This window comes from Pseudomonas sp. GW823-FHT06E10 (assembly GCF_058794995.1).
Genome location: NZ_JBXAHJ010000001.1, coordinates 114,194 through 225,203, shown reverse-complemented (window position 1 = coordinate 225,203; position 111,010 = coordinate 114,194). Strand labels below are relative to the sequence as shown.

Below are 111,010 nucleotides of genomic sequence, written 5' to 3'. Positions count from 1 at the left end.
CGCTGCAGAACGTGGTGCGTGATGCCCACGCCGAAGGCAAGCCAGTGAGCATCTGCGGTGAAATGGCCGGTGATCCGGCGGCGGCGGTGCTGTTGATGGCGATGGGGTTCGACAGCCTGTCGATGAACGCCACCAACTTGCCGAAAGTGAAGTGGATGCTGCGCCAGATCAACCTGAGCAAGGCCAGGGAATTGCTGGCTGAGCTAATGACCATCGATAACCCGCAAGTGATTCACAGCTCGTTGCAGCTGGCGCTGAAGAACCTCGGGTTGGCGCGGATGATCAATCCGGCAGCAATCAAGCCCCTCTAAAACGCTGATGGTCCCATCGCGAGCAAGCTCGCTCCCACACTGGATCTGTGAACGCCGCAAATCCCCTGTGGGAGCGAGCTTGCTCGCGATGAGGCCTGTGCTGGCAACACAAAACTAAAGCCTGATCTCCACTTCCCCAAGATGCCCGCCATACGGCCCGAAACTCCTTTCGACCATATGCAGCGCCCCATCCGCCTGCACAATCAACGCCGTACTCGCCCGCGTTCCATAACTCTGGCTGGCAATGAACACGCTCGACAACAACGTTTCGGTGACCAGCCCCACTCCGGTATCCGGCAACTCGGCAAACGGCGCGGTCTGCGCATCGCTCAATAACGCCAGCAGCGCCTGAGGCTGCGGATCATCCAGCACCTCGCTCAATGCAGCCTTGGCCTTGAGCAGCTTCGGCCACGGCGTATCCAGCCCGGCGTTCGACACGCCGTAGACTCCCGGTTGCAGCATTACGGCTTCCGATTCCCGGGCGTTGAAGTGCCAGAGCTCGTTCCTGTTGCCAACCAGTAGATTGAAACCGCCATATTCAGGCGAACGTCTGACAACGTCGGCCAAATAGTCATCAATCGAGCAATCGCCCTCGAGGAATCGCGCGACCAGCTCCCCACGAGACTTGCGTCCAGGCGGTCGAAGGGGATCGCGGATGTTGGTCAGCGCCGCAAATCGTCCGTTGGCACCGACACCGAGCCAGGTGCCACCGGCCTCGAGGTCGCGCCCGGCATGCACATGCGGGGCTTCGGGCCATGGCGCCAGGGGCAGGCTGGGGCGGGCGTAGAATTCATCGCGATTGGCCGCCACGACCAGCGGCTGGGCATGACCCGGTCGCCAGGCAAAAACAATCAGGCACATCAGGCTGTCCTTGTGTGTTTTTTGCTCACTCTACGCAGACATCGCTCATCGATCCATCGCCTTGCGCAGTGGAGCTTGAGGCCATGCATCCGTTACCATGCCGCTCCGGTTTTGGGGATGCGGGCGGGACGACATGGAATTTCTGCTCTATCTGGCGCTCGGCGCCTGTGCAGGTGTACTCGCCGGGCTGTTTGGCGTGGGCGGCGGGATCATCATCGTCCCGGTGCTGGTGTTCAGCTTCAAGGCCCAAGGGTTCGATCCGTCGATCCTCACGCACCTGGCGGTGGGTACCTCCCTGGCGACGATCATCTTTACCTCGGTCAACGCGGTACGCGAGCATCATCGCCGTGGCGCCGTGCGTTGGCCGATCTTCATGTGGATGACCGTCGGCATTCTGGTCGGTGCCGGGTTTGGCGCGCTGACGGCCGAAGCGATTTCCGGCCCCAACCTGCAGAAGCTCATTGGTGTTTTCGCCTTGGTGATCGCCGCTCAGCTGGCGCTTGAGGTCAAACCCAAGGCCAGCCGAACCGTGCCGGGCAAACTCGGTCTGACCGTGGCCGGCAGCGTGATTGGCTGGGCTTCGGCGATTTTCGGCATTGGCGGCGGTTCGTTGACCGTGCCATTCCTGACCTGGCGCAGTGTGCCGATGCAGCAAGCCGTGGCCACTTCATCGGCCTGCGGTCTGCCGATTGCCCTGGCCAGTGCATTAAGTTTCATGATTCTGGGCTGGCACGATCCGTTGCTCCCGGCCCATAGTCTCGGTTTCATTTATTTGCCGGCGTTGCTGGGCGTTGCCCTGACCAGCATGGTGTTCGCCCGCTTGGGCGCGCGATTGGCCCACAGGTTGTCGCCGAGGTTGCTGAAACGGCTGTTTGCCGCTTTGCTGTTCTGCGTCGGCCTGAACTTTCTAGTCTGAAGCATCTGCTCTGACGGGCAGCGCAATCCTGGCTTAATCCTGAGGTGGCAGCGTCGCCCGGGAATTTTTAAGATTTGAACTCTAACGAGGAGTCGCAATGCTGCCTTACCCGCAGATCGACCCGGTGGCCCTGGCCATCGGTCCGCTGAAAATCCACTGGTACGGTCTGATGTACCTGATCGGCATCGGCGGCGCCTGGCTGCTGGCCTCCCGCCGGTTGAACCGCTTCGACCCGACCTGGACCAAGGAAAAACTCTCCGACATGGTGTTCTGGATGTCGATGGGGGTGATTGTCGGCGGGCGCTTGGGTTATGTGCTGTTCTACGATCTGGGCGCCTATCTGGCCAACCCGACGCTGATCTTCGAAGTGTGGAAGGGCGGTATGTCGTTCCACGGCGGTTTCATCGGCGTGATGCTGGCGGCATTGTGGTTCGGCAAGAAGAACAACAAGTCGTTCTTCCAGCTGATGGATTTCGTTGCGCCGATGGTGCCGATTGGCCTGGGCGCCGGGCGTATCGGCAACTTCATCAACGCCGAGTTGTGGGGCAAGGCAACCGACGTGCCGTGGGCGATGGTCTTTCCGACCGATCCGGCGCAACTGGCGCGTCATCCGTCGCAGCTGTACCAGTTCGCCCTCGAAGGCGTGGCACTGTTCCTGATCCTGTGGCTGTTCTCGCGCAAGCCGCGGCCGACCATGGCGGTATCGGGGATGTTCGCGCTGTTCTATGGCATCTTCCGTTTCATCGTCGAGTTCGTCCGCGTACCGGACGCCCAGTTGGGCTATCTGGCCTGGAACTGGCTGACCATGGGCCAGGTGCTGTGCGTACCGATGATCGTCGGCGGGCTGTTCCTGATCTGGCTGGCGTATCACCGCGCCCCGGCGACTCCAGCGGCAGCCGAATAAAATTCGAACCCCGCAGCGATGGTTGCGGGTTCAAGGACACAGGTAATTCATGAAGCAATATCTCGAACTGGTCGCCCACGTCATCAAGAACGGCACCAAACAGGCCAATCGTACCGGCGTGAACACCATCAGTTTTCCCGGTGCGATGCTGCGTTATGACCTGCAGGAAGGTTTCCCGGCGATTACCACGCGCAAGATGGCGTTCAAATCGGCCATCGGCGAAATGTGCGGATTCCTGCGTGGCGTAAATAACGCTGCCGAATTCCGCGCCCTGGGCTGCAAGGTCTGGGACCAGAACGCCAACGAAAACGCCCAGTGGCTGGCCAACCCGTTCCGCCAGGGCGAAGACGACCTCGGCGAAATCTACGGCGTGCAATGGCGCAAATGGCCGGCGTACAAGCAGATTCCGCTCAGCAACCCGGCTGCCATCGAGCAGACCCTGAGCCAGGGTTATCGCCAGATTGCCGAAGGCGAGGAAGACGGTCAGGCCTACGTGGTGCTGTACAAGGCCATCGACCAGGTTCGCCAGTGCGTCGACACCATCATCAAGGACCCGGGCAGCCGTCGCATCCTGTTCCACGGCTGGAACTGCGCCCAGCTCGATGAAATGGCCTTGCCGCCGTGCCACTTGCTGTATCAGTTCCACCCGAATGTCGAGACCAGGGAGATTTCCCTGACCCTCTACATCCGCTCCAACGACCTGGGCCTGGGCACGCCGTTCAACCTCGCCGAAGGCGCTGCGCTGCTGAGCCTGATCGGTCGCCTGACCGGCTACACGCCGCGCTGGTTCACCTATTTCATCGGTGATGCCCACGTCTACGAAAACCACCTGGACATGCTCAACGAACAGCTCAAGCGCGAGCCGTTCCCGATGCCGAAACTGGTGATTTCCGACCGTGTGCCGGAGTTTGCCAAGACGGGTGTTTACCAGCCGGAATGGCTGGAGCTGGTGGAACCGGGCGATTTCTCGCTGGAAGGCTACGAACACCACGCGCCGATGACCGCGCCGATGGCGGTCTGACGCTTCACGCCATCCCCCTGTAGGAGCGAGCTAGCTCGCGATGGACTCAAGGACGACGCGTTTTTTCAGGCAATACGCGTCATCGTTCACGACCATCGCGAGCAAGCTCGCTCCTACAGGGGGTAGGTGTTGTTTTCAGTGGCCGTGACTACGGCCCACATGGGAATGCTCCACCTCCGTCGCCACCACCCCGCCGCTCACTTCCAGCCGCTGCAAAATCCCGCATTGGTCGATACTTGGCCCTTCGCCGCAGCGTTGGCGCAGGTCGAGCAGTTGCGTCTGCAAGGCCAGCAAGCCGTCGATCCGCGCCTTTACATGGTGGATGTGTTCGTCAATCAGCGCGTTGACGCTTTCACACTGATCCTGCGGACTGTCGCGAAACGCCAGCAGGCTGCGGATTTCTTCGAGCGTCATGTCGAGGGTGCGACAGTTGCGGATGAAGGTCAGGCGCTCGGCGTGGGCCTGGGTATAGACGCGATAATTGCCGTCACTGCGGGCCGGTTCCGGCAGAAGGTTCTCGCGCTCGTAGTAGCGGATCGTTTCCACGGCGCAGTCCGTGAGTTTCGCCAACTCTCCAATTTTCATGACGCCAATCTCCAAAACTCCAGAAAGGGTGCTTGACCCTATAGTGGCTACAGGGTCTTTACTTGGCAACAGGCACTCTTATGGACGCAACCAATGAGCGATTCCCTGCACTCTCACAAACCCGGGGCTGAGCACGAGCACAGCCACAAGCTCAAGCCCGTGCAAAAACATGGCCACGGCGGTCACGGCGACGCCTGCTGCTCATCTAAAGCGGCAGCGCCTGCGCTGGTAAAACTGAGCGAATCGCCGACGCCCGGAGCCCGACTGAGCAGTTTCCGCATCGAGGCAATGGACTGTCCAACTGAACAGACGCTGATTCAGAACAAGCTAAGCAAACTGACCGGCGTGCAGCAGCTTGAGTTCAATCTGATTAATCGGGTGCTCGGCGTAACCCACGATTTGCCCGGTATCGAGCCGATCGTCGAGGCCATCAAATCCTTGGGTATGCAGGCCGAGCCGATGGACCAGGGTGATGAAACCCCGGCGCCCGCGCCCCGGAAAAAGCCGTGGTGGCCTCTGGCACTGTCCGGTGTTGGTGCATTGCTGGCAGAAGTTATCCACTTCACCGGTTTCGCGCCGAACTGGGTGGTGGCGGTTATCGCGCTGGTCTCGATTCTCAGTGGTGGCCTCGGTACTTACAAAAAAGGCTGGATCGCCCTTAAAAACCGCAATCTGAACATCAACGCGCTGATGAGCATTGCCGTGACCGGCGCGGTGCTGATCGGCCAGTGGCCGGAAGCGGCGATGGTGATGTTCCTGTTCACCGTGGCCGAGTTGATCGAGGCCAGGTCCCTTGACCGCGCGCGCAATGCCATCAGCGGTTTGATGCAGATGACGCCGGACACGGCAACGGTGTTGCAGGCTGACGGGAGCTGGCTTGAGCAGGATGTCAAAAACATTGGGCTCGGCGCGCGGGTGCGGGTGCGCCCCGGCGAGCGTATCGGCCTGGATGGCGAAGTGCTGTCCGGTCGCTCGACCATCGATCAGGCGCCAATCACCGGTGAAAGCCTGCCGGTGGAAAAAACCGTCGGCGACAAAGTCTTCGCCGGCACCATCAATCAGGCCGGGTCCCTGGAGTACGAGGTGACCGCCGCGGCGGATAACTCGACCCTGGCTCGCATCATCCACGCCGTCGAGCAGGCCCAGGGCGCGCGTGCGCCGACCCAGCGTTTCGTCGACAGTTTCTCGAAAATCTACACCCCGGCAGTGTTCGTCCTGGCCCTGGCCGTGGCGGTGATCCCGCCATTGTTCATGGGCGAGTTGTGGTTCGACTGGATCTACCGGGCGCTGGTGCTGCTGGTGGTGGCGTGCCCGTGTGCGCTGGTGATCTCCACGCCGGTGACCATCGTCAGCGGCCTCGCGGCGGCGGCGCGTAAAGGCATTTTGGTCAAGGGTGGCGTTTATCTGGAGGGCGGTTACAAGCTCGACTACCTGGCCCTGGACAAGACCGGCACCATCACCCACGGCAAACCGGTGCAGACCGATTACCTGTCGCTGGACCCGACCGCCGATGACTCGGCGCCCGCCATTGCCGCCGCGCTGGCCGGGCGCTCGGATCACCCGGTTTCCCTGGCCATCGCCAAGGCGGCTGTGGATAACCAGACCGCGACGCTGATTGTGGATAACTTCGAAGCGCTGGGCGGGCGCGGGGTGCGCGGCGAGATCAACGGCCAGCTCTACCATCTGGGCAACCATCGTCTTGTGGAGGATCTGGGCCTGTGTTCGCCAGCGCTGGAAGAAAAGCTGTTTGCCCTGGAAAAGCAGGGCAAGTCGGTGGTGCTGCTGCTTGATTCGTCCGGCCCGTTGGCGCTGTTTGCCGTGGCGGATACGGTAAAAGAGTCCAGCCGCGAAGCGATCCGGCAACTGCATGACCTGGGTATCAAAACCCTGATGCTCACGGGCGATAACATCCACACCGCGCAGGCCATTGCAGCACAAGTCGGCATCGACGAGGCCAAGGGCGACCTGTTGCCGGGGGACAAACTGCAGGCTATCGAAACTCTCTATGCTCAAGGGCATCGGGTCGGCATGGTTGGCGACGGCATCAATGATGCGCCTGCACTGGCGCGTTCCGAAATCGGCTTCGCCATGGCCGCTGCGGGCACCGATACCGCAATCGAAACCGCCGATGTCGCCCTGATGGACGACGATCTGCGCAAAGTTCCGGCATTCATTCGCCTGTCCCGGCAGACTTCGAGCATCCTCAAACAGAACATCGCCCTGGCTTTGGTCATCAAGGCGATCTTTCTTGGGGTAACCTTTGCCGGGATCGCTACCATGTGGATGGCAGTGTTCGCCGACATGGGCGTGAGTTTGCTGGTGGTGTTCAACGGTTTGCGCCTGCTGCGCAAGTAAAGGATGAGGGACGGGTGTGCTGAGTGCGGAGCTGAAGGCGTTTTACATGGTGGCCCGCGTGGGCAGCATTACCCAGGCTGCCAAAAAGCTCGGTCTGAGCCAGCCGACGGTGACGACGCAGATCCGCAACCTCGAAAGTCAGTACTCGGTCGAGCTGTTCTATCGCGGCGGCCGGCGTCTCAGCGTCAGTGAGGAGGGCGCGCGGCTGCTGCCGATGGTCAAGGTGCTGATGCAACAGGAAGCCGACATCGAGTTTTTCCTGCGTAACTGCGGTCAGGTCCAGGGTACGCTGCGTATTGCCGCCACGGCACCGTATTACATTCTCGACCTGGTGAAAACGTTCCGCGAGCGCCTGCCGCAGGTGGAGGTGTCAGTGGAAATCGGCAACTCCCAGCAAGTGCTCGAAGCATTGGAGGATTACCGTGTCGATGTCGCCGCCTCTTCGCAGTTACTGGAGGATGCGCGGTTGATTCGCCGGGTACTCGGCAGCGATCCGCTGGTGCTGGCGGTGCATCGCAATCATCCGCTGGCGGTTCACGATCACGTGCCGCTCAGCGCGCTGGCTGGACATACCTTGCTGATGCGTGAGTCGGGCTCGACCACCCGTCGTTTGACCGAAGAGTTATTGGCCAGCGCTGGCGTGTGCTTCGGTCCGCTGCTGGAGATCGGCAGTCGTGAATCGATCCGCGAAGCAGTGCTGCGCAACATCGGTATCAGCATCATTGCCCGTCAGGAAGTGCCCCATGATCCGCAACTGCGGGTGCTGACCATCGAGAATGCACCGCAGATTCCCGAATACCTGTACTGCCTCAAGGAGCGCAAAAACGCGCGGCTGCCGGCGGCGTTTCTGGGGTTGGCGCAGGAAATGTCCCCGGCCTGAATTCTGTGGTGCCTGTACCGACCTCATCGCGAGCAAGCTCGCTCCCACAGGGATTTTGGGTGTTCACACAATCTGTGTTTCACCTCAAACCCACTGTGGGAGCGAGCTTGCTCGCGATGAGGCCAGTTCAGGCAACACAAGACTTAAACCAAAATCCTCCAATACCACTATCGGCAGTTTTTGCCTTACTGCCACATGACGGACTCATTACAACTCTAGGATGGCCCCCATCTGCTCGATGAGGTCCGTCCATGAACAACCCGATCGCAACTGCCCTGACCAACCCCGGCGCACCGATGAAAGTGCGCGGTGTACAGAAGCGTTTTGGCGCCTTCACGGCGCTGGATAACGTGTCCCTCGACGTGGCGGCCGGTGAGCTGGTGTGTCTGCTGGGGCCGTCGGGCTGTGGCAAGACCACCTTGCTGCGCTGCATCGCCGGTCTGGAGAAGCAGGACAGCGGCGAGTTGTACCTGGGCGATCGCGACGTTTCCCACCTGGCGCCCCAGGCGCGGGACTACGGCATTCTGTTCCAGTCCTACGCGTTGTTTCCCAATCTCACCGTCGAAGCGAACATTGCCTACGGCCTCGCCGGCAGCGGTCGTGACGAAGTGCGCCGTCGAGTCGGCCAGATGCTGGAACTGGTCGGCCTGGGCGGCAGCGAGAAAAAGTATCCCGGCCAGTTGTCCGGCGGCCAGCAGCAGCGGGTTGCACTGGCTCGCGCCCTGGCCCCGGCACCTTCGCTATTGCTGCTGGACGAACCGATGTCGGCCCTCGATGCCCGGGTGCGCGAGCATCTGTGCACCGAGTTGCGCCAACTGCAACGCAACCTCGGCATCACTACCCTGATGGTCACCCATAATCAGGACGAGGCCATGCTGATGGCCGACCGTATCGCCGTGATGAACAACGGCAAGGTCGAGCAGTACGCCACGCCGCAGGAAATCTACAACCGCCCGGCCACGCCATTCGTGGCGGAGTTCGTCGGCCAGGGTAACTGGCTACCCTTCCAGCGCAACAGCGACAGCCACGCCCAGGTCGGCGGGATGAACATGCGTCTGGCCGAAGGCAGCGCCAAGTCCGCGTCGGGCCGTTTGTTCTGCCGGCCGGAAGCGATCAACGTCAACCCACTGGTGCACGAGGAAAACCTGTTCCCGGCCAAGGTTCGTGAAATCACCTTCCTCGGCAATCGCTGCCGCATGAGCTTCGAGCTCGATCAGTTGCCGGGGCACCCGCTGTTGGCGGAGTTGGCGCCAGAAGCCATGCCGCGCCTTGGTGCCCAGCAGATCATGGTCGCCTTGCCGCCGCGTAGCCTGCAGGTGTTTGCCTGATGAGCGCGAACATCGCGCTGCCGCTGCGGCGCAAGCAGGTTCGGCAGACCACCCGCGCCGAGATCGGTGACCGGTTGTTCGTGGTCGGCGGCAAAGTCCTCATGCTGGTGTTGTTGGGCGTTGCCGTATTGATGCCGTTGCTGGCGATCTTCTGGCGCGGTTTCAGCGCCGAGGCCGGGCAGGGCGGTGGCTGGGTCGCAGCGAAAGAGCTGGTGACCAGCGAGAACTTCCACTGGTTGCTCGGTAACAGCCTGAAGGTTTCCCTCAGTGTCGCGGCCATTGTCGTACCGCTGGCCTACCTGTTTGCCTACGCGCTGCAACGAACCTTGATTCCCGCCAAAGGCATTTGGCGTGGCATTTCCCTGCTGCCATTGATGGCGCCGTCGATGTTGCCCGGCATCGCGCTGGTTTATCTGTTCGGCAACCAGGGCATGCTGCGTGGCCTGCTCTCGGACAACATCTACGGCTTCTGGGGCATTGTGCTTGGTGAAGTCATCTACACCTTCCCGCACGCCTTGATGATTCTTCTGTCGGCCCTGTCCCTGGCCGATGCGCGACTGTTCGATGCCGCCTCCAGCATGGGCGCGAGTCCTGCAAAAGCCTTCCGCAGCATCACCTGGCCGGCGACCCGTCAGGCCGTGTTCGCCGCATTCTGTCTGGTGTTCACCCTGACCATCACTGACTTCGGCGTACCAGTGGTTGTCGGTGGCGACTATCAAGTGTTGGCGCTGGAGGCCTACAAGGCGGTGGTCGGCCAGCAACAGTTCGGTCGTGGCGCGTTGATCGGCATGGTGTTGCTGCTACCGGCGCTGTTCAGCTTCGGGGTCGATGCCTGGTTGCGTCGGCGTCACGGTGATTCCATGAGCGGTCGTGCCCAGGTGTTCAAACCCGCGCCGTCGAAGCTGCGCGACAGCTGCTACCTGGCCATCGTCCTGCTGATCTGCGCCGCGTTGCTGCTGGTGTTCGGCATGGCGGTGTTCTCGTCCCTGGTGAAGTTCTGGCCGTACAACCTGTCGCTGTCGCTCAACCATTATCAGTTCAACGAAACCGCCGGCGGTGGCTGGCTGGCCTACGGCAACAGCCTGAAGATGGCCTTGGGCACGGCGTTGATCGGCAGCCTGCTGATCTTCACCGGCGCCTACCTGATGGAAAAAACCAAGGGTCAGCGCGGCCTGAACCTGACCCTGCGCATGCTCAGTTTCGTGCCGATGGCGGTGCCGGGCCTGGTGCTTGGGTTGGGCTACGTCTTCTTCTTCAACCTCACCGGCAACCCGCTGCATGTGCTCTACGGCAGCATGACGCTGCTGATCGTCTGCACCATTGCTCACTATTTGACCACCGCACAAATGACCGCCACTACCGCGCTGCGTCAACTCGATGCCGAGTTCGAAGCCGCCGCGCTGTCGCTCAAGGCGCCGCTGTACCGCCACTACCTGCGCGTCACTGTGCCGATCTGCCTGCCGGCGCTACTGGACATCGTGCGCTACCTGTTCGTCTCGGCCATGACCACCGTCTCGGCGGCGATCTTCCTCTACAGCCCCGACACCATCCTCGCGGCAGTGGCGGTGCTGAACATGGATGACGCCGGCAACGTCGGCGGTGCAGCGGCGATGTCGACCCTGATCCTGATTACCTCGGCGGGCGTGTCCCTGCTGCTGGCCTGGGCCTCGCGCGGTTTGCTGCGCCGCTCCCAGGCCTGGCGGCAGACCACACCCGGTCATTGAATCTGCACAACCCCTCAACTCAAAAACAGGAAAAGATCATGTTCAAGCCCCTGGCCCTGGCCGCTGCTGTCCTCACTGCTTTCAGCCTGAACGCCTTTGCGGCGAAAACCGAGTTGACGGTGTACACCGCTCTCGAAGCCGAACAACTGAAGACCTACAAGCAAGCGTTCGAAAAGGCCAACCCGGACGTCGAAATCAAATGGGTGCGTGATTCCACCGGCATCATCACCGCCAAACTGCTGGCCGAAAAAGCCCGTCCGCAGGCTGACGCCGTGTGGGGCCTGGCCGCTTCGAGCCTGGCGATTCTCGATCAGCAAGGCATGCTGCAAAGCTACGCGCCGAAAGACCTGGGCAAGATCGGCGCCAACTACCGCGACGCGGCCAACCCACCGGCCTGGGTCGGCATGGACGTGTGGGCCGCGACCATTTGTTTCAACACCGTCGAAGCCGAGAAGCAGGGCCTGACCAAGCCCGTGAGCTGGCAGGACCTGACCAAGCCTGAGTACAAAGGCAAGATCGTCATGCCAAACCCGGCATCGTCCGGCACCGGTTTTCTCGACGTCAGCGCCTGGCTGCAAACCTTCGGCGAGAAGCAGGGCTGGGCCTACATGGACGGCCTGCACCAGAACATCGGCCAGTACGTTCACTCCGGCTCCAAGCCTTGCAAACTGGCGGCTGCTGGTGAATTCCCAATCGGTATTTCCTTCGAGTACCCGGCTGTTCAACTGAAACGCCAGGGCGCACCGCTGGACATCATCCTGCCGAAGGAAGGCCTGGGTTGGGAGATCGAAGCGACTGCCGTGATCAAGGGCACTGCCCACGAAGAGGCGGCGAAGAAACTGGCTGACTTCTCGGCCAGCCCTGAGGCGATGGAGCTCTACAAGGAAAACTTCGCCGTGCTCGCCCAGCCTGGCATCGCCAAGCCACAGACCGAACTGCCGGCCGACTACGAACAACGCCTGATCAAGAACGACTTCGCCTGGGCCTCGAAGAACCGCGACGAGATCCTGACCGAGTGGCGCAAGCGCTATGACGGCAAGTCCGAGAAAGTGGCGGCCAAGTAAGATCTTTATCGGCTGAAAGGGCCTCATCGCGAGCAAGCTCGCTCCCACAGGAGTACGCATCCCAATGTGGGAGCGGGCTTGCTCGCGAAAGCGGTTTCAAATTCAGGACAAGACCCCATGACACAACACAACGACATGCTGATCGTCGGCGCCGGCATCCTGGGTTTGTCCCACGCGTATGCCGCCGCCAAGCGCGGTCTCAAGGTCACGGTTTTCGAGCGTAGCGCAACGCCCCTCGGCGCTTCGGTGCGCAACTTCGGCCAGGCACTGGTCACCGGCCAGCCGCCGGGGCCGATGCTGGAACTGGCCCGCGCCAGTCGCGGAATCTGGGGTGATTGGGCCCAGCTCGCCGGCCTGCAACTCAAGCGCAATGGCTCGTACCTGTTCGCCCGCACCGAGGCGGAAGAACAGCTGCTGCAAGCCTTTTGCGATGGCCGCGCGGTGGAGCACGGTTACCGTGTCGACCTGTTGCGCGGTGCCGCATTGCGCGATTTGTACGACGGTCAGTTCCGCCATCATCGCGCTGCGTTGCATGGCATGGACGATCAGCAGTTGTATTCCCGCGAAGCGATTCCGGCGTTGATCGATTTCCTGCGCCGCGACCTGGGGGTCAAGTTTCACTTCTCCACCCTGGTGCGCGATATCGAGCCGGGTCGCCTGCACAGCACCGCCGGCAGCTTCAGTGCCGAGCAGATCATTGTCTGCTCCGGCCACGATTATCAGACGTTACTGGCCGAACAGATCGCTGAACTCGAGCCGCAAATTTGCCGCCTGCAAATGCTCCGCGCCCGACCGCAAATCCACCTCAACCTGCAACACGCGTTGCTCACCGGTTTGAGCTGCGTGCACTACGGCGCCTTCGCCGACCTGCCGGAGGCCGCGGCGGTACAGGCAGAAATCCTGCAGTACGCGTCGCACCTGCACGAAAACGGCATCCACCTGCTGATCAGCCCGACGCCCTATGGCGAGTTGATCATTGGCGATTCGCACCATTACGGCAGCGATCCGTCGCCCTTCAATGCCGAGCAGGTCGATGACTGGATGATCGAGCTGGCCGAGCAAACTCTGGGCTGCAAGGTGCAGGTGGTCGAACGCTGGCAGGGGGTCTATGGTTCACGGGGGCCGGGACCGTTTTCGTTCCTGCGCCCGGCAAAAGGCCTGAGCGTGGCGTTGATGCACACCGGTGTCGGCATGAGCGTCGGGCCGGCGATGGCTGAACGAAACATCGCAGCTGTGTTGGGGGAAATCTGATGGGGCGCAATGAACAAGTCGTCGCCGAAGTATTCAGTCTGTACGAGCGTTTTGGCGACAGCGATTACATCGGTGAACCGGTTTCGCAGATCGAGCACATGTCCCAGGCGGCGGAACTGGCCATGGCCGAAGGCTTCGACGATGAAGTGGTGCTGGCGGCGTTCTTTCATGACATCGGGCATATCTGTGGCGAAAGCGCGGAGAACATGGGCGGCTTCGGCGTTGTCAGCCATGAGCGTCTGGGCGCGGATTATCTGCGCCGTGCCGGCTTCAGCGAGCGTATGGCTCGGCTGGTCGAATACCACGTGCAGGCCAAGCGTTACCTGACGCTCAAGGAGGCGGGATACTACGAGCGCTTGAGTGAAGCCAGTCGCCGAACCCTGGAACATCAGGGCGGGGTGATGACGGTTGAAGAGGCTGAGATCTTTGAAAAGGATCCGCTGTGCGCGGTCAGTTTGCGCATGCGACAGTGGGATGAGTTGGCCAAGGAGATGAACGTGCCGCTTCTCGATCTCGATATTCTGAAGCGCAAGGCTTTAGGCCTTTTGCCCAAGGCGGCTTGAACGACAAGTGTTGCTGAAACCCCCTACAAGATGAAGAGACTATTCGAGCAGAACGTTTCAGCGGGACGGGATAGCTTGATCGACCCTATATTGATTTGAGCTATCCACATGCGTTATTTGAAAGTCACTGCCCAGGACCGAAGCGCGAACGGCAGGGCTGACACCGTGCTCCTGCATTTCTTCGAAGAGACTAACGGTGCCGAAGATCTGCTCGTTCACAAGGCATATGCACTGGATATCACTGCCGATGGCAAAGTTGATTTTCAGATTGGCGATGTGAACAACGACGGTAAGGAAAACACCAAGGACGAACGGTTACTCAAATCGTTTGCAGACGCGTTCCTGCGGCTCAAGTGGTTCAATCGTGGAAATACCTGGGACCGTTATCTCAAGATATTTACAGAGGACTTTGCCAAGGACGACTCGCCAGACACCGTACGTCTGCACTTTCATGAGGGTGTCGGCAAACCGTCAGATCAAAGCATCGTTTACACGGCCTCTGCCTACGACACCAATAACGACGGCAAGCTGGATTGGGTGATCAATTACGATATGGATAACGATGGCGATCAGGATGCAGTGGACCAACAGCTTGCCTCGGTGCTAAGCGCCACGTATCTGAAGTTCAACTGGCGCTGATCAACCGTATCAAAGCTGCTGCGCCAACACCTCAACCTGCTCTTGGCGCTCCGCCTGATTCAACTTCGGATGCGCATTGAGCGACGACCACTGCGGATGCGCCCGCGCCTTGTTCAGGGCCTCGGGCAGTTTGCCTTCGCGCCAGGTTTTATCCTGTGGCGTGGCCACCTGAATGCTGTCCATCGCCGCGTGCCCGCGGGCATTGAGCGCTTGCAGCAATTGCCGCTGGCGCAGCGCCAACAGGCGCAGCACGTTGTCATCCACCGTCAGTTCGCGCTGGCCCTTGAGCTTGCCGAGCAAGCGGCTGCCATAACTGCGGGCGGTTTGCAGCGCGCCGCCGGCAATCGCACCGGCCAATGCCGCCGCGCCTAGCGTGATGCCGCCCACCAGCAAATCGACCCCGGCCCCGGCAGCTGCACCCGCTGCGATACCACCACCGACCCGAACGCCCAGTTGTTTCAGGGTTTCCGGGTTGAACAAATCGTCGCCCCAACGACCGTCGAGCAGCGGCAAATCACTGGCCGCGGCATCCTGTGGGCGGAAGGCGTATAGCTTGAGCAGGGACTCGACGCAACGCTGCTCACGCTGGCGCACGGCTTTGCGCAGTTCGCTGATCGCCTGTTGTTCCTGCTCGGCTTCACTGACCACACTGCGTCGGCAGGCCGCGCAATCAATCAGCAATTCGGCAATCAATCGCTCTGCACTTTGTTGACGAGCCAGACGCTGGGCTTGCTGATCGGCGATCAGGCGTTCGAGTTGCGGCCGGGCAGTTTCCAGTAACAAGGCGAGACTTTCATAGAGTCGACGCTCGCCATCCTCCGGCGGCGCGACGCTGTCGAAGCGCACCAAGGCATGCAAGCCCAGCCGCGCCAGCGCTTCACGCCATGCCGGTTCGCGGTGGTTGGCGCTGCTGACGAAATTCAGCACCGGCAGCAAGGGCTTGCCGCAACCGGCCAGCACTTCCAGCTCGTCGCGATACTTGGCGAGCACCGGCTCTCGGGCGTCGATCACGTAGAGCCCGGCGTCCGACGCCAGCAACTGGCGCAGCACTTTGGCCTCCTGTTCGAAGCGTTGCCGGGCTTCGCTGCCATCCAGGAAACGCGCCAGCCGCGCCGGGCCGTCGAGGCGTTCGCCAGGCCGCTCCAGGCGTTCGAGGTAGTCGAGCAGGGCGATGGCATCTTCCAGGCCGGGAGTGTCGTAGAGATCGAGCAGCGGCTCGCCGTCCACCGAAAGACGGGCGCCTTCGACGTGCCGTGTAGTGCTGGGACGATGGGACACTTCACCGAAGCCGACGTCGCGGGTCAGGGTGCGCAGCAGTGAGGTTTTACCGACGTTGGTGTGGCCGACCACGGCGAGTTTCAGGGGATTAGTCATGACCCGTCTCCAGCCAGTTCATCGGTGCACAATCGGCAAACGGCAGCTCAAGCTGTTGCAGCGCCACGTGCCAGTCGCCCAGGCGCTCGGCGTCCAGCGCTTCACCGGGGGGCGCCTGCAACAACCACACGCGGGTGGCGCTGGCGCTGCGGGCCAGTTCGGCAATCAGGGCCAGGCTGCCGCGATCCGGCGAGCGCCGTGGATCGCACGCAATGGCCAGGCGTGCCGGGGGAAAGCGGGTCAATTGTTCGAGGAGTTTGTGTCGCGATTCGCGGCTGTCGAGGATGCCAGCGTTGCTCACGTTTTTCGGCAATTGCGGTGGCCACGGGCGGTCGTCGTCCAGCTCGATGGCGACCAATAGAGCACCATCACTTTGTTGTTCGCTGACGCCGCTTTCCACGCGATGCAGTTGCTCAGGCGCCGCATCGCTGATGCCGAGACGCTCGCTGGTGGGCATCAAGCGTTCGCGAAGCTGTGCGTAGCCGGGCAGGTTCAAATCCAGGCGGAGCGCCGTTTGCCCGGATTTCCAGCGCCACAGGCAAAACAGTGCGAGCAGCAGGCGCGGCAAAATCCCATAGACCAGCAGAACGCCAACCAGCCATGCTGCCCAGGCCTGGCGCGCGCTTTCGATACTCAGTGCGGCGTCGCCGCTGGCACGGATCATCTGCTCGGTGGGAACACTGAAACCGAGCAGGGCCGGCAGGGCGCCAAGCGCCTGGGTTACGGCAATAAAGGTGTCGGCACTGAGGATGGTGGTTTCCCAGACGAAGCCGTAGCGCCGGGTTGCCATCAGTGTCAGCAGAATGACCAAGGCGCTGATCATCGCCAGCAACCACAGGCCGTTGACCACTACGCCGATGGCCCAGCGATTGAGCTTCTGCCGTTGCAACAACAGGAGCAGGGCGGGGGCCAGTTGCGTGGCCTTGGCGTCCCGGGCGAGTTTTTCACTTAGCCACAGCCATAGTCGCCCGAGGCTGGCGCCGTGTTCTCCGGCAAACGCCAGGCCCAGGGCCCAACTCAGCAGCAGGATCAGGTTGAGCCCGAGCAGGCTGCCCAAGGCCCAGAACACATTCACCGGGTGCAGGCCATCGCCCATTGCAGCAAAGGCCAGGCCGGCGCCGCTGATCACCGCCAGCACCGCCATTACGATCAGCGCCAGTCGTGCGCCTTGCAGCCAGTGTTTGAGGGCCGTAACCAAGCCATCACGTTCAGCCAGCCACAGGGCCCGGCGTTCAATGCGCGACGGCAAATCACCGCCGACGCTGCGGGCCAGCCGGTTGGCTTCAAGGTCTTCCAGGGGGCCTGCGTGTTCTTCGCGCAGTCGGATGGTTTCTGTCAGCCAGAGGGTATTGAGTTCAGTCACGCGGCATCCCGTCGCTTCATTGAGCTGTGAGCATAACCGCTGTGGCGCTTATCGGCGAAAGCGAGGCTCTGGTATCCTCGCCGGCATGACTAAATCACTCCCCCTCAGCCTGATCGCAGCCCTCGGTGAAAACCGTGTGATCGGCGTCGACAACAGCATGCCCTGGCACTTGCCGGGGGACTTTAAATATTTCAAGGCCACCACCCTGGGCAAGCCGATCATCATGGGGCGCAAGACCTGGGACTCACTCGGTCGTCCGTTGCCGGGTCGCTTGAACATCGTGGTCAGCCGTCAGGCGGATCTGCAGCTCGAAGGCGCGGAGGTTTATCCGTCGCTGGAAGCCGCCGTTGTCCGCGCCGAAGCATGGGCGAAGGAACAGGGCGTTGATGAGTTGATGCTGATTGGCGGTGCGCAGTTGTATGCGCAAGGGCTGGCGCAGGCTGATCGGTTATACCTGACCCGCGTGGCACTGAGCCCGGAAGGGGATGCGTGGTTTCCGGAATTTGATTTGGGCCAGTGGAAGCTGGTTTCCAACACCGAAAATCCGGCGGTGGATGACAAGCCGGCCTACAACTTCGAAGTCTGGGAAAAGGTTTAAAAGCATCGTCGGATCGCCGCCCGGAACAAGCTCGCTCCCACAGTGTTTTGAGGTGAATCACAAATTGTGTGAACACCACAGATCCCTGTGGGAGCGAGCTTGCTCGCGATAGCGGTCTAACTGACGCTACTCAAGCCTGAGCCAACGCCGAATGCTCATCCGCATCCAGCAATTCTTTATCAGTCTGCTGCATCACCTGACTGGTAATCGCCCCAGCCGTGATCGAACCACTCACATTCAACGCCGTACGCCCCATATCAATCAGTGGCTCGACCGAAATCAGCAACGCCACCAGTGACACCGGCAAGCCCATCGCCGGCAGTACGATCAGCGCCGCAAACGTCGCGCCGCCACCCACTCCGGCCACACCGGCCGAGCTCAGCGTGACAATCGCCACCAGCGTCGCGATCCACAGCGGGTCCAGCGGGTTGATGCCCACGGTCGGCGCCACCATCACCGCCAACATCGCCGGGTACAGACCGGCACAACCATTCTGGCCGATGGTCGCGCCGAACGAAGCGGCGAAACTGGCGATGGACTGCGGGATGCCCAAACGACTGGTCTGCGCTTCGATGCTCAACGGAATCGTCGCAGCGCTGGAGCGGCTGGTGAAGGCAAACGTCAGCACCGGCCAGATCTTGCGGAAGAAGCGTAGCGGATTGATCCCGGCGGCCGACACCAGCACGCCATGCACCACAAACATCAGGCCAAGGCCGATGTAAGACACCACGACGAAACTGCCGAGCTTGATGATGTCTTGCAGGTTGGAGCCGGCGACCACTTTGGTCATCAGCGCCAGCACGCCGTACGGGGTCAGCTTCATCACCAGACGCACCAGGCGCATCACCCAGGCTTGCAGGGTGTCGATGGCGTTGATCACTTTCTGACCTTTCTCGGCATCATCCTTGAGCAGTTGTAGCGCCGCGACACCCAGGAACGCAGCGAAAATCACCACACTGATGATCGACGTCGGCTTGGCTCGCGCCAGATCGGCGAACGGGTTTTGCGGAATGAACGACAGCAACAGCTGCGGCACATTCAGGTCGGCGACCTTGCCGGCGTAATCGGTCTGGATGGTTTGCAGACGCGCCATTTCCTGGGTGCCGGCCACCAGGCCTTCGGCGGTCAGGCCGAACAGGTTGGTCAGGCCGATGCCGATCAACGCCGCGATGGCCGTGGTGAACAGCAGCGTGCCGATGGTCAGGAAGCTGATCTTGCCCAGCGATGAGGCGTTGTGCAGGCGGGCCACGGCGCTGAGGATCGAGGCGAACACCAGCGGGATCACGATCATTTGCAGCAATTGCACATAACCGTTGCCCACCAGATCGAACCAGCCGATCGAGGCTTTCAGCACCGGATTACCGGCACCGTAGACAGTGTGCAAGGCCACACCGAATGCCACGCCCAGCACCAGTGCGAGCAGGACTTTTTTCGCCAGGCTCCAAGTGGTGTGGCGGGTTTGCGCCAGGCCCAGGAGCAGGGCGAGGAACACCAGCAGATTGAGAATCAGCGGCAGATTCATTGGAACTCCCATTAGACTTTTGCCAGCTGCCTTCCGGGGCAGCTGCGAACCGGCAAGCCTAACAGCTTGAAAACTAATGAATTAATATCAAAAACGCATGGTGTCCGTCGTTTTTGGAATAAGTGGGTGTCGCTGTCAGAAATGCAACTGGCGCGAAATGGACACAGGCAGTCGCTGACAGACGAGGACTGTCACACTTATTTGTTAGCGTCGATCTCTTTCACATTCAGGGAGAAACGCCGATGAAGTTCGCACCGAAATTACTGGCTGCAGCACTTTGCCTGGGCCTTGCCGGCCAGGTTTTCGCAACGGATCTGAAACACTGGCCAGCCGATCAGGCCAAGGCACTGGACGCGATGATCGCGGCCAACGCCAACAAAGGTAACTACGCGGTGTTCGACATGGACAACACCAGTTACCGCTATGACCTGGAAGAGTCGCTGCTGCCGTTCATGGAGAACAAGGGACTGATCACCCGCGACAAGCTCGATCCCTCCCTGAAACTGATGCCGTTCAAGGACACCGCCGACCACAAGGAAAGCCTGTTCAGCTACTACTACCGCCTCTGTGAACTCGACGACATGGTTTGCTATCCATGGGTCGCCCAGGTGTTCTCCGGCTTTACGCTCAAGGAGCTCAAGGGCTACGTCGACGAGATGATGGCGTCCGGCAAACCAGTGCCGGCCACTTATTACGAAGGCGATGTGGTCAAGAAGCTCGACGTCAACCCGCCGAAAATCTTCACTGGCCAGCAAGAGCTGTACAACAAACTGATGGAGAACGGCATCGAGGTCTACGTGATGACCGCCGCCTCCGAAGAGCTGGTGCGCATGGTCGCGGCCGATCCGAAGTACGGCTACAACGTAAAACCGCAGAACGTGATCGGCGTGTCGCTGCTGCTCAAGGACCCGAAGACTGGCGAGCTGACCACTGCGCGCAAGCAGATCACCGCCGGCAAGTATGACGAGAAGGCCAACCTCGGCCTTGAACTGACCCCATACCTGTGGACCCCGGCGACCTGGATGGCCGGCAAGCACGCGGCAATCCTGACCTACATCGATGAGTGGAAAAAACCGGTGCTGGTCGGCGGCGATACCCCGACCAGTGATGGTTACATGTTGTTCCACAGTGTTGACGTGGCCAAGGGTGGCATCCACCTGTGGGTCAATCGCAAGGACAAATACATGACCCAGATTAACGGCATGATGGCCAAGAATGCCGCGGCCCAGGCCAAGGAAGGGATGACGGTGACTGCCGACAAGAACTGGGTGATCGTCAAGCCTGAAGAAATCCAGTAATTGTAGGAGCGAGCTTGCTCGCGATGGTCGTTAACGATGACGCGTGCTGTCTGATTTGACGCGGTGTCCTTGCGTTCATCGCGAGCAAGCTCGCTCCTACAGTTTGATCAGTGTTGTTCCCCAATCCAGTGTTCAACGCAGATCCATTGTGGGAGCGAGCTTGCTCGCGATGAGGCCAGTCGGTGCAATGAAAGCCTCCGTTTGATCGACATCTCCTGACAGTCGCAACCTACGCTTTCTTGCGTAAGGGACTACGACTACGCCAGAATCCGCCGGCTTGTGCGCCTTACTCCCGGACTCTACCGTCTACCTGTCGCTGAACATCAGTGATCGGGTTTGGTAGCCTGGCTGTGTAGGGTGCAAAGCATCATGATTTGCAGACGTTCTTGCGTCTCTGCTTTTTATGGTGGTCATGCACAGGGCGCTTTCGGGCGCGCCGGTTTCCTTACACCCCGGTCTACCAACCTGCGCATGGCCGCCACCTTCGTTTGGTAGCGAGGGTGATGGCTCCTTGTCTTATGGTGTAAGGAGTTTTATCAATGCTGAAAATTACCCCCGATCCTCCCGAATCAAACAACCTCTCCGCCCACATCAACGCCACCCCGCGCAAACCCAGCCGAACATTCCTGATCGCGCCCGGCCTCGACACCGAAACCCTGTTGGCCCACGCCTGCGAATCACTCGCCTCGGCCAATGTCATGGCCAACGATTTCGCCGGCCTGCTGGAAGGCTCCCAACGCAGCACGATGCTGGGGATTGCGCAGGTCATCATGCTGGGCGAGCTGGCGGTGAATCAGGCTCTCGATAATCTCGATCCACAAAATTAACTTGTAGGAGCGAGCTTGCTCGCGATGGTCGTTAACGATAACGTTGGAAACCTGACACCCAGCGGCGTTCTCCAGTCCATCGCGAGCAGGCTCGCTCCTACAGGTGATAGGTGACCGGCAGAAACAAAAATGCCCCGCACATGGCGGGGCATTTTTTGTTCAACGGTTAAGCCTTACAGCCCGTCGAGCATCGCCTTGTTGCGCACCGCACCCTTGTCGGCACTGGTCGCCAGCAGGGCGTAGGCTTTCAGGGCGGTGGTCACTTTACGTGGACGCACTTCCACCGGCTTCCAGCCTTTCTTGTCCTGCTTGACCCGGCGTGCCGCCAGTTCTTCGTCGCTGACCAACAGGTTGATCGAGCGGTTCGGAATGTCGATCAGCACTTTGTCGCCGTCCTGCACCAGGCCAATCGCGCCGCCGGCAGCCGCTTCAGGCGAAGCGTGGCCGATGGACAGACCGGAAGTACCGCCGGAGAAACGGCCGTCGGTGAGCAGGGCGCAGGCTTTGCCCAGGCCTTTGGATTTCAGGTACGAAGTCGGGTAGAGCATTTCCTGCATGCCCGGGCCGCCTTTCGGGCCTTCGTAGCGAATGATGACGATGTCGCCTTCTTTCACTTCGTCGGCGAGGATGCCGCGTACGGCGCTGTCCTGGCTTTCGAAGATCTTCGCGTTGCCTTCGAACACGTGGATCGATTCGTCGACGCCAGCGGTTTTCACCACGCAGCCATCCAGAGCGATGTTGCCGTAGAGCACGGCCAGGCCGCCTTCTTGCGAGTAAGCGTGCTCGACACTGCGGATGCAGCCGTTTTCACGGTCGTCGTCCAGGGTTTCCCAGCGGGTCGACTGGCTGAACGCGGTTTGCGTCGGGATGCCCGCAGGACCGGCCTTGAAGAAGTGATGCACGGCTTCGTCGTTGGTCTGGGTGATGTCCCACTTGGCGATGGCTTCTTCCATGCTGCGGCTGTGCACGGTCGGTAGCTGGGTGTGCAGCAAGCCACCACGGGCCAGCGAACCGAGGATGCTGAAGATCCCGCCGGCACGGTGCACGTCTTCCATGTGGTACTTCTGGATGTTCGGCGCGACCTTGCACAGTTGTGGCACGTTGCGAGAAAGACGGTCGATGTCGCGCAGATCGAAATCGATCTCGGCTTCCTGGGCGGCAGCCAGCAAGTGCAGGATGGTGTTGGTGGAACCGCCCATGGCGATGTCCAGGGTCATGGCGTTTTCGAACGCCTGGAAGTTGGCGATGTTGCGCGGCAGTACCGACTGGTCGTTCTCGCCGTAGTAACGCTTGCACAGCTCGACGATGGTGCGGCCGGCCTGCAGGAACAGCTGCTCACGGTCGCTGTGGGTGGCCAGGGTCGAACCGTTGCCCGGCAATGCCAGACCCAGCGCTTCGACCAGGCAGTTCATCGAGTTGGCGGTGAACATGCCGGAGCACGAACCGCAGGTCGGGCAGGCGCTACGCTCGTACTCGGCGACTTTCTCGTCAGAAGCGCTGGAGTCGGCGGCGATCACCATGGCGTCGACCAGGTCGAGGCCGTGGGAAGCGAGTTTGGTCTTGCCGGCTTCCATCGGGCCGCCGGAGACGAAGATCACCGGGATGTTCAGGCGCAGTGACGCCATCAGCATGCCAGGGGTGATCTTGTCGCAGTTGGAGATGCACACGATGGCGTCGGCGCAGTGGGCGTTGACCATGTACTCGACGGAGTCGGCAATGATCTCGCGACTCGGCAGCGAATACAGCATGCCGTCGTGGCCCATGGCGATGCCGTCGTCCACGGCGATGGTGTTGAATTCTTTTGCCACACCGCCAGCGCGTTCGATCTCGCGGGCGACCAGTTGGCCCAGGTCCTTGAGGTGGACGTGGCCCGGTACGAACTGGGTGAAGGAGTTGGCAATGGCGATGATCGGCTTCTTGAAGTCGTCATCTTTCATCCCCGTGGCGCGCCACAGTGCGCGGGCGCCGGCCATGTTGCGGCCGTGGGTGGATGTTTTCGAGCGGTAATCAGGCATGAAGCACTCCGGGCGGCTAATCAGGTATCAAAAGGGAAGTGAGCTTCTATTGACGTCTGGAACACTCAGAAATGGCCGCGTGTCCGGAAGTTGCCGATAACTTTGCGGGATCGCCGCGCGCTTCAGCTTGAGCTCATAAACCCGCCGGGGATGACTGGCGATGAATGTTCGCGATTCTACACGGCTGGCGGCTGGAGGGAATGCCGGGAAGCGTTGATCGGGTGTTGACGGAGCATGCGGGATGACGACTGGCAGGTGTCACCCGATATTGAACGCTTGTTTGTGCCTCTGGATGATCAATGTATTCAGTCCGAGACCTGCGAGGCTCAACGTCAGAAAGCAAGACGCCAGAGTGGTGATCAAGTCCATGGGTGCCACACTGATTGCCGCGCTGACCACGCCGCCGCTGAGGAACATCAACACACCGCCGACCGAGGTAGAAGTTCCGGCATATTCCGGGTGGATACTCATGGCCCTGGTGTTGACGACGGGTCTGGTGATGGTGGTTCCGATTGTACAAACCAGCATGGAAGTCAGCACCGTAACGGCTGAAAGGCCGAACTGGTGAGTCAGCCACAGCATGAGCAGACCCGAAACGGCAATCAGCCCCAGGCCAACATTGATTTGGGTGTTGGCTTGCAACTGTCGATGCAAGAGGCTGGCGACCACTCCGCCGAATACATACGCGATGCCATACAGCAACAACGCCCAGGCGAATTCGTACGGTGACATTGCCAGATGATCCATGAAAATAATGGGTGAAGTGACGATGAACGAAAAATGGCAGGCGAAGGCCAGGGCCGAAATCAGCCAGTAACCCATGAAGCGTGCATCTGAGCAGACATGCCGGTAAGCACGGAAAAATCCCCCACGCGATGCTGGACGCACAGACGGGGTTTCCTTGAGTAGCCAACATGCGCTCAGCCAGACAAGAACTGCCAATGTGGCAAACACATAAAAGCTGCCTTGCCAGCCAAACTGCAATTGCAACCAGGTTCCCAGCAGCGGCGATATTGAAATGAACACGCCGCCCGCGGTCACCATCCAGATCCTGAGTCGCTGCCTTTCCCGGCCTATGAACAAGTCCTGCACCAGCGCCTGGGACAGCGAAAAGGCCCCACATCCGATCGCCTGGACCAAACGAAAACCCAGGAACCAGCTGTATTCACTGGAAACCGCGCAGCCAGTCGCCCCAATCGTCGCGACTGCAATACCACCCAGCAGCAGCTTCTTGCGGCCCCACATGTCTGACAGCGGCCCCACCAGCATTATGGATAACGCCAGGCTGGCGGCGAACAAGCTGACAGACAGGGCAACGTCGGGCGGCGAGATCTGGAAGCAGGCTGACAGGTCTGGAAAGGAGGGGAGAACCACGTCCAATGGGAATACGCCCAGCAGCGTCATGGTCATCAGTAACAGGATGATCAGCGACTTTTCGTTGGCGTTTGTGGCAGGGGGCATCATTCAACGCTCTCGTACCGTGAGGGGGGACGAGGATTGAATTGAGGAGGGCGCAAGTCAATGCGGTGGGCGTGGGACCTTTCTGAAACTGTTGTAGGAGAGAGCTTGCTCGCGAAAGACGTCAACGATAGCGCGGTATGCCTGGTTATCCGCGGTGTCGATTCGTTCTTCGCGAGCGAGCTCGCTCCTACAGTGGTTTGTGCATCAGAGCCAGATGGCGTCCCACAGTGGGTAGTCTCCAACCCGAGTCACAAGCCCGGCACGCAAAGGGTTGGCGATGATGTATCGGGCTGCTGCTTTCAGGTCTTCCTCGCGGCGCAGGGCCCGGTCGAAGTAGCCTTTTTGCCATACAGGCGCACACAGGCTTCGTTCCTGATTGATGTGTCGTGCACAGCGGGATTTGGTGGCTTGCATCAGTTTTGGTAAATCACCGTTATGCAACTCGACTAGCCAGTGAAAGTGGTCCGGCATGACCACCCAAGCTATAGAGGTGGCATTGCCGGTTTCCTGAGCCTTTCTGAACTCGTGCACCACCAAGCGACCCATGCGCCAGTTCTGGAAGATCGGTTGCCGTTCATGGGTGACTGCTGTCAGGAGATAGATGCGACCGGATTCCGAGCGGCGGCCTGTGCGTAAGCGATGGGCTTTCGGGGTGTTGGACATTCCGTTGTCCTCTTCTGTGGTTAGAAGGGAAACGGTAGGCGTGGGGTGGGAGGTTGTCGCTTCGACAGTGGATCTGGATGTGTCGTGCACCCTGTAGGAGCGAGCTCGCTCGCGATGAATCCAAAGACGCCGCGGGGCATCAGGTTCCCCACGTTATCGTTGACGACCATCGCGAGCAAGCTCGCTCCTACAGTGGTCTGGGTTGTTAGCTGTTTGGCAACAACCGGCAGGTAATGCTCTTGATGTAGCGGGTTTCCGGGATGGCCGGATGCACCGGATGATCCGGACCCTGGCCGCCGCGTTCCAGCATCTGGATATTGCGATCCAGGTGACGGGCGCTGGTCAGCAGGATGTTCTGCAGGTCGTCTTCCGGCAGGTGCATCGAGCAGGATGCGCTGAACAGGATGCCGTCTTTGGTCAGCAGGCGCATGGCTTGTTCGTTCAGGCGACGGTAGGCGCCTTCGCCGTTCTTCATGTCTTTCTTGCGTTTGATGAACGCCGGCGGGTCGGCCACGATCACGTCGAAGCGTTCTTCGCTGGCTTTCAGCTCTTTGAGGGCTTCGAACACGTCGCCTTCGATGCAGGTCATTTTCTCGGCGAAACCGTTCAGCGCGGCGTTGCGCTCGACGCCGTCGAGGGCGAAGGCCGATGCGTCGACGCAGAACACTTCACTGGCGCCGAATGCGGCAGCCTGCACGCCCCAACCGCCGATGTAGCTGTAGAGGTCCAGTACGCGCTTGCCCTTGGCATAAGGCGCCAGGCGTGCGCGGTTCATGCGGTGGTCGTAGAACCAGCCGGTTTTCTGACCCTGGATGACCGGGGCTTCGAACTTCACGCCGTTCTCTTCAAGGGCAACCCACTCCGGCACCAGGCCGAACACGGTTTCGACGTAGCGGTTGAGGCCTTCGGCGTCACGGGCAGCGGAGTCGTTTTTGAACAGAATGCCGCTTGGCTTGAGCACTTGGGTCAGCGCCGCGATCACGTCGTCTTTATGGGCTTCCATGGTCGCCGATGCGATCTGCACCACCAGGATGTCGCCGAAACGGTCGACCACCAGGCCTGGCAGCAGGTCGGAATCGCCGTAGACCAGGCGATAGAACGGCTTGTCGAACAGGCGCTCGCGCAGGGACAGGGCCACGTTCAGGCGGTGCACCAGCAGCGATTTGTCCAGCGGCAGCTTGATGTCGCGCGACAGCAAACGGGCGCAGATCAGGTTGTTCGGGCTCATGGCGACGATGCCCAGCGGCTTGCCGCCGGCGGCTTCGAGGATCGCCTGGTCGCCGGCCTTGAAACCGTGCAAAGGCGTAGCGGCTACATCGATTTCGTTGCTGTAGACCCACAAGTGACCGTTGCGCAGACGACGGTCGGCGTTGGCTTTGAGGCGCAGGCTAGGCAGGGACATGTCGTCGCTCCGGAAAAAAGAGCGGGAGTATAGCGTGTTGAGGCCCCGGATTGGCCTGCAAGTGGACATGTGGCGAGGGTTGTCTTGCGATTTGGTATGTCGGATCCAACTTCATAAAGGTTAGAATCGCCGTCTGACCCAGAGTGTGCACACATGTCCCAAGAGCTGACTTCCGAACAGATCCAACAAGCCCTGCAGGGCATCAGCGTACCGGCCCAGCCGCAAATCATGGTGGATTTGCAGATGGAGCAGTACATGCCCGACCCGGATCTGGAAGTCATCGCCAAACTGATCTCCCAGGATCCGGGCCTTTCCGGTTCCTTGCTGAAAATTGTCAATTCGCCGTATTACGGGCTGAGCAACAAGATTGCCTCGATCCAGCGTGCGGTGAATCTGCTGGGCAGCCGCTCGGTCATCAACCTGATCAATGCACAGTCGATCAAGGGCGAGATGAATGACGACACCATCGTCACCCTGAACCGTTTCTGGGACACCGCTCAGGACGTGGCAATGACCTGTCTGACCCTGGCCAAGCGCATCGGCGTTGAAAATGGCGACGAAGCGTACGCCCTGGGTTTGTTCCACGACTGCGGCGTGCCCTTGATGCTCCAGCGTTTCCCCGACTACATGGGCGTTCTGGAGCAGGCCTATGCCAACGCCAGAGCCGAATGCCGGGTGGTGGACACGGAGAATCAGGTGTTCAATACCAATCACTCGGTGGTCGGGTATTACACGGCCAAGTCCTGGCGTCTGCCGGAACATGTGAGTGCTGCGATCGCCAATCACCACAATGCCCTGGCGATATTCAGCGATGAATCTTCGCGCAACAGTTCGTTGAAGAATCTGTTGGCGATCCTGAAGATGGCCGAGCATATTTGCGCGTCGTACCGGGTGCTGGGCAATCAGGCCGAAGATCATGAGTGGAACAGCATCGCGCCGCTGGTGCTCGATTATGTCGGCCTCTCGGACTACGACTTCGAGACCCTCAAACAGACGATCCGCGACCTCGGCACTCATCGCTGAGTGTCGGAACCTTCCAGGCCATGCGCCTGATCCGAGAGCACCATGCCTGAATTGCCAGAAGTCGAAACCACCCGTCGCGGTATCGCGCCGTTCCTGGAAGGCCAGCGGGTCAGCCGGGTGATCGTGCGTGAACGCCGCTTGCGCTGGCCAATTCCCGAGGACCTTGATGTGCGGTTGTCCGGGCAGCGCATCGTACTGGTGGAGCGTCGCGCCAAGTACCTGCTGATCAATGCCGAAGTCGGCACCTTGATCAGCCATCTGGGCATGTCAGGCAATTTGCGTCTGGTGGAGGCCGGGCTGCCGGCGGCCAAGCATGAGCATGTGGACATCGAACTGGAGTCGGGCCTGGCCCTGCGTTACACCGACCCACGGCGTTTCGGCGCAATGCTCTGGAGCCTCGACCCGCTCAATCACGAATTGCTGATCCGCCTGGGGCCGGAACCACTGACCGACCTGTTCGACGGCGAGCGCCTGTTCCAGCTGTCCCGTGGACGTTCGATGGCGGTCAAGCCGTTCATCATGGATAACGCGGTAGTGGTGGGCGTCGGCAATATCTACGCGACCGAAGCGTTGTTCGCTGCCGGGATCGACCCGCGCCGCGAAGCCAAGAGCATTTCCCGTGCGCGTTACTTGAAGCTGGCCATCGAGATCAAGCGCATCCTGGCGGCCGCTATCGAGCGCGGCGGTACCACGCTGCGGGACTTTATCGGTGGCGACGGTCAGCCTGGTTATTTCCAGCAGGAACTGTTCGTGTACGGCCGTGGTGGTGAGCACTGCAAGGTCTGTGGCACGGGCCTTCGGGAAGTGAAACTCGGGCAGCGTGCCAGCGTTTTTTGCCCGCGTTGTCAGAGCTGACAGTCAGTCAGATTTTCAGTGAGGCTGATGACGTCATCGCGAGCAAGCTCGCTCCCACAGGGGTTTTGTGAACGATGCAATTCCAGTGTGGGAGCGAGCTTGCTCGCGATGAGGCCCGAAAGAGCACTGCATCATTCAAGCCTTGCCGGTAATTTTCCGGTACTTCTCCATCAACTGTTCTTCAGTCTCCGGATGAGCTTCGTCCAGTGGAATGCAATCCACCGGGCAGACTTGCTGGCACTGCGGTTCGTCGTAGTGGCCGACACACTGGGTGCACAGGTTCGGGTCGATCACGTAGATCTCTTCGCCTTGGGAAATGGCGGCGTTCGGGCACTCGGGTTCGCAGACGTCGCAGTTGATGCAATCGTCGGTGATGATCAGGGACATGCTAACTCCAGCCGGGGCGGCAGGCCCGGGCGCAATAAACCAATGCGTCTAATTGTGCCGCATTGGCGCTGTGGGAGCGAGCTTGCTCGCGAAAAACCTGAGAACGCCGCGGGGTGTCAGGTTTCCCGCGTTATCGTTGACGTCCATCGCGAGCAGGCTCGCTCCTACAGTTTACTTCTTGAAGCGTTCGGTCAGTGCGTCCGCCACCACAGGGTGAACGAACTTGGTGATATCGCCGCCCAGGGCTGCGATTTCACGGACCAGCGTCGAGGAAATGAACGAATAACGCTCGGACGGGGTCAGGAACAGGCTTTCCACATCCGGCGCCAACTGGCGGTTCATGTTCGCCAGCTGGAATTCGTATTCGAAGTCCGACACCGCGCGCAAACCACGCAGGAACACGTTGGCATTCTTCTCTTTGGCGAAGTGCGCCAGCAGCGTCGAGAAGCCGACGACTTCAACGTTCGGCAGATGTTTAGTGACCTCGCGCGCCAGTTCTACCCGTTGTTCCAGAGGAAACAGCGGGTTTTTCTTCGGGCTCGCGGCGACGGCGATGATCACGTGATCGAACAGGCGCGAGGCGCGTTCGACCAGATCGCCATGGCCCTTGGTAATAGGGTCGAAGGTACCTGGGTACAACACTCGGTTCATCGCGTCGTCCTGGCGGGAATCCGTTGGGGAGTCGGATGGTATCGCAGCCTTCCCGGTCGGCCAAGTCGCCTGTTGGGTAAGAAAGCACTATAGACGATGGGAATTATCGTCATTTTCATGGGTTTTTTAAACGCATCGCCAGGGATGTCGCCAGTTGCGCCGTCAGTCCGTAGACCGACAGCTGCGGATTGGCGCCAATGCTGGTGGGGAACAGCGAGCCGTCGTGGATCGACAGATTGCCCAGTTGATGATGCCGGCCGAGGCTGTCGGTCACTGCGATTGTCGGGTCTTCACCCATGGCGCAACCGCCCATCACATGGGCGCTGCCCAGGCGTGTGCGATACAACTCCAGGCTCAGGCCGTCGATCAGCGAGCGCGCTTCGGCGAGGGTCTTAACGTAGCGGGCGTCGGCGTGCATCGGCATCACGGCCTTGGCGCCACCGGCAAACTGTATCTCGGCCATGGTATGGAACGCCCGGCGCAATCCATCCCAGGCGTAGGGTGATAGCTGATAGTCCAGCACCGGCGTGTCATCGCTGCGCAATTCGACGCTGCCACCGGGGCTGTCCGGGTGAAAACCGTCCCGCAGCAACGCCAGCATGGCGTGGGTATGGGCCAGATTGGCCATGTGTTGCGAGTTTTCCTGACCGAAACCACCGAGCAATGTCGTGGCCAGCGCCGGGTGCAGAGGCGGGACTTCCAGTTTGTAGGACATTTTGCCCGTGGTGCCGTCCTGCCATTGGAAATGGTCGGAATAGATCGACTGCGGCGCGCCGTAGAAGGGGTTGACCACTTCGTCGAACAACGCGGCGGACATGTTTACCGGGTGCAGGAATGTGCGTTTGCCCAGGCGCTTGTGCGGGTCGGGTGCCCCGGAACGCATCAGCAAGGCCGGGCTGTTGATGCCGCCACCGGCCAGCACGAAATGCCGCGCCTTGACCGTGATGGTGCGTCCGGTCGGTGCGACGCAGCGTTCATCCATCGCCGAACATTGCAGGCCGGTGACCTTGTCGCCACTGATCGTGAGTTTTTCGGCGCGGGCCAGGTAAAGCAGCTCACCGCCTTTTTCCAGTGTCGCCGGAATGGTGGTGACCATCATCGATTGCTTGGCGTTGGTCGGGCAGCCCATGCCGCAGTATCCGAGGTTCCAGCAGCCGCGAACGTTGCGCGGGATGACGTGCCATGAGTAATTCAGTGCTTCGCAGCCCTTGCGGATCACATCGTTGTTGGCGTTGGGTGGCACCATCCACGGCGCGACGCCCAGGCGTTGCTCCATTTTTTCGAACCACGGCGCCATGTCCGCCGGGCTGTGGCCCTTGACGTTGTGCTCTTTGGCCCAGTGTTCCAGGGTCGGCTCCGGGGTGCGGAAACTTGAGGTCCAGTTGATCAGCGTGGTGCCGCCCACCGCCCGGCCCTGGAGGATGGTGATCGCGCCGTCCTTGCTCATGCGGCCAATGCCTTCCTGATAAAGGTTGGCGTAGGCCTCGTCTTCGAGCAGCTTGAAGTCGCTGCTGGTCTTGAGAGGGCCTTCCTCGATCAGCAGTACCTTGTAGCCGGCTGCGCTGAGGATTTCGGCGGTGGTGCCGCCGCCGGCACCGCTGCCGATGATCGCCACGTCCGCTTCGAGAGTAAGGTCCTGGGTCAGTTGCGAGCCGTTGTAGGTTTTCCAGCCTCGGGCCATGCCTTCGCGGAACGGATCGGGTACGGGCATTTTCGGATTCTCTTTTTATTGTTGGAGTAGGCGGTGAAGCGGCTGACGCTATCGCGAGCAAGCTCGCTCCCACAGGGGACCTCCAGTGTTCACACGGTCAGTGTGGGAGCGAGCTTGCTCGCGATGGGGTCGACTAGATTTCAGACGGTTGGCGGCCCGGGATACCCGCAATGCGCCCACGATTCCTTGCGGCCGTACCAGGCCATCATCACCAGTTGCAGCAAGGAGCTGTGGCCCATGCGCAACAGGCTCAACGAGCTGTTTTCCCAGCGATCGAGAAAAGCTCGAATGTCGTTGGCACTGGCGTTTTCCCAGCTGCCCCAGATCCCGGTCAGCGGTCCGCGGGTCACGGCCATTCCCAGCACATCGAACAGTTGTTGAGTCAGCTTGAGCATTTCCGGCGACAGGTGGGCCAGGCTGTAATCCAGGCTTTTCAGCGTGCCATCGACAGCCTCGGGCATCTGTTCGGCGGTCACGGCACCCTCGAGCATGACCGGGATCAACGCCCGCAAAAACAGCAGGTCGCCGCTGCGTAACGTGACGAAGCCATTGGCCGGGACGCTCGACGAACAGCCGCTGAGGCTGGCTCCGAGTCCGGCGGTGGCGAGGAAAGCTGTGGCGCCGAGGCTGAATTTAAGCAACCCGCGCCGTGACAGCGCGGGTGTATCGGACAGGCTGGGGGTCATTATTGTTATTACCCGACGGTGATTATCGTTAGCGGATGAACAGCTTCTGGATCAGCTTCTGAATCGATTTGCCATACGGCGGATAGATCAACTTCGCGGCGTTGAACCGTTGTTTGATCAACACGCCCTTGGCTTTGCTGAAGGTCAGGAACCCTTCATGTCCGTGATAGTGGCCCATGCCCGAGGCACCAATGCCGCCAAACGGCATGTCGTCCTGGGCGACGTGCAGCAGGGTGTCGTTCAGGCACACGCCGCCGGAATGGGTTTCGTGCAGCACGCGCTGTTGTTCGCGCTTGTCGTAGCCGAAGTAATACAGCGCCAGTGGGCGAGGGCGCTGGTTGATGTAGGCAAATGCCTGGTCCAGATCCTTGTACGGCACGATCGGCAGCAGCGGCCCGAAGATTTCGTCCTGCATCACCGTCATCTCGTCCGTGACATTGAGCAGCAGGCTATGGCTCATGCGGCGGCCCTGGCCCTGGTCGAACAGCGGCATCAGCAGCGCACCCTTGCTGGTGGCGTCGCTGACGTAACCGTTGAGACGCGCCAGTTGTCGCTCATTGATGATCGCGGTGTAGTCCGGGTTGTCGGCCAGCGTCGGATAAAACCCACGGACGGCTGTGCGATAGGCCTCGACGAAACCTCCGACGCGATTCTCCGGCACCAGCACATAGTCCGGGGCCACGCAGGTCTGGCCGGCATTCAGGGTCTTGCCGAAGGCGATGCGTTCGGCGGCGTCCTTGAGCGGCACATCCCGGGAAACGATGGCCGGGGATTTGCCGCCCAGTTCCAGGGTCACCGGGGTCAGGTTTTCCGCGGCGGCGCGCATGACGTGTTTGCCGATGCTGGTGGCGCCAGTGAACAGCAGGTGATCGAACGGCAGGCGTGAAAACGCCACGCCCATATCAGCCTCGCCCAGGACCACGCAAACCAGGTCTTCGGGGAAGATTCGCGCCAGCAGTTGCTTCATCAGCAAGCCGGTCGCGGGGGTCGACTCACTGAGCTTGAGCATCACCCGATTGCCCGCCGACAGCGCGCCGACCAACGGACCGATGGCCAAATACAACGGGTAGTTCCACGGCACGATGACCCCGACCACGCCCAGCGGTTGGTAAACCACTTTGGCCGAAGCCGGCTGGAAAGCGGCGCCCACCTTGCGTCGCGAGGCTCGCATCCAGCCCTTGAGGTGTTTGCTGGCGTAATGGATGCCGTGCAGGCTGGGCATCAGTTCCGCGAGCAGGGTTTCATCGGCGCTGCGATGGCTGAAGTCCTGGCTGATCGCATCGATCAGGGCCTGGCGTTCATTGCTTAACAAATCCTTTAGCGCCTTGAGCCATTGCTGGCGCTGCGCGGCCGGTGGCATCGGGTTGGCGGCGTACGCGGCACGCTGGGCGTCGAACAGGGCCTGAAGCTCTTCCAGCGGCTGCTGTAGGTTCTGCAGGTAGGAAATTTCAGCAGTCATGGTCGGCTCCGGATTTATTGTAATGAAGCACTTTTTAGAGTCTATGCTCTAAAAAGTCAAATGACATCCTGGAACAGCTTTGTTTTATCCGCTCGCGGATAGATCTAAGATGCCCGTCAACGCACTCTGAATTAAAGCTCAAGCCATGGCCCCACGGATCAAAACCAGCGAGCGCATCGTGCAGAACAGCCTGGAGCTGTTCAACCAGCAGGGCGAGCGCAGCATCAGCACCAACCACATCGCTGCCCATATGGAAATTTCCCCGGGCAACCTGTACTACCACTTCCCGAACAAGCAGGCGATCATCGCGGTGCTGTTCAGCGAGTACGAAAGCCTGGTGGACAGCTTCCTGCGCCCGCCCCAGGGCCGTGCCGCCACGGTGGAAGACAAACGCTTCTACCTCAAGGAGCTGCTGTCGGCGATGTGGCGCTACCGGTTTCTGCATCGCGATCTCGAACATTTGCTCGACAGCGATCCGGACCTGGCCGACCGCTATCGACGCTTCTCCCAGCGCTGCCTGATACAGGGGGGGGCGATCTACGAAGGTTTCGTCGCCGCCGGCATCCTGAAGATGGACAAGGTGCAGATCGAATCCTTGACGCTCAATGCCTGGATCATCCTCACGTCCTGGGTACGCTTCCTGTGCACCACGCGGGAGAACTCCAGCCACTTGAGCGAGCAGGCCATTAAACGCGGGGTGTATCAGGTGCTGGTGCTGGAGGCCGGGTTCGTTACGGACCAGGCCCGCGATGCGGTCAGCGCCTTGTTCGAAGAGTTTTACGTGCCCCTGGCCCAGGCACTGGAAGAAGTACAGTAGGATCAAGGCCGAGTTAATCACAGGAGCCCGCTATGCCCATTGCGCAACTGATCAGCCCGCAAGCACTGGACCTGAAAAAGGACCAGCCGGGGCTGGTGATTCTGGATTGTCGTTTTGCCCTCGAAGACCCGGATTACGGTCAGCGCAGCTATGCCGAAGGGCACATCGCCGGTTCGAGCTATGCCGACCTCGAGCGTGACCTGAGTGGCGCCGTGGTCAAGGGCGTGACCGGGCGTCATCCGTTACCCGAGCCGGCGCAACTGATCGAGCGCCTGCAAGCCTTTGGCATCAATGCCGATAGCGAAGTGGTTCTGTATGACGACGGTCCGGGGGCCTATGCGGCGCGGGCCTGGTGGTTGCTGGCATGGTTGGGCAAGCGCGACGGTGTGTTCATCCTTGATGGCGGTTTGAAGGCCTGGCACGCGGCCGGTTTGCCGCTGAGCCTGGATGCGCCGGCGATTCCCTGTGGCTCCTTCACCGGCAGTCCTGATACGGCGTTGCTGATCAGTGCCGAGCAGCTGCAAAAGCGCCTTGCACGGCCGGAACTGACCCTGCTCGATGCCCGCGCACTGCCGCGCTTCAAGGGTGAGGTGGAACCGATCGATCCGATTGCCGGGCACATCCCAGGTGCCCAGTGTGCTGCGTTTACCGAGAACCTGGGCAGTGACGGGCGCTTCCTGCCGGCCGATCAGCTCAAGCAGCGTTTCGCCGCGAAACTGGGCGATCGTTCGCCAAATGATCTGGTGGCGTACTGCGGTTCCGGCGTGACGGCGTGCCACAACCTGTTTGCGTTGTGTCTGGCCGGTTATCCGTTGGGTTCGTTGTATGCCGGGTCGTGGAGCGAGTGGATCAACGAGCCTGCGCGGGGCATCGCCACCGGCGAATGAACGCCACGAAACCTTGTGGGAGCGAGCTTGCTCGCGATGGGGCCATTACATTCAATATTGATGCTGATTGTTAAGCCGCCATCGCGAGCAAGCTCGCTCCCACGGGAATGGATGGGGTTTGTGAGACCTCATCAAGCCTCAAGTCCCCGCTTTGCACTGCGATACGCCCCCGGTCCAACCCCATACACCTGCTTGAACTGCCGGCTCAGATGGCTCTGGTCGGCAAACCCCAGTTGCATCGCGACTTCCAGCGGCAGACAACCACTTTGCAGCAACGCCCGCGCCCGGGCGATGCGCTGTTGCATCAGCCAGGTGTGCGGCGGCATGCCGGTGGCCCGGCGGAACACCCGGGCGAAATGGAATGGCGAGAGATTGACCGCCGTCGCCAGCGCTTCCAGTGAAGGCGGAGCTGCCAATTGCGAGTGCAGCAATTCCTTGGCCAGGCTCACGGCACGGTGTTCCTTGCCGGGTTTGCCGGCATCAGGCACCGCCGCATGACGCTGCAACAGCGACAGCACCAGTTCACGCCAGACCGTTTGTTGCTGCAATGCGCTGGCGGGGCTTTCCAGCAAGCGGTGAAGTTGGCAGAAGCCGTTCACCAGATCCTGGTCGCGATACAGCGTGGCACCGAAGGCCGGCAAGTGGTGGGTTGGCAGTTCGAGTTCGGCCAGCAGCGAGGTCATCTGCCCGCTGTCCGGATAGAACGCCCGGTAAAGCCAGCCATCCTCGGTGCCTTTGTGACCGGTGTGCAGTTCATCAGGGTTGATCAGCACCAGCGTGCCGCTGCCCGCCAGGTGTTCAGCGCCGCGATAGCGATAACGCTGGGCGCCGGCCATGATCATGCCGATCACATAGCCGTCATGCACATGTGGGGCGAAACGATGGTCGATGTAGCGGGCGGACAATAACTCGACCCCGGCCAGTGGCGGGGTTTGCCAGAAGTGGATTGATTCGCCTTGGTCAGCGTCCATGATTCAAGAGTGCCCTATGGCGGCCAGCCACTCGGGGATACGTCGCTCCAGGTAGTAACCCGGCTGCCTGAGCGTACCGTCGACGAAGCCGACATGCCCGCCATTGGCTTGCAGTTCGAATTGCGTGCAAGCGGACAACTCATCGACCTGCGGCAGGCTGTGGGGAAACACGAAGGGGTCGTCGGCGGCCTGAATCATCAAGGTCGGCGTACGAATTTCGCCAAGGAAATAGCGGCTGGAGGCGCGGCGATAGTAATCCTCGGCATCGGCGAAACCGTGCAGTGGTGCAGTGACGCGTCCGTCGAAATCCCAGAACGTGCGCATGTTTTCCAGGGATCCGAGGGCCGCCAGGGCTGCCAGGCCCTCCTCGCGTCCGTCATGCTGGAATTGTCGCTGCTTGTTCTTGATGTAGGCGACCATCTCGCGCATGAAATGCGCCTGGTAAACCTTGGAGAAGCCTTGCCCGATACGGTCGGCGCACTGGTCCAGGCGGAACGGCACCGACACCGCCACGGCGCCCGTCACGCCGCTGTCGCTGCCGGTTTCGCCCAAATGCTTGAGCAGGACATTACCGCCCAGGGAGTAACCCACCGCATACAGTGGCGCGAGAGGCCGTTTGGCCCGCAAGTGCCTGATGGTTTCGGCCAGGTCTTCGCTGGCGCCGGAATGGTAGCTGCGCGGCAACAGGTTGGGTTCGCCCGAACAGCCGCGCCAGTTCAGTGCGACGCTCGCCCAGCCTCGGTCGCCCAGGGCTTTTTGCATGCCGGCGACATAAGGCGAATTCGAGGACCCGGTGAGCCCGTGCAATACCAGCACCAACGGTGCGTCGGCGCTGTGCGGGCCGTGCCAGTCGAGATCGAGAAAATCGCCGTCTTCAAGCCAAAGACGCTCGCGTTCGCGACCGATGTGCACGGTTTTACGCCACAGCGGCCCCCACAAGGTTTGCAAGTGCGGATTGCCGAGGCCGAAGGCGGGGGTGAAGCGTTCTGGCGGATGAGACACGATCATTCTCGATGCAGCGGTGCGTAGCGGGTACGCACCTTTTTCAGGTCGGTCGGTTAACCGACGATCTCTGCCATACGTTGCCACAACGAGTAGTAGACGCGCCCGGATTTCTGCTCCCGGTGCAGGCGCCAGTTCTGCGGCAGGCCCAGGGTCGACGGTGCCGACTCGCTTTCGGTGTACACCCAGGCGTCTTCGGCCAGCCATTGGCGCTCTTCGAGCAACTTGCAAACGGCGGGCAGCAGGTTCTGGTTGAACGGTGGATCGAGGAACACCAGGTCGTAGGCCGTTGCGGTCTGGGTTTCCAGGTAGCGCAGGGCGTCGGCGGTCTGGACCTGGCCGTTGGTGCAGCGCAATGTACCCAGGTGTTCCTTCAGGCTGGACACCGCGATGCTGCTGGCGTCCAGCGCCTGGCCCATGGCCGCGCCACGGGACAGGGCTTCGAGGAACAGCGCGCCGCTGCCGGTGAACGGGTCGAGCACCTTGGCGCCCGGCACGTAAGGCGCGAGCCAGTTGAACAGGGTTTCACGCACGCGGTCCGGCGTCGGACGCAGGCCCGGGGCGTCGGGGAAGCTCAGCTTCCGGCTGCGCCATTCGCCGCCGATGATGCGCAGCTGGTTCACGCCGTTGTGGACGTTGCGGGCAGGTTTTTTCGAATGAGTAGCCATTAATGCTCCGGAACCCCGAGCGGCTGCTCGGAAGGTTTATCAGTAGGGGCCGGTAACGGCTTTTGCGGCACGGTCGGGCCAGCGCTGACGATGACCATCTTGTTCGTGCTCAGGTGTTTGTTCATGGCGGCTTTGACCTGCTCGACGGTCAGAGACTGGGACTGTTGCATGAAGTCCTCCAGGTGACTCAACGGCAAGTTGTAAAAGCCGATGGCGCCCAGTTGGCCGACGATATCGGCGTTGCTGGCGGTGGACAGCGGGAAGCTGCCGGCCAGTTCGCGCTTGGCGTCGTCGAGCTCTTTTTCGGTCGGGCCGGTTTTAAGGTAGTCGGCCAGCACATCCTGCACCAGTTTCAGGGTGCCCTCGCTCATCTCGGCGCGGGTTTGCAGGTTGATCATGAACGGGCCGCGCGCCTGCATCGGCGTAAAGCCCGAATACACGCCGTAAGTCAGGCCACGCTTCTCGCGCACTTCGCTCATCAAGCGGGTGCCGAAGCCGCCGCCACCGAGAATCTGGTTACCCATGGACAATGCCGCGTAGTCCGGGTCATCGCGATCGATGCCCAATTGCGCGAGCATCAGGTTGGTCTGCTTGGACGGGAACTCGATATGGCCGACGCTGGCCTTGGGCTCAGCGGGTTGCGCAATTTTCGGCAAGGCCGGGCCTTTGGGCAGGGCGCCGGAAACCTGGGCGGCAATCGCTTCGGCTTCCGTGCGGGACAGGTCGCCGACCAGTGCGATCACCACGTTACCGGCTGCGTAGGCTTTCTCGTGGAAAGCACGCAGCTGGGCCTGGGTAATCGCCGGTACGGTTTTCGCCGTGCCGTCGCTGGCGTGTGCATACGGGTGATCACCGTACAAGCGGTTCATCAGCTCCAGGCTCGCCAGTTTGCCGGGGTTCTGTTTCTGGTATTCGAAACCGGCAAGCATCTGGTTCTTGATGCGGGCCAGCGAATCGGCAGGGAAAGTCGGCTTGCCGATGACTTCGGCGAACAGCTTCAGGGCCGGCTCGCGCTTGTCCTTGGCACTCAGGCTACGCAGCGAAGCGATTGCCATGTCCTTGAACGCGCCGTTGCCGAAATCGGCGCCCAGGCCTTCGAAGCCCCGGGCAATGGCACCGACGTCTTTGCCGGCCACGCCTTCGTTGAGCATGGCGTTGGTCAACACCGCCACGCCCGGTGCATCGCCGTCCTGGCTGCTACCGGCAGCGAAGATCAGGCGCATGTCGAACATCGGCAGCTCATGGGCTTCGACAAACAGCACCTTGGTGCCTTCGGCGGTGTTCCAGGTCTGCACGTCCAGCTTGCGGTGGTTCGGTGCCTTGCCGTTGAGTTCGGTCAGCGACTGCAGTTTCTGACTGGCCTTGGCCTTGTCGAGGGCTTCGCTGGCATTGGTTTCGACAGAGCGCGACAAATAGAACGCTGCGGAACCGATAACGGTGACGGCGATCAGGCCGATCAGGGCCAGGCGGGAGGGTTTACGCTCACTCATGAGTCGTCTCCAGAGGCAGTACATGGGCGACGCTGAGACGTTCGCGAGTGAAATACAGCTTGGCGGCTTTCTGGATATCTTCCGGCGTGACGCTTTCCAGATCGGCCAGTTCGGTGTCCATCAGTTTCCATGACAGCCCGACTGTTTCCAGTTGGCCGATGGCGGTGGCCTGACTGGTGATCGAGTCGCGCTCGAAGACCAGGCCGGCGATGACTTGTGCGCGTACGCGCTCCAGCTCTTCAGCGGTTGGCGCCGTGGTTTTCAGCTGGTCGAGCAGCTTCCACAAACCGGCTTGCGCCTGGGCGATGGTCTTGTGTTTCTGCGAGTTTGGCGATGCCGACAGGGTGAAGAGACTGTCGCCACGGGTATAGGCGTCGTAACTCGACGAGCCGCCGGACACCAGTTCTTCTCCGCGCTCCAGTTGCGTCGGGATACGTCCGCTGTAGCCGCCGTCGAGCAGTGCCGAGATCAGGCGCAGGGCATTGACCAGGCGCTTGTCTTCGGCTGTGGCGATGCTCGGCACGTTGAAGGCCAGCATCAGGCTAGGCAGTTGGGTCTGCACGTGCAGGGTGATCTGGCGCTCGCCCGGTTCGGCCAGTTCCAGCGGTTTTTTCGCGGCGGGCACTTCACGCTTGGCGATCGGGCCGAAATAGCGTTGGGCCAGGGTTTTGACTTCGTCCGGGGTGACATCGCCAACCACCACCAGCGTGGCGTTGTTGGGCACGTACCAGGTTTCGTACCAGTGGCGCAGCTCTTCGACTTTCATTCGCTCAAGGTCGGCCATCCAGCCGATGGTCGGCGTGTGATAGCCGCTTGCCGGGTAAGCCATGGCCTTGAAACGCTCGTAGGCCTTGGCCATCGGCTTGTCGTCGGTACGCAGGCGACGCTCTTCCTTGATGACCTCGATTTCCTTGGCGAACTCGTCGGGCGGCAGGCGCAGGCTGGCCATGCGGTCGGCTTCCAGTTCGAAGGCCACGCCCAGGCGATCCCGGGCCAGCACCTGGTAATAGGCGGTGAAATCATCGCTGGTGAATGCGTTCTCTTCGGCGCCGAGGTCGCGCAGGATCAGCGAGGCTTCGCCGGGGCCGACTTTCTCGCTGCCTTTGAACATCATGTGTTCCAGGGCGTGGGACAGGCCGGTATTACCCGGTGTCTCGTAGCTGGAGCCCACCTTGTACCAGACCTGGGAAACTACCACGGGCGCACGGTGGTCTTCGCGCACGACCACCTTCAAGCCATTGTCGAGAGTGAATTCGTGGGTGGGTTGCGGGTCGGCAGCCAGTGCCGAAAGGGGCAGGCAAACTGTGCTGAGCAGCAGGCCTGCGGCGCGGCGGGCAAGAGCATTCATTCGTTTTCAAACCTTTGGGGCTGCCCGCTTGTTCTTAGCGTCAGCGGGCGAGAGGGTGCTAGGATACTGATCCGTTTTACTGGCGGCCACGCCTATCAGGCCTTTGCGTTTGATCAGGTTGTATGGGTTTGCAGCAGAAGGTTGGAATTTATCAACTAAACTCTGCTTTTTCGCCGATTTTGCTGCTTTAGTCCTTCGTAAAAACGTTTCCGTGAGGTGCCGTTCGCACCTCGACAAAATGTTGCGCGTGAACAAGCTGGGTCAATCGCAGTCTGTTCTGCATCGAATATTTAATTGCCGGGGCGCCATTGGCGCGTCGCTACCGTGAGATAGCCGTCCTCCATGTTTGGTTCCAACGACGACAAGAAGACCCCAGCTGCGGCTGGCGAGAAGAAAAGCCTGTTCGGATGGCTGCGCAAAAAGCCGCAGGAACCCGTCGTCGAACAGCCACCAGCCATTCCTGAACCAGCGCCGACGCCGGTCCCGGTAATAGAAGAAACGCCCGCGCCGGTTGTTCTGCCGATTGCCGAGCCGTCGCTGCAACCCAAGGTTGAAGCCGTTCCCCAGCCAGTCAGCGAAATCGTCACCGAACAGCCTCCGGCCCCGGCGGTCGAACCGTGGTTGACCCTGCCAGTGGCCGAAGAACCCGTGGCATTGGTCGAAAATGACCTGGCTCCTCACGTGACACCACCGATTCCGGCTCCGGCAGCGTTTACGCCAGCCCCGGTTCACGCGCCTGTGGTCGAACCGATTGTTGAGCCAGTCGTCGTGGCCGAGCCTGTGCCCGTTGTCAGTCAGCCAGAGGTTCCGGTATTCGTTGCTCCGGTTGCTCCGGTTGCTCCGGTTGCTCCGGTTGCTCCGGTTGCTTCGGTTGCTTCGGTTGCTCCGGTTGCTCAAGCACCGGCACCCGCTCCGATTCCTGAGCCGATCGCGGCGGCCGTCGAAGCCCCGGTCGAGCCGGTACGCACCGAAGAAACCAAAGCCGGTTTCTTCGCCCGCCTCAAGCAGGGCCTGTCCAAGACCAGCGCCAGTATCGGCGAAGGCATGGCCAGCCTGTTCCTGGGCAAAAAGGTCATTGATGACGAGTTGCTCGAAGACCTCGAAACCCGTTTGCTGACCGCCGACGTGGGCGTCGAAGCCACCTCGGTGATCATTCAGCGCCTGACGCAGAAGGTTGCGCGCAAGGAGCTGGCCGATGCCGATGCCCTGTACAAATCCCTGCAAGCCGAGCTGGCAGCGATGCTCAAGCCTGTCGAGCAGCCGCTGAAAATCGCCTCGCAAAACAAGCCGTTCGTGATTCTGGTCGTCGGCGTCAACGGTGCCGGCAAGACCACCACCATCGGCAAGCTGGCGAAGAAACTGCAGCTGGAAGGCAAGAAAGTCATGCTCGCCGCCGGCGACACCTTCCGTGCCGCGGCGGTGGAGCAATTGCAGGTATGGGGTGAGCGCAACAAGATCCCGGTGATCGCGCAGCACACTGGTGCCGACTCGGCCTCGGTGATCTTCGACGCCGTGCAGGCCGCCAAGGCCCGTGGCATCGATGTGCTGATCGCCGACACCGCCGGCCGCCTGCACACCAAAGACAACCTGATGGAAGAACTGAAAAAGGTTCGCCGGGTGATCGGCAAGCTCGACGCCGACGCACCTCACGAAGTGCTGTTGGTGCTTGACGCCGGTACCGGCCAGAACGCCATCAACCAGGCCAAGCAATTCAACCAGACCGTCGAACTGACTGGCCTGGCGCTGACCAAGCTCGACGGTACCGCCAAAGGCGGGGTGATTTTCGCCCTGGCCAAGCAATTCGGCCTGCCGATCCGCTACATTGGCGTCGGCGAAGGCATCGACGATTTGCGTACCTTTGAAGCAGAACCCTTTGTCCAGGCATTGTTTGCCGAGCGGGAGCGTTCATGATTCGTTTCGAACAGGTCGGTAAGCGCTACCCGAACGGTCACGTCGGCTTGCATGAGCTGAGCTTTCGAGTCCGTCGTGGCGAGTTCTTGTTTGTCACCGGCCATTCCGGCGCCGGTAAATCCACGCTGTTGCGCCTGTTGCTGGCGATGGAGCGCCCGACCAGCGGCAAGTTGCTGCTCGCCGGGCAAGACCTGAGCACCATCAGCAACGCGCAGATTCCTTTCTTGCGTCGGCAGATCGGCGTGGTGTTCCAGAATCACCAGTTGCTGTTCGATCGCACGGTGTTCAATAACGTCGCGTTGCCTTTGCAGATCCTGGGGCTGTCCAAGGCCGAGATCGCCAAGCGCGTGGACTCGGCACTGGAGCGCGTGGCGCTGTCGGATAAAACCGATCTGTACCCGGGTGACCTGTCCACCGGTCAGCAGCAGCGCGTCGGCATCGCCCGCGCCATCGTTCATCGTCCGGCCTTGCTGCTGGCGGATGAGCCGACCGGTAACCTCGACCCGCGCCTGGCCGCCGAGATCATGGGTGTGTTCGAAGACATCAATCGCCTGGGTACCAGCGTGCTGATCGCCAGTCACGACCTGGCCCTGATCGCCCGCATGCGCCATCGCATGCTGACCTTGCAACGCGGTCGATTGATCGGTGACGGGGAGGCTGCGGTATGAGTGCAACACGTAGCCCCAAGGTTTCCGAGCGTGTGGCCCCGAAGGCCGCCGATCCGCAGCCGCAAAAGAAAAAACACGACGATGACGACGGGCCGGATTTTGCCACGTTGTTCCGCGCCTGGATCGAAAGTCATCGCGCCAGTCTGGTGGACAGCCTGCGCCGCCTGGGCAAGCAGCCTATCGGCAGTTTTTTCACCTGCATGGTGATGGCGGTAGCACTGAGTTTGCCCATGGGGCTGTCACTTTTGCTAAGTAACGTCGAGCGTCTGGGTGGTTCCTGGCAGCGTGCGGCGCAGATTTCCCTGTATCTGGATCTTGAGGCCAAGCCGGCCGAAGGCGAAGCGCTGCGCGATCAGATCAAGGGCATGCCTGGCGTCGCCGAGGCCGAATACGTTGGCCGGGATCAGGCGCTGGAAGAGTTCCAGCAACAGTCCGGGCTGGGCGAGGCGCTCAAGGAGTTGCCGGAGAACCCGCTGCCGGGCGTGGTCCTGGTGACGCCGACTGAAGTCGACAAGCCGGCCCTTGAAGCATTAAGACAAAAACTATCCGAGCTGCCGAAGGTACAACAGGCGCAACTTGATTTAGTCTGGGTCGAGCGTCTGGCAGCCATCCTCAAGCTGGGTGACCGTTTTGTCTTCGGTCTGACCGTGCTTCTGGTTTCTGCATTACTTTTGGTGATAGGCAATACCATTCGTCTTCATATTGAAAACCGCCGCACAGAGATAGAAGTGATTAAACTGGTCGGCGGCACTGACAGCTATGTGCGCAGGCCCTTTCTGTATATGGGCGCGCTGTATGGCTTCGGTGCGGGGATTCTGTCCTGGGGCGTTCTGGCGTTCGGCCTTGATTGGCTGAACGACGCGGTGGTGGGGCTGGCCGGTTTGTACGGCAGTGATTTTGCGCTGGCTGGAGTGCCAGTTGCCGACGGTCTGTCTCTCTTGCTTGGCGCGGTGCTGTTGGGGTATATCGGTGCATGGATTGCAGTCGCACGCCACCTGAGGGAGCTTGCGCCTAAGTAGTATCATTTTGCTCGTATTGACCTTTCAGCGTTTATGGGTTTTAGGGAACTTGTCTTTCGGTTTCCGGTCAATTTTCGCAGTGCTGAACTGCACGAGTTTGTAAGTCGGAGGTTTTTTCGTATGACCAATTCTTTGCAACCTGCATATGCTCTGGTCCCGGGTGCGAACCTGGAGGCCTATGTGCACACCGTCAACAGCATTCCATTGCTGTCGCCGGAGCAGGAGCGTGAACTGGCCGAGAGTCTCTATTATGAGCAGGATTTGGGGGCGGCTCGGCAGATGGTGCTCGCCCACCTGCGTTTTGTCGTACATATCGCCCGTAGCTATTCCGGCTACGGTCTGGCTCAGGCTGACCTGATCCAGGAAGGCAACGTCGGCCTGATGAAGGCCGTGAAGCGCTTCAACCCGGAAATGGGCGTGCGCCTGGTGTCCTTTGCCGTGCACTGGATCAAGGCGGAAATCCACGAGTTCATCCTGCGCAACTGGCGCATCGTGAAAGTCGCGACCACCAAGGCCCAGCGCAAGTTGTTCTTCAACCTGCGCAGCCAGAAGAAGCGTCTGGCCTGGCTGAACAACGAAGAAGTCCATCGCGTAGCGGAAAGCCTGGGTGTAGAGCCTCGGGAAGTACGCGAGATGGAAAGCCGCCTGACCGGCCATGACATGGCCTTCGATCCGGCTGCCGAAGCGGACGACGACAGTGCATTCCAGTCGCCGGCCAACTATCTGGAAGACCACCGGTACGATCCGGCCCGTCAACTGGAAGATGCCGACTGGAGCGACAACTCCAACCACAACCTGCACGAAGCGCTGGAAGTGCTGGACGACCGCAGCCGTGACATCCTCTACCAGCGCTGGCTGGCGGAAGAAAAAGCCACGCTGCACGACCTGGCGCAGAAGTACAACGTGTCGGCCGAGCGTATTCGTCAGCTTGAGAAAAGCGCGATGAACAAGCTCAAGTTGTCGATCGCTGCGTAACTGGCGAGCAGGCAATAAAAAACGCCCCGATCATTGATCCTGTGGGAGCGAGCTTGCTCGCGATGAGGCCCGAACATTCAATATAAAAGTTGAATGTCAGGCCGTCATCGCGGGCAAGCCCGCTCCCACAGTGGTTTTCAGGGTCTGAAAAATTGGGATCAGTTATTGGGCCCAAGGCGCCCGGCGCGAATCGTTCAGCCCGACCAGATAGCTGTCGCCACCTAACTGGCTCATCTGTCTCCGAATCCAGCCTGCGCGTCGCGCCACGTAAGCGGTCGGATGGCTCGCACTCCACACGCGAGGGTTGGGCAGTACGGCGGCCAACAAGCTCGATTGCTGACGGCTGAGGTTCCTGGCGCTCACGCCAAAGTGATGCCGGGCCGCCGCTTCGGCGCCAAACACGCCGTCATCCCACTCGACACTGTTGAGGTACACCTCAAGAATTCGTTGCTTGGGCCAGAACACTTCGATCAGTCCGGTGAACCAGGCCTCCAGGCCTTTACGCAGCCAGCTGCGGCCAGACCACAGGAACAGGTTTTTCGAGACTTGCTGGCTGAGGGTACTGGCGCCACGGATCGAACCGCCGCGCTCGTTATGGGCAAACGCCGCCTGAATCGCGCCGATATCGAAGCCCCAGTGCTCCGGGAATTTCTGGTCTTCGCCGGCAATCACCGCGACTTTCAGGTCATCGGAGATTTCGTCCCAGGGTTTCCAGGTCCGTTGCAGGTCGATGGGTTCGCCGTCAAACCAGGATTCGATCTTGCGCTCGACCATCAGCGTCGTCCCCGGTGGCGGCACCACGCGAAAGATCAGCACCAGCAATACGCTGCCACCCATGAACCAGAGCACGGCCTTGGAGAAATGACGGAAATAGATACGCAGCATAGAGATGGCTTGGCCGAACCCGTTGAGCGGGCCATTATACAGACCCTTTGGATCGAAACTGACTGGAGTTCTGCATGCTGCGTGGCTTTCTGATGCTGGCCGCTTTTTTCGGCTTCACCGGTGTCGGCCTCGGGGCCTTTGCCGCCCATGGCCTGAAAAACCGTCTGACACCTGAATATCTGACGATTTTTCATACCGGCGTCACTTACCAACTGGTGCACACCCTGGCGCTGCTGGGCGTGGCGCTGCTGGCCACGCAGATTCCCGGCCGTTTGCTCACGTGGGCCGGCGCATCCTTTGCCATCGGCATCCTGCTGTTCTCCGGCAGCCTGTACGTGCTCACGCTGACGGGTATCAGCAAGCTTGGCATTGTCACCCCGTTCGGCGGCCTGGCCTTCCTCGCGGGCTGGCTCTGCCTGGGTCTCGCCGCCTGGCGCTTGCCGCTGACCACTTGACGCTTATTGCTGACCTTTAGGTCACGATCGGGCTAGAATGCCAGCCCCTAAAAATGATGGCGGCATCCGGCATGCGCATTCAGTTGAACGGCGAATCCTTTGAACTGCCCGACGGTGAAACCGTTGCGGCCCTGCTGACCCGTCTGGACCTGACCGGTCGCCGGGTGGCGGTCGAACTCAATCTGGATATCGTCCCGCGCAGTCAGCACGCAGACACCACGTTGAACGACGGCGACAACGTCGAGGTGGTGCACGCCATCGGCGGCGGCTAGCAGCCTCGCCCCAGTGGCCACAGAATTCTGCAAGTACCTCACCCCTACAGAGGATTTCCCATGAGCATCGTTCGCAGCGACAAGCCTTTCGTCCTGGCCGGTCGTACTTACCAGTCGCGTTTGCTGGTCGGTACCGGCAAGTACCGTGACATGGAAGAAACCCGCCTGGCCATCGAAGCCTCGGGTGCCGAGATCGTCACCTTCGCCGTGCGCCGCACCAACCTTGGCCAGATCGAGGGCGAGCCGAACCTGCTCGAAGTGCTGTCGCCGGATCGCTACACCTTCCTGCCGAACACCGCCGGTTGCTATGACGCTATCGAGGCCGTGCGCACCTGCCGCCTGGCTCGTGAGCTGCTCGATGGCCACAACCTGGTCAAGCTGGAAGTGCTGGCGGATCAGAAAACCCTGTTCCCCAACGTGATCGAAACCCTCAAGGCCGCCGAAACGCTGGTCAAGGAAGGCTTCGACGTGATGGTTTACACCAGTGACGACCCGATCATCGCCCGTCAGTTGGCGGAAATCGGTTGCATCGCGGTGATGCCGCTGGCCGGTCTGATCGGCTCCGGTCTGGGGATCTGCAATCCATATAACCTGCAGATCATCCTCGAAGAAGCCAAGATCCCGGTGCTGGTGGATGCTGGTGTCGGTACTGCTTCCGACGCCACTATCGCCATGGAACTGGGTTGTGATGCCGTGCTGATGAACTCGGCCATTGCCCACGCCCAGCAGCCGGTCATGATGGCCGAAGCCATGAAACATGCGATCGTCGCAGGCCGACTGGCCTACCTCGCCGGCCGCATGCCGAAAAAACTCTATGCCAGCGCCTCTTCGCCGCTGGATGGTCTGATCAAGTAAGAGCCATTGATGACTGAATCGAACGACACGCCTATCCAGACGGAAGAAGGCGACGAGCGCCAACACCGCCGCATCAAGAGTTTCGTGATGCGCGCCGGGCGCATGACCGAAGGCCAGCAAAAGGGCCTGGAGCAGGGCACTCCGCTGTTCGTGCTGCCGCTGGCCGACGCGCCGGTGGATTTCGACCAGGTGTTCGGTCGCTCGGCACCGCGCTCGCTGGAAATCGGTTTCGGCATGGGCCATTCGCTGCTGGAAATGGCAGCGGCTGCGCCGGATCAGGATTTCATTGGCGTTGAGGTTCACCGTCCGGGTGTCGGTGCGCTGCTCAATGGCGTGCTGACACAAGGCCTGACCAACCTGCGGGTCTACGATTGCGATGCGATCGAAGTGCTCAACCGCTGCGTGGCCGATAACAGCCTCGATCGCCTGATGCTGTTTTTCCCGGACCCGTGGCACAAGAGCCGTCACCACAAGCGTCGTATCGTTCAGGCGTCCTTCGCTGAGTTGGTGCGCAGCAAGTTGAAGGTTGGGGGCATTCTGCACATGGCCACCGACTGGGAACCGTACGCCGAATACATGCTGGAAGTGATGAACGTTGCGCCGGGTTACCGCAACCTTGCCGAAGACGGCAAGTGCGTGCCACGCCCGGCCGAGCGCCCGATCACCAAGTTCGAACGCCGTGGCGAGCGTCTTGGGCATGGGGTGTGGGATCTGAAGTTCGAGAAGCTGGCGTAAAACCTGTGGGAGCGAGCTTGCTCGCGATGGCGGCCTGGCAGTCAACAGAGATGTTGGATGTTATGGCATCATCGCGAGCAAGCTCGCTCCCACAGTTGTTTTAGGGTGTGGCTGAGATCAGCGGCGGTCAGCGACCACGCCAATCAACACCAGCACCACCAACAACACCGGCGCCAGGCTGTAGTTGTTGAACTGGCTCAAGCCGCGCACGACCCAGGGCGTGGCATAGATCAGTGCCGCACCGCTACCAACCATGCACAGCAGGGACATCAGTGGCACACGCAAGGCGCCGGCGATGCTGCCCAGGCGTTGCTCGACCCAGCCTTTGAAATCCGCACCAAACAGCACCAGCAGGCAGCCCACCAGGGCCAGGGCGATTTCCGAGAGGTTGCTGCGGCTCCAGCGAGACACAGTGGCAAGCAGGTCGAGTACCAAATCCATTCGATTTCCTTATGTCAGAAATTTCTGCAGCAAGTCGTTGAGGAAGAGTTGTCCGCGCTCGGTGGCTACCAGACGTGAAGGTTCGACCTGCAACAGGCCGCTTTGTTCGGCTTCACGGCGGCCTTCAGCGAGGCTTTCCAGCGTCATGCCGGTACGTTCAGGGTACAGCCGCGATTCGACGCCTTCAGTCAGGCGCAGTGCGTTCATCAGGAATTCGAACGGCATTTCATCGTTGCCCAGCGCTTTCTCGCCGGCCTTAAAGCTTTTCGCCGGATTCAGGTAATCCTTCGGCAGGCGGGTCTTCCAGGTGCGAATGATGCGCCCGTCCGGATGGCTGAGCTTGCCATGGGCGCCGGCGCCGATGCCAATGAAGTCGCCAAAACTCCAGTAATTGAGGTTGTGGCGCGCCGGGCGACCGGGCAGGGCATAGGCCGAGACTTCGTATTGCGCGTAACCATGTTCAGCCAGCAGTGCTTGCCCGGCCTCCTGAATGTCCCACAGCGTGTCGTCTTCCGGCAGAGTCGGTGGCTGGTTCCAGAATACTGTGTTCGGTTCCAGGGTCAGTTGATACCACGACAGGTGAGTCGGTTTCAGGGCGATGGCTGTGCGCAGGTCCGCCAAGGCATCGTCCAGGGACTGATTCGGCAAGCCATGCATCAAGTCCAGGTTGAAGTTGTCGAACCCGGCCTGCCGCGCCATACCGGCGGCGCGTACGGCTTCGTCACCGTTATGAATCCGTCCCAGGGCCTCGAGCTTTTCTTGCTGAAAGCTCTGAATACCGATCGACAGGCGATTGATCCCCAGTTTCCGGTACGCCACGAACTTGTCTTGCTCGAACGTCCCCGGATTGGCTTCCAGCGTGATTTCGATGTCGCTGGCAAACGGAATGCGCTGTTCGACGCCTTTGAGCAAGCGACCCAGCGAATCAGCGCTGAACAGGCTTGGCGTGCCGCCACCAAAGAAAATCGAGCTCAGCTCACGACCATAAACGGCGTGCAGGTCCTGATCGAGATCGGCCAGCAATGCGTCGACGTACTCTTCTTCCGGCAGCACGGGGCTGGCGGTGTGGGAGTTGAAGTCGCAATAAGGGCATTTGCGCACGCACCACGGGATGTGGATATACAGCGCCAGCGGCGGCAGCACTGGCAGGGCCGCCCGAGGCGATAGAGCATCGCCGCCGAAGATCAGCGGCGAAGCGGATGATTCACGGGTCATTTCAAGCCCAGACGCTGGCGCAGCAGATCCATTGCACGGGCGCGGTGGCTGATCTGGTTCTTGTCGCCTGGGTTCAGTTCGGCGCTGGAGCAATCGCGCTCCGGCACCCAGAACAGCGGGTCGTAGCCAAAACCGTGTTCGCCGCTGGCCTGGGTCAGGATTCGCCCGTGCCACAAACCTTCGCAGAGGATCGGCAACGGATCATCGGCGTGGCGCACCAGTGCCAGCACGCATACGAACTGCGCGCCACGTTCGGCTTCAGGCACGTCTTTCAACACGTCGAGCAGCTTGGCGTTGTTCGCCGCATCGCCCTTGCCATCGGCATAACGCGCCGAGTAGATACCGGGCGCGCCGCCAAGGAAATCCACTGCCAGCCCGGAATCGTCGGCCAGCGCCGGCAGGCCGGAAATGCGCGCGGCATTGCGGGCCTTGAGGATGGCGTTCTCGACGAACGACAAACCGGTCTCTTCGGGCTCGACGCTGCTGAACTCGCCGATCGAGCGCAGGTGCACCGACTCGCCGAGCATGGCCTGGAGTTCCTTGAGTTTGCCGGCGTTATGGCTGGCCAGTACGAGTTGCGTGAAGTTGATCATTGGCCAGGGAAGAGCTCTTGGTTGAAATTGATGGTGTTGATCTTGTCGCCGGTCTGCACCTTGATGTTGAAGGTGCGGATTTCCTGCTGCGGTACCGGGTATTGGGCGATGTAGTAAATCGCTCCTTGCTCGGTGACCTGCTTGAAGTTCAGTGTGTAGCTTTGGCTGGTCAGGTCTTTGACGGTGCCGCTGACGTCGGCCGCCATCGGCGTGCCGGCCTTGATCACCGAAATGTTGATCACGCCCTGATCCTTGCTGCGGGTCAGCTGGGCAGCCTTGGCAACGTCCGGTAGCAGGTAGGTGGAGTTGAAGGTGTTGTAGTGCACCGTCACGTCACCGAAGGTTTCCTTGCGTTCGCTCTTGATGGCGTCGGCGGCCATGGCGGTGACGCTCAGGCAGGCAGTGAGTAGAAACAACGCTAGACGACCCATGATCGTTCTCCTTGAAGTAGGGTGGATCAGACCGCGACCTTGTGGTCGGAAAGTCCCGGACTGCTGACGCGGTAGATACCGATCTCACCTAACAGATTAGGCCATAGCTTGCTGGCCCACCCGTGCCGATGCTGTTGATCCACGGCCAGCCGATCAATGACCTTCGCTTCACGTTCGCGACACAAGGCTTCAAAGTCGGCGAAGGTGCAGAAGTGAATGTTCGGAGTGTTGTACCAGGTGTACGGCAGGAACTCGGAAACCGGCATGCGGCCCTTGCTCGCCAGGTACCAGCGGCACCGCCAGTGGCCGAAGTTGGGGAAGGTGATGATGCACTGGCGACCGACGCGCAGCATTTCCTCGAGGATCCTGTCAGGGTAGTGCACCGCTTGCAGCGCCTGGGTCATGACCACGACATCGAAACTGTTGCTGGCAAAGTTGCCCAGGCCCTTGTCCAGGTCCTGTTCGATGACGTTGATGCCCTTGGCCACGCACTCGGCGATATTGTCGGCGTCGTTTTCCAGGCCATAACCGGTGACTTGCTTGTTATCGCGCAGCCAGGTCAGCAGTTCGCCATCGCCGCACCCGAGGTCGAGCACGCGGCTGCCGGCGGGGATCCATTCCTGGATGATTTCCAGATCAGCTCTCATGGCTTTCTCACAACGTAATGCGGTTCATGTAATTGCCGAATGCCTGCAGGTAGCGCGGGATCGGAATCAGGAAGGCGTCGTGGCCTTGCGGAGCGTCGATCTCGAGGTAGCAGACGTCCTTGCGCGCGGCCATCAGCGCGTCCACCAGTTCCCGCGAGCGGGCAGGGGAGAAGCGCCAGTCGGTGGTGAACGACATCACGCAGAACTTGGCCTTGGCGCCTTCAAAGGTTTTCGCCAGGTTATCGTCGAAGTTCGCCGCCGGATCGAAGTAGTCGAGCGCTTTGGTCATCAACAGGTAGGTGTTGGCATCAAAGCGCCCGGAAAACTCCTCGCCCTGATAGCGCAGGTAGCTTTCCACCTGGAACTCGACGCTGTGGAAGTCGTAGTTGAGCTTCTCACTCTTGAGCCCGCGGCCGAATTTCTCGCCCATGGAGTCGTCGGACAGGTAGGTGATGTGCCCGACCATCCGCGCCAGCATCAGGCCGCGCTTGGGGATCACGTTGTGTTCCTGGAACGAACCGCCGTGGAATTCCGGGTCGGTGAGGATCGCCTGGCGCGCCACTTCGTTGAACGCGATGTTCTGCGCCGACAGCTTGGGTGCCGAGGCAATGGCCAGGCAGTGACGGATGCGGTCAGGGTAAGTGATGCTCCATTGCATCGCCTGCATGCCGCCGAGGCTGCCGCCGATCACGGCCGCGAACTGGGCGATGCCGAGACGGTCCGCCAGGCGCGCCTGGCTGTGCACCCAGTCTTCCACGGTCAATACCGGAAAGTCGGCGCCGAACGGCTTGCCGGTGTCCGGGTTGATACTGCTCGGGCCGGTGGAACCGTTGCAGCCGCCGAGGTTGTTCAGGCTGACCACGAAGAACTTGCTGGTGTCGATCGGCTTGCCGGGACCGATGCAGCTGTCCCACCAACCGGGTTTGCGGTCGTCGGCGCTGTGGTAGCCGGCGGCGTGGTGATGGCCGGACAGGGCGTGGCAGATCAGCACGGCGTTGCTCGCCGTGGCGTTGAGCGTGCCGTAGGTTTCGTAGATCAGGTCATAGGCCGGGAGCGAGCGACCGCAGGCCAACGCCAGGGGTTCGCTGAAGTGCGCCACTTGCGGCGTCACCAGACCAACAGAATCGGGGGGAAAGGCAGCTGGCATCGACCCTGCTCTCATTGAAATGAGGCGTAAGTCTAAAGACCGCTGGGGTTAGCGGCAAGCAACGATCGGGCCTGATTTCATTCAGCAGAACCGCGGTGCGGCCTTCGCGAGCAAGCCCGCTCCCACAGGATTGATGCGGTCCATGTGGGAGCGAGCTTGCTCGCGATGAACGATGACGCGGTCAGCCTGCCGGACGCACCAGATCAGGCAAGTCCGGCAACTTCTTCGGCGAGCAGATTCGCACCCGTTTCTGCCGGTTCAACTCGCCACTGATCAGGCTGACCTGGCTCTTGGACACGCCAAAGGCCTTGGCCAGAAACGCCATCAGATGCGCGTTGGCCTTGCCCTCGACCGGCGGCGCGGTCAGGCGGATCTTCAGGCGATCGCCGTGCAGCCCGCAGAAGTCATCACTGCGGGCTGCCGGTTGCAGGTGACACTCCAGAATCAGGTCGTCACCGTCCCAGCGAAACCAGCTCACCGGGTCAGATCAACACGCGGAGGATTTGCGGCATCATGGTCATGGCGGCGAGGTTGTTGATCACCAGCATGTCGATCAGCTTGAGTGCCAGGAACGCAAAGATCGGCGACAGATCCAGGCCGCCCAGGCTCGGCAGGAACTTGCGGAACGGCGCCAGGGCCGGTTCGCAGACGTCGTTCACCAGCTCGGCGCCCGGGTTATGGCTGCCCGGGGCGACCCAGGACAGGATCACGCTGATGATCAGGGCGAAGAAGAAAATCTTCATGAACAGCGCGGTCACGCCAATGATCGACCAGATCAGCAATTGCAGCGGGTTGCCGATGGTACCGTAGGTCAGCAGCAGGGTCAGGGCCATCAGCGCCAGTTGCACCAGGATCGCCAGCACCAGCGAGGACATGTCCAGGCCGAACACGCTCGGGATGATCCGGCGCAGCGGCTTGAGCAGCGGCTGGGTGGCCTTGACGATGAACTGGCAGATCGGGTTGTAGAAGTTCGCCCGCACCAGTTGCAGTACGAAACGCATCAGCACGATCAGCAGGTACAGGCTGCCGAGGGTTTGCAGCACGTAGACCGCTGCGGTATTCAATCCAATCATGAAAAGCTCCTTATTGACCCAGTTGTTCGGCCATCTCGGCCGAGCGATGCGCGGCAGCGCCGAGTGCTTTTTCGACCAAGGCTTCAAAGCCATTGGCCTGGAACGACTTGATTGCAGCTTCCGTGGTGCCGGCAGGCGAGGTGACACGGCGGCGTAACTCGGCCGCGTCGACGTCGCTGGAGACTGCCATATGTGCGGCGCCCAGGGCGGTTTGCAAGGTCAGTTGCGCAGCGATGTCCGCCGGCAGGCCGAGTTTCACCCCGGCGGCGGTCATGGCCTCGATCAGCAGGAAGAAATACGCCGGGCCCGAGCCGGAAACAGCGGTGACGGCATCCAATTGCTGCTCGTCATTCAGCCATAGGGCGATGCCCACCGCGGACAGCAGTTCCTGGGCCTGCTGACGCTGTTCGGCTGACACTTCGGCTGTTGCGAACAGGCCGCTCGCACCCTGACGCACCAGCGCCGGGGTGTTGGGCATGCAGCGCACGATCGGCTGGGCGCCGAGCCAGTTGTTCATGCTGGCGCAGGTGATGCCAGCGGCAATCGAAACCACCAGTTGATGGGGCTTGAGGCTTGGGCGAATGGCTTCGCACACGGCTTTCATCGCCTGGGGTTTGACCGCCAGCACGACCACGTCGGCACCGTCGATGGCCTGGGCGTTGTCGGCAAAGGTTTCTATGCCGTGTTCAGCGCTCACGCGGGCGCGGGTTTCTTCGCCCGGATCGCTGGCGCGGATCTGTGCCGCTTCCAGACCCTTGGCCCGCAGGCCGCCGATCAGACTGGCGGCCATGTTGCCGGCACCGATAAAGGCAATACGTGTCTTGCTCATGTCAGGTCCTTATAAAGAGAAGAGTCAGCCATTTTTCAAGGCTGGCCGTAGTCGCGGGCGCCAAACAGGGCGGTACCGATCCGCACCCAAGTGGCGCCTTGGGCGATGGCCGATTCGAGATCGTGGCTCATGCCCATGGAAAGTGTGTCGAGCGGCAGGTTCAGGCTGGCTTGCAGGCTTTGCACGGTAGCGAAAGCGGCATCCTGGGTGGCGCGATCTTCCGTCGGCTCGGGGATTGCCATCAATCCGCGCAGTTTCAGGCGCGGCAGGGCGCAGATGGCGTTGGCCAGGGCCGGCAGATCGGCCGGGGTGCAGCCGGACTTGCTGGCCTCGCCGCTGACATTGACCTGAATGCAGATGTTCAAGGGCGGCAAATCGGCGGGACGTTGTTCGGACAGCCGTTGTGCGATTTTCAGGCGATCCACGGAATGCACCCAGTCGAAGTGCTCGGCGATAGCGCGAGTCTTGTTCGATTGAATGGGGCCGATGAAGTGCCAGATCAAGGGCAGGTCGGCCAGTTCGAGTTGCTTGCCCAACGCTTCCTGAAGGTAGTTCTCGCCAAAGTCGCGCAGGCCGGCGGCGTAGGCTTCACGCAGGTCTTGAGCGGGTTTGGTCTTGCTCACAGCCAGCAACTGGACGCTGTTTTCGGCGCGGTTCGCGGCAAGTGTTGCAGCATGTATGCGCGAACTAACCTGAAGAATGTTGTCTGCTATGGTGGACATCAAGAGGCGCCAGCGGTCTGAAGGTTCGCGGCATTCTACTGGAATTGAGAGGCGCTATGGATATCACTGAGCTGCTGGCATTCAGCGCCAAACAGGGGGCATCCGATCTGCACTTGTCCGCCGGCCTGCCGCCGATGATTCGCGTCGACGGTGATGTGCGACGCATCAATTTGCCGGCCCTGGATCACCAACAGGTGCAGACTCTGATCCATGCCATCATGAATGACGCCCAGCGGGTGGACTTCGAAAAGCATCTGGAAACCGACTTTTCCTTTGAAGTGCCCGGCGTGGCGCGCTTTCGGGTCAATGTGTTCAACCAGAACCGTGGCGCGGGCGCGGTGTTTCGCACCATCCCGGCGAAAGTGCAGAGCATGGATGAGCTGGGCATGGGCGACGTGTTCCGCAAGATGACCGACGCTCCCCGTGGCCTGGTGCTGGTAACCGGCCCGACCGGTTCCGGCAAGTCCACTACGCTGGCGGCGATGATCGATTACCTCAATACCCATCGCCATCACCATATCCTCACCATCGAAGACCCCATCGAGTTCGTTCACGAGTCGCGCAAATGCCTGATCAATCAGCGTGAAGTCCATCGTGATACCCGTAGTTTCGCCACCGCCTTGCGTTCGGCACTGCGGGAAGACCCGGATGTGATCCTGGTGGGGGAGATGCGCGATCTGGAAACCATTCGCCTGGCGTTGACCGCTGCCGAAACCGGCCATCTGGTGTTCGGCACGCTGCACACCACGTCGGCGGCGAAAACCATCGACCGGGTGGTCGATGTGTTTCCGGGGGACGAGAAGTCGATGGTGCGCTCGATGCTCTCCGAGTCGCTGCTGGCGGTGGTGTCCCAGACCCTGGTGAAGAAAATCGGCGGCGGACGCATCGCGGCCCACGAGATCATGCTGGGGACATCGGCGATCCGGAACCTGATCCGCGAGGACAAGGTGGCGCAGATGTACTCGGCGATTCAGTCGGGAGGGTCGTTGGGGATGCAGACGCTGGATATGAGCTTGAAGGACCTGGTGACCAAGGGGTTGGTCAGTCGTGACCATGCGCGGGAGAAGGCGCGGTCGCCGGATAATTTTTGAGGAAGATTTGAGGTGCTTTCAAGGGTCTCTTCGCGAGCAAGCTCGCTCCCACAGGGGAGTGCATTCCAAAGTGGGAGCGAGCTTGCTCGCGAAGGGGGTCATCATGTTCAAGCACTTTCCAAGGGCATTCCCCGGAAATTCAAATCAGCGCTGAACAACCCGCAACGCATTCTGTTCTTTCGGCAGAACCCGCTTGGCAACCACGTAGTGGTTTTCCCAGTACGGTTTCTTCAAAGTGTCGATGGATACCGACTTGCCACGACGTGGCGCGTGGATGAAGCGGTCGTTACCCAGGTAAATGGCAACGTGATTGACCCGACGACTCTTGATGTTGAAGAAAATCAGGTCGCCCGGCTTCAGGTCGTTGCGATCGACTTTCTCCCCATGACCGCTGGCCATGGCGTTGGAGGTGCGTGGCAGGTCGAACGTGGCGTCGTTGAACGCGTATTTCACCAGGCCGCTGCAATCGAAGCCTTTGCTTGGGCTGCTGCCGCCCCAACGATAAGGGGTACCGAGGACGTTCACCGCGCGGCTAAGCACGTCGCTGCTTTCCTTGGTGCCCATCGGTGGAACCAGGCCGCTTTTGCTGCTGGCCAGGCTTGGAGCATATTTAGCGGATTTCTTGTCTTTGCTCGAAGGAGCAGAGGCATGGGATTTTGGGGTGTAACCATTAACGTTTGGAAGACGTTGCTCACGATTGGTGGCGTGGGCGGCCAGTGGCATCAAAAGGCAAATGGTTAGCCATGTCTTGAAAAATGAACGCATTAGGCAAGGCTCTTAATAGGTTAGCGCGCAACTTTATAACAGCTTTTTTGCCGCTTCCGAGGCCGTTGGTCGATTCAATCCGGGGGGCAATGGTGGCAAAAAAGCGGCAAAATGGTGCAATTGTCGGACAGGAGTCCGGTGTTACAAGGCTTTGACGGGAGTGAAGGTAGCACTTGCCATACGTCGGGTGCCTGTAAAAAAGTCACAAAGAATTAAAGAATATTTATCTATCGTGTGAATCGAGGTCATTCATGAACCCCTATCAACAGGCTGTCCAGCAGCAAGACACCCACAGCAAAGTGATCGGTTACCTGCTGTGGATTTTCGGTTTTACCGGGGCTCACCGCTTCTATTACGGCAGGCCGGTGACCGGGACGATCTGGTTCTTCACCTTCGGCTTGCTGGGGATCGGTTGGCTGATCGACCTTTTCCTGATCCCGTCCATGGACCGTGAAGCGGACCTGCGGTTCACCGCAGGTCCCGTCGAATACAACGTGGCGTGGATCCTGCTGACGTTTCTCGGGGTGTTCGGCGTGCACCGGATGTATCAGGGGAAATGGATCAGCGGGTTGCTGTACCTGCTGACGGGCGGGTTGTTCTTTCTCGGGGTGCTGTATGACTTCTGGACGTTGAATGACCAGGTTTCTGTGCGTAATGCGCAGAATAGAGGCGCCTTCTAAATCGCCTTCGCGAGCAAGCCCGCTCCCACATTTGATCTTCGGTGTACACAAATACTGTGTTCATCGCAGAACCAATGTGGGAGCGGGCTTGCTCGCGAATGCAGGCGACGCGGTCTTAAGCCTGGTGGCTAATCCGTCCATCCACCAGGGTGTAACGCACCACACCCGGCAGGCTGTGGCCAATGAACGGGCAGTTTTCGCCCTTGGACAGCCATGTTTCACCGGCCACGGTCGAGGCCGCAGGGTCGAACAGCACGATGTCCGCCGCGCCACCTACCGCCAGTTTGCCTGCCGGCAGGCGCAGGGCCTCTGCAGGGCCGGCGCTCAGGCGGTTGATCAGTGTCGGCAGGTCCAGCAAGCCGTCTTCGACCAGGGTCATTGCCAGTGGCAATAGCAGTTCAACGCTGCTGATGCCTGGCTCGGTCGCGCCGAACGGTGCCAGTTTGGCGTCACGCTCATGGGGTTGGTGATGACTGGAGATGGCCGAGATCACGCCCGACTTCACCGCTGCGCGCAGGCCGTCGCGGTCGGCGCGGGTGCGTAGCGGTGGCTGGACGTGATACAGGCTGCTGAAGTCGATCAGGGCTTCGTCGGTCAGGATCAGCTGGTACAGGGCGACATCCGCTGTCACCTTCAGGCCCCGGGCCTGGGCCTGGGCGATCAGCTCTACGCCGCGTGCGCTGGTGAGCTGGCTGAAGTGCGCGCGCACGCCGGTCTGTTCAACCAGCAGCAGATCCCGGGCCAGGGCGACGGTTTCAGCGCTTTCCGGGATGCCCGGCAGGCCAAGGAAGCTGGCGGTCGGGCCTTCGTGAGCCAGGCCGCCCTCGGCCAGGTCGTAATCCTGGGAGTTGAAAATCACCGTCAGGTCGAAAGTCGCTGCGTAGTCCAGCGCGCGGCACAGGGTGCGGGTGTTGCGGAAACTCTCCAGGCCGTTGCCGAAGGCCACGCAACCGGCATCGCGCAATGCTACGAGCTCTGCCAGCTGTTCACCGTCCAGGCCTTTGCTCAGGGCGCCGATCGGGAAGACTTTGGTGTTGCCGGCCTCGCGGGCACGGTCGAGGATCAGTTCGGCCACCGCCGAGGTGTCCAGCACCGGTTTGGTCTTTGGCGGGCAGCACAGGCTGGTCACGCCGCCAGCCGCCGCCGCGCGGGTTTCGCTGACAATCGAGCCTTTGCGGCTGTAACCCGGCTCGCGCAGGGCAACGTTGAGGTCGACCAGGCCGGGAGCGGCCACCAGGCCTTTGGCGTCAATCGTGTCGACGGCGACAAAACCGGCTGGCGCCGCGCCAAGGGCGACGACTTTGCAGGCTTCAATGTGGATATCGGTCACTTGATCCAGGCCGCTGGCCGGATCGATCACGCGGGCGCCGAGAATGCTGAGCTTCACTGGGCTTTCTCCTGCTCGAATTGGCCTTGCTCGAATTGGCGTTGCGCAGTCTGCCCGCTCATGGCCATGGACAGTACCGCCATACGAATGGCGATCCCGTAGGTCACCTGGTTGAGGATCACCGAGTGCGGGCCGTCGGCCACCGCAGACTCGATTTCCACGCCACGGTTGATCGGCCCCGGGTGCATCACGATGGCATCGGGCTTGGCGCCGGCCAGGCGCGCGGTGGTCAGGCCGAACAGGCGGTAGAACTCGCCTTCGCTCGGCAACAGGCCGCCGGTCATGCGTTCACGCTGCAGGCGCAACATGATCACCACGTCGACGTCCTTCAGGCCTTCGGTCATGTCGGTGTAGACCTTCACGCCGTATTGCTCGATGCCGATCGGCAGCAGGGTTTTCGGCGCAATCACGCGAATATCCGGGCAACCCAGGGTTTTCAGGGCCAGCATGTTCGAGCGCGCAACCCGCGAGTGCAGGATGTCGCCGACGATGGCCACCGAAAGGTTTTCGAACCCGCCCTTGTGCCGGCGGATGGTGAGCATGTCGAGCATGCCCTGGGTCGGGTGAGCGTGCCGGCCGTCACCGCCGTTGATGATCGCCACTTGTGGGCAAACATGTTCGGCGATGAAGTGCGCGGCACCCGAATCGCCGTGGCGCACGACGAACATGTCGGCAGCCATGGCTTCCAGGTTGCGCAGGGTGTCGAGCAGGGTTTCGCCCTTGCTTGCCGACGATGTCGACACGTTGAGGGTGATCACGTCCGCCGAGAGGCGCTGGGCCGCCAGTTCGAAGGTGGTGCGGGTACGGGTGGAGTTCTCGAAGAACACGTTGCACACGGTCTTGCCGCGCAGCAGCGGGACTTTCTTCACGGCCCGGGCGCCGACTTCAAGGAAGGAGTCGGCAGTGTCGAGGATTTCCGTCAACAGTTCGCGGCGCAAACCGTCGAGCGAGAGGAAGTGGCGCAGCTGGCCCTGATCATTGAGCTGCAGCGGGCGCTTGGTTTCTAGAGGCGTCATCGCAAGGGGGACTCTCAATAGGGCGAATTAAAGGGCGAGGTCTTGCAGTTCGAGCGCGAGCTCGGGACCGGACAGCTTCACCCGTTCGTGGGCCGCCAGCGACAGGGTCGCGCCAACCACGTTCGGGCGGATCGGCAGTTCGCCGGCGTCCAGGTCCAGCAGGCACACCAGCGTTACGCTGGCCGGGCGGCCGTAGTCGAAAAGTTCGTTCATGGCGGCGCGAATGGTCCGGCCGCTCATCAGCACGTCGTCGATCAGCACCAGGTGCTGGCCTTCGATCTCGAACGGCAACGCCGAAGGGCGAACCTGCGGGTGCAGGCCGTTCTGGCTGAAATCGTCGCGGTAGAAGGACACGTCCAGGGTGCCGAGGGGGTCATTGCTGCCCAGCTCCTTGAGCAGAGCCTGGGCCACCCAGACGCCGCCGGTGCGGATGCCGATGAAACGCGGGTCGCTGATGCCTCGTTTGGCCAGATAGGCGTCAAGTCGGGTCGCCATCTGGCTGATCAGTTCGGCGGGATTGGGCAGGCTCATGGTTGCTCCTTCTTGGGCCCGAGCCAGCCTGTGCGGGAAGTGGCTCGGGTTGTAGCTAAGAGAGACGCACAGCGGCTCTTCAGGATTCAAACAGTGCGGTGTTTTCGTCGAGCCAGCCTTGCAGCAGCAGGGCGGCGGCGATGGCATCGACCGGGTTGTCGCGGTAACTGCCTTTCTGGCCACCACGAGCCAGGCGTTCGCCCTTGGCCTCGAAGGTGGTCAGGCGTTCATCGTGGGTATAGAAGGGCAAATTGAAGCGGCCGTTCAGGCGCCGGGCGAACTTTTCCGCGCGGGCGCACATGTCGCTGGGCGTACCGTCCATGTTCAACGGCAGGCCGACCACCACGGCATCGGGTTTCCACTCTTTGATGAGGGCTTCGACCTGGTTCCAGTCAGGAATGCCGTTCTGCGCCTTCAGGGTGCACAGCTCGCGGGCCTGGCCGGTGATCACCTGGCCGACCGCAACGCCGATCTGTTTGGTGCCGTAGTCAAAACCCAGAATCAGCTTCAGGGCCATCAGGCGTGCCCCGCCTGGCTGGTCAGCAGGCTGAGGTTGACGCCCAGGTGTTTGGCGGCCGCTTCCAGACGCAGTTCGCTGCTGGTGTTGAACAGGATGTCCGCGTCGAACGGGCAGTTCAGCCAGGCGTTCTGCGCCAGTTCGGCCTCCAGTTGCCCGGCTTCCCAACCGGCGTAGCCGAGGGCGATCAGGCTTTTTGCCGGACCGACGCCGTCAGCGATGGCGAACAGCACGTCCTGGGAGGTCGACAGGGCCAACTCGTCTTCCAGATCAACGGTCGCCTGGAAGCTCTGGCCCTTGGGGTGAAGGACGAAACCGCGATCGGTCTGCACCGGGCCACCGATGAAGATCGGTACATGCTGGCAGAGCGCTGGAGGTTCGATTTCCGGGCGCAATTGCTCAAGGATATCGGCCAGGTTCAGATCTTGCGGACGGTTGACCACCAGCCCCATGGCGCCATTGGCCGTGTGCTCGACGATGTAGGTCAAGGTGTGCGCAAAGTTCGGGTCGGCCATGTGCGGCATGGCGATCAGGAATTGATGCTTGAGGTAGCTGGGGCTGACGTTTTTCATGACCGCTAGTGTGGCGTTCGAGGGGCGAACTGACAAGCTGGGGATGCACAGGAATTAGCGCAATTCTGTAGGAGCGAGCTTGCTCGCGATGGTCGTCAAGGATAACGCTGCCAGGTTGACACCCCGCGGTGCTCTCAGGTTTATCGCGAGCAAGCTCGCTCCTACAGGTGGGGGGGTGTGGTCAGTTACTGGAGAGGCGATCGCCGCGAGCAAACTTCCAGGTGCGGATGATCTCCAGCCGGTCAATATCCGACAAATCCCCGGTAAACGGTGCAAACGGTGCCGCCAGCCGGACGATCCGTTGCGCCGCCTGGTCCAGCAGCGGCTGGCCTGAAGACTCCAGCACCAGCACTTCATACAACGAGCCATCACGGTTGATCGACACCATCAGGCGCAAGTTGCCATAGATCTGTTTGCGCCGCGCTTCGTCGGGGTAGTTGAGGTTGCCGATGCGCTCGACTTTCTTGCGCCATTCGTCCTTGTACCAGGCGCCCTTGTCGCGCATGGTCGAGGCCGCGCTCAAGCGGTGAATGCGCGGGCGCTTGGCGTACAGCTGTTGTTCGGCGGCCAGTTCCGCTTCCAGGCTGGCGATGTCGCTGGACAGTTGCTCGCTGTCGAAGGTCGGCGCCTGGACCTGGGTTTTTACCTCGGTCTTGGGCTCCTCGGTCTTGGCGGGGGCTTTTTTCGGCTTCGGCGCCACGGTGGTCACGGCAGCCTTGGGCGGGGCTTCCTGCACTTCAGGCTTGGCAGCCGGCGGTGGCGTGACTTTTTGTACCTTGTTGTCCTGGAACGGCGCGACCTCGGTGGTCTTGGGAATCGCCTTTTTATCCAGGGTGCCGCTGCCTTGCTGATTCTCCTGGGCCAGGAAATCGGCTTTCTCGGGCTTTTTTTCGCTTTTGAAGGTGGCGAGGGTGATTTCCAGGGTTTTGCTGATCTGCTTGGGCTCGACCACTGCAAACCCGACACCCAACAGCAAGGCCAGGTGGATCAGCGCTGCCAGAAACAGGGTAAAACCGAGGCGATCGACCGGGCGCACGCCACGGTGGGCGAGTTCGGCAGGCAGATCGGACGGGAGTGTCATGACAAGGAAACCAACATCGCGTTTTCACAGGCCGCGCATGATAACGCAATGTTGGTTTGGCTAATCAACGTGCCTTGAGCTTCTGATCGATGGCATCCATCAGCATGCCGCCGATGTCGGTGCCAAACGCGTTATCAATCTCGCGAATGCAGGTCGGGCTGGTGACGTTGATCTCGGTCAGGTGCTCGCCGATCACGTCCAGGCCAACGAACAGCAGGCCTTTTTCACGTAGGGTCGGGCCGACTTGCGCGGCGATCCAGCGGTCCTTGTCGGTCAGCGGGCGGGCTTCGCCACGCCCCCCGGCAGCGAGGTTTCCACGGGTTTCGCCCTGGGCCGGAATCCGCGCCAGGCAATAATCCACAGGCTCACCATCGATCATCAGGATGCGCTTGTCGCCATCCTTGATCGCCGGCAGGTAGGCCTGGCCCATGATCTGCTGGGCGCCGAGGGCGGTCAGGGTTTCGAGGATAACCGACAGGTTCGGATCGCCCGCGCGGTGACGGAAAATCGACGTGCCGCCCATGCCGTCCAGCGGCTTGAGGATCACATCGCCGTGTTTGGCGGCGAACTCACGCAACACGTCGGCGCGGCGGCTGACCACGGTCGGCGGTGTGCACTGCGGGAACAGCGTGGCGAACAGCTTCTCGTTGCAGTCGCGCAGGCTTTGCGGCTTGTTGACCACCAGCACGCCGGCGCGCTCGGCTTGTTCCAGCAAATAAGTGGAGTAGACGAACTCCAGGTCGAACGGCGGATCCTTGCGCATCAGGATCACGTCCAGATCGCTCAGCAGCGCGTCGCTTTCGGCGCCCAGTTCGAACCATTTTTCCGGGTTGGCAAAAACCTGCAGCGGGCGCATCCGGGCCCGGGCCTGGCCTTCGCCCTGATACAGGTCGCGCTGTTCCATGTAGAACAGCTCCCAGCCACGCTTCTGCGCGGCCAGCAGCATGGCCAGCGAGCTATCCTTTTTATAGGAAATGCTGGCGATAGGGTCCATGACAATCCCGACGCGAACGCTCATGGGTGTTTCCTCGAAATTTGGGGGCTATGGCGACCTTTGTAGGAGCGAGCTTGCTCGCGATGAACCCGAGAACAACACGCTTATCCAGCCAGCACGCGTTATCGTTGACGGCCATCGCGAGCGAGCTCGCTCCTACAAAAGATCAGCGTATAAAAGTGGCGTCAGAGTGGCGCTGAGTGTGTTCCCGGTCAAGGAAAAACCACCTTGCGGGTCGGCCGATAGATTGGTGTTGGAGACTGTGCTAAAAAGGCTGCCATGTCGTGCCGGCCCTTGAGCACCAAGGGTTTCGAGCCGCGTTAACCGGCAAACGGACAATTTGTTTCGCAAAGGCGACGGTAGAGCATTTTATGGAACAGCACCCCAGCGCCTTGAAGGTCATGGTGATCGACGATTCGAAGACGATCCGTCGCACCGCCGAAACGCTGCTCAAGAACGTGGGTTGTGAGGTCATCACGGCCATCGACGGTTTTGATGCCCTGGCCAAGATTGTCGACAACCATCCCGGCATCATCTTTGTCGACATCATGATGCCGCGCCTGGATGGTTATCAGACCTGCGCCCTGATCAAGAACAACAGCGCATTCAAGTCCACGCCAGTGATTATGCTGTCGTCCAAGGACGGGCTGTTCGACAAGGCCAAGGGGCGCATCGTCGGCTCCGACCAGTTTTTGACCAAGCCTTTCAGCAAGGAAGAATTGCTTGATGCGATCCAGGCCCATGTTCCTGGCTTCGCCGCCGTTTTGCCGCAGTAGGACACGCACAGTGACGCTCGGCCATCGGGCCAGGCGTCGACAAGAATGGGGAAGACCATGGCACGTATTCTGATCGTCGATGATTCGCCGACCGAAATGTACAAACTGACCGGCATGCTGGAAAAGCACGGTCATGAAGTGTTGAAAGCCGAAAACGGCGCCGACGGCGTGGCCCTGGCCCGCCAGGAAAAGCCCGATGCGGTGCTGATGGACATCGTCATGCCAGGCCTCAATGGCTTCCAGGCCACCCGCCAGTTGACCAAGGACCCGGAAACCGGGCACATCCCGGTGATCATCATCACCACCAAGGATCAGGAAACCGACAAAGTCTGGGGCACGCGCCAGGGTGCCAAGGACTACCTGACCAAGCCGGTCGATGAAGACACCCTGATCAAGACCCTGAACAACGTGCTGGCCGGTTGATCGTCAGGCCATGAACGAGTCGCTGACGGCCTTCGAACTGCTGCTGCAAATCGACCAGCGCTGTCGGTTGCTGGCGGCGGACTTGCCGTCCCAGCCGGCCCGGCGGGACAGCTGGAGCGGTATCGGTTTTCGCCTGGGCGAGCACTGGTATGTCGCCCCCATGAGCGAAGTCAGCGAAGTCTTGCATGAGCCGCGCCTCACCCAGCTGCCGGGGGTCAAACCCTGGGTCAAGGGAGTCGCCAACCTGCGCGGGCGTTTGCTGCCGGTCATGGACTTGTGCGGCTTTTTCGGGCACGAGCTTTCGGCGGTGCGCCGACAGCGGCGGGTGTTGGTGGTGGAACATGAAGAGGTGTTCGCCGGGTTGCTGGTCGATGAAGTCTTCGGCCTCCAGCACTTTGCCCAGGACAGCCTGGAGCCGGTGCCGGCAGACGAATTGAAGGGGCCGGTGGCGACGTTCGTCAAAGGCCGGTTTCAGCGTGAGCAGTGCTGGCAGGTGTTCAGCCCGTTTGCGTTGACGCAGTCTCAGGGGTTCATGAGCGTCGCGGTGTAGTTGGAGCAACAGAGAACCTTGTGGGAGCGAGCTTGCTCGCGATGACGGACTTGCAGCCAGCATTAATGTCGACTGACACACCGCTATCGCGAGCAAGCTCGCTCCCACAGGTTCCTCGGTAAGTCTTGGAAGGTGTGGGTTAACAGGCGAGGACCGATGATAAAAGCAAAAGCAGGCAAGCCAATGGAAGGGTCGCGCAGCCGGTCGCAGATTATCGTGCTGTTCATCGCGCTGATTGTCTTCATCATGCTGCTGTTCGCCAACTTCGCGTACCTCAACACCCAGGCTATCTACGACAAACAGTACATCGGCCACGCCGGCGAACTGCGCGTGCTGTCCCAGCGTATCGCCAAGAACGCCACCGAGGCCGCCGCCGGCAAGGCTGCCGCGTTCAAGTTGCTCAGCGATGCGCGCAACGATTTTGCCCGGCGCTGGGGTTTTCTGAAGAAGGGTGACCCGGCCACGGGCCTGCCGCCGGCCCCCGCCACCGTGCGTCCGGAGATGCGGGCAGTGCAACAGGACTGGGAGCGGCTGCTGAAGAACACCGATGCGATTCTCTCCAGCGAGCAAACCGTACTGTCGCTGCATCAGGTCGCCGCGACCCTGGCCGAAACCGTGCCGCAATTGCAGGTCGAGTACGAGAAAGTCGTCGAGACTCTCCTGCAACGGGGCGCCCCGGCGGCCCAGGTGGCCATGGCCCAGCGCCAATCGCTGCTGGCCGAGCGAATCCTCGGCGCGGTCAACACGGTGTTGGCCGGCGACGAAAATTCACAGCAGGCCGCCGATGCGTTCGGGCGTGACGCAACGCAGTTCGGCAAGGTGCTTAACGGCATGCTCCAGGGCGACCCTGCGCTCAAGGTCAGCCAGGTCGAAGACCGCGACGCCCGTGCGCGACTCGCGGAAATCTCCGAGCTGTTCGAGTTCGTCTCGGGCTCGGTGGACGAGATCCTCGAAACCTCGCCGGAGCTGTTCAAGGTCCGCGAATCGGCCTCGAACATTTTCAGTCTGTCGCAAACCCTGCTCGACGAAGCCTCACACCTGGCCAGCGGTTTTGAAAACATGGTCGGCGGGCGAACCACCGACACCATTGGCGGCTATGCGCTGGGCCTGTTGGCGCTGGCTTCGATCATCCTGATCGGTTTGGTGATGGTGCGCGAAACCAATCGTCAGTTGCGCGAGACCGCCGAGAAAAACGAGCGTAACCAGAACGCGATCATGCGCTTGCTCGACGAGATCGAAGACCTGGCCGACGGCGACCTCACGGTGACGGCCTCGGTGACCGAAGACTTTACCGGCACCATCGCCGACTCGATCAATTACTCCGTCGACCAGTTGCGCGATCTGGTCGCGACCATCAACCTCACCGCCGGCCAGGTGGCCGCCGCCGTGCAGGAAACCCAGGCCACTGCCATGCACCTGGCCCAGGCGTCGGAGCATCAGGCCCAGCAGATTTCCGAAGCGTCGATGGCGATCAACGACATGGCCGAGTCCATCGACCAGGTGTCGGCCAACGCGGCGGAATCTTCGGCGGTTGCCGAACGCTCGGTGGAAATTGCCAACAAGGGCAACGAGGTGGTGCACAACACCATCCACGGCATGGACAACATTCGCGAGCAGATTCAGGACACCGCCAAACGCATCAAGCGCCTGGGCGAGTCTTCTCAGGAAATCGGCGACATTGTCAGCCTGATCGATGACATTGCCGATCAGACCAATATCCTGGCTCTCAACGCGGCCATCCAGGCGTCCATGGCCGGTGACGCCGGTCGCGGTTTCGCCGTGGTCGCCGATGAAGTGCAGCGCCTGGCCGAGCGCTCGTCCGCCGCCACCCGGCAGATCGAAACCCTGGTGCGGGCGATCCAGACCGATACCAACGAAGCGGTCATCTCCATGGAACAAACGACGACCGAAGTGGTGCGTGGCGCCCGTCTGGCGCAGGATGCCGGTGTGGCCCTGGAAGAAATCGAAGGCGTCTCCAAGACTCTTGCGGCGTTGATCCAGAGTATTTCCAATGCGGCGCAACAGCAGACGTCGTCGGCCGGTCAGATTTCCCTGACAATGAACGTGATCCAGCAGATCACCTCGCAGACATCGTCGGGTTCCACCGCCACGGCCGACAGCATCGGCAACCTGGCGAAAATGGCCAGTCAGTTGCGTCGTTCAGTGTCCGGTTTCACCTTGCCGGATGCCAAGGCGCAGGTTGTGGATAAAGCTTGAACCGCCCATGGGTATCTGAATTGTGATTGGAGTGGTTATGGGTGATCGGCACGACTATGTGGCCCTCGAGTGGGTCAAGGGCGAGATTGCCGAAACGCTGAAACAGGCTCATCACGCGATTGAGAACCTGCTCGATGACCCGCAGGCGACGCAAGCGCTGGATGCAAGCCTTTCGTGCATCCATCAGGTTCACGGCAGTTTGCAGATGGTCGAGTTCTACGGCGCGGCGTTGCTCGCCGAAGAAATGGAACAACTGGCCATGGCCTTGCAGGGCAACCGTGTCAGCCATCGCGACGAGGCGTTGCACCTGTTGATGCAGGCCCTGGGGCAGTTGCCGATCTACCTGGACCGGGTGCAAGGCGCGCGCCGCGACTTGCCACTGGTGGTGTTGCCACTGATCAACGATCTGCGCAGCGCCCGCGGCGAAAGCCTGCTGTCGGAAACCAGCCTGTTCAGCCCGCAATTGCCCGAGTTGCCAGCGTTGGACGCACAAGCGCTTACGCAGTTGGAACCGGCCGAATTGCCCAGTGTGCTGCGAAAGCTGCGGCAGATGCTGCAAATGGCGCTGGTCGGATTTTTGCGCGAACAGGACAACGACACCAACCTCGATTACCTGGCCAAGGTATTCACCCGCCTTGAAGCACTGTGCGACAACGCCCCCCTGAGCCCGTTATGGCAGGTGGCATCGGCGCTGGTCGAAGGCATGCAGGGCGGTGCGATCGCCAATAGCCCGGCCTTGCGCAGCCTGTTCAAGGATGCCGACAAGGAACTCAAGCGCCTGCTCGAACAAGGCATGCCCGGTATCAACCAGCCGGCCCCGCCGGAGCTGCTCAAGAGTTTGCTCTTCTATATTGCCAAGGCCGAACATCCCACCGGGCAGATGCTGACCATGAAAGAACGCTACTCACTGGACGACGCGCTGCCCGACAGCGTGATGGTCGATGAAGAACGCGCGCGCCTGGCCGGTCCCGACCGCGACGCCATGCGCTCGGTGCTGGCTGCGCTGTGCGAAGAGCTGGTGCGGGTCAAGGAGCGCCTGGACCTGTTCGTGCGCAGTGACCGCCAGCACACTTCCGACCTCGACAGCCTGCTGGCGCCGCTGCGGCAAATCGCCGACACCCTGGCGGTCCTGGGCTTCGGCCAGCCGCGCAAGGTGATCATCGATCAATTGGCGGTGGTGCTCAGCCTCGCTCAGGGCCAGCGCGAACCCAACGATGCGATCCTCATGGACGTTGCAGGGGCCTTGTTGTACGTCGAAGCGACGCTGGCCGGCATGGTCGGTACCGTGGAGCCGGAGAGCCAGGACGACAACCGCCTGCCCACCACCGACCTGACGCAGATCCATCAGATCGTGATCAAGGAGGCCCGTATCTGTTTGCAGCAGGCCAAGGACATGATCGTCGACTACATCGACGCCGATTGGGACCGCCAGCACTTGCAGGCGTTGCCGGCCTTGCTCACCCAGGTGCGCGGGGCGCTGGCGATGATTCCGTTGAGCCGGGCGGCGAGCCTGGTCGAAACCTGCAACCACTTTATTCGTGAGCACCTGTTGCTCGAGCCGGGTCAACCGGGCTGGCAGGAACTGGACAGTCTGGCCGATGTGATCACCAGCATCGAGTACTATCTCGAACGCCTCGGTGATGACCCGCAAGCGCAGGGCGAAAACCTGCTCGATGTCGCGGAAAAAAGCCTGGCGAACCTCGGTTTTTTCCCCAGTGAGCAGCATGTGCCAGTGCTTGATGATGTGCTCAACCCGACCCAGGCGCAGGTCATGCAGATGATGCAGGAGCTGGAGGATCCACAGGTCGTCCAGACCTTGGCCGATGTGCTCGCCAGTCCGGTTTCGACTCTGAATCCGCCCGCGCTGAACACCCCGGGCAGCCTGCTGCCGCCACCCGCAGGTGAAGAGCCGGTGGACGAAGAACTGCGCGAAGTGTTCCTTGAAGAAACCGACGAAGTCCTGGAAATCCTGCGCGATTATTTGCCGCGCTGGTCCGCCAACCCAGACAACCGCTCGGCCCTGAGTGAGTTGCGCCGCGCCTTCCATACCCTCAAGGGCAGTGGCCGCATGGTGCGCGCCCTGGTGCTGGGCGAGCTGGCCTGGGCCGTGGAAAACCTGCTCAATCGCGTACTGGAGAACAGTGTGGAGCCGGGCGCTACGGTGCAGCAACTGATCGGCGATGTGCTGCATCTGCTGCCGGAGCTGGTGGCTGAATACGCCGCCAATGCCCAGCGTCAGCGCAACGATGTCGATCAGTTGGCCGCCCGCGCCCATGCCCTGGCCAAGGGCGATGAACCGGTGTCCGATGAGGATACGCAAGATGTCGCGGCCCTCGATCCGCTGTTGCTGGAGATCTTTCGCAAAGAGGCCGAAACCCACTTGGGCAGCCTCAATCGCTTCCTTGATCAGGCCGCCGAACATGTGCCGTTGCAGGCCAGCGACGAATTGCAGCGCGCCTTGCACACCCTCAAGGGCAGCGCTTATATGGCCGGTGTGTTGCCGATTGCCGAGCTGGCCGCGCCCCTGGATCAACTGGCCCGGGAATACAAGGCGCACCTGATCGCGCTGGATCTGGATGAAGTCGAATTGCTGCTGGAGGCAGAAGGACTGTTTCGCCTCGGCTTGCGCCAGCTCAAGCGCGATCCGCTGGCGGAAATTCCCGGTGCCCAGGGTTTGACCGAGCGCGCCAGGGCGCAGCTGGCCGAGCGCCTGGAAAACCTCCTGAGCACACCGAACACCGGGCTGCGAATCAAGCGCGACCCGCAACTGATTAACAACTTCCTCGCCCAGGGCATGGACATCCTGCTGGACGCCGAAAGCCTGTTGCAGCGTTGGCAGCAACACCCCGGCGAACGTCAGGAGCTCAGCGCGCTGCTGGACGAATTGACCACCCTCGGCGAAGGCGCCCATCTGGCCGACCTGCACCCGGTGGACGAGTTGTGCGAAGCGTTGCTCGACCTGTACGGTGCCGTGGAAGAAAGCAGCCTGGCGGTCAGCGAGCGGTTTTTCCATGAAGCACAGGGTGCCCACGAAGCGCTGATCAACATGCTCGACGAACTGGCCGCCGGTCAGGAAGTCAGCCCGCAACCGCAACGGATCAGGGCCTTGCGCGAGCTGCTCGACGAGAGCCTTGACCCGTCGGCAATGGGCCTGATCCGCAGCGATGGCAGCCGAAGCCTGAGCATCCGCGAACTGGGTTCTGCCACCGAGGAACTTGAGCGCACGCTACCCCCTGCCCCTGTAGGAGCGAGCTCGCTCGCGATGGACTCAAATGCGCCGCGCTTATCCAATGACAACGCGTCATCGTTAACGCCCATCGCGAGCGAGCTGGCTCCTACAGGAGAGGGGCGCGAACTGGACGATGAAATCGTTGCGATCTTCCTTGAAGAGGCGGTGGATATCCTCGAAAGCGCCGGTCAGGCCTTGCAGCGCTGGTTGCGCGACTCGGACAACGCCGCGCCGCTGTCATCCCTGCAACGGGATTTGCACACCCTCACAGGCGGTGCACGCATGGCTGAGGTCGGGCCGGTCGGCGATCTGGCCCATGAGCTGGAAAGCCTTTACCAGGGCCTGGTGGACCGTCGTTATGCCTTCAGCGATTCACTGGCGGTGCTGCTCAAACAGAGCCATGAGCGACTGGCGTTGTACCTTGAACAGTTGCAACTCAACCAGCCGCTGGACGATTCCCGTGAGCTGATCGAAGCCATTCGTGCCTACCGTCAAGGGCATGCGGGTATCACCGAGGGGGCCCGACAGGCGACCGGCAGTGACGCGGCTGCGCACGATACGGAATTGCTGGAGATCTTCCTCGAGGAAGGTTTCGACATTATCGAAAGCTCCGGGGCGGCGCTTGAGCGCTGGCAGGCCCAGCCTTCGAGTCGTCAGGAGGTGGAAACCCTGCTGCGCGACCTGCACACCCTCAAGGGCGGTGCGCGCATGGTGGAAATCGCCGCGATTGGTGATCTGGCCCATGAACTGGAGTTCCTCTACGAAGGCCTGTCCACCGGCGTGCTGCAACCGACGGAGCCGTTGTTCGCGCTGTTGCAGCGCAGCCATGACCGCCTGGCGCAGATGCTCGATGCAGCCCGCGCCGGTGAGCCGATGCCGCCGGCCGATCGCTTGATCGATGCGATCAAGAACTTCAGCCATCCGGCCGTGCCGGAAACGCCCGCGTCGGTTGCGCCGTCGGCCACGCCCAAGCCCGAGCCGCTGGCGCCGCCGTCCGATGCCGGCGCGGACATGGTCAAGGTCTCGGCGGAGCTGCTCGACGATCTGGTCAACCTGGCCGGTGAAACATCGATCTTCCGTGGCCGAATCGAACAACAGGTCAACGATGCGCACATCGCCCTGAATGAGATGGAGACCACTATCGAGCGGATGCGCGACCAGTTGCGCCGCCTCGATACCGAAACCCAGGGGCGGATCCTCAGCCGCCAGCAAGTCGAGGCCGAACGCCTGGGCTACGAGGAATTCGACCCGCTGGAAATGGACCGCCACTCACAGTTGCAGCAACTGTCCCGGGCATTGTTCGAGTCGGCTTCTGACTTGCTCGACCTCAAGGAAACCCTCGAGCGACGCAATCAGGACACGGAAAACCTCCTGCAACAGCAGGGCCGCATCAACACCGAATTGCAGGAAGGCCTGATGCGCACGCGCATGGTGCCGTTCGAACGCATGCTCCCGCGTTTGCAGCGCATCGTCCGGCAGGTGTCCAGCGAACTGGGCAAGGACGTGGACTTCATCGTCGACAACGCCGAAGGCGAGATGGATCGCAACGTTCTCGAACGCATGGCCGCGCCGCTGGAACACATGCTGCGCAACGCCGTCGATCATGGCCTGGAGTCCGTTGAAGTGCGGTTGGCGGCGGGGAAGCCGGCCAAGGGGAAAATCACCCTCGATCTGCTGCGCGAAGGCGGCGACATCATTTTCGACATCCGCGACGACGGCGCCGGTGTACCGCTGGACGCGGTGCGGCGCAAGGCGATCAAGCGCGGCCTGCTCGCCCCGGACAGCATCATCAGTGATCACGACGTGTTGCAGTTCATCCTGCAACCGGGGTTTTCCACCGCCGAAAAAATCACCCAGATCTCCGGGCGCGGCGTCGGCATGGACGTGGTGCACGAAGAGGTGCGACAACTGGGCGGCACCATGAGCATCGACTCGGTGCCCGGGCAGGGCGTGCATTTCCGCATTCGCCTGCCGTTTACCGTATCGGTCAACCGGGCGTTGATGGTGCAGTGCGGTGAGGACCAATACGCGATCCCGCTTAATACCATCGACGGCATTGTTCGCGTTCTGCCCAATGAACTCGAAGGGTATTTCCGCTTCGATTCGCCAACCTACGAATACGCCGGCCAACATTACGAGCTGTGCTATCTGGGTGAGCTGCTGAAAACCAGCCCGCGCCCGAAGCTGTTGGGCCAGAGCCTGCCATTGCCGGTGTTGCTGGTGCAGTGCAACGAACGGCACATCGCGGTGCTGGTGGATGCCATGGCCGGCACTCGCGAAATCGTGGTCAAGAGCCTGGGGCCGCAATTTGCGGCGGTGCAAGGGGTTTCCGGGGCGACGATTCTCGGGGACGGCCGGGTGGTGCTGATTCTGGATTTGCTGGCGCCGATCCGCGCCATGCAGGCCCGTGTGCCCCAGCGTCCGGCGGGGCAAGAGGTCGAGGTCGAACCGCATCGGCCGCTGCTGGTGATGGTGGTCGACGACTCGGTCACTGTGCGCAAGGTCACCAGCCGCTTGCTCGAACGCCACGGCATGAGCGTGCTGACCGCCAAGGACGGAGTCGATGCCATGCTGCTGCTGGAAGAGCACATGCCCGATCTGATGCTGCTGGACATCGAGATGCCGCGCATGGATGGCTTCGAAGTCGCGACCCAAGTGCGCAACGACGAACGCCTGCAACACCTGCCGATCATCATGATCACCTCCCGCACCGGACAGAAACACCGCGATCGCGCCATGGCCATTGGCGTCAACGACTACCTTGGCAAGCCGTACCAGGAATCGGTGCTGCTCGAAAGCATCGCCTTGTGGAGCAAGACCCATGCTTGAGCACCGCACCAGTAACCTCACCGGCCTGCTGCTGCCGTTGGCCGACCGCAACCTGATCCTGCCCAACGTCGCCGTTGCCGAGCTGATCGATTACCAGCAGCCGGGGACGTTCGACCTCGACACGCCGCCGTGGTACCTAGGCCTGGTGACATGGCGTGACCGGCAGATTCCGCTGCTGAGTTTCGAGTCGGCATGCGCGCAGAAAATCGTCATCGGCGAGCGCGCGCGGATCGTCATTCTCAACGCCCTGGGCGGGCGTCCCGAGCTGAAATTCATCGCCCTGCTGGTGCAGGGGATTCCGCGCTCCTGCAAGCTCGATAGCCAGTTGAGTTACGTGGATGTGCCGTTGTGTCCGCTGGAGCAGGCAGCGGTGCAGGTGGGCGAGCAAGTGGCCAAGGTGCCGAACTTGTTAGCACTGGAGGCATTGTTGGTGGATGCCGGATTGACCATCTGATCGCGGTCTTGCGTTGACTGCACCGGCCTCTTCGCGGGCAAGCCCGCTCCCACAGTTGATCTGTGGTGAACACAAAACCCTGTGGGAGTGGGCTTGCCCGCGAAGAGGCCCGCATGAACGACGCAGATCTCGATCATTAACCTGAGCGTAACGATCCACCACTCTGCTTGATTGATACCCCCAACCAACACTCCTAAGGTGACCCCCACGACAGCGAACCCGTGGAGTGGTCATGACAACAACAATATCCCCCGACTCGCGATGGACGCGGCGGCGCAGCGAAAAGCAGCGGCGCCTCGAGCTGGTGCGAGGTCTTGCCGACGGTGTGGTGTTGCCCACCGACAACATCGTCGCGGCGCTTGAAGCGCTGATTCTGCCCGGCGACCGCGTGGTGCTCGAAGGCAACAACCAGAAGCAGGCGGATTTCCTTTCGCGCTCCCTGGCCAAGGCCGACCCCGCGAAGCTGCATGACCTGCACATGATCATGCCCAGCGTCGGACGCTCCGAGCACCTGGATCTGTTCGAACGGGGTATCGCCCGCAAACTCGACTTCTCTTTCGCCGGCACCCAGAGCCTGCGCATCAGCCAGCTGCTTGAAGACGGCCTGCTGGAAGTCGGCGCGATCCACACCTACATCGAACTCTACGCACGGCTGGTGGTGGACCTGATTCCCAACGTCGTGTTGTCGGCCGGGTTCATGGCCGACCGCGCCGGCAACATCTACACCGGGCCGAGCACCGAAGACACCCCGGCGCTGATCGAGCCGGCGGCCTTCAGCGACGGCATCGTCATCGTCCAGGTCAACCAGTTGGTGGATGACGTCAGCGACCTGCCGCGCGTCGACATCCCGGCGTCCTGGGTCGACTTCGTGGTGGTGGCCGACAAGCCGTTCTACATCGAACCGCTGTTCACCCGCGACCCTCGGCACATCAAGCCTGTGCACGTGCTGATGGCGATGATGGCGATTCGCGGGATCTACGAAAAACACAATGTGCAGTCGCTCAACCACGGCATCGGTTTCAACACCGCTGCCATCGAATTGATCCTGCCGACCTACGGCGAATCCCTCGGCCTCAAAGGCAAGATCTGCCGTAACTGGACGCTCAACCCGCACCCGACGCTGATCCCGGCGATTGAGAGTGGTTGGGTCGAAAGCGTGCATTGCTTTGGCACCGAACTGGGGATGGAGAACTACATTGCGGCGCGGCCGGATGTGTTCTTTACCGGGCGCGACGGCTCCCTGCGTTCCAACCGGATGTTCAGCCAGCTGGCCGGGCAATACGCCGTGGACCTGTTCATCGGCGCGACTTTGCAGGTCGATGGCGACGGCCATTCTTCCACCGTCACCCGCGGGCGCCTGGCCGGTTTTGGCGGCGCACCAAACATGGGCCACGACCCACGCGGTCGTCGCCATGGCACGCCGGCCTGGCTCGACATGCGCAATACCGATGTGGCCGAGCCGATGCTCGAACGCGGCAAGAAACTTGTGGTGCAGATGGTCGAGACCTTCCAGGAGGGCGGCAAACCGACGTTTGTTGAAACCCTCGATGCGGTGGATGTGGCGAAGAAAAGCGGCATGCCACTGGCGCCGATCATGGTCTACGGCGACGACGTCACCCACTTGTTGACCGAAGAAGGCATTGCCTACCTGTACAAGGCGCGCTCACTGGAAGAACGCCAGGCGATGATCGCCGCCGTCGCCGGGGTGACCGCCATCGGCCTGCGCCACAACCCCAAAGACACCGCGCGCATGCGCCGCGAAGGCCTGATCGCCTTGCCCGAAGACCTCGGCATCCGCCGCACCGACGCCACCCGCGAACTGCTCGCGGCGAAAAGCGTGGCCGATCTGGTTGAGTGGTCCGGTGGCCTCTACAACCCGCCCGCCAAGTTCAGGAGCTGGTAATGCACGCACTTAACCTGCAACCAAAAAGCCTGAGCCTGGCCGAACGGCTGGCGGACCTGGCAGTGGATGCGCTGATCGACGAGGCTGATCTGTCGCCGAAACCGGCACTGGTCGACCGTCGCGGCAATGGCGCCCACACCGATTTGCACCTGGGGCTGATGCACGCCTCGGCGCTGTCCTTGTGGCCGGCCTTTAAAGAAATGGCGGAAGTCGCCATCGAGTTCGGCGAGATCGGCTTGCCCCTGCGCGAAGCCGTGGGCCGCATCGGTCGCGAAGGTGAGCAAGCCATGCTCGACACCACCGGCGGGGTGAACACCCATCGCGGGGCGATCTGGGCCTTGGGGTTGCTGATCACTGCCGCTGCACTGGAACCTCAATCCTGCAACGCCAATAGCGTGGCGTTACGGGCGGCGCGGCTGGCCCTGCTCGACGACCGTTTTGCGCCACGTCCGCTCAGTCACGGTGCGCAAGTCGCCCAACGCTACGGCGCTCGCGGCGCCCGTGAAGAAGCGCAACTGGGTTTTCCGGCGGTGACCCAACGTGCACTGCCACAACTGCTGCGCAGCCGCGCCGCCGGTCATGGCGAACAGAACGCCCGGCTCGACGCGCTGTTGGCGATCATGACGAGTCTGGCCGACACCTGCGTGCTTTATCGCGCCGGTGAAGAAGGCCTGAACACCATGCAACTGGGCGCCCGGGCGGTGCTCGATGCGGGCGGCAGCGCCAGCCTCGGCGGACGTCGCCGCCTGCATGAGCTGGACCAACAACTCATCGCGTTGAATGCCTCGCCCGGTGGCGCTGCCGACCTGCTCGCAGCCTGCCTGTTCATCGACCGTATCGCGTCTGGCGACGGCCTTATCCAGGGAGTGTTTTGATGGAAACCTTATCCTTTGAATTCCCCGCCGGGCAGCCGCCACGCGGTCGCACCCTGGTGGGCTGTGTCGGCTCTGGCGATCTGGAAGTGTTGATCGAACCGGGTCAGGCCGGCAAGTTGACGATCAATGTGCAGACCTCGGTCAACGGCAGCGAACAACGCTGGCGGCATCTGTTTGCACGGATGTTCGACGGCCAGACGCCCCCGGCCATGGATATCGATATCCACGATTTCGGCGCGACGCCGGGCGTGGTGCGCCTGCGTCTGGAGCAAGGCTTCGAGGAGATCGGCCATGACTGACAGCGCATCTTTGCTCAACAAGCAGAGCTTCGTCGAACTCGGTGCCCGGCAACGGGCCAAGACCCTGCTCGATGCCGGCACCTTCCGCGAACTGCTCGACCCCTTTCAACGGATCATGTCGCCGTGGCTGTCGCGCCAGGGCGTGGTGCCGCAAGCCGACGATGGCGTGGTGATCGCCAAGGGCAACCTCGATGGTTTGCCGGTGGTGATCGCGGCCATCGAAGGCGCGTTCCAGGGCGGCAGCCTCGGTGAAGTCGGCGGAGCAAAAATTGCCGGCGCGCTGGAACTGGCCGCCGAAGACAACCGCAACGGTATCCCGACCCGCGCCGTGCTGCTGCTGGAAACCGGCGGCGTGCGCTTGCAGGAAGCCAACCTCGGCCTGGCGGCCATTGCCGACATCCACGCGGCGATTGTCGATTTGCAGCAGTACCAACCCGTGGTCGGTGTGGTGGCGGGCAGCGTCGGTTGCTTTGGCGGCATGTCGATTGCCGCCGGGTTGTGCAGCTACCTGTTGGTGACCCAGGAAGCGCGACTCGGCCTGAACGGCCCGCAGGTGATCGAACAGGAAGCCGGACTTGAGGAGTACGACTCCCGCGACCGACCCTTCATCTGGAGCCTGACCGGTGGCGAGCAACGCTTCGCCAGTGGTCTGGTGGATCGCTATGTTGCCGACGACGTGGCGCAGATCCGCCAGCAGGTGGGTGAGTTACTCCAGCAAGGATTGCCAGCGCAACCGCGTAGCCAACAGGCCGGGTTGTTCCTGCAACGGTTGGCGCGTCTGGATGCCGAACCGCAAATCGAGCCGTCTGTGGTTCGCGATCTGTACCAAGGAGAACGCCCATGAGTTCGTATTCCCTGCGAGGCTTGAACTGGTTCAACGCCTTGAGCGTCGGAGCGAAAGCGGTCGAGGGTTTACCGGCTTCGCTGAAGGTCGCGGACGCCGTGCTGGGCGATCAGCCTGTGCGTTTCCTCGCGGTGGTGGCCGACCCGGAAAACCGTTTCGTCCGTGCACGTAACGGCGAAGTGGGTTTGCTCGAAGGTTGGGGCCTGTCCAAGGCCGTGGATGAAGTCATTGCCGCCGATCAAAACAAGGCACGCAAGCGCGCACTGATCGCCATCGTCGACGTGCCGAGCCAGGCTTACGGTCGACGGGAGGAAGCCCTCGGCATTCATCAGGCGCTGGCCGCTGCGGCGGGCAGTTATGCCCGTGCCCGTCTGGCCGGTCATGCGGTGATCGGTTTGCTGGTGGGCAAGGCGATGTCGGGCGCGTTTCTGGTCCACGGCTATCAGGCCAATCGCTTGATCGCCCTGCGCGATCCGGGAGTGATGGTGCACGCCATGGGCAAGGCGTCGGCCGCGCGGGTGACCTTGCGCAGCGTCGAAGAGCTCGAAGCCTTGGCTGCCAGCGTGCCGCCGATGGCCTATGACATCGACAGCTATGCCAGCCTCGGGTTGCTGTGGGAAACCTTGGCGGTGGAGAAGATCGAGCAGCCGACGGCGGCGGATCTGGCGCGGGTGACCGAGTGCCTGCATCAGGCGATTGACGATGTGGCCGCCGCTGGCCGTGATCTGAGCGGTCGGCTGGGTGCGGCCAATCGGGCGGCGTCGAGCAAGGTTCGTCAATTGCTGAGAGCGCAGTGGTGAGCACGCTACTGGCACACGACCTGCTGTGGGGCATGACCCCGCAGCAGTTGCCGGCGGATGCGCCTGCGTGGGTGATCGAGTCGATCAGTGCCGGCCAGCCGGTGGTGGTCCGTCGCGCCTTGAGCGCGGCGGGGCAGGTGGCCGTGGGCGTGCGCGGGCCGTTGCGCGAACAGCGATTTGCCGCGGTGATGGAAGTCGCCGCCATCACCCGGCGGGTGCAGCCGGAAGAGCTTCGCCATGTTCAAGGCCAGCGCGATTTCCCGGCGCTGCGTGCCTTGGCGCAACTGCGTTCGCACCTCGATGGCAGTGGCTGGGTCTGGGGTGTCAGCGGCAGCGCCGGGTTCGAGTTGGCCAGTGGGTTTGCCGCTTTGCACCAGGGCAGCGACCTCGACCTGATCCTGCGTACGCCACGTCCATTGAGTCGTGTCGACGCGCAGGCGTTGGTGGCCATTCTTGATGCCGTCGTGTGCCGCGTGGACCTGCAACTGCAGGCGCCGTCGGGTGCCGTTGCCTTGCGCGAATGGGCCGGTGCTTCGTCGCGAGTCCTGCTGAAAAATGCCATTCAAGCCACCCTGGTGACTGATCCGTGGAATCCACAGGAGCAAGCAGCATGAGCAGCTTGCTGGTGTTCCCCGGCCAGGGTGCACAACAACCCGGAATGCTGGCGCGTTTACCTCGGGAAACGTTGAACGAGGCGAGCGACCTGCTCGGTGAAGATGTGACGCAGCTGGATTCTGCCGAGGCGTTGCAGTCGACGAGGGCGGTTCAGCTTTGCCTGCTGATCGCCGGCGTCGCTGCTTCACGCCAGTTGGGCATGGCCCCGGACTACGTGGCCGGCTTGTCGATCGGCGCTTACCCGGCAGCGGTGGTGGCCGGTGCCTTGGGTTTCAGCGATGCGCTGCATCTGGTCAGCCTGCGCGGTGAGCTGATGCAGCAGGCTTATCCACAGGGCTACGGCATGACCGCGATCATCGGTCTGGACCTGGCCACGGTGGAAGGATTACTGGCCCGGGTGCACAGCGCGCAAATGCCGGTTTATCTGGCCAATATCAACGCCGATAACCAGGTGGTGATTGCCGGTAGCGACGCGGCGATGAAAGCGGTGGCCGGGTTGGCGAAAGGTTGCGGAGCGGGCTTGGCCAAGCGTCTGGCAGTGAGCGTGCCGTCCCACTGCCCATTGCTTGAGGCGCCCGCGCAACGGTTGGCCGAAGCCTTCGCCAAGGTGCCGCTGCACACCCCGAAGATGGGCTACCTGAGCGGCAGTCGCGCGCGTCCGCTGATCAAGCCTGAAGCCTTGCGTGACGACCTGGCCTTCAACATGTGCCGCATCGTCGATTGGCGCGGCACGGTACAAAGCGCCTACGAGCGCGGCGTACGTCTACAGATCGAACTGCCGCCCGGTGCGGTGCTGACCGGACTGGCGCGCCGGGTGTTCGAACAGGGCACCGTGATTGCCTTCGACGGTGCACGGCTCGACACCTTGCAGGCGCTGATGCGTGAGGAGGGAAGCCGCCACCCTTAGATCATCTGACTTAAGGCTTCGCACAACAAAAACAACATTCGAAATGCACTTTGAGGACTACAGCAATGATTATTTACGGTGTGGCGCTGTTGGCGATCTGTACGCTGGCAGGGGTGATCATGGGGGACATGCTCGGGGTGTTGCTGGGTGTGAAGTCAAACGTCGGCGGTGTCGGGATCGCGATGATCCTGCTGATTTGCGCACGGTTGTGGATGCACAACCGTGGCGGCATGACCAAGGATTGCGAGATGGGCGTCGGCTTCTGGGGCGCGATGTACATCCCGGTGGTGGTGGCGATGGCGGCGCAACAAAACGTGGTCACGGCGCTGCATGGTGGTCCGGTGGCGGTGTTGGCAGCGATCGGTTCGGTGGTGATCTGCGGCTGCACCATTGCCCTGATCAGCCGGACCCATAGAGGCGAACCCTTGCCCGATGAACCGGTGGATGTAACGCCGGTTGGCGCACCGGCAGGAGGTCGCTGATATGTGGGAACTCATCAAGAACGGTCTGGAACACAACGGTCTGGTCACCGCATTCGCCTTTGTCGGCGTGATCATGTGGGTGTCGGTAGTGATCTCCAAACGCCTGACCTTCGGGCGTATCCACGGCTCGGCGATAGCCATCGTCATCGGCCTGGTACTGGCCTGGGTCGGCGGCACGATGACCGGCGGGCAAAAAGGCCTGGCGGACCTGACCCTGTTTTCCGGCATCGGGCTGATGGGCGGCGCCATGCTGCGGGACTTCGCCATCGTCGCCACGGCCTTCGAGGTGCAGGCCACGGAAGCGAAAAAGGCCGGCTTGATCGGTGTTATCGCGTTGCTGTTGGGCACGGTGCTGCCGTTTATTGTCGGCGCGTGCATGGCCTGGGCCTTCGGTTACCGCGATGCGGTGAGCATGACCACCATCGGCGCCGGTGCAGTGACCTACATTGTCGGGCCGGTGACCGGCGCGGCCATTGGCGCCAGTTCCGATGTGGTGGCGCTGTCGATTGCCACCGGTCTGATCAAGGCGATACTGGTGATGGTCGGCACGCCGATGGCGGCGCGCTGGATGGGCCTGGATAACCCGCGCTCGGCGATGGTGTTCGGTGGGCTGGCCGGGACGGTCAGTGGTGTGACTGCCGGTTTGGCGGCGACGGATCGGCGGCTGGTGCCTTATGGCGCGCTGACCGCGACATTCCACACCGGGTTGGGCTGCTTGCTGGGGCCTTCGTTGTTGTACTTCATTGTTCGCGGGATTGTCGGGTAGTCCGCTGCATCGTCATTGAATGTTCAGACGTCATCGCGAGCAAGCTCGCTCCCACAGGGAATCGCATTCCTATGTGGGAGCGAGCTTGCTCGCGATGGGGTCGATAAGGTCTCAAGCCTGCCGATTGGCATACATCCGACACTCCGCCAGCAACGCCAGCAAATTCGGATCACGCTCCTTGGCTTTCAGGAACACCACGCCAATGTGCTGCTGCAACCGGTACTTTTCCTGCAACGGGATCAGCTTCACCCGGTTCTCGTACACCGCCGCAATCCGCCCCGGCAGCAACGCATAACCCACGCCCGAACTGACCATGCTCAGCAGGGTGAAGATGTCGTTGACCTGCATCGCCACCTTCGGTTCGAACCCTGCCTGCTCGAATACCCGCTTACCGTCCTGATGGGTGGCGAAGCCCTGGGTCAGGGTGATGAAGGTTTCGTCGCGGACCTCGGCCAGGTCGACTTCGGTTCGCTGGGCAAACTTCGAGTCGGCGGGGGTGGCGAGGAAGATGTCGTCGGAAAACAGCGGGATCTGCTCGCAATCCGGGTCGTTGACACTGTCGTCCAGCGACACCAGGGCCGCATCGACTTCCATGTTCTTGAGCTTGTAGAGCAGGTCGATGTTGGAGCCCAGAATCAGGTCGATGTTGAGCTCGCTGCGGCGGATCTTCAAACCCATGATCAGTTGCGGCACGGTCTTGACCGTCAGTGAATACAGCGAGCCCAGCTTGAAACGTTCGGCGGAGAACCCGGCGGCTTCGCGGGTCAGGCGCACGCTTTCGACGACATCCTGAATCAGCTTCTGCGCCCGCTCTTCCAGCACATAAGCGCTTTCCAGCGGCGTCAGGCTGCGGCCTTCGTGCTTGAACAAGGGGCAGCGCAGGGCGCTTTCCAGGGAATGGATCGCCCGATGCACGCTGACGTTACTGGTCTGCAATTCGGCAGCGGCCCGCGCCAGGTTGCCGGTGCGCATGAAAGCCAGGAACACCTCGAGTTTTTTCAGGGTCAACTCTTCATCGATCAGCATGGGGCGGACTCTTTTTGGAATGACTCGATTGTGCCCAATTACTCCGGGCCCGTCGTACAGAAACATTGCGCTTTTACGCTTCAAGCCTGAGCCTTGCGCTCTGCGGTAACGAATTTCGAGGTGAGCAACGCATGTATCACGGGGAAAGACTGAACGCCTGGACGCATCTTGTCGGGGCCGTGGCGGCGTTTATCGGCGGGGTGTGGCTGATTGTGCTGGCCAGTCTCGACGGCAGTCCGTGGAAGATTGTCAGCATGGCGATCTACGCCTTTACCCTGATGGTGCTTTACAGCGCGTCGACCGTGTACCACAGCGTGCGCGGGCGCAAGAAAGCGATCATGCAGAAGGTCGATCACTTTTCGATCTACCTGTTGATCGCCGGCAGCTACACGCCGTTCTGTCTGGTGACCCTGCGCGGGCCGTGGGGCTGGACGTTGTTCGGGATTGTCTGGGGACTGGCGCTGATCGGCATCCTGCAAGAGATAAAGCCGCGTTCGGAAGCGCGGATTCTGTCGATCGTGATTTATGCGGTGATGGGCTGGATTGTGCTGGTGGCGGTCAAGCCGCTGCTCGCGGCGCTGGGCGGCGCCGGGTTTGCGTGGCTGGCATCGGGCGGGGTGTTGTACACCGTGGGGATTATCTTTTTTGCCCTCGATCATCGCCTGCGCCATGCCCACGGGATCTGGCATCTGTTCGTGATCGCCGGGAGTTTGCTGCACTTTGTGGCGATTTTGTTTTATGTCCTTTAAGGCTGTACCGGGACCAGGCGATCCAACTGCTCCCGGGCTCGCCGGCTGAATACCTGCAACAGATCGTTCAAGGTGTGGGGCGGCGGTTCGGCGGCGCGGGTCACTGCGTACAGGGTGATGGGTAACGGCGGTGCCAGAGGGCGGATCGTTGTGGTGGCGGGAGAGGCGCCAAGGGCGGTGAACGGATCGATCACCGCCAGGCCCGCGCCAGATTCCACCATCGCCCGTGCCAGTGAGTAGGTTTGCACGGCGATGCGTACCCGGGGCGGGGGTTCGACCGCTTCCAGGTAACTGTCGAGCCGCGCGGCCAGCGGATCGGCGCTGGATAAACCGATCAGCGGCGCATCCGCCAGCGCCATCAGCGGCAACGGTTTGCCCGCATCTTCCTGAGGCCAGTAACCACTTGGCGCCAGCGCCACCAGCACGCCGGACGCCAGCGCCTGAGCCTTGAGCCCCGGGTGATCCGGGCGTTGCAGGGTCAGGGCGACATCCACTTCGCGCATCAACAGGTTCTGCACCAGTTCGCGACTGTGGGCGCTGGAGAGTTCGCAAACGATGTCCGGGTAACGCCCGGTCCATTCGTGAATGGCCGGCGGCAGCAATGACAGGGCCAGCGCCGGGGTGGCACCGATGCGCAGGCTGTGGCCAGGTTCGCGGCGCAGGCTCTGCGCCAGGCGCCGCACGCCTTGCAGGCTTTCGCTGACCTTGTCCACTTCGCGCTCCAGCTCCAGCGCTTCCGGGGTCGCCTGCAACTTGCCGCGCACCCGCAGGAACAACGGGAAGCCCAATTGTTGCTCGGCGTGCTGCAACACCTTGCTCACCGCCGGCTGCGAGACATGCAGCAATTGCGCGGCGGCGCTGATTGAGCCGGTCTGGCGGATGGCCTGGAAAATCTCGATATGGCGAAGGCGCATGGCAAGTCCATAACCTTTGTTTATGGGTTTGCCATCTTTATGCATTGTTCAACGTCTGTCACCTGGCTCTAACCTCGGTGTCGTCTTCACTACGGTTTTAAGGACGGACATGGCTCAGCGTGTGTGCATCATCGGTGGCGGCGTGATTGGCCTGGCAACGGCCTATGCGTTGGTGCGCGACGGCTTCGAGGTGACGGTGGTCGAGGCACGGGACTCGCTGGGCAGCGAAACCAGCTTCGCCAACGGCGGCCAGTTGTCCTATCGCTATGTCGCGCCCCTGGCTGACGCCGGTGTGCCTTTGCAAGCCATCGGCTGGATGTTGCGCGGAGACTCACCGCTGAAGCTGCGCCCGCGCTTCGACCTGGCCCAGTGGCGCTGGATGGCGTCGTTCCTCGGCGCCTGCCGCCGCTCGGTCAACCGCGAGAACGCCGCGCACTTGCTGCGCCTGGCGTTGTTCAGCCAGGACACATTGAAGTCCTGGCGCGAGGATGATGGACTGGCGGGATTCCAGTGGCGGCGCAATGGCAAACTGGTGACTTTCCGCCAGAACAGCAGCTTCGAGCATGCGCGCCAAGGCCTGGCCGACCCGCAGCAACAGCAAGTGTTGTCGCCGGCCGAATGCGCGCAACTGGAACCGGCGCTGATCGATGTGCCCTTTGTCGGGGCGATCTACACCCCGGACGAAGAGGTTGGTGACTGCCACGGCTTCTGCCAGCAACTGGCCGCCCGGCTGCAAGCGTCCGGCCGTTGCGAGTTTCGTCTCGGGCAAGCGGTGACCGGCATTCGCCACAGCAACGGTAGTGTCAACGCCATCGAACTGGGCGGGCAATTGCTACCGGTCGATCAACTGGTGATCGCTGCCGGTCACCGCAGTCCGTTGTTGGCGCTACCCGGGCTGCAACTGCCGCTTTATCCGCTCAAGGGCTACAGTCTGACCGTGCCGATCGGTGCCGGTCACCGGGCACCGGACGTGAGCATCACCGACTACGACCGCAAGATCGTCTACGCCCGCATCGGTAAGCAATTGCGAGTGGCGGCGATGGTCGACATCGTCGGCTTCGACCCTGCTTTGGACCCCAAGCGTCTGGCGCTGATCAAGCGTCAGGCCCATGACACCTTTCCAAATGCCGGCGCCTATGACGAAGCCGTCGAGTGGGCCGGCATGCGCCCGGCCACCCCCAGCGGCGTGCCGCTACTGGGCGCGACGGCGTATCGCAACCTGTGGCTCAACCTCGGCCACGGCGCGCTGGGTTTCACCCTGGCATGCGGCAGCGGGCGCTTGCTCAGCGAGCTGATCGGCGAGCGCCGGCCTTCCATTGACCTTCAGGGTTTCAGCCACCGGGCCGCCTGAATACTGATTTCTGAAAAGGACACTGCAATGACCATTACCCGACTGCACAGCAACCCGCGCCTGTCTGGCGCCGTGACCTTTGGCGACCTGGTGTTTCTCTCCGGGCAGGTGCCGGGCGATGCCCTGGATGCCACCGGCCAGACCCGCGAAGTGCTGGCGAAAATCGATACCTTGCTGGCGGAGGCGGGCAGCGACAAGGATCATCTGCTCAGCGCGACCATTTACCTGAAGAACATCACAGAGGATTTCGCCGCGATGAACGAGGTCTGGTCGGCCTGGCTATCGCCGGGGCAGGCACCGAGCCGCACCACCGTGCAGGCCGAACTGGCCCGCCCGCAGGTGCTGGTGGAAATCACCGTCATCGCTGCACGCGTCTGATAAACCAACACCCACAACGGAGAATAACAATGCAAAAAATCACGTTGCTCGCTTGTACGCTTAGCCTATTGCTTGGCAGTCAGGTTCAGGCCAATGAAGCGCCGCTGACCGGCACCCTGAGCAAGATCGCCAGCGCCAACAGCATCACCCTGGGCTATCGCGATGCTTCGGTGCCGTTCTCCTACGTGGGTGATCACAGCGGCAAGCCGATGGGTTACTCGGTGGATCTGGCGGGCAAGATCGTCGAGCGCATTCAGCAGCAACTGGCGCTGCCGGACCTGAAGGTGAAGTACAACCTGGTGACCTCGCAGACACGCATTCCACTGGTGCAGAACGGCACCGTTGACCTGGAGTGCGGCTCCACCGGCGTGACCGCCGAACGGCAGAAGCAGGTGGCCTTCTCCTATGGCTTCATCTATGTCAAAGGCCAGTTGCTGACCGCGAAGGACAGCGGGATCAAGAATTTCGCTGACCTGCGCGGCAAGAATGTGGTGACTACCGCCGGCACCACCAACGAGCGCTTCCTGAAAAGCTACAACGTCGATCACAAGATCGACATGTTCGTGATCAGCGCCAAGGACCACGGCGAAGCCTTCCAGATGCTGCAGTCGGGCCGGGCGGCGGCGTTCTACATGGACGACGCGCTGCTCTACGGTGAGCGCGCCAAGGCCAATGACCCGCACAAGTGGGTAGTGGTCGGGGAGGAGCAATCGCGGGAGATCTACAGCTGCATGGTGCGCAAGGACGATCCGCAGTTCCTGGCGCTGGTCAACGGCGCGTTGGCGGATCTGTACAGCTCGGGCGAGATCAATGGCATCTACCAACGCTGGTTCGAGCAGCCGATCCCGCCGAAGGGTTTGAACCTTGAGTTCCCGATGACCAGCGAACTCAAGGCGATCATTGCCAAACCGGTGAGTGATCCGGTGCAGTAGCCTAGAAATCACCCCAGAGTTGCTGGGCCACCGCCAGTGCAACAACCGGTGCGGTTTCGGTGCGCAACACCCGTGGACCGAGGCGGGCGGCGTGGAAGCCGCCGGCCTTGGCCTGATCGACTTCGGCATCGGACAAACCACCCTCCGGGCCGATCAGGAATGCCAGACTTGAAGGTTTGGCGTGGCTCACCAACGGTTCGGCCACCGGGTGCAGCACCAATTTCAACTCGGCTTGTGTCTGCTTCAACCAGTCAGTCAGCAACAGCGGCGGATGAATCACCGGCACCCTTGAACGCCCGCACTGTTCGCATGCGCTGATCGCCACCTGGCGCCAGTGCAGCAGGCGTTTGTCGGCGCGCTCGTCCTTGAGTCGGACTTCGCAGCGCTCTGTGAAGATCGGGGTGATTTCAGTGACGCCCAGTTCCGTGGCTTTCTGGATCGCCCAGTCCATGCGTTCACCCCGGGACAGGCCCTGGCCGAGATGGATTTGCAGCGGCGACTCGATCTGCCCGGCGAAGCATTCATCGACCTGCACCACGACGCGCTTTTTACCGACGTCGACCAGCCTGGCGCGAAACTCCTGGCCCGAACCGTCGAACAACTGCAACGCATCGCCCTCGGCCATGCGCAGCACTCGGCTGATGTAGTGGGCCTGGGCTTCGGGCAACTCGTGCTCGCCGATGCTCAGGGGGGCGTCGATGAAGAAGCGGGACAGTCTCATGCTGGGTCTCTGAAAAAGGGTGTTGGTCATGGAACGGTGGGGACTTCTGTGGGAGCGAGCTTGCTCGCGATGACGATCTGACATTCACCATTGATGGTGGCTGGAAGACCGCTATCGCGAGCAAGCTCGCTCCCACATTGACCGCATCATCAGCCCGGATCACGGAACCCCGGGTGGAAGTCCTTCGGCACCGCCACGCTGACGCTGTCACGGGTCGCGATGTCGATCCCTTCGCTGGCCACTTCGGCAAGGAAGTCGATCTGCTCCGGGGTGATCACATACGGCGGCAGGAAATACACCACGCTACCCAATGGACGCAGTAAGGCACCGCGCTCCAGGGCGTGCTGGAACACCTTCAGGCCGCGACGTTCCTGCCACGGCCAAGCCTCTTTGCTGGCCTTGTCCTTGACCATCTCGATGGCCAGCACCATGCCCGTCTGGCGCACTTCGGACACGTTCGGGTGGTCGACCAGATGCGCCGTCGACGTAGCCATGCGCTGCGCCAGGGCCTTGTTGTTCTCGATGACGTTGTCTTCTTCGAAGATGTCCAGGGTCGCCAGGGCCGCCGCGCACGCCAGCGGGTTGCCGGTGTAGCTGTGGGAGTGCAGGAAGGCGCGTAGGGTCGGGTAGTCGTCGTAGAAGGCGCTGTAGACCTCGTCGGTGGTCATGCACGCCGCCAGCGGCAGATAGCCGCCGGTCAGGGCTTTGGAAAGGCACAGGAAATCAGGGCGGATGCCAGCCTGTTCGCAGGCGAACATCGTCCCGGTGCGGCCGAAGCCGACGGCGATTTCGTCGTGGATCAGGTGCACGCCGTAGCGGTCGCAGGCTTCTCGCAGCAATTTGAGGTACACCGGGTGGTACATGCGCATGCCACCGGCGCCCTGGATCAGCGGCTCGACGATCACCGCCGCGACCGTGTCGTGGTTTTCGGCGAGGGTCTGCTCCATGGCGGCGAACATGTTGCGCGAGTGTTCTTCCCAGCTCATGCCCTCGGGGCGCAGGTAGCAATCCGGGCTCGACACCTTGATGGTGTCCATCAACAGTGCTTTGTAGGTCTCGGTGAACAGCGGCACGTCACCCACCGACATCGCCGCCATGGTTTCGCCGTGGTAGCTGTTGGTCAGGGTGACGAAGCGCTTCTTGTTCGGCTGACCGCGATTGAGCCAGTAGTGAAAGCTCATTTTCAGCGCGACTTCGATGCAGGACGAGCCGTTATCGGCGTAGAAGCACCGGGTCAGGCCTTCCGGCGTCATCTTCACCAGGCGCTCGGACAACTCGATCACCGGTTGATGACTGAAGCCGGCCAGGATCACATGTTCGAGCTGGTCGACCTGGTCCTTGATGCGCTGGTTGATCCGCGGGTTGGCGTGTCCGAACACATTGACCCACCAGGAGCTGACCGCATCGAGGTAGCGCTTGCCTTCGAAGTCTTCCAGCCACACGCCTTCCCCGCGCTTGATCGGGATCAGCGGCAGTTGTTCGTGATCTTTCATCTGGGTGCAGGGATGCCACAGCACGGCGAGATCGCGTTGCATCCACTGATTATTCAGGCCCATTTTCACTCTCCTGGAGGCGGTCCGTTACCTGCGCGGACAAACAATCGCGCAAGCCTATGCAATGCGTGCCGCGGGGACAACCCATTGTGTCGAATGAGCTACTTTGTACAGGCCGATAGACGTTGCTGGCGGGCGTCTGAAGGCTGACGTATCCTTCGCGGCTCTTGAGCTGTCTGGCTCGCAAAAACTACTGTTTTCCTCGTGTGATTCCGGAGTTCGCTGAATGTCTGTCGGTTGGCTGCGCGCCTGTGCGCTGGTGATGTTGGGGCTGTTCAGCGTGTCTGCGCTGGCCAAGGATAAAACCGCGATCGTGATCGGCGGCGGCCTGTCGGGCCTGACTGCCGCATACGAGCTGCAGAACAAGGGCTGGCAGGTCACTCTGCTGGAAGCCAGGTCGAGCCTGGGCGGTCGTTCCGGCATGGCCACCAGTGAGTGGATCGGCAATGACAAGGCTCAGCCGGTGCTGAACAAGTACGTCTCGAACTTCAAGCTGAGCACCACGCCGGCCCCTGAATTCGTGCGGACCCCAAGCTACCTGATCGATGGCGAGTATTTCTCCGCCGCCGATCTGGCGACCAAGCAGCCAGCCACCGCCGAGGCGCTCAAGCGTTTCGACAAGACCGTGGACGATCTGGCGCGCTCGATCGACGACCCGCTGAACCCGGCTGCCAACAACACGCTGCACGCGCTGGATCAGATCAACGTGTCGAGCTGGCTCGACAAGCAGAACCTGCCGGCCACCGCTCGCCAGTTGATCAACCAGCAGATTCGTACCCGCTACGATGAACCTTCGCGCCTGTCGCTGCTGTACTTCGCACAGCAGAGCCGCGTTTACCGTGGTGTCTCCGATCGTGACCTGCGTGCATCGCGCCTGGTCGGTGGCAGCCCGGTGCTGGCCCAGGCCCTGGTCAAGCAGCTGAAAACCATCAAGACCAGCTCCCCGGTCTCGGCGATCATCCAGGACAAGGATGGTGTGACCGTCAAAGTCGACAACGTCAGTTATAAGGCTGACTACGCCGTGCTGGCCGTGCCACTGCGTGCCCTGAACAAGATCCAGATGACCCCGGCGCTGGACGCCCAGCACCTGGCGGCGATCAAGGGCACCAACTACGGTTGGCGCGACCAGATCATGCTCAAGTTCAAGACGCCGGTGTGGGAAAGCAAGGCGCGCATGTCCGGCGAGATCTACAGCAACACCGGCCTGGGGATGTTGTGGGTCGAGCCTGCCCTGAAGGGCGGTGCCAACGTGGTGATCAACCTGTCCGGCGACAACGCCCGCGTCATGCAGGCGTTCGGCGACAAGCAGATGGCCGATCAGGTGCTGATTCGCCTGCACGCTTTTTATCCACAGGCCCGTGGTTCGTTCACCGGTTATGAAATCCGTCGCTACAGCACCGACCCGTCGACTGGCGGTGCCTACCTGGCCTTCGGCCCGGGCCAGATCAGCAAGTTCTGGCGCCTGTGGGAACGCCCGATTCAGCGCGTAGCCTTCGCTGGCGAACACACCGACACCCTGTACCCAGGCACCCTGGAAGGCGCGCTGCGCACCGGTCAGCGTGCGGCCAGCCAGGTTGAAGACCTGGCGGCGGGCAAGTCGTTCGAACCGGCGAAAGTGGGTCCGGCCGCCGCAGCGGCGGGCGCTGGTGCGGTGGTGGCGAAGAAAGGCAATTTCTTCAGCAACCTGTTCGGCGGCTCGGATGACGAGAAGAAACCAGAGCCAGTCAAGGCACCTGAACCGGTAGCACCGGCAACTCCGGCACCTGTTTCAGCACCGGTTGCTGCACCGGCACCGGTCGAACCACCGAAGCCTGCGGCACCGGTGAAAACCGAGCCTGCGAAGAAGGCACCGGCCAAGGCCCCAGCCAAGACCGAAACGAAAAAGGCCCCGGCCAAGGCTCCGGTGAAGAAAGCCGAGACGGCGAAGAAGCCAGCGGCCAAACCTGCGACGGACACTGTGACCAAGGCTCAGTAACGTTCAGGTGTAAAAAAGCGCGGCCCCAGGGTCGCGCTTTTTTTTGCCATCAAATATCAACCATCCGGTTTGGCTGTGCGGTCCTACATGCTGCTGCAATGCATCAGAAGCTTCTCACAAAAGATTCGGAGCTAAATGATAAGCGGCAGCCATCAGGTGTCTGGATCGGGGAGGGCGGAGCCTGCCAGGACGGCACCGGTCAAAAATGTTGAACCGGAGAGCAGTGAGGCCACTGACACCAAGACTCAGCAACGTTCAGGCGAAAAAACGCGGCTCAAGGGCCGCGTTTTTTTTGCCTGGAGAAAAACCGGGACCAGAATCGAATAAACCTTTTGATACAGGTGTTCTCCGGTTTGTATTCACTTTTTCTCACAATTTCGCCTTTAATCTTTCCTTAACTCGCAGGCTTCAGACTCTTGATCGCATTTTTCGATATTTCAAAGCAAATTTTTCCGCTTTAATTCGATAGATAACTCGATAGTCTTGGGCCAGCACTTACAGGATCTAGGCAATGCAGCTACGTAACTCTACCTCCCGCTACGGCTGGGTCAGTATCGTCATTCACTGGGTTGTGGCACTGGCGGTCTTCGGTCTGTTCGCGCTTGGGCTGTGGATGGTCGGGCTCGACTACTACAGCACCTGGCGCAAAGACGCACCGGACCTGCACAAGAGTATCGGCCTGGTGTTGCTGGGTGTGATGCTGCTGCGGGTGCTGTGGCGCTTCATCAGTCCACCGCCGCCAACCCTGGCTAGCTACAGCCGCATGACGCGCCTCGGCGCCAGGTTCGGCCATGGCTTTCTGTACCTCAGTCTGTTTGCTGTGTTGATTGCCGGTTACCTGATTTCCACCGCCGAAGGTGTCGGTATCCCGGTGTTTGGCTTGTTTGAAGTCCCTGCGCTGGTATCCGGACTGCCGGACCAGGCAGATACCGCTGGCGTGATCCACCTCTACCTGGCGTGGGTGCTGGTAATTTTTTCCGGCCTCCATGCGTTGGCAGCATTGAAGCACCACTTTATCGACCGTGATGTGACCCTCAAGCGAATGCTGGGTCGCAAAGCCTGAAGTTCAACCTCGACTCCAAAGGAAAACAAAGCATGTTGAAAAAGACTCTGGCCGCTCTGGCAATCAGTTCCGCCCTGTTGTCCGCCGGTAACGCCATGGCCGCTGACTACGTGGTCGACAAAGAAGGCCAGCACGCCTTCGTTGACTTCAAGATCAGCCACCTGGGCTACAGCTTCATCACCGGTACTTTCAAGGACATCGACGGCAAGTTCAGCTTCGACGCTGCCAAGCCTGAAGACAGCAAGATCGAGTTCAACGTGAACACCGCCAGCGTTTTCACCAACAACGCCGAGCGTGACAAGCACATCTCCAGCAAAGACTTCCTGAACGGCAGCAAAGCCACGTTCGTTTCCACCAGCGTCAAACCCACCGGCAAAAACGCCGCTGGCAAGGACACTGCCGATGTAGCTGGCGACCTGACTATCCTCGGTGTAACCAAACCAATCGTGGTCAAGGCTACTTTCCTGGGTGAAGGCAAGGATCCATGGGGCGGCTACCGTGCAGGCTTCGAGGGTACTTTCAGCCTCAAGCGTTCCGACTTCGGCAAGCAGAAAGACCTGGGCCCATCGTCCGATGCGGTTGAGATGTACGTGACCTTTGAAGGTGTAAAAGCGAAGTAATGCTGAGACTGTAGGAGCGAGCCTGCTCGCGATAGACCTGAGAACGCCGCGGAGCATCAGGCTTCCAGCGTTATCGTTGACGACCATCGCGAGCAAGCTCGCTCCCACAGGTTTTTGCACTGATCAAAAAAATGCCCCGGACCTTTCGGTTCGGGGCATTTTTTTATTTCAGCGATAACTCAGCTGCTGAGACTGTAGGAGCGAGCCTGCTCGCGATAGACCTGAGAACGCCGCGGAGCATCAGGCTTCCAGGGTTATCGTTGACGACCATCGCGAGCAAGCTCGCTCCCACAGGTTTTTGCACTGATCAAAAAAATGCCCCGGCTCTTTCGAACCGGGGCATTTTTTATTGCAGCGATAACTCAGCGATTGCGGGTCAGCAGCGCTGGTTTCTCACCACGAGGACGGCTTGGCAGTTGATCCAGCTGCTCAGGTGTCGGGAAGCGATCCGCCTTCGACTCCTTGTGCATGATCTTCGGCGCCGGGCCACGCGGGTTCTGCACGGCAGGTTCCGAACGTGGCTGGTCGTCACGGGCCGGACGGCGATTGCGCGAATCTTCGCGACGGGCCTGGCCGTCGCGCGGTGCGCCACTGCGAGGGCCGTTACGCTTGGCTGGCGGAGTGCCGGTGCTGGCGCCATCGCTGTTGCGGGGACCGTTCTGGCGACCTTGTGGCTTGCCGGAACGTGGAGCGCCCGAACCTGCCGCGGTGCCTTGTGCCGGAGCACCCGGGCGACGGCCGCGGCCTTGCGCGGGCTTCTGCTGCGGCACGTAGTCGACGCGGTTGCCGAAGTTATCGATATCGTCGTCCAGGAACTCGTCCGGGGCGCGGTCAGCGGCGGCACGAGGAGGTTGCGATGGACGCTGCTCGCGAGCCGGAGTGCCTTCACGTGGTTTCTGCTGACGGGCCGGGCGCTCGCCGCGTTCGCCGGCCGGTTTTTCCTTGCCCTTGTCCTTGCCTTTGTCCTTGCGACCACCGCCGCCACCGCTGCCGTTCGGACCGTCGCCGCGCGGGCCACGTGGATTGCGCGGGTTGCGCATGTCCGGACGCTCGCGCACTTCAGGCTTTTCCGCCTCGATGGTGCTTGCATCGAAGCCCATCAGGTCGCCGTCGGCGATTTTCTGCTTGGTCATGCGTTCGATGCTTTTCAGCAGTTTTTCTTCGTCCGGGGCTACCAGCGAAATCGCCTCGCCCGAACGACCGGCACGGCCGGTACGGCCGATACGGTGCACGTAGTCTTCATCGACGTTCGGCAGTTCAAAGTTGACCACATGTGGCAACTGGTCGATGTCCAGGCCGCGGGCGGCGATGTCGGTGGCCACCAGGATGCGCACAGTGCCGGCCTTGAAGTCGGCCAGGGCTTTGGTGCGGGCGTTCTGGCTCTTGTTGCCGTGGATCGCGACGGCGCTCAGGCCGTGCTTGTCCAGGTACTCGGCCAGGCGGTTGGCGCCGTGCTTGGTGCGGGTGAACACCAGTACCTGTTCCCAGGCGCCAGCGGTGATCAGGTGGGCCAGCAAGGCGCGCTTGTGGCTGGCCGGCAGGCGGAATACGCGCTGTTCGATACGCTCGACCGTGGTGTTTGGCGGCGTGACTTCGATGCGTTCCGGGTTGTGCAGCAGCTTGCCGGCGAGGTCGGTAATGTCCTTGGAGAAGGTCGCCGAGAACAGCAGGTTCTGGCGTTTGGCCGGCAGACGGGCCAGGACCTTTTTCACGTCATGGACGAAGCCCATGTCGAGCATGCGGTCGGCTTCGTCCAGCACGAGGATTTCCACGTGGGACAGATCGACGCTGCCTTGGCCGGCCAGGTCGAGCAGGCGGCCAGGGCAGGCCACCAGCACGTCTACGCCGCGGGACATGGCCTGAACCTGCGGGTTCATGCCGACACCGCCGAAGATGCAGGCGCTGACGAACTTCAGGTCACGGGCATAGACCTTGAAGCTTTCATGCACTTGCGCGGCGAGTTCGCGAGTCGGGGTCAGGACCAGTACGCGCGGTTGGCGCGGGCCGTGACGTTGGGACTTGTCCGGATGACCGTTGGGGAACAACCGCTCCAGGATCGGAAGGGCGAAACCGCCGGTTTTACCAGTACCTGTCTGTGCCGCGACCATCAGGTCGCGACCTTGCAACACGGCGGGAATGGCCCGCTGTTGCACCGGAGTAGGCTCGGTATAGCCCGCCGCCTCGATGGCGCGGACTAAAGCCTCGGAGAGACCGAGGGAAGCAAAGGACATGAGTAATCCTGTTCTAGTTAGGGCTTGGCCCAATGGGAGTCTTGCCTGGCGCGAATGGCGTTTAAGAGGACGCAATCCCGTCCGGTCCTGCTGGGTTTCGAAGGCTCGTCTGCAAGCGCTCGCGCGGGCTGAAAGCTGCGCAGTAGCGGGGTTGAGATGCCTTTAACGATTCCGAGCGTCCGGGCGTGAGCCTGGCGGGAAGGCCGGAGTATAACAGAGCTATCACTGCGCGCCGCTTTCCTGCTGCTCAACGGTTTTTTCCGTGGCGGCCGTGGCCTTTTCAGACTTCACGCTGGCTGCCGGTTCCGCGCCGTAGCGGGCGCTCAGTTCAGCGTAGGCGGGCTCGCGCTTGAAGCGCTTGAGTTCGGCGCCGAAACGCTGCACCAGCAGATCCATGCCCGCATTGCGCCGCACCGCGAGAAACTGGCTTTGCTGGCTGATGACCGTGGGGTTTTCGGTGATCTTGTCGCGGATGCCCAGTTCGTCGAGCAAATGCTGGCCGACCCGGCGGTCGGTGATCAGCAGGTCAATTCGCCCGCGTACCAGTTTGCCGAAGTTGGCTTCATGGGTGGGGGCTGGCTCGCGGGTGAACAGCGTCGAATCGCTGAAGTCCTTGCTGTACAGGTAACCCGGCGAGGTGCCGATGGTCAGGCCGCGCAAGTCATCGAGGCTGCGAAACGGGTGGGGCCGGTCATTGGCGTAGAACATCACGAACTGGACTTCCGAAAGCGGTTCGCTGGGGTAGAGCAGCGTCGCTTCGCGTTCGTCGCTGTGAAAGATGTCCAGGGCGCCGTCGGCCTGGCCTGTTTCAAGCATCGACAAGCAGCGTTTCCATGGCAGGAACTGCCACTCCACTTCGATGCCCAGGCGCTTGAAGACAATGGCGGTGGTTTCGTAGTCCAGGCCCAGGGATTTGCCGTTGTCTTCGTACACATAGGGCGCCCAAGGCTCCGTGACAATGCGCAGCTTCTCGCCCCGGGCGGCGAAGCTCAGGCAAGTGAAGACAAGCACGGCGATTAACTGCGTGATCAAAGGCATAGGCTGAGATTACGACGAGAAACCGGAAAGAGCCAGAAACTGACCGCAGATGCTCTAACTCCGTGGATTGCCGCACATTAATAGTGCGTTGAAAGCAAAAGATCGCAGCCTGCGACAGCGTCTACGGGATTTGACATTCCGTTGTAGGCGCTGCCGCAGGCTGCGATCTTTTAATTGTGCTTCAACGACTTTTTAACGCGGCAACTTCAGGTTGTTCCACACCGCCAGGCTCGCTTCAGCCTGGTTCAGGGTGTAGAAGTGCAGCCCTGGAGCGCCACCCTGCAGCAGTTGTTCGCACATCTCGGTGATGACCTGTTCGCCAAAGCGCTGAATGCTCTGGGTGTCGTCGCCATAGGCTTCCAGTTGCTTGCGGATCCAGCGCGGGATTTCCGCACCGCAGGCATCGGAGAAGCGCGCCAGCTTGCTGTAGTTGGTGATCGGCATGATGCCCGGCACGATCGGGATGTTCACGCCCAGCGCCCGCACGCGTTCGACGAAGTAGAAATAGCAGTCGGCGTTGAAGAAGTACTGGGTGATCGCGCTGTCGGCGCCAGCGTTGGCCTTGCGCACGAAGTTGGCCACATCGTCTTCGAAATTGCGCGCTTGCGGATGCATTTCCGGGTAAGCGGCGACTTCGATGTGGAAATGATCACCGGTTTCTTCACGAATGAATTCAACCAGGTCATTGGCGTGGCGCAACTCACCGCTGGCCATGCCCATGCCCGAAGGCAGGTCACCGCGCAGGGCGACGATACGCTTGATGCCGGCAGCCTTGTACTGGGCCAGCAGGCCGCGCAAGTCGTCCTTGCTATCGCCCACGCAGGACAGGTGCGGAGCGGCAGGGATTTTGACTTCGCTTTCGAGCTGCAGCACGGTGTTCAGCGTGCGATCGCGGGTCGAACCGCCGGCGCCGTAGGTGCAGGAGAAGAAATCGGGGTTGTAGATGGCCAACTGGCGAGCAGTGGCGAGCAGCTTTTCATGCCCAGCATCGGTCTTCGTAGGGAAGAACTCGAAGCTGTAGCGACGATCTTGGGACATGGTCATATCCTTGGAAACTCATAAGGCGGACGCTGGCCCCCTGTAGGAGCGAGCTTGCTCGCGAAAAACATCAAGGCAACGCGTTCATCCAGGCAACACGCGTTATCGTTGACGTCCATCGCGAGCGAGCTCGCTCCTACACAGGAAAAGCCGGTCTATCAGTAGCGGTAGGCGTGCGGCTTGAACGGACCTTCAACGGTCACGCCGATGTAGTCGGCCTGGGTCTTGGTCAGTTGAGTCACTACGCCGCCGAAGCCACGGACCATTTCCAGGGCCACTTCTTCGTCGAGTTTCTTCGGCAGTACTTCAACGGTCAGGCGCTCGGCTTTCTGGGCTGGCGACAGGTCGGCGTACTTCTGGCCGAACAGGAAGATCTGGGCCAGAACCTGGTTGGCGAACGAACCGTCCATGATGCGGCTCGGGTGGCCGGTGGCGTTACCCAGGTTAACCAGACGGCCTTCGGCCAGCAGGATCAGGTAGTCGTCGTTCTGTGGGTCGAAATCGCCAGCGCCGGTACGGTGGATCTTGTGAACCTGCGGCTTCACTTCTTCCCATGCCCAGTTCTTGCGCATGAAAGCGGTGTCGATTTCGTTGTCGAAGTGGCCGATATTGCAGACAACGGCACGCTTCTTCAGGGCCTTGAGCATGTTCGAGTCGCAAACATTGACGTTACCGGTGGTGGTCACGATCAGGTCGATCTTGCCCAGCAATGCCTTGTCGATGCTTGCTTCAGTTCCGTTGTTGATACCGTCGATGAACGGCGAAACCACTTCGAAACCGTCCATGCAGGCTTGCATGGCGCAGATCGGGTCGACTTCGGAAACCTTGACGATCATGCCTTCCTGACGCAGGGACTGGGCCGAACCCTTGCCCACGTCGCCGTAGCCGATGACCAGCGCTTGCTTGCCGGACAGAAGGTGGTCGGTGCCGCGCTTGATCGCATCGTTCAGGCTGTGACGGCAGCCGTACTTGTTGTCGTTCTTGCTCTTGGTCACCGAGTCGTTGACGTTGATGGCCGGGATTTTCAGCTCGCCCTTGGCCAGCATGTCCAGCAGGCGGTGAACGCCGGTGGTGGTTTCTTCGGTCACGCCGTGGACGCGGTCCAGAACCTGTGGGTACTTCTTGTGCAGCAGCTCGGTCAGGTCACCGCCGTCGTCGAGGATCATGTTGGCATCCCAAGGCGCGCCATCTTTGAGGATGGTCTGCTCCAGGCACCACTCGTACTCTTGTTCGGTTTCACCTTTCCAGGCGAAAACCGGGATGCCGGCAGCGGCGATGGCAGCAGCAGCCTGGTCCTGAGTCGAGAAAATGTTGCAGGACGACCAGCGTACTTCGGCACCCAGGGCAACCAGGGTTTCGATCAGCACGGCAGTCTGAATGGTCATGTGGATGCAGCCGAGGATCTTCGCGCCCTTGAGCGGTTGCTCGGCGGAATACTTGTTGCGCAGACCCATCAGGGCTGGCATTTCGGATTCGGCGATGATGGTTTCGCGACGGCCCCAGGCAGCCAGGGACATGTCGGCAACTTTGTAATCGTTAAAATCTGCAGGCGTGATAACAGCGCTCATGAAGAGCCTCCATTCGTAATGTATGCGAATGGGCGCCGTTGTGCGTTTAGTGTCCAGCCAGTGAAGGCCAGGCAACGCCCCATCCGAGCCTGACAGGTCAAACCTGCTGCAGCGCCCCTCGGACAGGTGGCGGGAAACGGTAGCAATTGAAGATGACCGTTTTGAAACGGTGGCGATTATAGCGGGCTATGCCGATCTTCCAAAGCGTTTCTGTCGGTCAATGTCCGAACGGTAATCGAGACCATAGACGATGCTCAATAGAGCTCTAGGTCGGGCTCTGCCATGATGGTCGGCATCATTCGGCAAGACGCTCAGGAGTGAACATGAATTTCCACACCCGCAAATGGGTAAAACCCGAAGACCTCAACCCTAACGGCACGCTGTTCGGCGGTAGCCTGCTGCGCTGGATCGACGAAGAGGCGGCGATCTACGCCATCGTTCAGTTGGGCAACCAGCGTGTGGTCACCAAGTACATTTCAGAAATCAATTTCGTCAGCGCCTCGCGCCAGGGCGACATCATCGAACTGGGCATCACGGCGACCGAGTTCGGCCGCACTTCGATCACCCTGACGTGCGAGGTGCGCAACAAGATCACCCGCAAGAGCATCCTCACCGTTGAAAAAATGGTGTTCGTGAACCTCGGTGAAGACGGCTTGCCGGCGCCTCACGGCCGGACCGAGATCAGGTACGTCAAGGACCAGTTCAAGGACGACGCCAGCGTGTAGGAGCGAGCCTGCTCGCGATGGTCGTTAACGATAACACTGGGTACCTGACACCCAGTGGTGCTCTCAAGTCCATCGCGAGCAGGCTCGCTCCTACAGAACGGAATCCCCGCTGCACAGGTCATAGCTGAATAGCCCGCCACCGGTTGCGCATCCCATGAACTCGGCACAAGACGGCAAGACCCCGAACCTTTCGGCGCAAGAAGAGCACGAAGTCGAAAAGAGCCAGCCACCCCGTGCCGCGGTGCTGCACGAGATCATCCGTACCCAGGGCGACCAGGAACTGGAGCGCAGCATTGCCGCGTTGTGGTGGTCGGCGCTCGCGGCGGGGTTGACCATGGGGCTGTCGCTGATGGGCATGGGCTTGCTCAATTCGCGTCTTCCGGATGGCGAAGGATTCAAGGTGATCGCGAGTTTCGGTTATTGCGCCGGTTTCCTCGCGGTGATCCTCGCTCGCCAGCAACTGTTCACCGAAAACACCCTGACCGCCGTGTTGCCGGTAATGACCAAACCGACGCTGGCCAACTTCGGCCGGCTGCTACGGCTGTGGACGGTGGTGCTGGTCGGCAACCTCTGTGGCACCTTGCTGGTGGCGTACGTGATGCTGGAACTGCCGATTTTCGACAGCAAGACCGATGTCGCCTTCCTCGATATCGGCCGCAAGGTCATGGAAAACCACGCCAGCCAGATGTTCGCCAAGGGCATCATTTCCGGATGGATGATCGCCACCATGGTCTGGATGATCCCGTCCATGGAGAGCGCCAAGATGTGGATCATCATCCTCATCACCTACCTCATGGCGCTGGGGGATTTCACCCACATCGTGGTCGGTTCGCTGGAGGTTTCGTATCTGGTATTTGCCGGCGAGTTGCCGTGGAGTGATTTCTGGCAGGTGTTCGCCGGGCCGACGCTGGCGGGGAACATCATCGGTGGCAGTTTTATTTTCGCGCTGATCAGCCATGCGCAGATTCGCAGCGAAAGCGGGCCGCCGAAAAAATCTGCGGATCAGAGCGAAGCGCCCGATCCGCAGAAAATCAAAAAACCATCAAGCTGATCCTCAGCCCACCGCATCAAGCGCAGCCGCACCGCGACGCTGGCGATAGATGAAGAACAGTGCGGTCAACACGGTCAGACCGCTGACCAGTGCACCGGTCCAGGGCAGGTCCGCCAGATCGGCGCCGCTGGCCACAACCAGACCGCCAATCCATGCCCCGGCGGCGTTGCCGAGGTTGAAGGCGCTCTGGTTCAAGGTCGAACCCAGGTTTGGTGCCTCAAAGGCCTGATCGATGATCAGCAGTTGCAGGATCGGGCACAAGGCAAAGGCAAACGTCCCCCACAACACCAGTGTGATGGCCGCCGGGATGACCGAGTGACTGGTTTGCGTGAATGCCGCCAGTACCACCAGCACCGCCAGCGCCATGCCCACCAGCGAAGGCAGCAAGCGGCTGTCCGCCAGACGACCACCGAGCATGCTGCCGGCGGTCAAGCCCACACCGAACAACAGCAGCATGATGGTGACGCCGTGGGGGCTGACACCGGTGATGTCCTGCAGGATCGGCGCAATGTAAGTGAACACACTGAACAGGCTGGTCGAGGCCAGTACACTCATGCCCAGGGCCAGCAGTACGTTGGCCTTGCCCAGTACCTTGAACTCGCTGGCCAGGTTGGCTTTATCCATCGCGATGTTTTTCGGCAGCCAGACCCATTGCGCAATCGCCGCCAGCACCCCGATCACCGACACCGCCCAGAAGGTCGAGCGCCAGCCTGCGTATTGCCCGAGTGCGGTACCCAGTGGCACGCCGAGCACGTTGGCCAGGGTCAAGCCGGTGAACATCATGGCAATCGCCTGAGCCCTTTTGTTGGGGGCCACCAACCCGGCGGCCACCACCGAACCGATGCCGAAAAATGCGCCGTGGCACAGTGCCGTGATCACGCGCGCGGCCATCAGCGTGGCGTAGTTTGGCGCCAGCGCGCAGAGCATGTTGCCGAGGATGAACATCAGCGTCATGCCCAATAACGTGGCCTTGCGCGGCATGTTGGCGGTGCCGACCGCGAGGATCGGTGCACCGAACACCACGCCCAGGGCGTAGCCGGTGATCAGTAATCCGGCGTCGGGAATGCTCACGCCGAGGTCGCGGGCGACATCGGGCAAAAGACCCATGATGACGAATTCGGTGGTGCCGATGCCGAAGGCGGCAACGGCGAGGGCAAGCAAAGCGAGTGGCATGCGCAAGGTCTCTGTCGGTAGTCTTGACGCTGTGATCAGGCATACGCAGGCCGACGACCGTTCTCGACGAGAGCGGGCCGGGCAGGATTTTTATTGGAATAAGTTTGTGCGCAACTGAGTGCGGCGTGGTCGCTTGCAGTATAAACAGACAGTGAAATATGGCGAATCAATTCTCTACCCGGCCCCTGTAGGAGCGAGCTCGCTCGCGATGGACGTGAATGATGACGGGTGCTCTCTGATTGAGCGCGTTGTCCTCACGTTTTTCGCGAGCAAGCTCGCTCCTACGGGGATTGTGGAGACAACAAAAGGAGTAGGCCGTGCTTGCGACGGCGTTGGTGTTGGTGGCGGCGCTGTTGCATGCGGCGTGGAATACCCTGATCAAGTTCAGTGCGGAGCGGCTGTTGGTGGTGGCCTGCATGGACAGCGTGGCGCTGCTCTTTGTCGTGCTGATGCTGCCGTTCCTGAGCATGCCGCCATTGGAGATCTGGCCGTGGATCCTGGCGTCGGCGGCGTTCGAGTTGCTCTATCGCTATTTGCTGATCCAGGCCTATCGGGTCGGCGACCTCGGGCTGGTCTATCCATTGATGCGCGGCCTTTCACCGTTGGTGGTGCTGGCGCTGACGCTGATCTTTGCCGGGGAAGTGCTGACCCATCAGCAGATTTTCGGAATCCTGCTGATCCCGTTCGGCATGCTGTGCCTGCTCTGGCAGGGCGGCGGCGGTGCGCGTTTGCCCTGGTCGATGTTGCCGGTGGTGGCGCTGATCGGCCTGTGCATCGGTTGCTACACCTACATTGACGGGCAGGCATTGCGACGCTGGTCCCATCCACTGGATTATCTGGTCTGGGTCACCTTGCTCAGTGCCTGGCCGTTTCCGCTGTTGGCGTTGGTGCGCAAACGACCCGCGTTCATGTTGTTCTGGCGCGAGCAGTGGCGACTGGGCCTGGCCGTCGGGTTCTGCGTGTTGTTCAGCTACGCTCTGGTGCTGTGGGCGATGCAGCTGGGCTCGATTGCAGAAGCGGCGGCGTTGCGCGAGATCAGCGTAATTCTGGTGGTGCTGTTTGGCATGCGTTACCTGAAAGAGCCTTTTGGCGGGCCGCGCCTCTTGGCCTGTGGGCTGGTGCTGATCGGTATATTGGTCATGAAATTTTGACTGTTCTGAAACGTGAAGAAGGGACTGCTTTATGACGGTTGCTCTGTGGTGCATTTTGATCGCGATTTTCCTGCCGTATGTGTGTGTGGGCGTGGCCAAGATCAGTGGCGGGTTCAGGTTGAGAGACAACCATGATCCCCGGGACTTTCTCGATTCGCTGGAAGGCTTGGGCAGGCGCGCGAATGCGGCGCAACTGAACAGTTTTGAAGTGACCCCGGCGTTCGCTGCGGCGGTGATCGTGGCGCATCTGGCCGGTAATGCCGAACTGGTGACGATCAATGTGCTGGCTGTGCTGTTCATTACCAGCCGGCTGCTCTACATCATTTGCTATCTGGCGGACTGGGCGACGCTGCGGTCGTTGATGTGGTTCGTGGGGATGGGGTTGATCGTGAGTTTCTTTGTGGTGTCAGCCTGACAGATCTTCAGGGTTTTTGCCGGCCTCATCGCGAGCAAGCTCGCTCCCACAGGAGTGTGCGTTCCAGTGTAGGAGCGGGCCTGCTCGCGAAAGCTATCTAACGGTCAACACTCGCCTCAGGGCTTGGTTTTCTCGGCATCCGCCACCTGCGGCACTTGCGGCAACGTCGCGCCTTTGGGCCAGAGCATCCAGATCTGCCCCTGCTGTTTCATGTCCCCGGCCAGTTGCCCGGCCGCATCCCCGGTGCCCCAGAACAGATCCGCCCGAACCTCGCCGGCAATGGCGCCACCGGTGTCCTGTGCTGCCACGGGGCGAACCAGGGCCGTGCCGTCCGGTTTGGTGGTGGACAGCCACAACAGGCTGCCCAGCGGAATCACCTTGCGATCCACTGCCGCGCTGTAACCGGCGGTCAACGGTACGTTCAGCGAGCCGCGCGGACCTTCGTTGCTGTCCGGGTTGCGGGTGAAGAACACATAGCTGGGGTTGCTGCCGAGCAGTTCGGGAATCCGCGATGGATTGGCCTTGGCCCAGGTGCTGATGGCGCCCATGGTCACGTCTTCTTTTTTCAGTTCGCCCTGTTCCACCAGCCAGCGGCCGATCGGTCGATACGGGTGGCCGTTCTGATCGGCGTAGGCAATGCGCAACTGGCGACCATTGTCGAGCTGGATACGACCCGAACCCTGGATTTGCAGGAACTGCAGGTTCATCGGATCGGTCAGCCAGGCCACGACCGGCGCATTGACCCCTTTGCTTTCGATGGCTGCCGCATCGTCGTATGGCTTGAGCACGCGACCTTCGAGTCGACCGCGCAGGCGCTTGCCCTTGAGTTCCGGGTAAATGCTGTCGAGGGCGACGATGATCATGTCCTCGGGGACGCCATAGACCGGGACATTGGCAGCGCTGGTCTGGGTCAGGCTCCCGGGATAGACCGGTTCGTAGTAGCCGGTGATCAGGCCGTTGGGGTTGTCGTTGGCGGCGCGCAGGCCATAGACATCGAGGTTCTGTTTGAGAAAACCGCGAATGTCGCTGGCGGTTTGCGGCACGTTGACAGCCGCTGCGCAGGTGCCACCCCAGACCGGATCGGCCTTGAGTCGGGTACAGGCGCTGCGCCAGGAACCGAAACCGGCGACCAGGTCGCTGTCGGACACTGCCGGCAGCGCTTCCCATGTGGCGCTGGAGTAGGTGGCCAGGGCGTGGGTTTTCGGTTGTTGGCTGTCGCCACCGGTGCAGCCTGCGAGCAGGGCCACCATCGGCAGGGTCCAGGCCAGGCTGTGACGCCATGCCTTGAAACGGCTGTTCATGGAGTGGTTCCTTTGCCGGTTGCCTGAGCGCTCCATGCGCTCAAGCAACCCTTATTGATAATAGGGCTATTGGTCTTTGCCGATGACGCGAGGATACTGGCCGCCGTTTCCCGTGACCTGAAGCCACCATGACTCTTAAAAGACTTTCTGTTGTATTGCTGGCCTGCCTGACGCTGTCCGCTTGTGGCGGTATCGACCCCAACTCGCCGCTCGGCCAGCGCAAGGCCATTTTCAAGCAGATGCTCAAGACTGGCGAAGACCTGGGCGGTATGTTGCGTGGGCGCATTGCCTTCGATGGCCCGAAGTTCGCCGAAGGTGCGGTGAAACTCGATGCGTTGTCCCGTGAGCCGTGGCAGCATTTTCCGCAAGTGCGCGAGGAGGATCACACCAGCGCCAAGAGCGATGTCTGGGAGCAACAGACACGCTTTCAGGCAATGGCCCGCGACCTTGAAAGCGCCACCGGTGAATTGGTGATCGCCAGCCAGGTCCAACCCTACAAGGCCAGCAACCTGGGGCCGGCGGTACAGAAAGTCGAAGATGCTTGCAGTGCTTGTCATAAGGCGTTTCGGGATCATTGATTCGGCGCTACGCATGACCTGTGGCGAGGGGGCTTGCCCCCGTTCGACGGCGTAGCCGTCGTTTGTTTGAACTGTCAGGTATATCTGACTGAGTTCGGTTCAGCGATTTTGGGACTGCTTCGCAGTCCAACGGGGGCAAGCCCCCTCGCCACAAAAAAACTGCTGCGTTACTTATCCAACTCATCGAGTGCGTTCTGCAATTCCTTGCGGGCATCGGCGAGTTTGTCTTTGCGCTTGTTGATCTTGTCGGGATCGCCTTTGCTCATGGCCTTGTCGAGGTCTGCCTGACGCTTGCTGACTTCGTGCTTGGCGTCGAGCACCTTGTTTTCCCGTTCCTTCTTCAGCGAGGCGTCGGTGCAGTTCGCTTCGACTTCGCTCAAGGCCTTTTCCAGGCCTGCCTGCTGGTCGGCGTTGCCGCGGACCTTGGCCAATTCGATCTGGTTGACGATGCCTTGCTTCTTGGCGGCGCAACCGGTCAGCCCCGGCGCTTCCTCGTCCGCCATCAACGGGGTGGCCAGCACGCTGCAAAGGGTCAACAGGGCGAGCGGTGAAAGAAATTTCATAAAAGCTCCATGTAGGAAAGCAAGCAGACCACTGTGGCAATGGCTGTTGGAGCCCAGCGGTCCCTTGTGGTTCCCGCTGGGCGCAGGGCCGACAACTAAAAGCCGTCAATCCCCGCATCACGTAACGTTTCACTCAAGCCCAGTACCTGCGGATCGCGGAAAAAAGCGCTCAGTTGCGCCGCGCGCCCTGGCCCGATATCGGCCTCGGCCCGCCATTGTTCGATGTCTCGCTGCGCCAGTACCAGCCATGAATCGCCGAGATGCGCCTGACCTGTCGGCGGCAATCCCAAGGCTTTCAGCCAGTGCGCGAACGGGCGTTGCCGGGCTCGGTTGAAGCTGTCTGCAAGACGAGCCGCGCTGCGCTCGCCGAAACCGTCAATGGTAGCAAGCTCTTGGGCATCGAGGGTCAACCAATCCAACAGACCGTTCAGCCGACCTGTTGCAAGAAGTTTTTCCCAGGTGCCCGGACCCACATTGGGCAGCGCCAGGCCTTGTTTGCTGCTGAGCCAGGTCAGGCGCGCAAGAAACTGGCTCTCACAGCCCGGAGTCGGTTGCCAGCAACTCAATGAATGAAAGTCCTCTGCCCGCGGCGCGTTCAATTCGGCGCGTTCGCTGCTGCGCAATACAACCCTATCGAGCCTGGGAATGGTCAGCCCGGCCAGGCTGATGGCGACCTGGTCACCCGGGCGGATGTCCAGCGTCTGCCAGCGTTGCAACGAACCGACGCTGACGTGCTTGATCTGCCGGTCATCGAGCTTTACCGGGGTCAGTTCAAGAACCGGAGTGATCCGCCCGGTCCGGCCGATTTTGAAGTGAACCTGGCGGACTTCGGCCAGTGTCTGGGCGAAGGGGTATTTCCAGGCGATGGCCCAGTAGGGTGACCTGGCCTGCCAGCGTTCGGCGGCTGGGCGCTGATTCTGGCGCAGGACGATGCCGTCGCTGGCAAAGGGCAAGGGGGAACGATACCAGTGCTCGCGCCAGCGTTCGGCATCAATGACGGAGGCGATGGGCTGGCTGTATGCAGTGGTACTCGGGAAGCCCAGCGCAGTCAGCACCGCGGCACGCTCGGGTACGCTCGCCGGTCCTTGGGGCCAGTCCCAGACAAACAGGTCGATGCCGGCGGCCTGTTCGGCGCTCAAGACCTTGCGTGCCATCAGACCGGCCACCGAGCCACGAGCATTGAGGCTACCGGCCCGGGCCTGCACGTGATCGGTCAGGCGCCAATACAGTTCGCCTTGCACGATCAAGTCCCGGGCCTGAGATAGCCGTTGCGGGATGGCCGGAATCTGCCGTGCAGGAACCGTCCAGTCCTGGCCGCTTTGGCCGTCGCCGCGGCTGATTGCCTGGGCCAACAGGCCGCTGCGGTAAACCAGAGTCACCGCCACGCCATCGATTTTAGGCTGGACCCAGACGTCCACCCGGTCACGCAGCCATTTTTCCACGGCGGGCTGATCGTGCAGTTTGTCCAGGCCGGTGTGGGCGATGGGGTGGGGCAGCGTACCGCGCGCAGTGCGCAAGGGGTCTGCGGGCGGGCTCAGGTTAAAGCAGTGGCGCCATTGGGTGAGTCGCGCGCGGGACTGGTCGTAGAGTTCATCGGCGACCAGTGAGCGTCCCTGGCGGTGATAGCTGTCGTCCCAGAGGTCGATTTGTTGTTGCAGTTTGCCGACTTCGTTCCGGGCGCGTTCGGCTGGCCATTCCGGGCACTCGGCGGCGCTGGCGGTCAGGTAGGCAAAGGTCAATAGAGCGGCGAAAAACAGGCGCAGGTCGGGAAGCATCTTGAGCGTCCTTGCTCGGTGAGGTGCGTGAAGGCTAGGTCAGTATCAGTTGGCGCAGCGAGGGGGTGTTTTGCCGGGTATTTCTGGTGGTTGTGCTGGCCTCATCGCGAGCAAGCCCGCTCCCACAGGGAATTGAGTTTGCCCATGGGTCTTTGTCACACCAAAGATCAACTGTGGGGGCGAGCCTGCTCGCGAAGGCGGCCACGCGGTCTCAAGCGCAAGGCAATAAAAAGCCCCGCAGGGCGCGAACCGTGCGGGGCTTCGGGTGTTGCGGGGGAATATTACAGGCCGGCAGCAGAACGCAGGGCGTCGGCGCGGTCGGTTTTTTCCCAGGTGAACGTGGTGAAGGTGTCGTCACCAACGGTCTTGGTCGCCGGGGTGCGACCGAAGTGGCCGTACGCAGCGGTTTCCTGATACATCGGGTGCAGCAGGTCGAGCATGGTGGTGATTGCGTATGGACGCAGGTCGAACACTTCGCGGACCAGTTTGACGATCTTGTCATCGCTGATCTTGCCGGTACCGAAGGTATTCAGCGAGATCGAAGTCGGCTGGGCAACACCGATGGCGTAGGACACCTGAATCTCGCAACGCTCGGCCAGGCCGGCGGCAACGATGTTCTTGGCCACGTAACGACCGGCGTAGGCCGCCGAACGGTCAACCTTCGATGGATCTTTACCGGAGAACGCGCCACCGCCGTGACGGGCCATGCCGCCGTAGCTGTCGACGATGATCTTGCGACCGGTCAGACCGCAGTCACCCACCGGGCCGCCGATGATGAACTGGCCGGTCGGGTTGATGTGGAACTGGGTGTCCTTGCTCAGCAGTTCGGCAGGCAGCACGTGCTTGACGATCAGCTCCATCACGCCTTCGCGCAGGTCGTTGTACGACACTTCCGGGTTGTGCTGGGTCGACAGAACGACGGCATCGATACCGACAACCTTGCCGTTTTCGTAACGGCAGGTCACTTGCGACTTGGCGTCCGGGCGCAGCCAAGGCAGCAGGCCGGATTTACGGGCTTCGGCCTGGCGCTGCACCAGTTGGTGCGAGAAGGTAATCGGTGCAGGCATCAGCACGTCGGTTTCATTGCTGGCGTAGCCGAACATCAGGCCCTGGTCGCCGGCGCCCTGATCTTCAGGCTTGGCACGGTCGACACCCTGGTTGATGTCAGGGGACTGCTTGCCGATGATGTTCATCACGCCGCAGGTCGCGCCGTCGAAGCCGACGTCGGAGCTGGTGTAGCCGATGTTGGTGATCACGTCACGAACGATCTGCTCCAGATCAACCCAGGCGGAAGTGGTGACTTCGCCGGCGATGATCGCCACGCCCGTTTTCACCAGAGTCTCGCACGCCACACGGGCGAACTTGTCTTCAGCAATGATGGCGTCCAGCACCGCATCAGAAATCTGGTCGGCGATTTTGTCCGGATGCCCTTCAGACACGGACTCGGAGGTGAAAAGGGAGTATTCGCTCATCTCGATGTTTTCCTGAAATTACCGATGGTGAGTGTCGCCAGCCGGTCGCTGAAAATGGCGGACCTGGATCTGGAAACCATTACGTAAGCCTACATAGAGGCTTTCCCCGGGAACGAGTCCCGCAGCGGTGGCCCAACGGGCCAGATCGTCCTGTTCAAACCCCAGCCAGAGATCACCGCAGGCCTCCTTGGCCCAACTCTGGTTGTGGCTACATAACTCTGTCACTAACAGGCTACCGCCTGGTTGCAGCAAATGGGCCATGTGCTTGAGCGCATCGGCCGGTGCGGCAAAATGGTGCAGCACCATGTTCAGTACCACGCAATCGGCCTTGAGGCTGACGCCGTTCAATGCATCGGCCAGTTGCAGGCTAACGTTAGTCAGCTTGTCGCGTTCGCAGACTTGGCGCGCCAGTTCGAGCATCGCGCTGCTGTTATCCAGCGCCGTGACTTGCGCGAAGCGGCGCGCCAGGTCCGGCAGGAATGCGCCATCGCCGGGGCCGACTTCAATGGCCGTGGCGTCTTTGTCGAAGCTCAGCTTGTCGAGCAGGGCCACCACGCTTTCGCGGTATTGCGGCAGGCCGGCGATCAAGTCTTGCTGGGCGCGAAACTTCTCCGCAACCCTTGAGAAAAAATCCTGGCTGGCCGCCGCACGTTGCCCATGGACCTGGGTGATGCGCGACTGTACGTCGGTCGGCAGCGTCAGGTTGTCCACTTCTTCGAGCAATGCTGCGTGCAGTTTGCCGCCCAGCAGTTCGGTGTGGGGCAGCGCGCGACGGTAGAAAATCGCGTTGCCTTCGCGGCGCGTTGCCACCAGGTCGGCCTGTGCCAGTACCTTGAGGTGGTGGCTCATGCCTGACTGGCCGATGCCGAAGATCTGCGCCAGTTCCAGTACGCCGAACGAGTCATTGGCCAGTGCGCGCAAGACATTCAACCGCAGGGGATCGCCGCCAGCCTTGCACAAGGCCGCCAGCTCATCGCAATCGTCATGTTGAATGGAGGGCACGCGTAAATTCATAAGGCCGGCAGTCTAGTCACGGGTCGAAGGTATCGCAAGAGCAATATCAAAAAGTTTTGATATTGCTCGATAGATGGCACTTCTCGACGTTAGCTTTTGTCAACAATCGGACGGCGGAAAGGTTTCACCAGGCGAATACGTCGTTATCCATTGGAAAAACGCCTTCAGATGACTATCTGTCATTGCCCCGAGGCGGCCCGGTGAGGGAAAATGCTCGCCTTTTTTCCGTTTCGTTTTAATCAAGCCCCCAGGAGAACAGCGATGCCTAGCCGTCGTGAG

General features: G+C 61.2%; 109 protein-coding genes and 1 riboswitch (2 of these 110 cut by a window edge). Of the genes, 57 read left to right on the top strand and 52 right to left on the bottom strand.

From position 1 onward, the window contains the following. Positions 1–311, top strand: the 3' end of a protein-coding gene (ptsP, locus tag AC1Q6Y_RS01020; protein WP_057712870.1) for a phosphoenolpyruvate--protein phosphotransferase. Its footprint begins 1,969 nt before the window's first position; the window shows 311 of its 2,280 coding nt (coding positions 1,970–2,280); its start codon lies off the left edge, out of view; the stop codon is at positions 309–311. A gap of 114 nt (positions 312–425) precedes the next feature. On the opposite strand, the gene AC1Q6Y_RS01015 is transcribed toward ptsP, so the two are convergent. Further along, complete coding sequence (locus AC1Q6Y_RS01015) at positions 426–1,172, bottom strand: NRDE family protein (protein WP_489339413.1); 747 nt, start codon at positions 1,170–1,172, stop codon at positions 426–428. A gap of 133 nt (positions 1,173–1,305) precedes the next feature. Between AC1Q6Y_RS01015 and AC1Q6Y_RS01010 the strand changes: the two genes are divergently transcribed. The 3 genes from AC1Q6Y_RS01010 to AC1Q6Y_RS01000 all read left to right on the top strand — a co-directional run bounded on the left by AC1Q6Y_RS01010 (position 1,306) and on the right by AC1Q6Y_RS01000 (position 4,013). Next, positions 1,306–2,088, top strand: coding sequence for a sulfite exporter TauE/SafE family protein (locus AC1Q6Y_RS01010; protein ID WP_057712872.1), 783 nt, complete (start codon positions 1,306–1,308; stop codon positions 2,086–2,088). Between the two features lie 97 nt (positions 2,089–2,185). Then, the gene (gene lgt / locus AC1Q6Y_RS01005) at positions 2,186–2,992 is read left to right on the top strand and encodes a prolipoprotein diacylglyceryl transferase (RefSeq protein WP_492623921.1); all 807 of its coding nucleotides are present in this window, start codon (positions 2,186–2,188) and stop codon (positions 2,990–2,992) included. Positions 2,993–3,041: 49 nt separating this feature from the next. Next, positions 3,042–4,013 carry a thymidylate synthase gene (locus AC1Q6Y_RS01000; protein WP_492623920.1) on the top strand — a complete coding sequence of 324 codons (972 nt, stop codon included), beginning with the start codon at positions 3,042–3,044 and terminating at the stop codon, positions 4,011–4,013. Between the two features lie 135 nt (positions 4,014–4,148). Here AC1Q6Y_RS01000 and cadR read toward each other — a convergent pair whose 3' ends face one another. Beyond that, a complete protein-coding gene (gene cadR, locus AC1Q6Y_RS00995) occupies positions 4,149–4,598 on the bottom strand; it encodes a Cd(II)/Pb(II)-responsive transcriptional regulator (RefSeq protein WP_057712875.1) in 450 nt (149 codons plus the stop codon). Positions 4,599–4,691: 93 nt separating this feature from the next. Between cadR and AC1Q6Y_RS00990 the strand changes: the two genes are divergently transcribed. From AC1Q6Y_RS00990 to AC1Q6Y_RS00955, 8 genes are all read left to right on the top strand, one after another. Continuing rightward, positions 4,692–6,953 (top strand): heavy metal translocating P-type ATPase, encoded by a 2,262-nt coding sequence (locus AC1Q6Y_RS00990; RefSeq protein WP_492623919.1) that lies wholly within the window; start codon positions 4,692–4,694, stop codon positions 6,951–6,953. Between the two features lie 16 nt (positions 6,954–6,969). Further along, positions 6,970–7,833 (top strand): LysR family transcriptional regulator, encoded by an 864-nt coding sequence (locus AC1Q6Y_RS00985; protein ID WP_492623918.1) that lies wholly within the window; start codon positions 6,970–6,972, stop codon positions 7,831–7,833. A 251-nt stretch (positions 7,834–8,084) separates the two neighbouring features. Continuing rightward, positions 8,085–9,161 carry a putative 2-aminoethylphosphonate ABC transporter ATP-binding protein gene (locus AC1Q6Y_RS00980; RefSeq protein WP_340312852.1) on the top strand — a complete coding sequence of 359 codons (1,077 nt, stop codon included), beginning with the start codon at positions 8,085–8,087 and terminating at the stop codon, positions 9,159–9,161. Next, positions 9,161–10,885: a putative 2-aminoethylphosphonate ABC transporter permease subunit gene (locus AC1Q6Y_RS00975; protein WP_492623917.1), complete on the top strand. Its 1,725-nt coding sequence runs from the start codon at positions 9,161–9,163 to the stop codon at positions 10,883–10,885. Before AC1Q6Y_RS00980 ends, AC1Q6Y_RS00975 begins: the two co-directional genes overlap by 1 nt. 38 nt (positions 10,886–10,923) lie before the next feature. Continuing rightward, positions 10,924–11,949: a putative 2-aminoethylphosphonate ABC transporter substrate-binding protein gene (locus AC1Q6Y_RS00970; RefSeq protein ID WP_492623916.1), complete on the top strand. Its 1,026-nt coding sequence runs from the start codon at positions 10,924–10,926 to the stop codon at positions 11,947–11,949. Between the two features lie 117 nt (positions 11,950–12,066). Then, a complete protein-coding gene (locus tag AC1Q6Y_RS00965) occupies positions 12,067–13,200 on the top strand; it encodes a TIGR03364 family FAD-dependent oxidoreductase (RefSeq protein WP_492623915.1) in 1,134 nt (377 codons plus the stop codon). Further along, on the top strand, positions 13,200–13,763 hold the full coding sequence (locus AC1Q6Y_RS00960) for a phosphonate degradation HD-domain oxygenase (RefSeq protein ID WP_492623914.1): 564 nt from the start codon (positions 13,200–13,202) through the stop codon (positions 13,761–13,763). The genes AC1Q6Y_RS00965 and AC1Q6Y_RS00960 overlap by 1 nt, the downstream gene beginning before the upstream one ends. A gap of 108 nt (positions 13,764–13,871) precedes the next feature. Continuing rightward, positions 13,872–14,402 (top strand): hypothetical protein, encoded by a 531-nt coding sequence (locus AC1Q6Y_RS00955; RefSeq protein WP_057712883.1) that lies wholly within the window; start codon positions 13,872–13,874, stop codon positions 14,400–14,402. Between the two features lie 9 nt (positions 14,403–14,411). On the opposite strand, the gene AC1Q6Y_RS00950 is transcribed toward AC1Q6Y_RS00955, so the two are convergent. Continuing rightward, complete coding sequence (locus AC1Q6Y_RS00950) at positions 14,412–15,776, bottom strand: GTPase/DUF3482 domain-containing protein (RefSeq protein WP_492623913.1); 1,365 nt, start codon at positions 15,774–15,776, stop codon at positions 14,412–14,414. Beyond that, on the bottom strand, positions 15,769–17,139 hold the full coding sequence (locus tag AC1Q6Y_RS00945; protein ID WP_340312856.1) for a DUF2868 domain-containing protein: 1,371 nt from the start codon (positions 17,137–17,139) through the stop codon (positions 15,769–15,771). The genes AC1Q6Y_RS00950 and AC1Q6Y_RS00945 overlap by 8 nt, the downstream gene beginning before the upstream one ends. 85 nt (positions 17,140–17,224) lie before the next feature. On the opposite strand from AC1Q6Y_RS00945, the gene AC1Q6Y_RS00940 reads away from it, so the two are divergent. Continuing rightward, positions 17,225–17,737: a dihydrofolate reductase gene (locus AC1Q6Y_RS00940; protein WP_057712886.1), complete on the top strand. Its 513-nt coding sequence runs from the start codon at positions 17,225–17,227 to the stop codon at positions 17,735–17,737. A 130-nt stretch (positions 17,738–17,867) separates the two neighbouring features. Here AC1Q6Y_RS00940 and AC1Q6Y_RS00935 read toward each other — a convergent pair whose 3' ends face one another. Continuing rightward, a complete protein-coding gene (locus AC1Q6Y_RS00935; RefSeq protein ID WP_429521767.1) occupies positions 17,868–19,259 on the bottom strand; it encodes an L-cystine transporter in 1,392 nt (463 codons plus the stop codon). 242 nt (positions 19,260–19,501) lie between these two features. Between AC1Q6Y_RS00935 and AC1Q6Y_RS00930 the strand changes: the two genes are divergently transcribed. Together AC1Q6Y_RS00930 and AC1Q6Y_RS00925 are read left to right on the top strand one after the other, a co-directional pair. Further along, on the top strand, positions 19,502–20,557 hold the full coding sequence (locus AC1Q6Y_RS00930) for an HAD family hydrolase (RefSeq protein WP_090451974.1): 1,056 nt from the start codon (positions 19,502–19,504) through the stop codon (positions 20,555–20,557). Between the two features lie 539 nt (positions 20,558–21,096). Next, positions 21,097–21,384 carry a DUF6124 family protein gene (locus AC1Q6Y_RS00925; RefSeq protein ID WP_218494687.1) on the top strand — a complete coding sequence of 96 codons (288 nt, stop codon included), beginning with the start codon at positions 21,097–21,099 and terminating at the stop codon, positions 21,382–21,384. A 173-nt stretch (positions 21,385–21,557) separates the two neighbouring features. Here the strand turns inward: AC1Q6Y_RS00925 and ilvD are convergent, their stop codons facing one another. From ilvD to AC1Q6Y_RS00905, 4 genes are all read right to left on the bottom strand, one after another. Further along, positions 21,558–23,399, bottom strand: coding sequence for a dihydroxy-acid dehydratase (ilvD, locus tag AC1Q6Y_RS00920; protein WP_492623912.1), 1,842 nt, complete (start codon positions 23,397–23,399; stop codon positions 21,558–21,560). A 258-nt stretch (positions 23,400–23,657) separates the two neighbouring features. Next, positions 23,658–24,860 carry an MFS transporter gene (locus tag AC1Q6Y_RS00915; RefSeq protein WP_492624017.1) on the bottom strand — a complete coding sequence of 401 codons (1,203 nt, stop codon included), beginning with the start codon at positions 24,858–24,860 and terminating at the stop codon, positions 23,658–23,660. A 204-nt stretch (positions 24,861–25,064) separates the two neighbouring features. Further along, entirely contained in the window at positions 25,065–25,523 is a 459-nt protein-coding gene (locus AC1Q6Y_RS00910; protein WP_492623911.1) for an REP-associated tyrosine transposase, read from the bottom strand. 205 nt (positions 25,524–25,728) lie between these two features. Then, positions 25,729–26,925: a class I SAM-dependent rRNA methyltransferase gene (locus AC1Q6Y_RS00905; protein ID WP_057398123.1), complete on the bottom strand. Its 1,197-nt coding sequence runs from the start codon at positions 26,923–26,925 to the stop codon at positions 25,729–25,731. Positions 26,926–27,078: 153 nt separating this feature from the next. On the opposite strand from AC1Q6Y_RS00905, the gene AC1Q6Y_RS00900 reads away from it, so the two are divergent. Then, positions 27,079–27,948: an HDOD domain-containing protein gene (locus AC1Q6Y_RS00900; RefSeq protein WP_492623910.1), complete on the top strand. Its 870-nt coding sequence runs from the start codon at positions 27,079–27,081 to the stop codon at positions 27,946–27,948. Between the two features lie 42 nt (positions 27,949–27,990). Then, positions 27,991–28,803: a bifunctional DNA-formamidopyrimidine glycosylase/DNA-(apurinic or apyrimidinic site) lyase gene (gene mutM / locus AC1Q6Y_RS00895; protein WP_057712896.1), complete on the top strand. Its 813-nt coding sequence runs from the start codon at positions 27,991–27,993 to the stop codon at positions 28,801–28,803. 135 nt (positions 28,804–28,938) lie between these two features. Here the strand turns inward: mutM and AC1Q6Y_RS00890 are convergent, their stop codons facing one another. From AC1Q6Y_RS00890 to AC1Q6Y_RS00870, 5 genes are all read right to left on the bottom strand, one after another. Further along, a complete protein-coding gene (locus AC1Q6Y_RS00890) occupies positions 28,939–29,190 on the bottom strand; it encodes a YfhL family 4Fe-4S dicluster ferredoxin (RefSeq protein WP_003195146.1) in 252 nt (83 codons plus the stop codon). A 171-nt stretch (positions 29,191–29,361) separates the two neighbouring features. Beyond that, positions 29,362–29,841, bottom strand: coding sequence for a pantetheine-phosphate adenylyltransferase (coaD, locus tag AC1Q6Y_RS00885; protein ID WP_046039203.1), 480 nt, complete (start codon positions 29,839–29,841; stop codon positions 29,362–29,364). A 115-nt stretch (positions 29,842–29,956) separates the two neighbouring features. Further along, complete coding sequence (locus AC1Q6Y_RS00880; RefSeq protein WP_492623909.1) at positions 29,957–31,552, bottom strand: GMC family oxidoreductase; 1,596 nt, start codon at positions 31,550–31,552, stop codon at positions 29,957–29,959. 140 nt (positions 31,553–31,692) lie between these two features. Next, positions 31,693–32,238: a twin-arginine translocation pathway signal protein gene (locus tag AC1Q6Y_RS00875; RefSeq protein ID WP_407516164.1), complete on the bottom strand. Its 546-nt coding sequence runs from the start codon at positions 32,236–32,238 to the stop codon at positions 31,693–31,695. Between the two features lie 28 nt (positions 32,239–32,266). Then, a complete protein-coding gene (locus AC1Q6Y_RS00870; protein ID WP_492623908.1) occupies positions 32,267–33,697 on the bottom strand; it encodes a coniferyl aldehyde dehydrogenase in 1,431 nt (476 codons plus the stop codon). Positions 33,698–33,842: 145 nt separating this feature from the next. Here AC1Q6Y_RS00870 and AC1Q6Y_RS00865 point away from each other — a divergent pair, with 145 nt between their 5' ends. Continuing rightward, the gene (locus tag AC1Q6Y_RS00865; RefSeq protein WP_057712900.1) at positions 33,843–34,514 is read left to right on the top strand and encodes a TetR/AcrR family transcriptional regulator; all 672 of its coding nucleotides are present in this window, start codon (positions 33,843–33,845) and stop codon (positions 34,512–34,514) included. Between the two features lie 32 nt (positions 34,515–34,546). Beyond that, positions 34,547–35,401 carry a sulfurtransferase gene (locus AC1Q6Y_RS00860; protein ID WP_090451962.1) on the top strand — a complete coding sequence of 285 codons (855 nt, stop codon included), beginning with the start codon at positions 34,547–34,549 and terminating at the stop codon, positions 35,399–35,401. Between the two features lie 131 nt (positions 35,402–35,532). On the opposite strand, the gene AC1Q6Y_RS00855 is transcribed toward AC1Q6Y_RS00860, so the two are convergent. From AC1Q6Y_RS00855 to AC1Q6Y_RS00835, 5 genes are read right to left on the bottom strand one after another with little or no spacing between them, the layout of a single operon-like run. Then, complete coding sequence (locus tag AC1Q6Y_RS00855; protein WP_057712902.1) at positions 35,533–36,372, bottom strand: AraC family transcriptional regulator; 840 nt, start codon at positions 36,370–36,372, stop codon at positions 35,533–35,535. 3 nt (positions 36,373–36,375) lie between these two features. Then, complete coding sequence (locus AC1Q6Y_RS00850; RefSeq protein ID WP_090457712.1) at positions 36,376–37,374, bottom strand: hydrolase; 999 nt, start codon at positions 37,372–37,374, stop codon at positions 36,376–36,378. A gap of 56 nt (positions 37,375–37,430) precedes the next feature. Beyond that, positions 37,431–38,042 (bottom strand): 16S rRNA (guanine(966)-N(2))-methyltransferase RsmD, encoded by a 612-nt coding sequence (gene rsmD / locus AC1Q6Y_RS00845; RefSeq protein WP_057712903.1) that lies wholly within the window; start codon positions 38,040–38,042, stop codon positions 37,431–37,433. Then, positions 38,042–39,532: a M16 family metallopeptidase gene (locus tag AC1Q6Y_RS00840; protein ID WP_057712904.1), complete on the bottom strand. Its 1,491-nt coding sequence runs from the start codon at positions 39,530–39,532 to the stop codon at positions 38,042–38,044. Before AC1Q6Y_RS00840 ends, rsmD begins: the two co-directional genes overlap by 1 nt. Beyond that, positions 39,525–40,880, bottom strand: a complete 1,356-nt coding sequence (locus tag AC1Q6Y_RS00835) for a M16 family metallopeptidase (protein ID WP_057712905.1) — start codon at positions 40,878–40,880, stop codon at positions 39,525–39,527. The genes AC1Q6Y_RS00840 and AC1Q6Y_RS00835 overlap by 8 nt, the downstream gene beginning before the upstream one ends. A 342-nt stretch (positions 40,881–41,222) precedes the next feature. Here AC1Q6Y_RS00835 and ftsY point away from each other — a divergent pair, with 342 nt between their 5' ends. The 4 genes from ftsY (at position 41,223) to rpoH (ending at position 45,453) form a co-directional block, all read left to right on the top strand. Next, positions 41,223–42,791, top strand: a complete 1,569-nt coding sequence (gene ftsY, locus AC1Q6Y_RS00830; protein WP_492623907.1) for a signal recognition particle-docking protein FtsY — start codon at positions 41,223–41,225, stop codon at positions 42,789–42,791. Beyond that, complete coding sequence (ftsE, locus tag AC1Q6Y_RS00825; protein WP_007975383.1) at positions 42,788–43,459, top strand: cell division ATP-binding protein FtsE; 672 nt, start codon at positions 42,788–42,790, stop codon at positions 43,457–43,459. The genes ftsY and ftsE overlap by 4 nt, the downstream gene beginning before the upstream one ends. Then, entirely contained in the window at positions 43,456–44,478 is a 1,023-nt protein-coding gene (gene ftsX / locus AC1Q6Y_RS00820; RefSeq protein WP_057712907.1) for a permease-like cell division protein FtsX, read from the top strand. The genes ftsE and ftsX overlap by 4 nt, the downstream gene beginning before the upstream one ends. Before the next feature lie 120 nt (positions 44,479–44,598). Next, a complete protein-coding gene (rpoH, locus tag AC1Q6Y_RS00815) occupies positions 44,599–45,453 on the top strand; it encodes an RNA polymerase sigma factor RpoH (protein WP_007975386.1) in 855 nt (284 codons plus the stop codon). A gap of 162 nt (positions 45,454–45,615) precedes the next feature. Here the strand turns inward: rpoH and mtgA are convergent, their stop codons facing one another. After that, positions 45,616–46,338, bottom strand: coding sequence for a monofunctional biosynthetic peptidoglycan transglycosylase (gene mtgA, locus AC1Q6Y_RS00810; protein ID WP_057712908.1), 723 nt, complete (start codon positions 46,336–46,338; stop codon positions 45,616–45,618). Between the two features lie 74 nt (positions 46,339–46,412). Between mtgA and AC1Q6Y_RS00805 the strand changes: the two genes are divergently transcribed. The 4 genes from AC1Q6Y_RS00805 (at position 46,413) to trmB (ending at position 48,655) form a co-directional block, all read left to right on the top strand. Further along, positions 46,413–46,793: a DUF423 domain-containing protein gene (locus AC1Q6Y_RS00805; RefSeq protein ID WP_057712909.1), complete on the top strand. Its 381-nt coding sequence runs from the start codon at positions 46,413–46,415 to the stop codon at positions 46,791–46,793. Positions 46,794–46,864: 71 nt separating this feature from the next. Then, a complete protein-coding gene (thiS, locus tag AC1Q6Y_RS00800) occupies positions 46,865–47,065 on the top strand; it encodes a sulfur carrier protein ThiS (RefSeq protein WP_007953386.1) in 201 nt (66 codons plus the stop codon). A 60-nt stretch (positions 47,066–47,125) separates the two neighbouring features. After that, complete coding sequence (locus AC1Q6Y_RS00795) at positions 47,126–47,920, top strand: thiazole synthase (RefSeq protein ID WP_007975390.1); 795 nt, start codon at positions 47,126–47,128, stop codon at positions 47,918–47,920. Between the two features lie 9 nt (positions 47,921–47,929). After that, positions 47,930–48,655 carry a tRNA (guanosine(46)-N7)-methyltransferase TrmB gene (gene trmB, locus AC1Q6Y_RS00790; protein WP_057712910.1) on the top strand — a complete coding sequence of 242 codons (726 nt, stop codon included), beginning with the start codon at positions 47,930–47,932 and terminating at the stop codon, positions 48,653–48,655. Between the two features lie 117 nt (positions 48,656–48,772). Here trmB and AC1Q6Y_RS00785 read toward each other — a convergent pair whose 3' ends face one another. From AC1Q6Y_RS00785 to AC1Q6Y_RS00740, 10 genes are all read right to left on the bottom strand, one after another. Further along, positions 48,773–49,096: a DUF3392 domain-containing protein gene (locus AC1Q6Y_RS00785; RefSeq protein ID WP_102670623.1), complete on the bottom strand. Its 324-nt coding sequence runs from the start codon at positions 49,094–49,096 to the stop codon at positions 48,773–48,775. 9 nt (positions 49,097–49,105) lie between these two features. Further along, positions 49,106–50,311: a radical SAM family heme chaperone HemW gene (hemW, locus tag AC1Q6Y_RS00780; protein WP_407516172.1), complete on the bottom strand. Its 1,206-nt coding sequence runs from the start codon at positions 50,309–50,311 to the stop codon at positions 49,106–49,108. After that, positions 50,308–50,904, bottom strand: a complete 597-nt coding sequence (gene rdgB, locus AC1Q6Y_RS00775; RefSeq protein WP_154860966.1) for an RdgB/HAM1 family non-canonical purine NTP pyrophosphatase — start codon at positions 50,902–50,904, stop codon at positions 50,308–50,310. The genes hemW and rdgB overlap by 4 nt, the downstream gene beginning before the upstream one ends. After that, positions 50,901–51,335, bottom strand: a complete 435-nt coding sequence (locus tag AC1Q6Y_RS00770) for a DUF4426 domain-containing protein (protein ID WP_057712913.1) — start codon at positions 51,333–51,335, stop codon at positions 50,901–50,903. Before AC1Q6Y_RS00770 ends, rdgB begins: the two co-directional genes overlap by 4 nt. A 26-nt stretch (positions 51,336–51,361) precedes the next feature. Further along, positions 51,362–51,982 carry a methionine biosynthesis protein MetW gene (metW, locus tag AC1Q6Y_RS00765; protein WP_056726485.1) on the bottom strand — a complete coding sequence of 207 codons (621 nt, stop codon included), beginning with the start codon at positions 51,980–51,982 and terminating at the stop codon, positions 51,362–51,364. A 7-nt stretch (positions 51,983–51,989) separates the two neighbouring features. Next, entirely contained in the window at positions 51,990–53,129 is a 1,140-nt protein-coding gene (gene metX / locus AC1Q6Y_RS00760; RefSeq protein ID WP_008046479.1) for a homoserine O-succinyltransferase MetX, read from the bottom strand. Positions 53,130–53,310: 181 nt separating this feature from the next. Next, a complete protein-coding gene (locus AC1Q6Y_RS00755; protein WP_090451949.1) occupies positions 53,311–53,607 on the bottom strand; it encodes a DUF167 domain-containing protein in 297 nt (98 codons plus the stop codon). Positions 53,608–53,611: 4 nt separating this feature from the next. Further along, the gene (locus AC1Q6Y_RS00750; protein ID WP_057712914.1) at positions 53,612–54,202 is read right to left on the bottom strand and encodes a YggT family protein; all 591 of its coding nucleotides are present in this window, start codon (positions 54,200–54,202) and stop codon (positions 53,612–53,614) included. Positions 54,203–54,212: 10 nt separating this feature from the next. Beyond that, complete coding sequence (proC, locus tag AC1Q6Y_RS00745) at positions 54,213–55,031, bottom strand: pyrroline-5-carboxylate reductase (RefSeq protein WP_340312868.1); 819 nt, start codon at positions 55,029–55,031, stop codon at positions 54,213–54,215. 35 nt (positions 55,032–55,066) lie between these two features. Then, complete coding sequence (locus tag AC1Q6Y_RS00740) at positions 55,067–55,753, bottom strand: YggS family pyridoxal phosphate-dependent enzyme (protein WP_057712916.1); 687 nt, start codon at positions 55,751–55,753, stop codon at positions 55,067–55,069. A 56-nt stretch (positions 55,754–55,809) separates the two neighbouring features. Here AC1Q6Y_RS00740 and AC1Q6Y_RS00735 point away from each other — a divergent pair, with 56 nt between their 5' ends. Continuing rightward, a complete protein-coding gene (locus AC1Q6Y_RS00735) occupies positions 55,810–56,844 on the top strand; it encodes a type IV pilus twitching motility protein PilT (RefSeq protein WP_154947802.1) in 1,035 nt (344 codons plus the stop codon). A gap of 144 nt (positions 56,845–56,988) precedes the next feature. On the opposite strand, the gene AC1Q6Y_RS00730 is transcribed toward AC1Q6Y_RS00735, so the two are convergent. Then, positions 56,989–57,609, bottom strand: a complete 621-nt coding sequence (locus AC1Q6Y_RS00730) for a C40 family peptidase (RefSeq protein WP_057712918.1) — start codon at positions 57,607–57,609, stop codon at positions 56,989–56,991. A 251-nt stretch (positions 57,610–57,860) separates the two neighbouring features. Here AC1Q6Y_RS00730 and AC1Q6Y_RS00725 point away from each other — a divergent pair, with 251 nt between their 5' ends. Next, a complete protein-coding gene (locus AC1Q6Y_RS00725; RefSeq protein WP_057712919.1) occupies positions 57,861–58,289 on the top strand; it encodes an NINE protein in 429 nt (142 codons plus the stop codon). 115 nt (positions 58,290–58,404) lie between these two features. Here AC1Q6Y_RS00725 and AC1Q6Y_RS00720 read toward each other — a convergent pair whose 3' ends face one another. The 7 genes from AC1Q6Y_RS00720 to gshB all read right to left on the bottom strand — a co-directional run bounded on the left by AC1Q6Y_RS00720 (position 58,405) and on the right by gshB (position 64,411). Further along, positions 58,405–59,676 (bottom strand): dihydroorotase, encoded by a 1,272-nt coding sequence (locus tag AC1Q6Y_RS00720; RefSeq protein ID WP_218494698.1) that lies wholly within the window; start codon positions 59,674–59,676, stop codon positions 58,405–58,407. Continuing rightward, entirely contained in the window at positions 59,673–60,692 is a 1,020-nt protein-coding gene (locus AC1Q6Y_RS00715) for an aspartate carbamoyltransferase catalytic subunit (RefSeq protein WP_046039254.1), read from the bottom strand. The genes AC1Q6Y_RS00720 and AC1Q6Y_RS00715 overlap by 4 nt, the downstream gene beginning before the upstream one ends. 27 nt (positions 60,693–60,719) lie before the next feature. After that, on the bottom strand, positions 60,720–61,223 hold the full coding sequence (pyrR, locus tag AC1Q6Y_RS00710) for a bifunctional pyr operon transcriptional regulator/uracil phosphoribosyltransferase PyrR (RefSeq protein ID WP_057712921.1): 504 nt from the start codon (positions 61,221–61,223) through the stop codon (positions 60,720–60,722). Positions 61,224–61,302: 79 nt separating this feature from the next. Beyond that, the gene (gene ruvX / locus AC1Q6Y_RS00705; RefSeq protein WP_056726497.1) at positions 61,303–61,740 is read right to left on the bottom strand and encodes a Holliday junction resolvase RuvX; all 438 of its coding nucleotides are present in this window, start codon (positions 61,738–61,740) and stop codon (positions 61,303–61,305) included. Continuing rightward, positions 61,740–62,312 (bottom strand): YqgE/AlgH family protein, encoded by a 573-nt coding sequence (locus tag AC1Q6Y_RS00700; protein WP_057712922.1) that lies wholly within the window; start codon positions 62,310–62,312, stop codon positions 61,740–61,742. The genes ruvX and AC1Q6Y_RS00700 overlap by 1 nt, the downstream gene beginning before the upstream one ends. 181 nt (positions 62,313–62,493) lie before the next feature. Then, positions 62,494–63,393: an energy transducer TonB gene (locus tag AC1Q6Y_RS00695; protein ID WP_057712923.1), complete on the bottom strand. Its 900-nt coding sequence runs from the start codon at positions 63,391–63,393 to the stop codon at positions 62,494–62,496. A 64-nt stretch (positions 63,394–63,457) separates the two neighbouring features. Beyond that, entirely contained in the window at positions 63,458–64,411 is a 954-nt protein-coding gene (gene gshB / locus AC1Q6Y_RS00690) for a glutathione synthase (protein ID WP_150814825.1), read from the bottom strand. Between the two features lie 347 nt (positions 64,412–64,758). Here gshB and pilG point away from each other — a divergent pair, with 347 nt between their 5' ends. The 15 genes from pilG to madM all read left to right on the top strand — a co-directional run bounded on the left by pilG (position 64,759) and on the right by madM (position 82,356). After that, positions 64,759–65,163: a twitching motility response regulator PilG gene (gene pilG / locus AC1Q6Y_RS00685; protein ID WP_090451937.1), complete on the top strand. Its 405-nt coding sequence runs from the start codon at positions 64,759–64,761 to the stop codon at positions 65,161–65,163. Between the two features lie 57 nt (positions 65,164–65,220). Beyond that, positions 65,221–65,586 (top strand): twitching motility response regulator PilH, encoded by a 366-nt coding sequence (gene pilH, locus AC1Q6Y_RS00680; RefSeq protein ID WP_007897961.1) that lies wholly within the window; start codon positions 65,221–65,223, stop codon positions 65,584–65,586. Between the two features lie 10 nt (positions 65,587–65,596). After that, entirely contained in the window at positions 65,597–66,136 is a 540-nt protein-coding gene (locus tag AC1Q6Y_RS00675) for a chemotaxis protein CheW (protein WP_492623906.1), read from the top strand. A 156-nt stretch (positions 66,137–66,292) separates the two neighbouring features. Beyond that, complete coding sequence (locus AC1Q6Y_RS00670) at positions 66,293–68,353, top strand: methyl-accepting chemotaxis protein (protein ID WP_492623905.1); 2,061 nt, start codon at positions 66,293–66,295, stop codon at positions 68,351–68,353. A gap of 37 nt (positions 68,354–68,390) precedes the next feature. Further along, entirely contained in the window at positions 68,391–74,411 is a 6,021-nt protein-coding gene (locus AC1Q6Y_RS00665; protein ID WP_492623904.1) for an Hpt domain-containing protein, read from the top strand. Next, on the top strand, positions 74,404–74,865 hold the full coding sequence (locus tag AC1Q6Y_RS00660; RefSeq protein WP_218494701.1) for a chemotaxis protein CheW: 462 nt from the start codon (positions 74,404–74,406) through the stop codon (positions 74,863–74,865). The genes AC1Q6Y_RS00665 and AC1Q6Y_RS00660 overlap by 8 nt, the downstream gene beginning before the upstream one ends. A 232-nt stretch (positions 74,866–75,097) precedes the next feature. Beyond that, a complete protein-coding gene (gene mdcA, locus AC1Q6Y_RS00655) occupies positions 75,098–76,768 on the top strand; it encodes a malonate decarboxylase subunit alpha (protein ID WP_008001151.1) in 1,671 nt (556 codons plus the stop codon). Continuing rightward, positions 76,768–77,643, top strand: a complete 876-nt coding sequence (locus AC1Q6Y_RS00650) for a triphosphoribosyl-dephospho-CoA synthase (RefSeq protein ID WP_340312873.1) — start codon at positions 76,768–76,770, stop codon at positions 77,641–77,643. Before mdcA ends, AC1Q6Y_RS00650 begins: the two co-directional genes overlap by 1 nt. Then, on the top strand, positions 77,643–77,942 hold the full coding sequence (locus AC1Q6Y_RS00645) for a malonate decarboxylase subunit delta (protein ID WP_057712932.1): 300 nt from the start codon (positions 77,643–77,645) through the stop codon (positions 77,940–77,942). Before AC1Q6Y_RS00650 ends, AC1Q6Y_RS00645 begins: the two co-directional genes overlap by 1 nt. Continuing rightward, positions 77,935–78,786, top strand: a complete 852-nt coding sequence (locus AC1Q6Y_RS00640) for a biotin-independent malonate decarboxylase subunit beta (protein WP_492623903.1) — start codon at positions 77,935–77,937, stop codon at positions 78,784–78,786. Before AC1Q6Y_RS00645 ends, AC1Q6Y_RS00640 begins: the two co-directional genes overlap by 8 nt. Continuing rightward, on the top strand, positions 78,783–79,586 hold the full coding sequence (mdcE, locus tag AC1Q6Y_RS00635) for a biotin-independent malonate decarboxylase subunit gamma (protein WP_492623902.1): 804 nt from the start codon (positions 78,783–78,785) through the stop codon (positions 79,584–79,586). The genes AC1Q6Y_RS00640 and mdcE overlap by 4 nt, the downstream gene beginning before the upstream one ends. Continuing rightward, complete coding sequence (locus AC1Q6Y_RS00630; RefSeq protein WP_429521781.1) at positions 79,580–80,200, top strand: malonate decarboxylase holo-ACP synthase; 621 nt, start codon at positions 79,580–79,582, stop codon at positions 80,198–80,200. Before mdcE ends, AC1Q6Y_RS00630 begins: the two co-directional genes overlap by 7 nt. Continuing rightward, entirely contained in the window at positions 80,197–81,108 is a 912-nt protein-coding gene (gene mdcH / locus AC1Q6Y_RS00625) for a malonate decarboxylase subunit epsilon (protein WP_340312876.1), read from the top strand. The genes AC1Q6Y_RS00630 and mdcH overlap by 4 nt, the downstream gene beginning before the upstream one ends. Before the next feature lie 65 nt (positions 81,109–81,173). Further along, positions 81,174–81,590: a malonate transporter subunit MadL gene (madL, locus tag AC1Q6Y_RS00620; protein ID WP_102670647.1), complete on the top strand. Its 417-nt coding sequence runs from the start codon at positions 81,174–81,176 to the stop codon at positions 81,588–81,590. Position 81,591: 1 nt separating this feature from the next. Next, positions 81,592–82,356, top strand: a complete 765-nt coding sequence (gene madM, locus AC1Q6Y_RS00615) for a malonate transporter subunit MadM (protein ID WP_057712938.1) — start codon at positions 81,592–81,594, stop codon at positions 82,354–82,356. Positions 82,357–82,467: 111 nt separating this feature from the next. On the opposite strand, the gene AC1Q6Y_RS00610 is transcribed toward madM, so the two are convergent. Continuing rightward, positions 82,468–83,382: a LysR family transcriptional regulator gene (locus tag AC1Q6Y_RS00610; protein WP_057712939.1), complete on the bottom strand. Its 915-nt coding sequence runs from the start codon at positions 83,380–83,382 to the stop codon at positions 82,468–82,470. Positions 83,383–83,513: 131 nt separating this feature from the next. Between AC1Q6Y_RS00610 and trhA the strand changes: the two genes are divergently transcribed. Further along, positions 83,514–84,131 (top strand): PAQR family membrane homeostasis protein TrhA, encoded by a 618-nt coding sequence (gene trhA / locus AC1Q6Y_RS00605; protein WP_057712940.1) that lies wholly within the window; start codon positions 83,514–83,516, stop codon positions 84,129–84,131. On the opposite strand, the gene AC1Q6Y_RS00600 is transcribed toward trhA, so the two are convergent. Beyond that, entirely contained in the window at positions 84,128–85,045 is a 918-nt protein-coding gene (locus AC1Q6Y_RS00600; RefSeq protein WP_102672868.1) for a LysR family transcriptional regulator, read from the bottom strand. The genes trhA and AC1Q6Y_RS00600 overlap by 4 nt on opposite strands. A 109-nt stretch (positions 85,046–85,154) precedes the next feature. Between AC1Q6Y_RS00600 and AC1Q6Y_RS00595 the strand changes: the two genes are divergently transcribed. Genes AC1Q6Y_RS00595 through AC1Q6Y_RS00585 form a run of 3 tightly spaced genes read left to right on the top strand, consistent with a single transcriptional unit; the run spans position 85,155 to position 87,706 of the window. Then, positions 85,155–86,396, top strand: coding sequence for a D-amino acid dehydrogenase (locus AC1Q6Y_RS00595; RefSeq protein ID WP_492623901.1), 1,242 nt, complete (start codon positions 85,155–85,157; stop codon positions 86,394–86,396). Positions 86,397–86,423: 27 nt separating this feature from the next. After that, positions 86,424–86,774 (top strand): RidA family protein, encoded by a 351-nt coding sequence (locus AC1Q6Y_RS00590; protein ID WP_057712943.1) that lies wholly within the window; start codon positions 86,424–86,426, stop codon positions 86,772–86,774. Positions 86,775–86,803: 29 nt separating this feature from the next. Further along, on the top strand, positions 86,804–87,706 hold the full coding sequence (locus tag AC1Q6Y_RS00585) for a transporter substrate-binding domain-containing protein (RefSeq protein WP_340312879.1): 903 nt from the start codon (positions 86,804–86,806) through the stop codon (positions 87,704–87,706). A gap of 1 nt (position 87,707) precedes the next feature. Here the strand turns inward: AC1Q6Y_RS00585 and AC1Q6Y_RS00580 are convergent, their stop codons facing one another. Both AC1Q6Y_RS00580 and AC1Q6Y_RS00575 read right to left on the bottom strand, forming a co-directional pair. Then, positions 87,708–88,427, bottom strand: coding sequence for a 16S rRNA (uracil(1498)-N(3))-methyltransferase (locus AC1Q6Y_RS00580; protein WP_090451906.1), 720 nt, complete (start codon positions 88,425–88,427; stop codon positions 87,708–87,710). 149 nt (positions 88,428–88,576) lie between these two features. Beyond that, positions 88,577–89,983 carry an adenosylmethionine--8-amino-7-oxononanoate transaminase gene (locus AC1Q6Y_RS00575; RefSeq protein ID WP_492623900.1) on the bottom strand — a complete coding sequence of 469 codons (1,407 nt, stop codon included), beginning with the start codon at positions 89,981–89,983 and terminating at the stop codon, positions 88,577–88,579. A gap of 223 nt (positions 89,984–90,206) precedes the next feature. On the opposite strand from AC1Q6Y_RS00575, the gene AC1Q6Y_RS00570 reads away from it, so the two are divergent. The 3 genes from AC1Q6Y_RS00570 (at position 90,207) to AC1Q6Y_RS00560 (ending at position 93,638) form a co-directional block, all read left to right on the top strand. Then, a complete protein-coding gene (locus tag AC1Q6Y_RS00570) occupies positions 90,207–91,955 on the top strand; it encodes a flavin monoamine oxidase family protein (RefSeq protein WP_492623899.1) in 1,749 nt (582 codons plus the stop codon). Between the two features lie 511 nt (positions 91,956–92,466). Then, entirely contained in the window at positions 92,467–93,018 is a 552-nt protein-coding gene (locus AC1Q6Y_RS00565; RefSeq protein ID WP_407516184.1) for a cytochrome b, read from the top strand. A 32-nt stretch (positions 93,019–93,050) separates the two neighbouring features. Then, positions 93,051–93,638, top strand: a complete 588-nt coding sequence (locus AC1Q6Y_RS00560; protein WP_090451900.1) for a YceI family protein — start codon at positions 93,051–93,053, stop codon at positions 93,636–93,638. 362 nt (positions 93,639–94,000) lie between these two features. Here AC1Q6Y_RS00560 and rhlE2 read toward each other — a convergent pair whose 3' ends face one another. From rhlE2 to ahcY, 4 genes are all read right to left on the bottom strand, one after another. Beyond that, positions 94,001–95,869, bottom strand: a complete 1,869-nt coding sequence (rhlE2, locus tag AC1Q6Y_RS00555; protein WP_090451898.1) for an RNA helicase RhlE2 — start codon at positions 95,867–95,869, stop codon at positions 94,001–94,003. 222 nt (positions 95,870–96,091) lie between these two features. Beyond that, positions 96,092–96,907, bottom strand: coding sequence for a substrate-binding periplasmic protein (locus tag AC1Q6Y_RS00550; RefSeq protein ID WP_090451896.1), 816 nt, complete (start codon positions 96,905–96,907; stop codon positions 96,092–96,094). Positions 96,908–97,099: 192 nt separating this feature from the next. Continuing rightward, entirely contained in the window at positions 97,100–97,945 is an 846-nt protein-coding gene (gene metF / locus AC1Q6Y_RS00545) for a methylenetetrahydrofolate reductase [NAD(P)H] (RefSeq protein WP_150815197.1), read from the bottom strand. Positions 97,946–98,103: 158 nt separating this feature from the next. Continuing rightward, entirely contained in the window at positions 98,104–99,513 is a 1,410-nt protein-coding gene (gene ahcY, locus AC1Q6Y_RS00540; protein ID WP_090451894.1) for an adenosylhomocysteinase, read from the bottom strand. A gap of 23 nt (positions 99,514–99,536) precedes the next feature. Further along, positions 99,537–99,639: riboswitch (S-adenosyl-L-homocysteine riboswitch) on the bottom strand. A 197-nt stretch (positions 99,640–99,836) separates the two neighbouring features. Here ahcY and AC1Q6Y_RS00535 point away from each other — a divergent pair. Both AC1Q6Y_RS00535 and AC1Q6Y_RS00530 read left to right on the top strand, forming a co-directional pair. Then, complete coding sequence (locus tag AC1Q6Y_RS00535; RefSeq protein ID WP_150815196.1) at positions 99,837–100,238, top strand: acyl-CoA thioesterase; 402 nt, start codon at positions 99,837–99,839, stop codon at positions 100,236–100,238. 154 nt (positions 100,239–100,392) lie between these two features. Further along, complete coding sequence (locus AC1Q6Y_RS00530) at positions 100,393–101,289, top strand: formate/nitrite transporter family protein (protein ID WP_492623898.1); 897 nt, start codon at positions 100,393–100,395, stop codon at positions 101,287–101,289. Between the two features lie 3 nt (positions 101,290–101,292). On the opposite strand, the gene AC1Q6Y_RS00525 is transcribed toward AC1Q6Y_RS00530, so the two are convergent. After that, on the bottom strand, positions 101,293–102,462 hold the full coding sequence (locus AC1Q6Y_RS00525) for an MFS transporter (RefSeq protein WP_057712955.1): 1,170 nt from the start codon (positions 102,460–102,462) through the stop codon (positions 101,293–101,295). A 317-nt stretch (positions 102,463–102,779) separates the two neighbouring features. Between AC1Q6Y_RS00525 and AC1Q6Y_RS00520 the strand changes: the two genes are divergently transcribed. Further along, positions 102,780–103,613 carry an EamA family transporter gene (locus tag AC1Q6Y_RS00520; RefSeq protein ID WP_090451887.1) on the top strand — a complete coding sequence of 278 codons (834 nt, stop codon included), beginning with the start codon at positions 102,780–102,782 and terminating at the stop codon, positions 103,611–103,613. A 31-nt stretch (positions 103,614–103,644) separates the two neighbouring features. After that, positions 103,645–104,028 carry an MAPEG family protein gene (locus AC1Q6Y_RS00515; RefSeq protein ID WP_057712957.1) on the top strand — a complete coding sequence of 128 codons (384 nt, stop codon included), beginning with the start codon at positions 103,645–103,647 and terminating at the stop codon, positions 104,026–104,028. A 116-nt stretch (positions 104,029–104,144) separates the two neighbouring features. On the opposite strand, the gene mltA is transcribed toward AC1Q6Y_RS00515, so the two are convergent. Then, entirely contained in the window at positions 104,145–105,329 is a 1,185-nt protein-coding gene (mltA, locus tag AC1Q6Y_RS00510; RefSeq protein WP_492623897.1) for a murein transglycosylase A, read from the bottom strand. Between the two features lie 128 nt (positions 105,330–105,457). Here mltA and AC1Q6Y_RS00505 point away from each other — a divergent pair, with 128 nt between their 5' ends. Beyond that, on the top strand, positions 105,458–105,907 hold the full coding sequence (locus AC1Q6Y_RS00505) for a c-type cytochrome (RefSeq protein WP_057712959.1): 450 nt from the start codon (positions 105,458–105,460) through the stop codon (positions 105,905–105,907). Positions 105,908–106,074: 167 nt separating this feature from the next. Here AC1Q6Y_RS00505 and AC1Q6Y_RS00500 read toward each other — a convergent pair whose 3' ends face one another. The 4 genes from AC1Q6Y_RS00500 to AC1Q6Y_RS00485 all read right to left on the bottom strand — a co-directional run bounded on the left by AC1Q6Y_RS00500 (position 106,075) and on the right by AC1Q6Y_RS00485 (position 110,731). Then, positions 106,075–106,470: a DUF1090 domain-containing protein gene (locus AC1Q6Y_RS00500; protein WP_218494718.1), complete on the bottom strand. Its 396-nt coding sequence runs from the start codon at positions 106,468–106,470 to the stop codon at positions 106,075–106,077. A 95-nt stretch (positions 106,471–106,565) separates the two neighbouring features. Next, positions 106,566–108,245 (bottom strand): NAD-dependent DNA ligase LigB, encoded by a 1,680-nt coding sequence (gene ligB / locus AC1Q6Y_RS00495; protein WP_492623896.1) that lies wholly within the window; start codon positions 108,243–108,245, stop codon positions 106,566–106,568. A 281-nt stretch (positions 108,246–108,526) separates the two neighbouring features. After that, complete coding sequence (gene metK, locus AC1Q6Y_RS00490) at positions 108,527–109,717, bottom strand: methionine adenosyltransferase (protein ID WP_008050251.1); 1,191 nt, start codon at positions 109,715–109,717, stop codon at positions 108,527–108,529. An 18-nt stretch (positions 109,718–109,735) separates the two neighbouring features. Then, on the bottom strand, positions 109,736–110,731 hold the full coding sequence (locus AC1Q6Y_RS00485; RefSeq protein ID WP_057712962.1) for an ArsR/SmtB family transcription factor: 996 nt from the start codon (positions 110,729–110,731) through the stop codon (positions 109,736–109,738). Between the two features lie 261 nt (positions 110,732–110,992). Here AC1Q6Y_RS00485 and tkt point away from each other — a divergent pair, with 261 nt between their 5' ends. After that, positions 110,993–111,010, top strand: partial view of a transketolase gene (tkt, locus tag AC1Q6Y_RS00480; RefSeq protein WP_057712963.1) — the start only. It continues 1,980 nt past the right edge of the window; only the first 18 of its 1,998 coding nucleotides appear in the window; it begins with the start codon at positions 110,993–110,995; its stop codon lies off the right edge, out of view.

Coding starts and splice junctions, on each gene's coding strand:
- AC1Q6Y_RS01015 (WP_489339413.1), bottom strand. CDS start 1,172: ATGTGCCTGATTGTTTTTGCCTGGCGACCGGGTCATGCCCAGCCGCTG.
- AC1Q6Y_RS01010 (WP_057712872.1), top strand. CDS start 1,306: ATGGAATTTCTGCTCTATCTGGCGCTCGGCGCCTGTGCAGGTGTACTC.
- lgt (WP_492623921.1), top strand. CDS start 2,186: ATGCTGCCTTACCCGCAGATCGACCCGGTGGCCCTGGCCATCGGTCCG.
- AC1Q6Y_RS01000 (WP_492623920.1), top strand. CDS start 3,042: ATGAAGCAATATCTCGAACTGGTCGCCCACGTCATCAAGAACGGCACC.
- cadR (WP_057712875.1), bottom strand. CDS start 4,598: ATGAAAATTGGAGAGTTGGCGAAACTCACGGACTGCGCCGTGGAAACG.
- AC1Q6Y_RS00990 (WP_492623919.1), top strand. CDS start 4,692: ATGAGCGATTCCCTGCACTCTCACAAACCCGGGGCTGAGCACGAGCAC.
- AC1Q6Y_RS00980 (WP_340312852.1), top strand. CDS start 8,085: ATGAACAACCCGATCGCAACTGCCCTGACCAACCCCGGCGCACCGATG.
- AC1Q6Y_RS00975 (WP_492623917.1), top strand. CDS start 9,161: ATGAGCGCGAACATCGCGCTGCCGCTGCGGCGCAAGCAGGTTCGGCAG.
- AC1Q6Y_RS00970 (WP_492623916.1), top strand. CDS start 10,924: ATGTTCAAGCCCCTGGCCCTGGCCGCTGCTGTCCTCACTGCTTTCAGC.
- AC1Q6Y_RS00965 (WP_492623915.1), top strand. CDS start 12,067: ATGACACAACACAACGACATGCTGATCGTCGGCGCCGGCATCCTGGGT.
- AC1Q6Y_RS00960 (WP_492623914.1), top strand. CDS start 13,200: ATGGGGCGCAATGAACAAGTCGTCGCCGAAGTATTCAGTCTGTACGAG.
- AC1Q6Y_RS00955 (WP_057712883.1), top strand. CDS start 13,872: ATGCGTTATTTGAAAGTCACTGCCCAGGACCGAAGCGCGAACGGCAGG.
- AC1Q6Y_RS00950 (WP_492623913.1), bottom strand. CDS start 15,776: ATGACTAATCCCCTGAAACTCGCCGTGGTCGGCCACACCAACGTCGGT.
- AC1Q6Y_RS00940 (WP_057712886.1), top strand. CDS start 17,225: ATGACTAAATCACTCCCCCTCAGCCTGATCGCAGCCCTCGGTGAAAAC.
- AC1Q6Y_RS00935 (WP_429521767.1), bottom strand. CDS start 19,259: ATGAATCTGCCGCTGATTCTCAATCTGCTGGTGTTCCTCGCCCTGCTC.
- AC1Q6Y_RS00930 (WP_090451974.1), top strand. CDS start 19,502: ATGAAGTTCGCACCGAAATTACTGGCTGCAGCACTTTGCCTGGGCCTT.
- AC1Q6Y_RS00925 (WP_218494687.1), top strand. CDS start 21,097: ATGCTGAAAATTACCCCCGATCCTCCCGAATCAAACAACCTCTCCGCC.
- ilvD (WP_492623912.1), bottom strand. CDS start 23,399: ATGCCTGATTACCGCTCGAAAACATCCACCCACGGCCGCAACATGGCC.
- AC1Q6Y_RS00915 (WP_492624017.1), bottom strand. CDS start 24,860: ATGCCCCCTGCCACAAACGCCAACGAAAAGTCGCTGATCATCCTGTTA.
- AC1Q6Y_RS00910 (WP_492623911.1), bottom strand. CDS start 25,523: ATGTCCAACACCCCGAAAGCCCATCGCTTACGCACAGGCCGCCGCTCG.
- AC1Q6Y_RS00905 (WP_057398123.1), bottom strand. CDS start 26,925: ATGTCCCTGCCTAGCCTGCGCCTCAAAGCCAACGCCGACCGTCGTCTG.
- AC1Q6Y_RS00900 (WP_492623910.1), top strand. CDS start 27,079: ATGTCCCAAGAGCTGACTTCCGAACAGATCCAACAAGCCCTGCAGGGC.
- mutM (WP_057712896.1), top strand. CDS start 27,991: ATGCCTGAATTGCCAGAAGTCGAAACCACCCGTCGCGGTATCGCGCCG.
- AC1Q6Y_RS00890 (WP_003195146.1), bottom strand. CDS start 29,190: ATGTCCCTGATCATCACCGACGATTGCATCAACTGCGACGTCTGCGAA.
- coaD (WP_046039203.1), bottom strand. CDS start 29,841: ATGAACCGAGTGTTGTACCCAGGTACCTTCGACCCTATTACCAAGGGC.
- AC1Q6Y_RS00880 (WP_492623909.1), bottom strand. CDS start 31,552: ATGCCCGTACCCGATCCGTTCCGCGAAGGCATGGCCCGAGGCTGGAAA.
- AC1Q6Y_RS00875 (WP_407516164.1), bottom strand. CDS start 32,238: ATGACCCCCAGCCTGTCCGATACACCCGCGCTGTCACGGCGCGGGTTG.
- AC1Q6Y_RS00870 (WP_492623908.1), bottom strand. CDS start 33,697: ATGACTGCTGAAATTTCCTACCTGCAGAACCTACAGCAGCCGCTGGAA.
- AC1Q6Y_RS00865 (WP_057712900.1), top strand. CDS start 33,843: ATGGCCCCACGGATCAAAACCAGCGAGCGCATCGTGCAGAACAGCCTG.
- AC1Q6Y_RS00860 (WP_090451962.1), top strand. CDS start 34,547: ATGCCCATTGCGCAACTGATCAGCCCGCAAGCACTGGACCTGAAAAAG.
- AC1Q6Y_RS00855 (WP_057712902.1), bottom strand. CDS start 36,372: ATGGACGCTGACCAAGGCGAATCAATCCACTTCTGGCAAACCCCGCCA.
- rsmD (WP_057712903.1), bottom strand. CDS start 38,042: ATGGCTACTCATTCGAAAAAACCTGCCCGCAACGTCCACAACGGCGTG.
- AC1Q6Y_RS00840 (WP_057712904.1), bottom strand. CDS start 39,532: ATGAGTGAGCGTAAACCCTCCCGCCTGGCCCTGATCGGCCTGATCGCC.
- AC1Q6Y_RS00835 (WP_057712905.1), bottom strand. CDS start 40,880: ATGAATGCTCTTGCCCGCCGCGCCGCAGGCCTGCTGCTCAGCACAGTT.
- ftsY (WP_492623907.1), top strand. CDS start 41,223: ATGTTTGGTTCCAACGACGACAAGAAGACCCCAGCTGCGGCTGGCGAG.
- ftsE (WP_007975383.1), top strand. CDS start 42,788: ATGATTCGTTTCGAACAGGTCGGTAAGCGCTACCCGAACGGTCACGTC.
- ftsX (WP_057712907.1), top strand. CDS start 43,456: ATGAGTGCAACACGTAGCCCCAAGGTTTCCGAGCGTGTGGCCCCGAAG.
- rpoH (WP_007975386.1), top strand. CDS start 44,599: ATGACCAATTCTTTGCAACCTGCATATGCTCTGGTCCCGGGTGCGAAC.
- mtgA (WP_057712908.1), bottom strand. CDS start 46,338: ATGCTGCGTATCTATTTCCGTCATTTCTCCAAGGCCGTGCTCTGGTTC.
- AC1Q6Y_RS00805 (WP_057712909.1), top strand. CDS start 46,413: ATGCTGCGTGGCTTTCTGATGCTGGCCGCTTTTTTCGGCTTCACCGGT.
- thiS (WP_007953386.1), top strand. CDS start 46,865: ATGCGCATTCAGTTGAACGGCGAATCCTTTGAACTGCCCGACGGTGAA.
- AC1Q6Y_RS00795 (WP_007975390.1), top strand. CDS start 47,126: ATGAGCATCGTTCGCAGCGACAAGCCTTTCGTCCTGGCCGGTCGTACT.
- trmB (WP_057712910.1), top strand. CDS start 47,930: ATGACTGAATCGAACGACACGCCTATCCAGACGGAAGAAGGCGACGAG.
- AC1Q6Y_RS00785 (WP_102670623.1), bottom strand. CDS start 49,096: ATGGATTTGGTACTCGACCTGCTTGCCACTGTGTCTCGCTGGAGCCGC.
- hemW (WP_407516172.1), bottom strand. CDS start 50,311: ATGACCCGTGAATCATCCGCTTCGCCGCTGATCTTCGGCGGCGATGCT.
- rdgB (WP_154860966.1), bottom strand. CDS start 50,904: ATGATCAACTTCACGCAACTCGTACTGGCCAGCCATAACGCCGGCAAA.
- AC1Q6Y_RS00770 (WP_057712913.1), bottom strand. CDS start 51,335: ATGGGTCGTCTAGCGTTGTTTCTACTCACTGCCTGCCTGAGCGTCACC.
- metW (WP_056726485.1), bottom strand. CDS start 51,982: ATGAGAGCTGATCTGGAAATCATCCAGGAATGGATCCCCGCCGGCAGC.
- metX (WP_008046479.1), bottom strand. CDS start 53,129: ATGCCAGCTGCCTTTCCCCCCGATTCTGTTGGTCTGGTGACGCCGCAA.
- AC1Q6Y_RS00750 (WP_057712914.1), bottom strand. CDS start 54,202: ATGATTGGATTGAATACCGCAGCGGTCTACGTGCTGCAAACCCTCGGC.
- proC (WP_340312868.1), bottom strand. CDS start 55,031: ATGAGCAAGACACGTATTGCCTTTATCGGTGCCGGCAACATGGCCGCC.
- AC1Q6Y_RS00740 (WP_057712916.1), bottom strand. CDS start 55,753: ATGTCCACCATAGCAGACAACATTCTTCAGGTTAGTTCGCGCATACAT.
- AC1Q6Y_RS00735 (WP_154947802.1), top strand. CDS start 55,810: ATGGATATCACTGAGCTGCTGGCATTCAGCGCCAAACAGGGGGCATCC.
- AC1Q6Y_RS00730 (WP_057712918.1), bottom strand. CDS start 57,609: ATGCGTTCATTTTTCAAGACATGGCTAACCATTTGCCTTTTGATGCCA.
- AC1Q6Y_RS00725 (WP_057712919.1), top strand. CDS start 57,861: ATGAACCCCTATCAACAGGCTGTCCAGCAGCAAGACACCCACAGCAAA.
- AC1Q6Y_RS00715 (WP_046039254.1), bottom strand. CDS start 60,692: ATGACGCCTCTAGAAACCAAGCGCCCGCTGCAGCTCAATGATCAGGGC.
- pyrR (WP_057712921.1), bottom strand. CDS start 61,223: ATGAGCCTGCCCAATCCCGCCGAACTGATCAGCCAGATGGCGACCCGA.
- ruvX (WP_056726497.1), bottom strand. CDS start 61,740: ATGGCCCTGAAGCTGATTCTGGGTTTTGACTACGGCACCAAACAGATC.
- AC1Q6Y_RS00700 (WP_057712922.1), bottom strand. CDS start 62,312: ATGAAAAACGTCAGCCCCAGCTACCTCAAGCATCAATTCCTGATCGCC.
- AC1Q6Y_RS00695 (WP_057712923.1), bottom strand. CDS start 63,393: ATGACACTCCCGTCCGATCTGCCTGCCGAACTCGCCCACCGTGGCGTG.
- gshB (WP_150814825.1), bottom strand. CDS start 64,411: ATGAGCGTTCGCGTCGGGATTGTCATGGACCCTATCGCCAGCATTTCC.
- pilG (WP_090451937.1), top strand. CDS start 64,759: ATGGAACAGCACCCCAGCGCCTTGAAGGTCATGGTGATCGACGATTCG.
- pilH (WP_007897961.1), top strand. CDS start 65,221: ATGGCACGTATTCTGATCGTCGATGATTCGCCGACCGAAATGTACAAA.
- AC1Q6Y_RS00675 (WP_492623906.1), top strand. CDS start 65,597: ATGAACGAGTCGCTGACGGCCTTCGAACTGCTGCTGCAAATCGACCAG.
- AC1Q6Y_RS00670 (WP_492623905.1), top strand. CDS start 66,293: ATGATAAAAGCAAAAGCAGGCAAGCCAATGGAAGGGTCGCGCAGCCGG.
- AC1Q6Y_RS00665 (WP_492623904.1), top strand. CDS start 68,391: ATGGGTGATCGGCACGACTATGTGGCCCTCGAGTGGGTCAAGGGCGAG.
- AC1Q6Y_RS00660 (WP_218494701.1), top strand. CDS start 74,404: ATGCTTGAGCACCGCACCAGTAACCTCACCGGCCTGCTGCTGCCGTTG.
- mdcA (WP_008001151.1), top strand. CDS start 75,098: ATGACAACAACAATATCCCCCGACTCGCGATGGACGCGGCGGCGCAGC.
- AC1Q6Y_RS00650 (WP_340312873.1), top strand. CDS start 76,768: ATGCACGCACTTAACCTGCAACCAAAAAGCCTGAGCCTGGCCGAACGG.
- AC1Q6Y_RS00645 (WP_057712932.1), top strand. CDS start 77,643: ATGGAAACCTTATCCTTTGAATTCCCCGCCGGGCAGCCGCCACGCGGT.
- AC1Q6Y_RS00640 (WP_492623903.1), top strand. CDS start 77,935: ATGACTGACAGCGCATCTTTGCTCAACAAGCAGAGCTTCGTCGAACTC.
- mdcE (WP_492623902.1), top strand. CDS start 78,783: ATGAGTTCGTATTCCCTGCGAGGCTTGAACTGGTTCAACGCCTTGAGC.
- mdcH (WP_340312876.1), top strand. CDS start 80,197: ATGAGCAGCTTGCTGGTGTTCCCCGGCCAGGGTGCACAACAACCCGGA.
- madL (WP_102670647.1), top strand. CDS start 81,174: ATGATTATTTACGGTGTGGCGCTGTTGGCGATCTGTACGCTGGCAGGG.
- madM (WP_057712938.1), top strand. CDS start 81,592: ATGTGGGAACTCATCAAGAACGGTCTGGAACACAACGGTCTGGTCACC.
- AC1Q6Y_RS00610 (WP_057712939.1), bottom strand. CDS start 83,382: ATGCTGATCGATGAAGAGTTGACCCTGAAAAAACTCGAGGTGTTCCTG.
- trhA (WP_057712940.1), top strand. CDS start 83,514: ATGTATCACGGGGAAAGACTGAACGCCTGGACGCATCTTGTCGGGGCC.
- AC1Q6Y_RS00600 (WP_102672868.1), bottom strand. CDS start 85,045: ATGCGCCTTCGCCATATCGAGATTTTCCAGGCCATCCGCCAGACCGGC.
- AC1Q6Y_RS00595 (WP_492623901.1), top strand. CDS start 85,155: ATGGCTCAGCGTGTGTGCATCATCGGTGGCGGCGTGATTGGCCTGGCA.
- AC1Q6Y_RS00590 (WP_057712943.1), top strand. CDS start 86,424: ATGACCATTACCCGACTGCACAGCAACCCGCGCCTGTCTGGCGCCGTG.
- AC1Q6Y_RS00585 (WP_340312879.1), top strand. CDS start 86,804: ATGCAAAAAATCACGTTGCTCGCTTGTACGCTTAGCCTATTGCTTGGC.
- AC1Q6Y_RS00580 (WP_090451906.1), bottom strand. CDS start 88,427: ATGAGACTGTCCCGCTTCTTCATCGACGCCCCCCTGAGCATCGGCGAG.
- AC1Q6Y_RS00575 (WP_492623900.1), bottom strand. CDS start 89,983: ATGGGCCTGAATAATCAGTGGATGCAACGCGATCTCGCCGTGCTGTGG.
- AC1Q6Y_RS00570 (WP_492623899.1), top strand. CDS start 90,207: ATGTCTGTCGGTTGGCTGCGCGCCTGTGCGCTGGTGATGTTGGGGCTG.
- AC1Q6Y_RS00565 (WP_407516184.1), top strand. CDS start 92,467: ATGCAGCTACGTAACTCTACCTCCCGCTACGGCTGGGTCAGTATCGTC.
- AC1Q6Y_RS00560 (WP_090451900.1), top strand. CDS start 93,051: ATGTTGAAAAAGACTCTGGCCGCTCTGGCAATCAGTTCCGCCCTGTTG.
- rhlE2 (WP_090451898.1), bottom strand. CDS start 95,869: ATGTCCTTTGCTTCCCTCGGTCTCTCCGAGGCTTTAGTCCGCGCCATC.
- AC1Q6Y_RS00550 (WP_090451896.1), bottom strand. CDS start 96,907: ATGCCTTTGATCACGCAGTTAATCGCCGTGCTTGTCTTCACTTGCCTG.
- metF (WP_150815197.1), bottom strand. CDS start 97,945: ATGTCCCAAGATCGTCGCTACAGCTTCGAGTTCTTCCCTACGAAGACC.
- ahcY (WP_090451894.1), bottom strand. CDS start 99,513: ATGAGCGCTGTTATCACGCCTGCAGATTTTAACGATTACAAAGTTGCC.
- AC1Q6Y_RS00535 (WP_150815196.1), top strand. CDS start 99,837: ATGAATTTCCACACCCGCAAATGGGTAAAACCCGAAGACCTCAACCCT.
- AC1Q6Y_RS00530 (WP_492623898.1), top strand. CDS start 100,393: ATGAACTCGGCACAAGACGGCAAGACCCCGAACCTTTCGGCGCAAGAA.
- AC1Q6Y_RS00525 (WP_057712955.1), bottom strand. CDS start 102,462: ATGCCACTCGCTTTGCTTGCCCTCGCCGTTGCCGCCTTCGGCATCGGC.
- AC1Q6Y_RS00515 (WP_057712957.1), top strand. CDS start 103,645: ATGACGGTTGCTCTGTGGTGCATTTTGATCGCGATTTTCCTGCCGTAT.
- mltA (WP_492623897.1), bottom strand. CDS start 105,329: ATGAACAGCCGTTTCAAGGCATGGCGTCACAGCCTGGCCTGGACCCTG.
- AC1Q6Y_RS00505 (WP_057712959.1), top strand. CDS start 105,458: ATGACTCTTAAAAGACTTTCTGTTGTATTGCTGGCCTGCCTGACGCTG.
- AC1Q6Y_RS00500 (WP_218494718.1), bottom strand. CDS start 106,470: ATGAAATTTCTTTCACCGCTCGCCCTGTTGACCCTTTGCAGCGTGCTG.
- ligB (WP_492623896.1), bottom strand. CDS start 108,245: ATGCTTCCCGACCTGCGCCTGTTTTTCGCCGCTCTATTGACCTTTGCC.
- metK (WP_008050251.1), bottom strand. CDS start 109,717: ATGAGCGAATACTCCCTTTTCACCTCCGAGTCCGTGTCTGAAGGGCAT.
- AC1Q6Y_RS00485 (WP_057712962.1), bottom strand. CDS start 110,731: ATGAATTTACGCGTGCCCTCCATTCAACATGACGATTGCGATGAGCTG.